The organism is Clostridia bacterium (assembly GCA_035561135.1).
In the GTDB taxonomy this organism is placed as follows: Bacteria; Acidobacteriota; Terriglobia; order Terriglobales; family Acidobacteriaceae; genus DATMYA01.
On sequence record DATMYA010000008.1, the window covers coordinates 115343 to 230685 of the forward strand.

General features: G+C 56.6%; 91 protein-coding genes, 2 tRNA genes and 1 pseudogene (1 of these 94 cut by a window edge). 41 read left to right on the forward strand and 53 right to left on the reverse strand.

Going from position 1 to position 115343, the window contains the following annotated elements; all coding sequences use genetic code 11:
* The 7 genes from VN622_00735 to VN622_00765 form a co-directional block, all read right to left on the reverse strand.
* Positions 1-311, reverse strand: the start of a protein-coding gene (locus VN622_00735; protein ID HWR34378.1) for a DUF262 domain-containing protein. It extends 1261 nt beyond the left edge of the window; 311 of the gene's 1572 nt are visible here — the first part of the coding sequence; its start codon is at positions 309-311; its stop codon lies off the left edge, out of view.
* A gap of 4 nt (positions 312-315) precedes the next feature.
* Positions 316-1539 (reverse strand): type II restriction endonuclease, encoded by a 1224-nt coding sequence (locus tag VN622_00740; GenBank protein HWR34379.1) that lies wholly within the window; start codon positions 1537-1539, stop codon positions 316-318.
* Between the two features lie 12 nt (positions 1540-1551).
* A complete protein-coding gene (gene dcm / locus VN622_00745) occupies positions 1552-2796 on the reverse strand; it encodes a DNA (cytosine-5-)-methyltransferase (protein HWR34380.1) in 1245 nt (414 codons plus the stop codon).
* A gap of 176 nt (positions 2797-2972) precedes the next feature.
* Positions 2973-4655 carry an NERD domain-containing protein gene (locus VN622_00750; GenBank protein HWR34381.1) on the reverse strand — a complete coding sequence of 561 codons (1683 nt, stop codon included), beginning with the start codon at positions 4653-4655 and terminating at the stop codon, positions 2973-2975.
* Positions 4655-6481 carry a DUF1998 domain-containing protein gene (locus tag VN622_00755; protein ID HWR34382.1) on the reverse strand — a complete coding sequence of 609 codons (1827 nt, stop codon included), beginning with the start codon at positions 6479-6481 and terminating at the stop codon, positions 4655-4657. Before VN622_00755 ends, VN622_00750 begins: the two co-directional genes overlap by 1 nt.
* Positions 6453-9608: a helicase-related protein gene (locus tag VN622_00760; GenBank protein ID HWR34383.1), complete on the reverse strand. Its 3156-nt coding sequence runs from the start codon at positions 9606-9608 to the stop codon at positions 6453-6455. Before VN622_00760 ends, VN622_00755 begins: the two co-directional genes overlap by 29 nt.
* Complete coding sequence (locus tag VN622_00765; GenBank protein HWR34384.1) at positions 9605-11479, reverse strand: UvrD-helicase domain-containing protein; 1875 nt, start codon at positions 11477-11479, stop codon at positions 9605-9607. Before VN622_00765 ends, VN622_00760 begins: the two co-directional genes overlap by 4 nt.
* Before the next feature lie 277 nt (positions 11480-11756).
* Here VN622_00765 and VN622_00770 point away from each other — a divergent pair, with 277 nt between their 5' ends.
* The 3 genes from VN622_00770 to VN622_00780 all read left to right on the forward strand — a co-directional run bounded on the left by VN622_00770 (position 11757) and on the right by VN622_00780 (position 18584).
* A complete protein-coding gene (locus tag VN622_00770) occupies positions 11757-14879 on the forward strand; it encodes a helicase-related protein (protein HWR34385.1) in 3123 nt (1040 codons plus the stop codon).
* A complete protein-coding gene (locus VN622_00775; GenBank protein HWR34386.1) occupies positions 14876-16405 on the forward strand; it encodes a hypothetical protein in 1530 nt (509 codons plus the stop codon). The genes VN622_00770 and VN622_00775 overlap by 4 nt, the downstream gene beginning before the upstream one ends.
* 145 nt (positions 16406-16550) lie before the next feature.
* Positions 16551-18584 carry a DEAD/DEAH box helicase gene (locus VN622_00780; GenBank protein HWR34387.1) on the forward strand — a complete coding sequence of 678 codons (2034 nt, stop codon included), beginning with the start codon at positions 16551-16553 and terminating at the stop codon, positions 18582-18584.
* Between the two features lie 63 nt (positions 18585-18647).
* Here the strand turns inward: VN622_00780 and VN622_00785 are convergent, their stop codons facing one another.
* On the reverse strand, positions 18648-19112 hold the full coding sequence (locus VN622_00785; GenBank protein HWR34388.1) for a helix-turn-helix transcriptional regulator: 465 nt from the start codon (positions 19110-19112) through the stop codon (positions 18648-18650).
* A 177-nt stretch (positions 19113-19289) separates the two neighbouring features.
* Here VN622_00785 and VN622_00790 point away from each other — a divergent pair, with 177 nt between their 5' ends.
* From VN622_00790 to VN622_00800, 3 genes are all read left to right on the forward strand, one after another.
* The gene (locus tag VN622_00790; GenBank protein HWR34389.1) at positions 19290-19469 is read left to right on the forward strand and encodes a hypothetical protein; all 180 of its coding nucleotides are present in this window, start codon (positions 19290-19292) and stop codon (positions 19467-19469) included.
* Between the two features lie 613 nt (positions 19470-20082).
* Positions 20083-21030 (forward strand): recombinase family protein, encoded by a 948-nt coding sequence (locus tag VN622_00795; GenBank protein HWR34390.1) that lies wholly within the window; start codon positions 20083-20085, stop codon positions 21028-21030.
* A 195-nt stretch (positions 21031-21225) separates the two neighbouring features.
* Positions 21226-22782: a recombinase family protein gene (locus VN622_00800; protein ID HWR34391.1), complete on the forward strand. Its 1557-nt coding sequence runs from the start codon at positions 21226-21228 to the stop codon at positions 22780-22782.
* Here VN622_00800 and VN622_00805 read toward each other — a convergent pair.
* The 3 genes from VN622_00805 to VN622_00815 form a co-directional block, all read right to left on the reverse strand.
* Positions 22768-22842, reverse strand: a tRNA-Asn gene (locus tag VN622_00805). The two genes, VN622_00800 and VN622_00805, sit on opposite strands and share 15 nt — an antisense overlap.
* A gap of 276 nt (positions 22843-23118) precedes the next feature.
* Entirely contained in the window at positions 23119-25524 is a 2406-nt protein-coding gene (locus tag VN622_00810) for a sodium-translocating pyrophosphatase (protein ID HWR34392.1), read from the reverse strand.
* 769 nt (positions 25525-26293) lie between these two features.
* Positions 26294-26638 (reverse strand): hypothetical protein, encoded by a 345-nt coding sequence (locus tag VN622_00815; protein HWR34393.1) that lies wholly within the window; start codon positions 26636-26638, stop codon positions 26294-26296.
* Between the two features lie 101 nt (positions 26639-26739).
* Between VN622_00815 and VN622_00820 the strand changes: the two genes are divergently transcribed.
* The 3 genes from VN622_00820 (at position 26740) to VN622_00830 (ending at position 29278) form a co-directional block, all read left to right on the forward strand.
* Positions 26740-27678, forward strand: coding sequence for a mechanosensitive ion channel family protein (locus tag VN622_00820; protein ID HWR34394.1), 939 nt, complete (start codon positions 26740-26742; stop codon positions 27676-27678).
* 38 nt (positions 27679-27716) lie between these two features.
* A complete protein-coding gene (locus VN622_00825; protein ID HWR34395.1) occupies positions 27717-28505 on the forward strand; it encodes an SDR family oxidoreductase in 789 nt (262 codons plus the stop codon).
* Between the two features lie 119 nt (positions 28506-28624).
* Positions 28625-29278 carry a hypothetical protein gene (locus tag VN622_00830; GenBank protein ID HWR34396.1) on the forward strand — a complete coding sequence of 218 codons (654 nt, stop codon included), beginning with the start codon at positions 28625-28627 and terminating at the stop codon, positions 29276-29278.
* A gap of 60 nt (positions 29279-29338) precedes the next feature.
* Here the strand turns inward: VN622_00830 and VN622_00835 are convergent, their stop codons facing one another.
* Both VN622_00835 and VN622_00840 read right to left on the reverse strand, forming a co-directional pair.
* Positions 29339-30481 carry a potassium channel family protein gene (locus VN622_00835; protein ID HWR34397.1) on the reverse strand — a complete coding sequence of 381 codons (1143 nt, stop codon included), beginning with the start codon at positions 30479-30481 and terminating at the stop codon, positions 29339-29341.
* 174 nt (positions 30482-30655) lie between these two features.
* Positions 30656-31162, reverse strand: a complete 507-nt coding sequence (locus tag VN622_00840) for a PH domain-containing protein (GenBank protein ID HWR34398.1) — start codon at positions 31160-31162, stop codon at positions 30656-30658.
* A gap of 331 nt (positions 31163-31493) precedes the next feature.
* Here VN622_00840 and VN622_00845 point away from each other — a divergent pair, with 331 nt between their 5' ends.
* Positions 31494-32936, forward strand: coding sequence for a kelch repeat-containing protein (locus VN622_00845; GenBank protein HWR34399.1), 1443 nt, complete (start codon positions 31494-31496; stop codon positions 32934-32936).
* Positions 32937-33095: 159 nt separating this feature from the next.
* Here VN622_00845 and VN622_00850 read toward each other — a convergent pair whose 3' ends face one another.
* Positions 33096-33962: an NAD(P)-dependent oxidoreductase gene (locus VN622_00850; GenBank protein ID HWR34400.1), complete on the reverse strand. Its 867-nt coding sequence runs from the start codon at positions 33960-33962 to the stop codon at positions 33096-33098.
* A gap of 123 nt (positions 33963-34085) precedes the next feature.
* Between VN622_00850 and VN622_00855 the strand changes: the two genes are divergently transcribed.
* Positions 34086-34964: an MBL fold metallo-hydrolase gene (locus tag VN622_00855; protein HWR34401.1), complete on the forward strand. Its 879-nt coding sequence runs from the start codon at positions 34086-34088 to the stop codon at positions 34962-34964.
* 299 nt (positions 34965-35263) lie between these two features.
* Here VN622_00855 and VN622_00860 read toward each other — a convergent pair whose 3' ends face one another.
* The 3 genes from VN622_00860 to VN622_00870 all read right to left on the reverse strand — a co-directional run bounded on the left by VN622_00860 (position 35264) and on the right by VN622_00870 (position 37551).
* Entirely contained in the window at positions 35264-36622 is a 1359-nt protein-coding gene (locus VN622_00860; protein ID HWR34402.1) for a DUF4147 domain-containing protein, read from the reverse strand.
* 9 nt (positions 36623-36631) lie between these two features.
* Entirely contained in the window at positions 36632-37303 is a 672-nt protein-coding gene (locus VN622_00865; GenBank protein HWR34403.1) for an alpha/beta fold hydrolase, read from the reverse strand.
* 62 nt (positions 37304-37365) lie between these two features.
* A complete protein-coding gene (locus VN622_00870; GenBank protein ID HWR34404.1) occupies positions 37366-37551 on the reverse strand; it encodes a hypothetical protein in 186 nt (61 codons plus the stop codon).
* Positions 37552-37850: 299 nt separating this feature from the next.
* Between VN622_00870 and VN622_00875 the strand changes: the two genes are divergently transcribed.
* Both VN622_00875 and VN622_00880 read left to right on the forward strand, forming a co-directional pair.
* Complete coding sequence (locus VN622_00875; protein HWR34405.1) at positions 37851-38912, forward strand: fibronectin type III domain-containing protein; 1062 nt, start codon at positions 37851-37853, stop codon at positions 38910-38912.
* A gap of 140 nt (positions 38913-39052) precedes the next feature.
* Positions 39053-40141 (forward strand): 6-phosphofructokinase, encoded by a 1089-nt coding sequence (locus VN622_00880; protein ID HWR34406.1) that lies wholly within the window; start codon positions 39053-39055, stop codon positions 40139-40141.
* 64 nt (positions 40142-40205) lie between these two features.
* On the opposite strand, the gene VN622_00885 is transcribed toward VN622_00880, so the two are convergent.
* Positions 40206-41168 carry an L-lactate dehydrogenase gene (locus VN622_00885; protein ID HWR34407.1) on the reverse strand — a complete coding sequence of 321 codons (963 nt, stop codon included), beginning with the start codon at positions 41166-41168 and terminating at the stop codon, positions 40206-40208.
* A 243-nt stretch (positions 41169-41411) separates the two neighbouring features.
* Here VN622_00885 and VN622_00890 point away from each other — a divergent pair, with 243 nt between their 5' ends.
* Together VN622_00890 and VN622_00895 are read left to right on the forward strand one after the other, a co-directional pair.
* Positions 41412-43424, forward strand: coding sequence for a M1 family metallopeptidase (locus tag VN622_00890; protein ID HWR34408.1), 2013 nt, complete (start codon positions 41412-41414; stop codon positions 43422-43424).
* Positions 43425-43525: 101 nt separating this feature from the next.
* A complete protein-coding gene (locus VN622_00895; GenBank protein ID HWR34409.1) occupies positions 43526-44479 on the forward strand; it encodes a hypothetical protein in 954 nt (317 codons plus the stop codon).
* 197 nt (positions 44480-44676) lie between these two features.
* Here VN622_00895 and acs (VN622_00900) read toward each other — a convergent pair whose 3' ends face one another.
* Together acs (VN622_00900) and acs (VN622_00905) are read right to left on the reverse strand one after the other, a co-directional pair.
* Positions 44677-46641, reverse strand: a complete 1965-nt coding sequence (gene acs / locus VN622_00900) for an acetate--CoA ligase (protein HWR34410.1) — start codon at positions 46639-46641, stop codon at positions 44677-44679.
* A gap of 201 nt (positions 46642-46842) precedes the next feature.
* Positions 46843-48759 (reverse strand): acetate--CoA ligase, encoded by a 1917-nt coding sequence (gene acs, locus VN622_00905; GenBank protein HWR34411.1) that lies wholly within the window; start codon positions 48757-48759, stop codon positions 46843-46845.
* Positions 48760-49180: 421 nt separating this feature from the next.
* Between acs (VN622_00905) and VN622_00910 the strand changes: the two genes are divergently transcribed.
* From VN622_00910 to VN622_00940, 7 genes are all read left to right on the forward strand, one after another.
* Positions 49181-49897 carry a Crp/Fnr family transcriptional regulator gene (locus tag VN622_00910; protein ID HWR34412.1) on the forward strand — a complete coding sequence of 239 codons (717 nt, stop codon included), beginning with the start codon at positions 49181-49183 and terminating at the stop codon, positions 49895-49897.
* 497 nt (positions 49898-50394) lie between these two features.
* The gene (locus VN622_00915; GenBank protein HWR34413.1) at positions 50395-50745 is read left to right on the forward strand and encodes a c-type cytochrome; all 351 of its coding nucleotides are present in this window, start codon (positions 50395-50397) and stop codon (positions 50743-50745) included.
* A 378-nt stretch (positions 50746-51123) separates the two neighbouring features.
* Entirely contained in the window at positions 51124-51897 is a 774-nt protein-coding gene (locus tag VN622_00920; GenBank protein ID HWR34414.1) for a 4Fe-4S dicluster domain-containing protein, read from the forward strand.
* Positions 51894-53069: a Ni/Fe-hydrogenase cytochrome b subunit gene (gene hybB, locus VN622_00925; GenBank protein HWR34415.1), complete on the forward strand. Its 1176-nt coding sequence runs from the start codon at positions 51894-51896 to the stop codon at positions 53067-53069. Before VN622_00920 ends, hybB begins: the two co-directional genes overlap by 4 nt.
* 4 nt (positions 53070-53073) lie before the next feature.
* Positions 53074-54801 carry an ATP-binding protein gene (locus VN622_00930; GenBank protein HWR34416.1) on the forward strand — a complete coding sequence of 576 codons (1728 nt, stop codon included), beginning with the start codon at positions 53074-53076 and terminating at the stop codon, positions 54799-54801.
* Positions 54802-54843: 42 nt separating this feature from the next.
* Positions 54844-56205: a sigma-54 dependent transcriptional regulator gene (locus VN622_00935; protein HWR34417.1), complete on the forward strand. Its 1362-nt coding sequence runs from the start codon at positions 54844-54846 to the stop codon at positions 56203-56205.
* On the forward strand, positions 56202-56741 hold the full coding sequence (locus tag VN622_00940; GenBank protein HWR34418.1) for an archaemetzincin family Zn-dependent metalloprotease: 540 nt from the start codon (positions 56202-56204) through the stop codon (positions 56739-56741). Before VN622_00935 ends, VN622_00940 begins: the two co-directional genes overlap by 4 nt.
* A 296-nt stretch (positions 56742-57037) precedes the next feature.
* Here VN622_00940 and rocD read toward each other — a convergent pair whose 3' ends face one another.
* The 5 genes from rocD to VN622_00965 form a co-directional block, all read right to left on the reverse strand.
* Positions 57038-58231 (reverse strand): ornithine--oxo-acid transaminase, encoded by a 1194-nt coding sequence (rocD, locus tag VN622_00945; GenBank protein HWR34419.1) that lies wholly within the window; start codon positions 58229-58231, stop codon positions 57038-57040.
* Positions 58232-58321: 90 nt separating this feature from the next.
* The gene (pyrB, locus tag VN622_00950) at positions 58322-59233 is read right to left on the reverse strand and encodes an aspartate carbamoyltransferase (GenBank protein ID HWR34420.1); all 912 of its coding nucleotides are present in this window, start codon (positions 59231-59233) and stop codon (positions 58322-58324) included.
* A 65-nt stretch (positions 59234-59298) separates the two neighbouring features.
* A complete protein-coding gene (arcC, locus tag VN622_00955; GenBank protein HWR34421.1) occupies positions 59299-60300 on the reverse strand; it encodes a carbamate kinase in 1002 nt (333 codons plus the stop codon).
* Positions 60301-60373: 73 nt separating this feature from the next.
* The gene (gene argF, locus VN622_00960; GenBank protein ID HWR34422.1) at positions 60374-61348 is read right to left on the reverse strand and encodes an ornithine carbamoyltransferase; all 975 of its coding nucleotides are present in this window, start codon (positions 61346-61348) and stop codon (positions 60374-60376) included.
* Positions 61345-62691 carry a cyclic 2,3-diphosphoglycerate synthase gene (locus tag VN622_00965; GenBank protein ID HWR34423.1) on the reverse strand — a complete coding sequence of 449 codons (1347 nt, stop codon included), beginning with the start codon at positions 62689-62691 and terminating at the stop codon, positions 61345-61347. Before VN622_00965 ends, argF (VN622_00960) begins: the two co-directional genes overlap by 4 nt.
* A gap of 770 nt (positions 62692-63461) precedes the next feature.
* On the opposite strand from VN622_00965, the gene VN622_00970 reads away from it, so the two are divergent.
* From VN622_00970 to VN622_00985, 4 genes are read left to right on the forward strand one after another with little or no spacing between them, the layout of a single operon-like run.
* Entirely contained in the window at positions 63462-63725 is a 264-nt protein-coding gene (locus VN622_00970; protein HWR34424.1) for a 4Fe-4S binding protein, read from the forward strand.
* Positions 63715-64875 (forward strand): 2-oxoacid:acceptor oxidoreductase subunit alpha, encoded by a 1161-nt coding sequence (locus VN622_00975; GenBank protein HWR34425.1) that lies wholly within the window; start codon positions 63715-63717, stop codon positions 64873-64875. The genes VN622_00970 and VN622_00975 overlap by 11 nt, the downstream gene beginning before the upstream one ends.
* Entirely contained in the window at positions 64872-65759 is an 888-nt protein-coding gene (locus tag VN622_00980) for a 2-oxoacid:ferredoxin oxidoreductase subunit beta (protein HWR34426.1), read from the forward strand. Before VN622_00975 ends, VN622_00980 begins: the two co-directional genes overlap by 4 nt.
* Positions 65750-66343: a 2-oxoacid:acceptor oxidoreductase family protein gene (locus tag VN622_00985; protein ID HWR34427.1), complete on the forward strand. Its 594-nt coding sequence runs from the start codon at positions 65750-65752 to the stop codon at positions 66341-66343. The genes VN622_00980 and VN622_00985 overlap by 10 nt, the downstream gene beginning before the upstream one ends.
* A gap of 391 nt (positions 66344-66734) precedes the next feature.
* Here the strand turns inward: VN622_00985 and argJ are convergent, their stop codons facing one another.
* From argJ to argR, 9 genes are read right to left on the reverse strand one after another with little or no spacing between them, the layout of a single operon-like run.
* Positions 66735-67943 (reverse strand): bifunctional glutamate N-acetyltransferase/amino-acid acetyltransferase ArgJ, encoded by a 1209-nt coding sequence (gene argJ / locus VN622_00990; GenBank protein ID HWR34428.1) that lies wholly within the window; start codon positions 67941-67943, stop codon positions 66735-66737.
* On the reverse strand, positions 67940-68452 hold the full coding sequence (locus VN622_00995; protein HWR34429.1) for an N-acetyltransferase: 513 nt from the start codon (positions 68450-68452) through the stop codon (positions 67940-67942). The genes argJ and VN622_00995 overlap by 4 nt, the downstream gene beginning before the upstream one ends.
* Complete coding sequence (gene argH / locus VN622_01000; protein HWR34430.1) at positions 68439-69833, reverse strand: argininosuccinate lyase; 1395 nt, start codon at positions 69831-69833, stop codon at positions 68439-68441. Before argH ends, VN622_00995 begins: the two co-directional genes overlap by 14 nt.
* Positions 69830-71035 carry an argininosuccinate synthase gene (locus VN622_01005; GenBank protein HWR34431.1) on the reverse strand — a complete coding sequence of 402 codons (1206 nt, stop codon included), beginning with the start codon at positions 71033-71035 and terminating at the stop codon, positions 69830-69832. The genes argH and VN622_01005 overlap by 4 nt, the downstream gene beginning before the upstream one ends.
* Positions 71028-72074: an ornithine carbamoyltransferase gene (gene argF / locus VN622_01010; GenBank protein HWR34432.1), complete on the reverse strand. Its 1047-nt coding sequence runs from the start codon at positions 72072-72074 to the stop codon at positions 71028-71030. The genes VN622_01005 and argF (VN622_01010) overlap by 8 nt, the downstream gene beginning before the upstream one ends.
* Positions 72074-73336 (reverse strand): aspartate aminotransferase family protein, encoded by a 1263-nt coding sequence (locus VN622_01015; GenBank protein HWR34433.1) that lies wholly within the window; start codon positions 73334-73336, stop codon positions 72074-72076. The genes argF (VN622_01010) and VN622_01015 overlap by 1 nt, the downstream gene beginning before the upstream one ends.
* Positions 73333-74118, reverse strand: coding sequence for an acetylglutamate kinase (argB, locus tag VN622_01020; protein ID HWR34434.1), 786 nt, complete (start codon positions 74116-74118; stop codon positions 73333-73335). The genes VN622_01015 and argB overlap by 4 nt, the downstream gene beginning before the upstream one ends.
* Positions 74115-75161 (reverse strand): N-acetyl-gamma-glutamyl-phosphate reductase, encoded by a 1047-nt coding sequence (argC, locus tag VN622_01025; protein ID HWR34435.1) that lies wholly within the window; start codon positions 75159-75161, stop codon positions 74115-74117. Before argC ends, argB begins: the two co-directional genes overlap by 4 nt.
* The gene (gene argR / locus VN622_01030; protein HWR34436.1) at positions 75161-75604 is read right to left on the reverse strand and encodes an arginine repressor; all 444 of its coding nucleotides are present in this window, start codon (positions 75602-75604) and stop codon (positions 75161-75163) included. Before argR ends, argC begins: the two co-directional genes overlap by 1 nt.
* Before the next feature lie 404 nt (positions 75605-76008).
* On the opposite strand from argR, the gene VN622_01035 reads away from it, so the two are divergent.
* The 3 genes from VN622_01035 to VN622_01045 all read left to right on the forward strand — a co-directional run bounded on the left by VN622_01035 (position 76009) and on the right by VN622_01045 (position 78188).
* The gene (locus VN622_01035; GenBank protein ID HWR34437.1) at positions 76009-76392 is read left to right on the forward strand and encodes a hypothetical protein; all 384 of its coding nucleotides are present in this window, start codon (positions 76009-76011) and stop codon (positions 76390-76392) included.
* Entirely contained in the window at positions 76389-76871 is a 483-nt protein-coding gene (locus tag VN622_01040) for a vitamin K epoxide reductase family protein (protein HWR34438.1), read from the forward strand. Before VN622_01035 ends, VN622_01040 begins: the two co-directional genes overlap by 4 nt.
* Before the next feature lie 66 nt (positions 76872-76937).
* Positions 76938-78188: a PLP-dependent aminotransferase family protein gene (locus VN622_01045; protein ID HWR34439.1), complete on the forward strand. Its 1251-nt coding sequence runs from the start codon at positions 76938-76940 to the stop codon at positions 78186-78188.
* Positions 78189-78404: 216 nt separating this feature from the next.
* Here the strand turns inward: VN622_01045 and VN622_01050 are convergent, their stop codons facing one another.
* From VN622_01050 to VN622_01075, 6 genes are all read right to left on the reverse strand, one after another.
* Positions 78405-78659, reverse strand: a complete 255-nt coding sequence (locus VN622_01050; GenBank protein ID HWR34440.1) for a ferredoxin family protein — start codon at positions 78657-78659, stop codon at positions 78405-78407.
* A 187-nt stretch (positions 78660-78846) separates the two neighbouring features.
* Positions 78847-79707 (reverse strand): glutamate--tRNA ligase family protein, encoded by an 861-nt coding sequence (locus VN622_01055; protein HWR34441.1) that lies wholly within the window; start codon positions 79705-79707, stop codon positions 78847-78849.
* Positions 79708-79773: 66 nt separating this feature from the next.
* Positions 79774-80142, reverse strand: a complete 369-nt coding sequence (locus VN622_01060) for a hypothetical protein (GenBank protein HWR34442.1) — start codon at positions 80140-80142, stop codon at positions 79774-79776.
* A 386-nt stretch (positions 80143-80528) separates the two neighbouring features.
* Positions 80529-82202, reverse strand: coding sequence for a radical SAM protein (locus tag VN622_01065; protein HWR34443.1), 1674 nt, complete (start codon positions 82200-82202; stop codon positions 80529-80531).
* 100 nt (positions 82203-82302) lie between these two features.
* The gene (locus VN622_01070; GenBank protein HWR34444.1) at positions 82303-84081 is read right to left on the reverse strand and encodes a mismatch repair protein; all 1779 of its coding nucleotides are present in this window, start codon (positions 84079-84081) and stop codon (positions 82303-82305) included.
* A 61-nt stretch (positions 84082-84142) separates the two neighbouring features.
* Positions 84143-85456 carry a M48 family metallopeptidase gene (locus VN622_01075; GenBank protein ID HWR34445.1) on the reverse strand — a complete coding sequence of 438 codons (1314 nt, stop codon included), beginning with the start codon at positions 85454-85456 and terminating at the stop codon, positions 84143-84145.
* Between the two features lie 247 nt (positions 85457-85703).
* On the opposite strand from VN622_01075, the gene VN622_01080 reads away from it, so the two are divergent.
* The 6 genes from VN622_01080 (at position 85704) to VN622_01105 (ending at position 91269) form a co-directional block, all read left to right on the forward strand.
* Entirely contained in the window at positions 85704-86021 is a 318-nt protein-coding gene (locus VN622_01080) for a TusE/DsrC/DsvC family sulfur relay protein (protein HWR34446.1), read from the forward strand.
* Between the two features lie 36 nt (positions 86022-86057).
* Positions 86058-86990 (forward strand): respiratory nitrate reductase subunit gamma, encoded by a 933-nt coding sequence (locus tag VN622_01085; GenBank protein HWR34447.1) that lies wholly within the window; start codon positions 86058-86060, stop codon positions 86988-86990.
* Complete coding sequence (locus VN622_01090) at positions 86974-88590, forward strand: (Fe-S)-binding protein (GenBank protein ID HWR34448.1); 1617 nt, start codon at positions 86974-86976, stop codon at positions 88588-88590. Before VN622_01085 ends, VN622_01090 begins: the two co-directional genes overlap by 17 nt.
* Positions 88591-88663: 73 nt before the next feature.
* Positions 88664-89872 carry an aminotransferase class V-fold PLP-dependent enzyme gene (locus tag VN622_01095; protein ID HWR34449.1) on the forward strand — a complete coding sequence of 403 codons (1209 nt, stop codon included), beginning with the start codon at positions 88664-88666 and terminating at the stop codon, positions 89870-89872.
* A 318-nt stretch (positions 89873-90190) separates the two neighbouring features.
* Positions 90191-90757, forward strand: coding sequence for a hypothetical protein (locus VN622_01100; protein ID HWR34450.1), 567 nt, complete (start codon positions 90191-90193; stop codon positions 90755-90757).
* A gap of 65 nt (positions 90758-90822) precedes the next feature.
* Positions 90823-91269, forward strand: coding sequence for a hypothetical protein (locus tag VN622_01105; GenBank protein HWR34451.1), 447 nt, complete (start codon positions 90823-90825; stop codon positions 91267-91269).
* Positions 91270-91392: 123 nt separating this feature from the next.
* Here VN622_01105 and VN622_01110 read toward each other — a convergent pair whose 3' ends face one another.
* The gene (locus VN622_01110; GenBank protein HWR34452.1) at positions 91393-92550 is read right to left on the reverse strand and encodes an alanine--glyoxylate aminotransferase family protein; all 1158 of its coding nucleotides are present in this window, start codon (positions 92548-92550) and stop codon (positions 91393-91395) included.
* A gap of 174 nt (positions 92551-92724) precedes the next feature.
* On the opposite strand from VN622_01110, the gene VN622_01115 reads away from it, so the two are divergent.
* Positions 92725-93999, forward strand: coding sequence for a cysteine desulfurase-like protein (locus tag VN622_01115; GenBank protein ID HWR34453.1), 1275 nt, complete (start codon positions 92725-92727; stop codon positions 93997-93999).
* 71 nt (positions 94000-94070) lie between these two features.
* Here the strand turns inward: VN622_01115 and VN622_01120 are convergent, their stop codons facing one another.
* A complete protein-coding gene (locus VN622_01120) occupies positions 94071-96365 on the reverse strand; it encodes an NADP-dependent malic enzyme (protein ID HWR34454.1) in 2295 nt (764 codons plus the stop codon).
* Between the two features lie 494 nt (positions 96366-96859).
* Positions 96860-97639, reverse strand: coding sequence for an SGNH/GDSL hydrolase family protein (locus VN622_01125; GenBank protein ID HWR34455.1), 780 nt, complete (start codon positions 97637-97639; stop codon positions 96860-96862).
* A gap of 214 nt (positions 97640-97853) precedes the next feature.
* Here VN622_01125 and mscL point away from each other — a divergent pair.
* Positions 97854-98260 (forward strand): annotated as a pseudogene (gene mscL, locus VN622_01130) (large conductance mechanosensitive channel protein MscL).
* Positions 98261-98471: 211 nt separating this feature from the next.
* Complete coding sequence (locus VN622_01135) at positions 98472-98675, forward strand: hypothetical protein (GenBank protein HWR34456.1); 204 nt, start codon at positions 98472-98474, stop codon at positions 98673-98675.
* Positions 98676-98868: 193 nt separating this feature from the next.
* Here VN622_01135 and VN622_01140 read toward each other — a convergent pair.
* The 7 genes from VN622_01140 to VN622_01170 form a co-directional block, all read right to left on the reverse strand.
* A tRNA-Phe gene (locus tag VN622_01140) sits at positions 98869-98944 on the reverse strand.
* A 267-nt stretch (positions 98945-99211) separates the two neighbouring features.
* On the reverse strand, positions 99212-101842 hold the full coding sequence (locus VN622_01145) for a M1 family metallopeptidase (protein HWR34457.1): 2631 nt from the start codon (positions 101840-101842) through the stop codon (positions 99212-99214).
* Positions 101843-102279: 437 nt separating this feature from the next.
* Positions 102280-103572 (reverse strand): imidazolonepropionase, encoded by a 1293-nt coding sequence (gene hutI / locus VN622_01150; protein HWR34458.1) that lies wholly within the window; start codon positions 103570-103572, stop codon positions 102280-102282.
* A 68-nt stretch (positions 103573-103640) separates the two neighbouring features.
* Complete coding sequence (gene hutU, locus VN622_01155; GenBank protein ID HWR34459.1) at positions 103641-105317, reverse strand: urocanate hydratase; 1677 nt, start codon at positions 105315-105317, stop codon at positions 103641-103643.
* Positions 105318-105532: 215 nt separating this feature from the next.
* Positions 105533-105952 carry a prepilin-type N-terminal cleavage/methylation domain-containing protein gene (locus VN622_01160; protein HWR34460.1) on the reverse strand — a complete coding sequence of 140 codons (420 nt, stop codon included), beginning with the start codon at positions 105950-105952 and terminating at the stop codon, positions 105533-105535.
* Positions 105953-106016: 64 nt separating this feature from the next.
* Positions 106017-106478 carry a type II secretion system protein gene (locus tag VN622_01165; protein ID HWR34461.1) on the reverse strand — a complete coding sequence of 154 codons (462 nt, stop codon included), beginning with the start codon at positions 106476-106478 and terminating at the stop codon, positions 106017-106019.
* A 40-nt stretch (positions 106479-106518) separates the two neighbouring features.
* Entirely contained in the window at positions 106519-108885 is a 2367-nt protein-coding gene (locus VN622_01170; protein HWR34462.1) for a cohesin domain-containing protein, read from the reverse strand.
* Positions 108886-109214: 329 nt separating this feature from the next.
* On the opposite strand from VN622_01170, the gene smpB reads away from it, so the two are divergent.
* The 3 genes from smpB (at position 109215) to VN622_01185 (ending at position 112655) form a co-directional block, all read left to right on the forward strand.
* A complete protein-coding gene (gene smpB, locus VN622_01175; protein ID HWR34463.1) occupies positions 109215-109742 on the forward strand; it encodes an SsrA-binding protein SmpB in 528 nt (175 codons plus the stop codon).
* Positions 109743-109766: 24 nt separating this feature from the next.
* On the forward strand, positions 109767-111416 hold the full coding sequence (locus tag VN622_01180) for a leucyl aminopeptidase (GenBank protein HWR34464.1): 1650 nt from the start codon (positions 109767-109769) through the stop codon (positions 111414-111416).
* A 516-nt stretch (positions 111417-111932) separates the two neighbouring features.
* Positions 111933-112655 carry a response regulator transcription factor gene (locus tag VN622_01185; protein ID HWR34465.1) on the forward strand — a complete coding sequence of 241 codons (723 nt, stop codon included), beginning with the start codon at positions 111933-111935 and terminating at the stop codon, positions 112653-112655.
* A 146-nt stretch (positions 112656-112801) separates the two neighbouring features.
* On the opposite strand, the gene VN622_01190 is transcribed toward VN622_01185, so the two are convergent.
* The 3 genes from VN622_01190 to VN622_01200 form a co-directional block, all read right to left on the reverse strand.
* A complete protein-coding gene (locus tag VN622_01190; GenBank protein HWR34466.1) occupies positions 112802-113791 on the reverse strand; it encodes a polyprenyl synthetase family protein in 990 nt (329 codons plus the stop codon).
* Between the two features lie 80 nt (positions 113792-113871).
* Positions 113872-114372, reverse strand: coding sequence for a YajQ family cyclic di-GMP-binding protein (locus tag VN622_01195; GenBank protein ID HWR34467.1), 501 nt, complete (start codon positions 114370-114372; stop codon positions 113872-113874).
* A gap of 158 nt (positions 114373-114530) precedes the next feature.
* Positions 114531-115343: a TatD family hydrolase gene (locus VN622_01200; GenBank protein HWR34468.1), complete on the reverse strand. Its 813-nt coding sequence runs from the start codon at positions 115341-115343 to the stop codon at positions 114531-114533.

Here is a 115343-nt window from a genome sequence, read left to right on the forward strand (position 1 = left end):
GCGCTAAGCCGGTGTCCGCCATCAATGACGAACACAGAAGATGTCGAAGACCAAAGAATTACAGACGGAATGAGATCACCTTCAAAGAAACTTCTGATTAAGGAAACAACCTGAACTGGTGTCCAGTGGTTTGTCTCTCTCTGAAAGTCTGGCTTGCGTAGATTAGGCAGAAGAGGCGAATCTGGCTGAAAATCCCTCAACGAGAGCGTCTGAATCTGCGCTGTCGAATGAAGATCTGTGGATTCAATGAGAGCGAAGTCTGCTCTGGGGATCATCGCATCGAGATTTACAAATTTCTTTTTACCTGACATGTTTTTATGCCCGAGTTCCTGCTTGGCGGTCCTTCACGATTCTGGTAAATGCAGCGACATCGAGTATGACTGCAGCCTGCTGTGGGGAATAGGTAGCATGCAGAATCCGTGGGACAACTATTTGAAGATTGTTTGCGATCATCTCATCGGTCTGAAAATGGCTGATTGCTGCTTCCAGAGTGAGGAGGTGTTTTCGGTCAATCCTCCGCGCTTCCGACAATACCTGTCTCCACCGGTCTTTGCAGGTAGTCTTAACGCCGAGCATCGTCAGGTGGACTGAGCTAAACGAGTCGTCGTGGTACTGCGCAGCCCCAGGAAAAAGGAAATCAGGCCGCGACTTTCCCTCGGTAACTGCAGAGCGGTCATACCGGATACCATTCACCGAGAAAACGACCTCGAGATGATTTTCCAGTGCACGCCCAACTCTGCTCTTCCGTCTATTCTGGACGGAAAGTGAGAACTCAAGAAATCCGTCCACGTCGTTTACAAATCCTTTTGAGAGTCGGTCGGCAAGGAGGTGTTTCTCCAAGGTTCGGAAAAGTATCTCCTCGCGCTCCATCCACGCCATCAGTGCACCATCGGGATCCTCGACCGCATTGATGTCCTTCAGTGTTGAGCGCGCGTAGGCAGAAAAGTCCCTCGTAATCGGAAATGCACGGCCAAACTTCTGCAGCATTGTGTCGAGGTAGTTCTCTTCCGTCGTCTCGACAACAATTCCAATCTGTTCAAGGATAAAAGTTGAGGCGAACTGTACCCGGTCCTGCTCGGTTTCTAACTCCTCGCGGACAGAGAAGCCATGATGTTGAGCAGGCGTGACGCTGAACAGCCACTGAACCTGGTTCGCAATAGTGGAGCCGCCTTGGGCAATGATGACAAGTACAGAATCGTCCTGCCGTCTGCCGATTACAAGCAGGTCGCCTTCTGCAGCGCATAGCGACACCCGAGTGGTGGGAAAGTAAAGGCGATGTTCGGAACGGGTGGGATGCTTTTCGCGCGCATCATACCAGGTCAGAGTTGCGTCGTCGACTACTGGCTCATCGTCCCCATCATTTAGGTAGATGAAACGAGTTTTGTAAATCTGCTTCGTCTCCGCGCGTCCAAACAACCGAATTAGGTCCGCAACACCGTTAAACTCGTGTTGATTGCTTCGCGCCGTGTCAGCTTCAACGGCACTCAGAGACTTGATGGCAACACCGGAGAAAAATTCCGACAGATAACCTTGTTTCATCCTGTTGACCGCCTACGCGAACAAGGGCATTTCCAGTACCCCGGTTTCCTCCTGCCGCTTAAGCGAAAGGATGTGAGGCTCCATTATGCGAGCCACCTCTCGAATCACGGGCACTACCACGCTGTTGCCGAATTGGCGGTACGCCTGAGTATCGGAAACCGGAATTCGGAAACTGTCTGGGAATCCCATCAGTCGGGCGCACTCGCGAGGGGTGAGTCTGCGGGGGTTCTTTCCCTTCCCTCTGCTGACTAGGATCTCAGACCCGTCCTTGTAGTAGCGGGCCGAGAGGGTCCGGGCGACCGAGTTCCGATCCACCAATCCAAAACCAAAGCCGTTGCCGGCCTTTCGATGCTTCTCTGCATAAGCCTGGAGGTATTTCCAAAGATTATCGGTCAGCACGTACTTAGAATGAACTTTCGCGCTTGGTCCGGTTGTGTAAGGTTCTTCTGCTTCCTCAGTGCCATCCTCTGGATGCAATATGCTGCCGAGCACGGGAGCCTTCGCAGGAAGGCGCAAATCGTCGAAGGTGAAGAGGGTCTTCTCCCGGAATCCGACAATCAAGATTCGCTCGCGGTGCTGCGGCACAAGATGACTCGCATCGACTACTTTCGCGAAGACCTGATATTGGAGTTCATCGCGGAGCGTCTCCATAATGACCCGGAATGTGTTTCCGTGATCATGGCTGAGCAGGTTCTTAACATTCTCGAGCAAAAAAGCCTTTGGCCGCTTGGCAGCTATCACTCGCGCGACGTCAAAGAAAAGAGTGCCTTGAGTTGCGCACTCAAACCCATGAGGCCGCCCCAGAGCATTCATCTTGCTCACGCCCGCAATTGAGAACGGCTGACATGGAAACCCGGCTAAAAGCACGTCGTGATCAGGTATCTCCTCTGCTGCATACGGAACGATATCGCCTATATACGGTTCTTCAGCTCCGAAATTTTCGATATAGGTCTTCTTGGCCCAAGGATTCCACTCACTTACAAAAACAGATTTGCCACCAATGGACTCGAAACCCGACCGAATGCCGCCAATGCCTGCGAAGAGATCTATGAAAGTAAATTTGGGTGACTCTGCAGAGGTTCTGGCTCCAGATCTCAAGATATCCCGAAGCGCCGGTTCAACGAAAAGGGGGCACTCTGTCTCACGCCGTTCCCATCGAGCAATGGTCTTTGCGGAAACGTTGAGTCGAGAGGCGAGATCGGCCTGAGTGAATCGCTCGCGCGCTTGAATAAGAAGATTGACCGGTTCGCTACTCATGAAGGGTTAGTTGCCTCGCTGGGAACATCTGAGGACATATTGTCCTAAAATTGTCCCTATGTCCAGCCCTCTTCCGTCAGCCCTTTAAATTCTACCGCAAAAGGCGAACAAATAGCGAATACTTCGAGTGTCAAATTCCCGGGGAACTGCCATGGTGGGACTTGAAAAACTGATTGCTAAACGGACTTAGTGATGGTGGACTTCGCCTTCAAGGCGGTCAGAATTTCGGGCCTTCCCACGATGCACAGTAGAGACCTTGCCCTGGTTAGCCCCACATACAAGAGTTCCTTCTCAGGCAACGTGCCTTCCGGAATGACCAACACGACAACAGCATTATCCAACCCCTTGAAACGTCGAACGCCACTGCAAGTCACCGAGCTCTGAGGGGCTTTATCGACTTGCTGAAGCTTCAACCTCTTCAGGTCTTCACAGACCCGAAAATTCTCAGAATCCAGCTCCATCGTACTCAGAATCGTAATCTGCGATTGGGCGATGTGCTCTGAATCGAGCAGCTTTCCGACAAGGTCACTCAGCTGCTTGGTAATTGACTGTTTGTTGTCCAATTCCGTCCACAGCACGGGTGGACCGTCAGGGCCTAATGGACGTGCGGCAGCCGATCCAAACCAAGGCGCCGCGACGCGGAAGATTTGTTTACTATTCCTAAGATTGTTTGTGAGTGGAAAGGGTGCTTGTGGAATGAGACGAGCAAATGCAGCAGGCATCTCGTAAAGCTGCTGCTGATTATCATAGAAGACATACAAGAGCGAATCGGGCTCGAGGCAGGTCTCCAGTGCTTCCCACCATTCTGCACAGAAATCCTGACCTTCATCGATGATGAGAGCCTCAATTTTCAAATCCGAAACCTTGGCAGTCTCCATCAGCAAGAGCGCCCATTCGTCCCTCGTAACTCCCTCGATCTCGCGCGGAACTTCCAATCCGGCGCTTTGAGCGGACTTGAGAACGAACTCGTGGAACGTTAGGACGGACAGGTGTTCTCGACTCCCTATTCTCGCTTTCAAATGGTTAGCGAGCGGCCGATTGAAGCAGAGGAGAATGGTCTCAAGGCAATATTCTGCGCACCGCACCGCCTTCTCAATTGCAAGTACCGTCTTACCAGTTCCAGCAGGCCCTGAGACCGCGCAACGCGGATGATTAGACAGGAAGTCAAGAATCCAGAATTGCTCGGTCGAAAGATAATCTATCTCTTTTTCTTCACGCCGAATCTCGACGACCGCCGGGACCCTCAATTGAAAGCTTCGAGCAAGCGAGTTGACAAAAGCTTTGACCCCAAGGGCTGTCAGTGGCTGTTCCGGTGCACCGAGCGGTGTTCCAATCCCCATCCTCTGCGCAACCCAAGCTCCGACTTTGGCGAACTGATCAGTGAAGCAAAAAATGGTTAACGGCCGATCGGGGCCCAGATCGTCTGCAGGCTTTTCTGAATGAGGAAATATCACGCCGTGCCGGGCTCTGATATGAGGAAGGCTGAAGGATTTTGAGGCCCGCATCTTTTCCAGCAGTCGATGCTTACAGGTTCGAGCCTGATACACCGGATCCTTTATTACGCTTGTAAAGCCGTAGCGATTCGTTGTGCGCCATCGATCGTTTTCAGCATTGTATTCAATCTCGCCGCCTTTCACTTCAAGGCAAAGCATGCCGAGTCTTTCATGGACGATAACAAAATCGGCCTCGCCATCGATTTCCTCGCCTCGAGGTGACAATCCAAGCCACGGACGTGAATAAAAGACGAAAAATTCTTCGCCTAGCTGGCTTTCCAATGCCTCGAACACCTGTATCTCTGCTGACCTGAATGGGTCAGCGGAAACGTGAGGCGGCACGGCCTTCGGAAACATCGTTGCCATCAGAGTGCAGCTCCCAACGAAGAAAAGAAGCCAACCTTAGGGTCATCAGGCATTCCGACTAGTAGAGCTCGGTCAAGAAAGCCATTAAATTCCTCACAGGACGTTTCCGGGGCCAGAACACAGGAATGACAAGCGGCGCCGTTAGTTGCTTCCGAGAGTGAGGCAATACCTTCAATGCACAATGGGTCAGACGAGCACCAGCGCAATGACGATATCGCCGACCTGATAGTCGCTTGTAACAGCGTTGAATCACCTTGTCGGGAAAGGCCACCTAAAGTTCCGTCGGAATCTGCCGTTGCTGTAAAGATCAAAACCCCACTCATTGCTGGGTCATCGTCCACGTAAAGGCGCTCTCGCAGGGAGGCACTTGAGTACCCACACTCAAGACTTAGTTGGCGCATCAGTGCGTGCGCAAATGTATGGATTAGCAGCAGTTTCGGTGTAACAGAGCGCTTAGGCTTCTTCCCGTATCGCTCTTCAAAGAGTTTGGCAAATCTCTCATTTATCTGCGAGGCACGCTTCCCAATAATCGCGCTCTGGCTCTGCCACATTTCGATTGCGTCTCGGTTTAGCTCAACAAAAATCCCTTCACCTCTGACATCTATGGCGGGGAGCCACTTCAAATCAGCGATGGGGGTGGCCGCGATTGGCGCAACATACTTCTTGCTATCGGTATCTTCAGAAGACAGTGGATTGATGCGCGTGAATCCAGTTAGCGCTCGTACTTCGCGCAATCGGACTACCCTACGAATTTTGCTCACCCAAGGGCTCAGCGTTCCCGGGAACTCCGCACGTAACTCGAATTCTCCTGAATTGCTAAAAGCATCGGGCTCTGCGGAAAACCGCAAGTATTCGTCCACTCGAAGGTCTTCAGAGCTGCTCTCCAGTTGTTGAATTCGGAGTTCCAGCGCATTCGCAATCTCAGCGGATGACATCGGGATATCTGACAGCGGTCCGGTTTGTTTTAGCCACTCAATCTGATTGGCGCGCTGTGCAGGTTCGGTAGCTACCAGAGGTCCCCAAAATGTTCCGAGCATTTCTTGCAAAGTATCGGACCACGGGGGAATGCTGAGCGCGGACTGTGTAAGTGGGAAATACAGATTCGAGGCGCCGCGTTGCATGGCTACGAGTCGGCCGCCATTGCAATCCTCTGGACTGGACAACCACGGCCGTCTCCCTCGGCATGGAAAGATAAATTCCGATTTCCGGAAAATACCATCCATGCTCTTACTGGCTTTACAGCTCGGACAACGAAGAGTCAGGCCTGCCAATCCAGCAGCTTCGGACTTCAAAATCAGATTCTTGCGATTTTGGCATCCTTCCTTATGCGCCACCCATGCGTCCCAGGGGAACTCCTCAAGATGCCCATATTCGCACGCAGCCACGAAGCGAACGGGGATTACGAAAATTCGTTTCTCTCCTCCAAGCTCGTTGCTGCAGTCAGGGCAAAAACGAAATGCTTTGCCCATTACTTTGCCCCATCTTAAGCTAGGGCGGATCCTATGACACCCAGGACAATGCAACCAGTCCGGAAATCGTACTCCCACTAGTGTTGAGGGATCGTCGTCCGAGAGTGCCACTGGTGGAAGTCGGAAACCGAGAACCTTCAGCTTTCTTTGCAGTCTCGGCTCTGTGATTACCTGCTTATTTTTAAGTCCAGCTGGTTTGGCGCGTTCGTCCCACGCCTCGAGCCCTGCGGCAACACCTGATACCGGAGCGCCGTCTGCTCTGAAATCGACAATTGCGCCCGGACCAAAAGTTGATACGACAGAGCTTCTCCGAAGCTTTCCAAGTTGGTTATTTGCCACTTTTTGCCCCCTTCGCATAGCTTGGAAGTTCTTCCTCAGGCGCCAAGCGCTCCGTCAACATGAACGGCGTCCCAGGCTCTACATTTCGCAAGCTGTTTGGCGTCGGCCAGCATTCGCCGGGTGCTCGTCCGCAAGCTCTCAGTTCCGCAGCACGTTCGGCACTAATTAGGAGGCTCTCCTTCAGTTTGTAGTCGTTCCAATAACGTTTGAGCCCAATGCGTTCAGCCCAACGGGTGAGGATTTTTTTGAGATCGGCTGCAGTTCCACTCGTTTCCTCTCCTTGGCTCGCCAAGTCTGACCGGTCAACAACCAGTTGCACAAAACTGTCGATGGCTTCTTCGTAATTTTTGCGAAGTTGCGGATTGTCGCGCATCTCTGCAACGAAGTGTCGTATTAGCGCAACCAGAGGAGCATGAAGAGCTCGGTCTCGCGCTCGTGAAGCGAAAGGTGTGACGCTTGTCGCATCAACCTCTCGGTACAACGTTCGGTGCCAAGTGCGTAATGTCTCGTAATGCGACCTATCACGGGCTTTACCGGCGTTGTAGACCGCGACAATTAATCCCGCCACTGAACCCCTGCCCACTCTGGAAGTCGACTGAATGTACTCTGAAATGCCCTTTGGCTGACCATTCACGACCATCAGTCCCAAACGCGGAATGTCCACTCCAACGCTGATCATGTTGCTGGCAAGCAGCACATCCACGCATCCCGCCTCGCCGGTTTTGTTTTTTAGCGTATCGAGCAGTTCACGGACCTCGGTCTGCGTAACACGACTGGTCAACTCTCGTACTTCTCGCGCTGCCTTAGGTTGTTCATCCCGATACTTTGCATATTGGTCAATGCTCATTCCGACGTCATCTTGCATCAAAACGACAGCACCTCCCAATTCTCGCAACGAGTTGAAATACGTGACCAAAGTGGAGTATGGGTCCCTGACTTCTGGGGATGGGATTTGCTGCGCTGATTGGAGTAATGAAGCACAAGTTGCCTGCAACGCGAACTTTGCCGATCGGCCCGCTGTAGTTACGCCGAGGTATAGTCGCCCCGAGGAATTTGGGTCGATAACACAAAAACATGAATCGGAGGCATCGATTCCCGGGGGCGGAAACTGCAACGTCTTACGGCCAAAGAGAGCTCTGACCTGCGGTTCAGCGCGTCGAATCGTCGCCGTTGAACCAATTATCTTTGGCTTTGAGCTCGAGACTTTTCCGTCGATGACCCGGCGTGAACAGAGTTTGTCGATTGCAACTTCGTAAAGGCCCGCCATCGTTCCGAGCGGCCCCGAGATCAGGTGCAGCTCATCTTGAATAATGAGGTCAGGAGATGAAACTGCGCCTCTGCCAAACAGAACTCCGCAGTCGGGATTTCTGACAATCTGAGCGAATTTGTCGACGGTACCGACGAGTAATGAAGGCAGTTGCCGGTATACGGCATCATCCACAGTCCACACTGGCAAGTTCGACAGTTGCCCCAACGCGCATTCTGCATTCGTGCAGCGCACTACGAACAAAGATTGCGCATCATCTGGAGTCCAAGTCAGTTTCTTCCTGCAGGATGGACAGGTAGTCAGCTGAACGGCTGACGCCTTGCTGGGATCACCGGAAAAGTAATTGGCTTTAGCTGTCTCATAATCGTTTGGCACGGAGTCGCTTCCGACCCACATTCCGATCCCAAACCGAGCCTTTGCCCCAAGCAACTGGGGTTTGTCGAGGCGAATGAGCTCGCATGCCAGAATCAAAGCGGCCGCTCGCTCGTACTGCTGAGTCGTGAGCAGTCGCAGCGTATATCGCATAATGCACGCTACCCCAGCGCCCTCATCGGGCAACTTCCGACGCATTCTCCTGAAAAACAGCAAGAAAGCGAGAATTCCCAAGTATGCTTCGGTTTTTCCACCGCCTGTTGGGAACCAAAGGAGATCCATGATTTCTCGCTCGGGGTGATCGTCTTTGCATAGAGACGGGATGTTCAAGAGTATGAAAGCGAGCTGAAAAGGACGCCACTGCAAGGGCTTCTTCTCTTCATCCGTCCAAATCCGTTGCGTGTTCATTGCCCGGTTTGCCAGCTTGAACGCGACACGCGCAGTTTGGTCTTTCATTAGAAGATCGATTCCCGCTTCGATTCGGAAGGCAGTCTTCTCACAATCGGAAATGTGTCGCTTTGCCTGCTGTAACATTTCGCCATCCAAGCCCTCTGTCGAGAGACTTGAAATCCAGGCACGGTAGCACTTGGGAAGGAGTGGAAGTGCTTTCTGCAGCTCTGCGTCTGACGCATTGGAGAGCCAATCAGCCGAAAGCGGTGAGACAGTTGAAGTGTTCTTAAGAACCTCAAAACACTTATGCCCATCCATGCTTACTGAAGGAACGAGCTGCTGTGGAATCCAGGATGTGGAAACCCACTCAGCGGACCCGTCTGGCAATTCTCGCCAATCAGCTGAACACGTGTGTCCGGTCGCATACTCCCGTGCATTTCGATACAGAAGTCTTGCCGTCTTCGCATCGTCGTCCTCACCGGAAATATTCGACGGGCGCGCAATAAGTTTTTGTGCTTTCCCGGCCTTTATTGTCAGCTTTACCTGATAAAGGCATTTAGCAGTGGTATCGTCTTTTGAATCACCCTTCTTTGATTTGTTGGCGTTGATTACCGCCATCGTGACAAGAGTTCCATCCTTCCACTCTGCCTTGTTGTAGTAGAGCTCTAAATTTGGAATTCCTGTTTTGGAGGACGGGATACTCGCGCTCCGGGAATTGAGGAGAACAGGAATAGTTGTTCGATGTTGATGGCGCTTCCAGCCATACCGCTCTTTCCCATCCACAACGGCCTCAAGGACTCGCTCGTAAGTTGCGCATTCGAGCGTCGCCGAGATTGGGAGGGCGTCCGTCGCAATCGCGAACGAAATTCCAGCAGATGCCGGTCTAGTTGTACGGTCTAGCGGTGCTGCATCTGAAGCGGTCGAGTTTTCGTCATCACCATTACCAGACTGGAGGCTTTCATTCTCCTCATCTGAAACCGTCGTCGCTTGGGGAAACAGTATACCGGTGAGATAAACATCGTTTGGTCGGTCCGCCAGTATCTCGCTGTCGCTGTGCGGGCCGACAAGATCAGCTTCAAGCCGCTGAACTAAAGACTTTCGAGGGGTTGCGCTCACTTTCGCTTGCCTCCATAGGAATAAAATCGAACTGTCGGGAATGCGCAGGGCACGGGCGCAAGCATAATGCCACTCTCGTTGAAGGGCGGCAGCAACGACTGTAAGCCGGTATTTTCGGGTGCAAGCACAATAGACCTGACTCCAACTGACCACACGTCGTAGATGTTGGGGCTTGGGCGCAACTTGGTCTTGCTGTTCACTTTTCTTCCTACGAAGAAGAGTTCCTTATTCACAACGTCGCTAAGATGCCCGACCACCGTCTCGTTGTAAATGAGCCGGTATCGAAAGTCTTTTTCCCTGTCAGTTTGCGCGCTGAGCTTGAACACTGATCCGGACAATTGGGAAAGAACAGTTTGGCTCGCTATCGCTTCTTCGGCATTCTTGTAAAGCGACTGAGAAGCTTGTCCCAGCGGATCGACGTCTCCATTCATGCCAATCTCGACAGATGCCGGATGCGACTTCGCATAATCGACGTGAAATGCCCTGCCAGACGGTTTAAGTGTCCGCATCCATTTAAAACCGTTTCCTATCTTGAGCGACTTGCGCGCTCGCGTAGCCCCTACGAAAAGAACGCTCGCCTCTTCGTCTAGGCTAGAACATTCTCGATCATCATCATCGTTAAAGTGCAGATGTACGTCATCCGCTTCACGGCCCTTCGAGGCGTGAATCGTCCCAATGATCGGTCCTGTGCTGCCGACGTCCGGACTCGTGAAATCGATTGGTGGTCTCGGCCTCGAAAGCACTCTTCGCAACTGATGAATATTTACGAGATCTTTACTCTCCTGGGCCACTCTCTTGAGTAATGCCCAGATAACTTCTGAGTGACCGCTGGCAAGCGCCGAAGACATTCGCTTGCGGACGAGACCTTCGAAGGTAGATCTCGTTATCTGTCGCTCGCAATAGTCCCAAAACAGTAGTGCCACCCATGGGTGCACACACGAAGGGTATCCTGAAATTCGCACCCGGTGTTTGGTCTCTGCACCTGAAAGCAGCGAAGATGCTTTAAGAACTTCACCCCGGCTTCTGAACAGTACGAGCAGATCTTCACTAGCCTCCACTCCCTGCAGAAATTCCTTTCCGAGTTCTGAGTCCGCAAACGTCTTGATGTCTTCTTTCACCTTCGAAAATTTGCTTTCCCCCGGCAGTTTGGCGCTCAAAACAGTCACGCGCGTTTGTTCAAATATCGAAAGCAGTTTGGCAGAGCTCGTACGGTGGACCTTTGTTAAACGCGATTCAGTAAACTTTAGTGTCTTACTGTTTCGAAGCACTTCGGGGAGGGTGAAACGCTGTTGGGGAGGTTCGCTAAACTGATAAATTGCTTGAGCAGGATCGAAGAATATCGAAACTCCACAAGACTTTCCAAGAAGATTCACGACATTCAACAGCAACTCTGCCCGTCTCCCAACTACGTCCTGGGCTTCATCGACAATTACGTGCTCAAGAAAACCAATGGCCTCTCTGACTTCAGGTCGTGCGTTTACGAGAAGCTCGATCGCCTTCTCAATCGTAAGTTCATAACTTTCAAAAATTCTTTGTTCTTTCGAAGATTGAAAGCCCTGCACAATCTGGAAAGCTTGTTGATCTAGAGTCGCAATCTTAATCGAGTAGGCGGCACCCCCCACATAATCGAAAATCCTCTTTCGAATCTCGGCGACGGCTGGGCGAGTAAAGCTGATTAGCCACAGATTGGTCGGTTCAACCCCACAATTCTGGATGAGGTGCGCGACGCGTGCACATGCTACTGCGGTCTTGCCGGTTCCTGCAGCCGCATCGACCAACAGCCTTGATTCGGCGGATGCTTTGATGACCTTATCCTGCTCTGGGGTTGGAGTAAACGGAATGCAGCAGTCATGTTCAGAAGGTTCTGACAAACTCTTGCTCCTAATTCTCACTTTTTTGGGGGAGGAGCTGTAGCACACTGTAGCTCGAAACGTGCCCGAGTGGCGTCACCGTGGATGGCTGAGAAGGTGACTCTGTAGTTCATGTGCTGCGGACACATCCTACAACACATTCTTGGAGCGAAGGAAGCGGCAAGTGCGAGGCGAGAATCTCCCCGTCTAGTCGAAGAGTTCATTCGCACTTCCCCGGGCCTGCGTATTAGGATGAAGTCTTTTCGATACCTTTCAGGAAAGCCAAGGAGTCGAGTTGATGTCCACGGGAGATCCAGCAGTCGCAAAATCGAAATTCTCTGTTGGACAGCAGATTCGAAGACGAAGTTCACCAGACCAACTCGGGTACGTAGTAAAGCCCCCACAACGGTTGGGCGGGGAGTGGTGGTATCCGGTATTCTTCGGGTCTCAACGCGCCGTAAACGTTCCGGAATCCGACATCGAGGAGTTTTCAGCTCGCCGGACCGTAGAAGATCTCTTCAACGAAGCGGTGTACGGGTCGAAAGAGAGCTTCTCGAAGCTTATGACGTTTACAAAGCTTCAGTTTCCGCTTCGGAACAACCTCTACTCCTTCCGTTCCACCAGAACCGAGTTCAAGTCGTACCAGTTCAAGCCGCTTCTCAAATTCCTGGACTCACAAAAACAACGCCTACTCATCGCTGACGAGGTTGGTCTCGGAAAAACGATTGAATCAGGTCTGATCATTTCTGAACTTCGGGCCCGGCATCCAGATTCTCTGGATCGCATCCTGATCGTCTGCCCATCTGCCCTTTGTCTGAAATGGCAGATGGAAATGCGCAATAGGTTCGATGAAAAATTCGACATTCTGGACTCCAGGGGGTTGCGAAGATTTCTGCAGCTTTTCCAAACAGAGGGGGATTCCGTCAAGCTCAGGGGGATATGTTCGCTTCAGTCAGTTCGATCAAAGGATGTAATTGAAGAATGGGAGGCTGCTGCTCCACCCTTGGACCTCTTGGTGATCGACGAAGCACACCACCTCCGTAACCCTGAAACCCTTTCACATAGAATTGGACGCTTGCTGGGCGACAATTCCGATGGAATGCTGTTACTCACTGCAACGCCGATCCATCTCGGAAATTTAAACCTCTTCTATTTGCTTCGATTGCTTGACCCGGAAGTATTTGGAACGGATCCGACTTTGTTACGCGACAAACTCGGCGAAACGCTCTTCGACCAGATGATTCGTGCGAATGAACCGGTCGTTGATGCATTGAGAGAGCTCCGAGCTAAATACCCTCCAGATTTGGGGCAATGCGCGGCAATCTTGAGACGCGTCGAATCTGGGCCGAGATCTTCTCTCTTCACCGCCAACCCGGAATATGGTGAAACCGTCAAGCGCCTTGCAAACACTACGCAGATAAGTCGAACAGATGTCATTGCGTTACAACGGCGCGTGACCAATCTCAACCAGCTTAGCCAGGTATTCACGCGCACGCGCAAGCGCGACGTTGAATCTCGGTCGTTACGACAGGCGCGCACCGTGACTGTCAACTGGACGGCGCAGGAACAGGCGATATATGACGCTGTAACGGAGCGGATCACGCATCTTCATCAGTCCGACAAAGTGTTCGCCATGTTCCTGGCTATGACGCCTCAGCGGCAGATGGCAAGCTGCATACCGGCAGCGGCTAGCAGGTATGAGACACCTGGCTCGGCACTCGTTGGGACTCTGGATGAGGAGGAGACAGACCTCCAGGCTGAAGACTGGCCACAAGAACAATCGCCAACTTCAGAAACGACTCTCGACATATCTCAGGCAATCCACGCGTGGAGAGGAGCAGGCTCGCCTGATACTAAATTTGAAGCATTATTGGAAATATTCCGCCTCGTTGATGCGGTTGAGCCGAATGGGAAGGTTCTTGTATTCGCATATTTCAAAGGGACTCTGGAGCATCTCAAAACGAAACTTCGCCAGCGGGGACTTGGTGTTGAGGTAATCAGCGGAGATTACGATCGAGAAACCCGGCAAGAGCGGATGGACCGGTTTAAAACAGATCCTAAACTTCGAATCTTGCTTTCCTCCGAAGTAGGTAGCGAAGGATTGGACTTCCAGTTTTGTCACATTCTCGTGAATTACGATCTGCCCTGGAATCCAATGGTCGTGGAGCAACGCATCGGCAGACTCGACCGCATCGGCCAGATGTCCGACAAGGTTAGCATCTTCAATCTTTCAATACCGGGTACGGTGGAAGATCGAATCCTGAGTCGGCTCTACACGAGAATTCAGATCTTCGAGAAATCAATCGGAGACCTGGAACCGATAATAGGAGAAGAAATTCAAAGGCTTACTTCTGACCTTTTTCGTTCACAATTGACAACCGCCGAACAAGAGGCGCGCATTCGGCAGGCCGCCGACGCCCTTGAAAATCGCCGGCAAGAGATGGAGGACCTTGAAAAAGCCAGCAGTAAATTCATTGCAGCAGATGAATTCTTCGAAGATGAAATCGGGCGTGTTCAACAAAAAAAGCGATACATCTCTGGCGTCGAACTTGAGACATTCCTGGAAGAGTTTTTGAAAGATAGATTCCCCGAGTGTGCTCTGGAGAATGACGGCAATGGATACTTTCAACTGCACCTCACCTCAAAGCTTGAGTATTTCGTTAAGGTGAGAACGCGAACGGAAGACCCCGCATGGTTTGAATTCATTCGTAAATCCAGTGGGGGGATCCTGCGATTCACTTTCGACTCAGAGATTGCGCTACGAAACCGTGAGATTGATTTCCTTACAGTTCAGCATCCATTGATTCGGGCGATAAAGCAGTATTACGAAGAAAACGCTGAGCAACTCCATCCGGTGGCAAAACTCAGCGTCCGTACTTCACTGGTTGAGCCCGGAGACTATTTCTACTTCATCTATCGCTTGGAGTTCTCCGGAGCTCGCAAAGAACATGTTCTTGTTCCGATTTTCGTATCGGCCGATGCTGATTCAATCCTCAGCGCGGAACTCTCAGAAGAACTTCTAACGCATTTGATTACTGAGAGCCAAACCTTGGACCTGCTACCGACATATGAGTGCAATCAAAGTTATCTGGCAACGGCGACCTCATACTTCTCGGAATATTTGCAGCAACAAAGACAGGATCTTGCAAAGTTTAATGAAGCTTTGGTGCAAAGCAGGCTTGCCAGCCTCAGACAATCTTATGACGCAAGAATCGCCAGAAAACAGCAACTTCTCAAAGAAGGTCAAAGCAGAAATAGTCCTACGAAGTATTTAAGAATGCTCGAAGGAACGCTTCGCCGTCTTAATTCGGAGTTCCATGAACGCCTTGAACAGGCCGAAAAAGAAGCCAAGCTCGAAATCACATACGACCATATCGCTGCGGGAATCATCAACGTTCATCGCGAAGCAGGCCTGTCATGAGTTGGCTGACACGAATACTTAAGAAGTTTGGCAAATCTTCTGCACCCGTACCGGCCCCTCGGCAGCCGGAGCCTCCTAAGACAAGCACGCAAAAGGTCCCTTCTGCGCGCCAGGTTTCTAAGCAAGTTGTAATCGGTCTTGATTTCGGAACAAGCGGTACGAAGGTTGTTGTGCGCGACTTGGGTCCTAACATAGCCAGACCATTTCTTTTCGAGCAGAAACTTACCGATGGTCCTGCATACATCCTTCCGTCCGTGGTATTTGTCCGGAATGAGCGGCTTTATTTTGGCCATATCCCGGCAGGAGGAGGTAGTCCTTCTTCCACCTTCCGCTCTTTCAAAATCTGTTTGGTTTGTGAAGCTGGCAAAATAAGTTGTCGAGGTTGTGAAAACGGAAACGGGATACTCACGCGAGGCATATTCAGGCTTCCGAGCGAGGGAGCCGAGGTGGAGGTGACCGCTACACAACTTGTCGCCGGATTCCTCGCACACGCGATTGGTGTAGTGAAGAGATCTCTTCAAGAACAGTTTGGACCAAATACGAGAATCGATAGCTGGATTAACATGGGAGCACCGGTCGATCACGAGGAAGACTCCAGCCTGCGGGACGAGTTTATTCGGGCCCTTTACATTGGGGAGAGGATCCGTTCATCGATACATCAGGGTATCGGTCTCCGAGAATTCCTCGCAATCTATCAGTCAGCAGCGCAGGAAACCGTTCCTCCTCCTGAGGAGCGCACAGTTTTCGTCCACCCCGAAACGGCAGTCGGCTTGATGTCATTCATTCGATCTCCGCAAGCACGGGACGGCCTTTACGCTTTGGTGGATGTCGGTGCTGGAACGACCGACATTTCGTTTTGTCGGATCACTCGACCTGTAGTTACCGATGCAGGGTCCTGGAATTCGGATATTAGCGATGTCATGGCTTTTTATGGCGCGAGCACGACAACAATTGGTTCCGATGAGATTGATCGCACGATAGCTGCTCTTTTGAGTGAAAAGACTAAGACAGCATCCAGCTCCGCATTGATACTGAAAGCCAAACAGCTAAAAGAAACTGCAACGCCCAGCGCAACCATAACGTGCTCTTGTGCTGGGAAACAAATCACGATTCAACCTGCGGAACTACGAAAACAAGTTCGCGAACCGATCGATACAATGCTGTCCACGTACAAGAAGACCAATTACAAGGCTTTTTTGAAAGAACCTATCCAGTCCAGATGGAGGTCGTATTCCATCTTCCTTCTTGGAGGAGGATCGCGCTTCAATCCCGTACACGAGGCGTTCGCCAAGTCGCGTCCTTCCCATGTCAACGAAAGCATTGGGGTAGAAAGACTGTCCTGCCCGGCTGACCTGGATTGTGCCAAAGAAGTAAAAGCTCAGTTCGATATCATCGCTATCGCCTATGGACTGTCGTTCCCTCCGCTGGATTTTCCGCGGATTTTCAGACCTCGGGAAGTCGAGCCTCTGCGGTTTCAAAATCAAAGAGAACAGCGTCCGGATAGGGACGAGCTGTATCCGATGTAGCCGGATCATCAGAGTGATGACATCATGCAGGAAGCGTGTTTACTGTCGATGGCTCTCATTAGGCTTTTCGACGCCGAGATGCTCGCACAGCCCTGAACCCGCGACCGAATAGCGGCGCGTTCTGTTGCAGCGCTCAAGGACGAGAATGAATCCGAAGAGTCATCAAGATATTCCGGGTAGAGTCAGCCTCGAAGAATTAGACAATCGCCGCTCCAAGGGCGCGCTTCTTGACCGCGGACGGCGATTGAGCCCTGAGCAACTAATGAGAGAATTAAAACGCTTTGGGCGCGTTGTTAAGTGTGACTACCGCAGTTTCAGGTCACTCGAACAGGAAGCTGTAGTCTATCGCGCACTAGAAGGCGAGGACGTTCTTGCGATTATGCCTACTGGCTCGGGCAAGTCGCTCGCGTACCAGTTCACTGCCTTCCTTAAACCTAAAGAATTGACCTTGGTGATTAGCCCTCTCAAAGCGTTAATTGCACAACAAGACAAGTTCCTCCCCTTCGGAATCGGACTGACCAGCGACACATTCGACAGGAGTGCGGTGTGGGATTCGCTTTTGGCCGGTGAGAACTACGTCCTGTTTATTTCTCCAGAGATGCTCTCGAATGCAAGTTTCCACATCCGATTAGCACGGTACCTGAAACGTGGCCACTTAAAACTAGGACGGTTCGTTGTCGATGAAGTTCATTGTCTCTCCGACTGGGGCCATGACTTCCGCGCGCAATACTGGTGGACTGCCCACTATCTCCGGCTTCTGGAATCTCAGATACCGGCGTCCACAAAGACGAGGGACCACGTTCCGCTCCTGCTTCTTACCGCCACAGCTGACGAGCAGGTCCTTGGAGACATCCGACAGCATTTTCCAAAAATCGAGGACCATGAGATCGTGCGTGCGCCGGCGAATCGACCTGAACTGGTGCTCTCTGCTTGCCGTGTAGATTCCGCGCGTAAACGCATTGATACTCTGGCCCGGCTCCTCCGGAGGCAATCAAAACGCCCGCTACCCCAAGGGACCCCTCGCCGAGGAATCGTTTTCACGTTGGAAGCTGTCTCCCGCGATGGTGGTGACGATATCAGCAATCGGTTCAAGGCAGATAGGTTGAAGGCAGACGACGTCGTCACAATGCTTAGAAAGCGCGGCTTGCGACATGTTTACAGCTACAGCGCGAAAGGCATGGACAAAATTGGTCGCGATGCGTCACGCGAAGCCTTCGAAAATGCTCTTCCAAGGCGAGGACACGTTACCGCAATAATTGCGACGAATGCCTTTGGAATGGGGATGGACTATCCCTCAGTACCATTTGTTTGTCACTTATATCCGCGCCCCAATGTTTCAGAATATTGGCAGCAAGTAGGTCGCGCCGGACGCGGTATGAACGGGAATGGCGACGAGGGTTGGGCCGAGGCCTTGTCATTATATTCGCGGAAAGACGCCCGATACTCAGTTCGCTTTGCAAAAGCCCCCGCGGTGGATGGGCTGCTGAACGCGTTCACGATACCCCTGCATGGGTGGATGTATGTTTTGGCGCCGGGTGCTGGGCACATGTCGTTGTACGGTCGCGGCGGAGGACGTACGCGTTTCGCCAAGCTGCTACAACGACTCCAGGAGATGGAAATCATAGGGCGTTCCGAGCATCACGTGCTCGTGCCGAAAGGTGCCGTTCGTTATCGCGTAAACCTTCGTTTGTTGCGACGCCGCTCAGTCTTGGCCCGTCTAGACGAGTTACAGGACGATGAATTTCCCAGTAAAAGGCTGAGGAAGGTGTTTCGGTATCTCCGAATAGCTTCACGGTCCAAGAAGCAGCAATACATTGCTCTCGATCGCTGGCTATATGACCACGATCGTCAGGGCTCAGTGCTTCAGCGCCTTAACCGGTGGGTCGATGCCGGGTATCTTGAACTAACAAGTAAGATGAAGAAGGACTTTGAAATCCGCCTAATCGCGACGAAGCGCTCGCTTACGTCAGCAATGGTGAGAAAGATAGTTGAACGCAACGATCTCTGGGCGGAACACAAAAAAGAGTGCATGCAAGAGATGTTTTGGGTCTTGCGCGCAAGCTCTCCGCAGGTCAGGCAGAGGCGTGTCCTTCAATACTTTGGAGAAACGACTTCAATGCAGTTCAAATATGATCGGCATGTCATAGCAGGGCTGCCGAAATGGCTGGCAAAGACGTAGCCCTTCAGATTCAATCACCGCTGTCATCGGATGCGGCCTGGCCTGCTTCATTTAATTTGAAAACTATAACTTCACCGCCGTTGCGCGCCTGAACAGGGCATATCGAATCACGTCTTCGGCATCGTTGTCACTGAGATCACGTATGGCGTTAAGGATTGCGGCGGAACGCGAGTCAATCTCAGATTGTGGCAAAAAGTATGAAATAGGCATCTTGAAGAACTTCGAAAGTTTTTCTAAATCGTCAAGCGTGGGTTTGTAGATAGCGGTTTCCCAACGTGAAATGGTGTTGGGATTAGTTCCAATTCCTTCAGCCAGCGCCTCTTGACTGATTCCGATGCCATTCAATCCTGTTCTCAAAGTCCGAATTTTCCTTCCGATCTCTTCGTACGTGCTCGACATGTTTACGCCCGTCCTCGCGACAAATCGGGTAATTCCTGAAAGTGCAATATACAACATAGTGCAATGCTGTATCAGCACATTAGATGCACTATTGCACGTGTTTGGGGAACTGAATCTAAAATCAAACATGTTGAATAGACTGGTCACACCGACGCGGCCGTCCAAGTGGAGTTGCCTGCCGAAACAGCATTTTGAGATTATTTTCACGTCTTAATCGGACAACTCCCGCCTCATTGGTAACCGTCATAGCTCGTGATTGTGACTTCCTCCCAACAGTTCGGGAGTAGTGCAAGCGAAAGGTACAGCATGGAAAACCAGTACGAGGAACTCCACACCAGCTTAGTGGCCCATCTTTTGGACCTGCTTCGAGAGAATTTTGGAGAGCTACTTGTCAGCGTTTCGCTGGGGCGGGATCGAAAGCGCGACGTAATACTGAAGGTGGGGAAAAGCGAGAAGTTCACGATCCCCGAAAAGGACATCCCCTAGACCCGTTCTTACCTGTCGCTAGTGTGGACTCTTGGGACTAGAGCCACTTTCTTATCCACCTCTGCCGCCAATGCTACCTGTGGGATTCAGGAGCCGGCGTTCCGGGCATCGCGCCCGTCGAACCTCGGAGTCCGCATGGCGCCCAGTGGTGATCTCATCTTCAGAACGCAAGCCCTCTTCGCACATGTAACCAACCAAGATCTCTCGCAAGAAGAAGCCCGTGAATGCACCGCCAACCTTGGCAGCTTTTTCAAGTTGCTTAACGACTGGCAGCGGAACGCACAGGACGGCCGAAACTCGAAGATCCCTCCAACTACTCCGGTATCCCCATCGCCATCACAAAGCGAAATCAGAACTGAGAACTTAACAATCGAAGAGGAAGCTGCGCCTCTCTACGAAGTCTTCGCAGCAAAGGAGCGCAAGTGAAAGGTGCCATATATGCAAGGTCCGCGATCGTAAATCACGATTCCATCTCGGCGCAAGTTGAGGAGTGCCGATGCAAAGCTGCAGGGATTGAGGCTGAAATTCCTGACGATCTCGTATTTGTCGACAATGGGACTCATGTGGAGGTGCTCGAGCCACCAATTAGCACGTTTTCAGACAAGGAGGGTGAATGAACCCCAAAAGAAAGACCAGTGCTGTCGGAAACCACCTCGTGAGATCGGCGGTGTCGTACGCCCGTGGGCGCTCTATTGATGAGCGGGAAGGACACTCAGTCAGCGACCAGCAAGGATCGATTCGTGAATATGCAACTCGTCACGACATCGAAGTCGTTCGAGAATTTGCCGATTTCAACGATCAACGTAACGTAACTGGAAGGCCTGCTTTCCTTGAGATGGTCTCTTTTCTCGCGAAACATCCTGAAGTAACCATCATCCTCTCACTGTCGTGTGACCGCCTGTCTCGAAACCTTCAGGATTTCGGCCTCATCGAGGATCTTGATCGCGACCTACATCTGATTAGAGAGGGCGTGATCCTCTCCAGGGCCTCTTCAAGTTCGGGGAAACTTCTCCATGCCATGCAGGTAATGATTGCCAACGTTTACTTGGACAATCTGTCTGCAGAAGTGAAAAAGGGACAGCGCTCAAAAGCACTGGCAGGACTGTGGCCGTCGTTTGCTCCGATCGGATACAAAAATGTTGACCTCGGATCAGGGCAACGCGGAATTGCACCTGATCCTGCTCGGGCTCCACTACTCGCGCGCTGTTTCAGAATGTTTGCCACCGGCCAGCACTCAATCCGCAGTGTGGCAGCTTGGGCAAACTCGGCAGGTCTTCGGTTTAGGAACAGTAGCCGATCAATTAGCGCTCGGGCACTTCGAGCGATTCTGCAGAACAGCATCTACTCAGGAGCTTTTCAATGGGAAGGGACACTGTATACGGGCAAACATCAGCCGATCATCTCGCGCGAGGTTTGGAACCAGGTGCAGAGCCTTCTCAAGGTTTCTCACCGTCATCGCCATCGCGGAGTTCGGAATCAGAAACAGCTTAAGGCAAAGGGACTGATGGACGGCAAGTGCAACACGCGCATCAATGATGCTCGGGAAGGAGGCGATGAATGAAAAGAAGATTAGTGATGAAGGTCGCTGCAGAGCAGTCCAAAAGAGTGGCGGTCTCGTACGCACGGTTTCCGACAGAAGCGGAGGAATACGAGAGGTTCTCGATCGATGACCAAATCAAGCTGATAAGGGAAAACCGTGGAAGAACGGCTTCAACGTCCTCCAATAATTCGCAGAGCCTGAAAGAAGGAGCAATGAATGAAACGAAAACTAGTTAAGAAAGTGGTTTCGGAGCCGACCGAAAAGTTAGGGGTTTCCTATGTCCGGGTATCGTCTAAGGAACAAGAGAAGGAAGGTTTCTCTATCCCTGCGCAGCAGAAACTAATCCGTGAATACGCGGCGGAGAAAGGTATTGAGATTGTAAGAGAATTTGTTGACGTCGAAACCGCAAAAACGAGTGGCAGGGAGGAGTTCGGAGAGATGGTGAGTTTCCTCGTTGAGCATCCGGAAATCTACGCCATTCTCACCGAAAAAACGGATCGGCTGCATCGAAACATGAAGGACTATTGCACGATGGAGGAACTGCAACGCGAACTCCACTTCATCAAGGAGGGATCCGTCATCTCCAAGGATTCGCGGTCTGCCGAGAAGTTCATCTATGGAATAAAGTCTCTGATGGCCAAGAATTACATCGACAACCTGAAAGAAGAAGTACGGAAGGGTCAGATCGAGAAGGCTTCGCAAGGGATCTGGCCTTCATTTGCCCCTATCGGTTACGAGAATGTCTTACTGCCTTCAAACAAGCGCGGCATTGCTCCAGACCCGAATAGAGGAGAACTGGTTCGCGCATGTTTCGAGCACTACGCAACCGGCAACTTTTCTCTCAAGGAGCTGGCGAAATGGGCTAAGTCCGCGGGGTTAACATTTCGCGGCAGTGGTCGTCCGGTCAACAAAGCAACCTTGCAAGTAATAGTTCACAACCGCATTTATATGGGTGAGTTTGACTGGGACGGCGTTCGTTATGTTGGCATTCACACACCACTCATCTCAGCTGAATTGTGGGACAAAGTCCAAGGCGTTTTGGATCGGCGTTATTCACAGCGTTATCGGGTGGTCAAGAACGATCTGGCTTTCTCCGGCCTGATCAGGTGCGGCCACTGCGGCTGCGCATTAGTGGGGGAGATTAAGAAAGGCCGTTATGTCTACTACCATTGCACTCGTAACCGTGGTGAATGTTCCCAGAAGTATGTGAAGGAAGAGATGCTCGAAGCCGCTTATGTGGAGGCGATCGGTCGAATCACTCTGCCAAGCGAATTCGTGGATTGGGCGCTCTCCGTGATTCGGGAAAACGCGGAGGAGGACCGACGCTTTCATCTCGAAGCCGCTGCTCGCCTCGACAAGGAACTTGTCCAAATCCAAAAACGTCTGAACACAATGTACCAGGACCGGCTGAGTAATCGGATCTCCCCCGAAATGTACGACGAACTCGCCGCATCGGTGAATCGGGAGGAGGCCCGGCTGCAGCGCGAGATAAAGGAGCATCGATCAGACTCACCGGCTTCGTACGTAGCAGAAAGCGCGCAAGTGCTCGAACTCGCTGCAAAGGCCCGAAAACTGTTCGAAATGCAGACACCGCGTAACAAACGGCAACTGCTAAACGTAGTCCTATCGAACTCGACCTGGAAAGACGGAAAGCTCAGCGTCGATTACCGCCAACCCTTTGAATTATTTAGCACTTGGAGTGAAACAATGAAGAACGCAACAGAACACGAAGGCGGAGAAAAGGGCCAAAATGAAAATTGGCTCCTCAGGTAGGACTCGAACCTACAACCCTCCGGTTAACAGCCGGATGCTCTGCCATTGAGCTACTGAGGAGTGCGACTGACGCGCCCTGGCGAGCGCATCAACTGTGTACGAAAACGATTGTATCAGTCGAACGGATTTCGTCAAAGCCTTGTCGAACGATCATCTCTCGAAGGAAAGCATGCGCGCCGACAGTGCGCACGCCCGCGACCGAGCACAACGTCGTTCTGCTAGGATTCCTTCGCTCCGGTGTACTCCCGAGCATCCGCGGCAGCATGGAGAAACAAGAACGCCACCCGGTGTGGATGGCGTTCTTTTGTCCTGCAATTTCTATCCAACAATCGCTCTCTAGTGCGTTGCTGCTCCGAGTTGGCGTTCGTCGCTGCGACGTGCTGCGCCAATGCTCATGCCATAGAACGACCGCCAGACGAAGAACACCGAAATCGCGAAAAAGCCGAACGAGAGAATGTTTGTTACCATCGCGCCGGCGTCCGTGGTCAGTTGCACTGCCAGTTCCACGGCGAGCAATCCGAACAGCGTTGTGAACTTGATGACCGGGTTCATCGCTACGGAAGACGTGTCCTTGAAGGGATCGCCTACGGTGTCGCCTACGACAGTGGCATCATGCAGCGGAGTTCCTTTCTGCTTCAACTCGACTTCGACAATCTTCTTCGCGTTGTCCCAGGCACCTCCAGCGTTGGCCATGAAGATCGCCTGGTACAAGCCGGAGATCGCAATCGACATAAGGTAGCCGATGAAGAAGAACGGCTCGACGAATGCGAACGCCAGGGTCCCGAAGAACACAGCGAGGAAAATGTTGAACATGCCGCGCTGCGCGTATTGCGTACAAATGGCGACGACCTTCTTGCTATCTTCCACCGAGGCCTTCTCGACGCCTTCCAGCCTGATGTTCGCCTTGATGAACTCCACGGCGCGATACGCCCCCGTGGTCACGGCCTGCGTCGAAGCGCCGGTGAACCAGTAAATCATGGCTCCACCGGTGATCAAGCCCAGTACGAAGGGTGCATGCAGCAGTGAAAGCTTATCGACGTTATGTGTCATGCCGCCCGTAAGGGCCATGATGATCGAGAAGATCATTGTCGTCGCGCCCACAACGGCCGTGCCGATCAGCACCGGTTTCGCCGTAGCTTTGAACGTGTTACCCGCACCGTCATTCTCTTCCAGCAGGTGCTTCGCGCGCTCGAAATTCACGTTCACGTTGAAATCGCGCTTCAGTTCGGACGCGATATTCGGGACGTGCTCGACCAGCGACAGTTCGAACACCGACTGAGCGTTGTCCGTCACCGGGCCGTAGGAATCGACAGCAATGGTAACCGGCCCCATACCCAGGAAGCCGAAGGCCACAAGTCCGAAGGCGAACACGGGGGCGGCAACCATCAGCGCGCCCACTCCCATGGTCGAAAAGTAGTAGGCGATTGACATCAGCGCGACCATCGAAAGGCCCAGCCAATAACAGGAGAAATTGCCGGCCACAAAGCCGGACAGTATGTTCAGCGACGCGCCGCCCTCTTCCGAAGACGTCACCACTTCTCTTACGTGGCGCGATTCTGTCGAGGTGAACACCTTCACCAACTCCGGAATGATTGCGCCCGCCAGCGTTCCACAGGAGATGATCGACGCGAGTTTCCACCACAGACTCGAATCTCCAGCAAGCGTTGGAACCATCAGGTAGGAAACCAGATAGGTCAGTGCGACCGAGATCAGCGAAGTCATCCACACTAGAGTTGTCAGCGGCGCTTCAAAATTCATCTTCTCGGCATGACCGTACCTCGCCTTGGCGAATGCGCCGTTGACGAAATACGCCAGCGCGCTGGCAATCACCATCATGATGCGCATCGAGAAGATCCAGACCAGCAGTTGTACCTGGATCGCCGGATCCTTCACTGCCAGCAGGATGAAGGTGATCAGCGCGACGCCCGTCACGCCGTAGGTTTCGAATCCGTCAGCACTCGGTCCAACCGAGTCGCCTGCGTTGTCGCCCGTGCAGTCGGCGATCACGCCAGGGTTGCGCGCATCGTCTTCTTTGATCTTGAAGACGATTTTCATCAGGTCGCTACCGATGTCGGCGATCTTCGTGAAGATGCCGCCCGCGATACGCAGCGCCGCCGCGCCCAGCGATTCACCGATTGCGAATCCGATGAAGCACGGTCCAGCGTAATCGCCCGGGATGAAAAGCAGGATGCAAAGCATGATCAGCAGTTCCACGCTGATCAGCAACATGCCGATGCTCATGCCTGCCTGGAGCGGAATAGCGTAGATCGGATAGGGCTTGCCGCCGAGTCCGGCGAAGGCCGTGCGCGAGTTCGCGAACGTATTCACGCGAATGCCGAACCACGCAACGCCGTAACTGCCTGCGATACCCACAAGGCTGAACAACAGGATGATGATCACTCGCATCGCTTCAAACTTCAGCAACACGCCGAAGTACAGAACGATGACGACGGCGATGAACGCCTCGAGGATCAGGATGAACTTGCCCTGGGTAATCAGATACGTTTTGCAGGTTTCGTAGATCAGCTCCGAGATCTCCCGCATCGAACGGTGAACCGGCAGATTCTTCAGGTGCATATAGATCGCAAGGCCGAAGACCATGCCGAGGACGCAGACCGCTAATCCAATCAGCAGCAGCGTGTGACCATCGATGCCGAAGAAGGAAACGGTGTGAAGATCGGGAAGCTGAAGGGATGCCTCACCACCGGCGTGCTCCCTGCCGCCAGTCGGTTGGGCAAACATGAGGTTGAACAGGCTCGACGCGAGCCAGCTATGCATACCATTCCTCCGAGTCGTGAACTTGTGGACCGGTACCGGCAGCGCGTTCTGTCGTATCCATGCACCGGGTCTGCTCGCGCCTGACCATCTGGCACGAAGGTCGTTTTTTGGGATTACCGCAACTATCTAAACCGGCGTGGCCGCATCAACGAATGTTCCTCATGCGAGCGGCAGTTGTGCCGACTAGCCATTCGTTCAGTCACGCTGGAACCCCGGAAACGCGCTTCCACATCAAGACGGAATGTTGAGGTTTGGCCGCGTTGGGACGGTGTCGCACCCACGATGTTGACGGTGGGCCTCGAAAAGTGAGTATTTATAACATGTTGCAAATAGATGGTCAATCAGCTTCGAAGCCGCCAAATGCAGGCTTGCTATCCAGCGCTCCTGCTGAACCCCACCCCCAAGGCCCCGAGCAAAACACCTGAGCAGTCGGATGCGGTCAGGCGCAAACTGATTGCCTGCGATGCTAAGACACTGATAGGAACGACGTTCGTCAGCTCAGCAGCCGCATACAATCGCGGAGCCGAAGGACCACTTCGATCGGCAGTGAGCTGGCAAGAGGAATCCTTCGACTCGGGCTTACGCCCTCCCTCAGGAGGACGACGTTTCTTAGAGCTTATGCGAACGGGCGACTCCGGCCACGCGTCTGCGACCCCTCAGGAGACGACTTTTTCAGCTGAGTAGCTTAGCGGCTGAGCGGTTCAGTAGCTCACGAGATTCATTGGCAGCCCACCTACTCTCCTCGCATCTTGTTCTTCACGCTTTTTGAGAGCTTCTCGATTTCGTCTGCCTTCTGAATCACTTCGAGGGACAAGATACTGTCGTTCGCCTTATCTACGTATTGCTTTAACTCGGTCGCCAACTTCAGTAATTTATCGGCGTCGACCTTCAACTGCTTGAACCGCTGCTCCTTGCGGGCCTTGGCCAGCTTTTTTTCGAGAGCCAACTCGTCGGGCGATTTAGGTTGTTCAAACTGCGCATCCTCGTTGTGGGCTGGCATGGGCAGCACGGCCGCGTTTGCGCCCGCAGTTACTAGGGTCAAAGTAAGGAAGAGTGCGACAGAATCCCAGCGAGCCATCAGAAGCCCCTTTGTCGATGATGAAAAAGTTACGGCGATTATACCCGCGCAGGTAATTTTCTCAGCGACATCCGGATCATCTCAGTGGCCGCTTCCCTGCCGTGCTTTATAATCCCGCGCTGGTGAAGAATGTGATTGGCCCCATCATCTCTGATACCTCGCAAAAGACGCTGCTTCGAGTGCTGCAGGGCTGGCACGAGGACTTGATTGATTTCCTACGCCACGACGCCCCCAAGATTCTTGGTGCACTCCTTGTTGCTTTCATTCTCAGCCGTCTGCTGAAGGTGATCAGTAAACGCCTGGTCTCGTACAGCAACAGCCAGGAGCTGCCTTCCGGCATCCGTGCGCAACAGCTCAGAACCCTCGCAAGCATCATCTATAGCGTAGGGCTTTTCATCATCATCTTCTTCGCGGTATTGACTGTCCTGGGATATTTGGGCATTAACATGGGCCCGCTGCTTGCTTCGGCTGGCATTGCAGGATTGGCCGTCGGCTTTGGCGCCCAGACACTCGTCAAAGATGTTATCAACGGCTTCTTCATCCTGATTGAGAACCAGTACGATATTGGAGACGTCGTTAAGATCACAAATGTCCAGGGCGCTGTGGAGGCGCTCACGTTACGGCGCACCGTCCTGCGTGACGCCGATGGCACATTGCACATCATTCCCAATAGCGAGATCAAGATCGTTTCCAATCTCACGCGCGACTGGACGCAGCTCGCGCTCCACGTAACAGTGGACTACAAGGAAGACAGCGACAAGGTCGTCAGGCTGCTCAGGGAAGTCGGGGCAGAGCTGCGTAATGACGAGCGTTTCTCCGCGTCCATCGTCGCCGATCCCGATGTCCCCGGAATTGAGAAGGTCAGCGCGTCCGAGGTGGACTACCTCATGCTGGTGAAGACGAAGCCCGGCCAGCAGTACGCGATCAGCCGAGAACTCCGCCGCAAAATCAAGGAATGTTTTCAGAAGCACGGCATCCAACCAGGCGGACAGAACAGGTTCTACGTCGTCAGCGATACTGCAACAAAAATCGTTCCATAGTTGCGGTAGCAGATTAACGATTCACCGAAAGCACTTCTATGAACACAGGACTCAAAGATCGTCTCGCCATCGTCGCCGCCTCTAGCCAGGGCATCGGGAAAGCCACGGCTTTCGGCCTTGCCGCTGAAGGGTGCAAACTCGCGCTCTGCGCCCGAAACGAGCAGAACCTCGCGGTTGTCGCCGAGGAGATACGAAGTAGACACAACGTCGAAGTTTTCACCCAGGCTGTGGACGTCACCGTTCCTGACGATATCGCCGGCTTCGTCGGTACGGTCGCCCAGAAGTTCGGGCGCGTAGACATCTGCATAACGAACGCAGGCGGCCCCCCCGCTAATACGTTTCTTAAGTTCTCAATCGAAGACTGGCGCAAGGCTTTCGAACTGAACTTGCTCAGCACCATCGCTTTTGCGCGCGAAGTCATTCCTCACATGCAGAAGAACCAGTGGGGGAGGCTCATAGCCATCACTTCCGTAGCAGTGAAGCAGCCGATCGGGGATCTCATATTGTCCAATACAGTCCGCACGGGCGTAGTTGGTCTCGTTCGCTCGTTGGCCAATGAGTTCGGGAAAGACGGCATTCTGGTCAACAACGTCGGGCCGGGATATACGGCGACAGACAGACTCAAGAACCTTGCAGCGGTCCGCTCCAAGTCTCTCGGCGTTGAGGAAGCAGAGATGTTCAGGCGTTGGGCCGCCGACACTGCCACGGGCAAGGTGGCGCAGCCAGAAGACGTTGCTGATGCTATCGTCTTCCTCGCTTCGGAACGTGCGGCTTCGATCACCGGGCAGACGATTCTGGTCGATAACGGCAGCTACAAGGGACTCTAGCGGCAATTGATCTTTGGCCAGTGTGAAAGCGTCTCGTTCTCACAAATTTTTCTTTTCGGCGGATGGTATCCCTCCGGGTTGACATCCGCCGTTCGCATTTGTTGCATCTACACCGATGGATGTGGCGGTCAATCGCTATTGACGTCTCGGTCGGAGCCGTTGTCGTTGGGCTCTGGTACTGCATGTTCCTCGTACTGAACCGCCGCCGGTGCGCGCGAGTGCTCCAGTGGATCGAGTCCGCGTTTGCGGGACACGGCCACGTCGCCGGCGTCGAGTGGCTCAGCGGATCACGCTTCTCGGTCAAGCTGCGTTTGGTGACCGGCGGATTCCGGCATCCGTCCATCCTCGTCCAACTTGCTCCGCGTGAGATGCCGATTCAATGGCTACTGAATCGCTTCAACAAGCGCCAGGAAACCCTCACCTTCGAGGCAAATCTGCACTCCGCTCCGAGTTTCAATCTTGACGTTCAAAACCATCGCTGGTGCGGACGGACTCGCCGCAAGCTTCCCGCGAACCGTCGCTTGCACATGGAGCGACTTGGACCTTTCGTTATCAGCAGCCGAAACGACTGGAAACGTGATGTTACTAACATTGTCGGCGCTGTTAGCGCATCGCGGGAATGCGAGTTTCTGAACGTATCGTATCGGCGAACATCGCCGCATTTCTCCGCCACCGTTCCGCTGAAAGCGCTTCAGCCTGAAGTCCAGTCTGGAATCAGTATTTTCGAAACGCTGCGCGAACTCGCCGCTGGCTCATCCACCTCACGCCTGTAAATCCTGAACAAGTGGATTCTGTAAACGAAACGCCGGTCAGGCGTGTCGTAGCCGCTTCGCTCACAAATGTTCATCCTGGCGCAGGTCTTCCGCCAGGGCCGATCCGCCGGAAATCTTGCCCCAAGCGCTTGTCTGCCAGTTGTCAGGACGATCTTCCCTGCGCCAGGCGGGCATTGGCATCTGCAACAGTTCTGAGAGTGCCGTGACGTAGGGCTCGTACATCTCACGCAGTTCGCGGACGCGTTGCTCAACCTCGGTTCCCTTCTTAACTGCTATCGACATGCTGCATAGCGTGTTTGAAAGGCGTTTGAACTCTGGCGTCGGCAGCCGATCCTCCGCCAGAGAACGCGGAGGCGTCGAGAACGTCTGCGCAAGATCGACGACGGCGTGTCTCGCCATGGCAAATGTCAGCTCCGCCTGCCTGCGCGCCCTGCCTTCCATGGACCCGATGACGAACGCGCACGAATCGAGAATCGCCGTGAGTGCGGACAGCCATGACTCGTTATCATGCTGCGAACGGAAGTAGCAAAGCACTGGATATGACAGATGGCTCTCCATCAGTTCAGCGGCCCATCGCTCCCACTCGCGCAGAACGTCGGAAATCTCGGTGCCATCCTGATCCATGTTGCGCCGCAGCAGCTCCGTCGCAGTGGGCGGCGAACCGGCGCGCGCGTCCAGCAACGTAATCTGCGCTTCGCGTCGTGAGAACGCCTGGTAGACGACCGGGAAGTAGCCGATCACGAGTGCCAGGAAACCGAAGCCCATCCCGGCCTCCAGCACTACCAGTGCGCGCCCACTCGCCTCCGTTGGAACCACATCGCCCAGTCCAAGGGTGAACAACGTTGTGCCGCTCAGGTACAGGTAGGTTGAGAATCCAGGATTGTAGGCTGTGGAGACACGATCGTGCAGGCCGAAGTGCAGCAGAGCATATGCGAACATGATCGCCGTGGCCCACGTGGCAAGCAACGCAATCAGCGAAAGTGGGCCGTAAAAGCTGAGCCATCGCTCGCGCCGCTTGGCCGAGAGACGTCGAGCAACCCACGACCAAGGCATCCAGGTCGCCTTGAAGAAAGCGCGCGCAAACCGGTACCGTCGCATGACCCGTCTGGGCAGCACAATCGTTTCAAATGCGTCCCACAGTACGGCGACGATCACCGCGATTGCGGCAATCGCCGCTAACGTCCTGAGTGTCAGTATTTCCATCGACTACTTGGATGTGCTCCGATCCGATACGACTCCAGCCTTTTTGCGGCGCATTCACGAAAATGAGCACAGCCCCACAGCCCAAAACGAATCTCCTGGCGATCTCACGACCACTCCGTCGTGTGCCAAACATAAAAAAAGAGCGTTTGATTCGATGGACCCATGAGCAAGATGTCAGGCGTTAGCGGCGACAGCAAGTAACTTGTCGATCTGTTGCTGCACTTGTCGACGGAACTCTAGAGGGTGGGAGATTTTTGAGAATGGCTCAGGCGTGCCTCCGGTGCCGCGAACAACAATAGAACCGTAGTTCATCAGGCGAGCCAGCAGGCCCTGATCGACTCCGACGCTCTCGATCTTCTGAAGAGTGATTTCTGTGGTCCTGCGACTTATCATGCCAACCTTAATCATGACTCGCTTGTTAGTCACGGCCATTTCAGTCGAGGAACGATGCCACGTCGCAAGTCCAGCGATAGCAGCCGCGATCAGGATGAGTACCAAAGAAACTGTCGCAAGCCCTCCTGCAGTCCCGTTTTTGTCGCCCAAGGTGGCTAGCGAAGCAAAGAGCGCCATCAACCCGCCGAACCCAATAACCGCAGCAATCGTCATCGGCGCCACAAGGACGATCCAATGCAGTGTTGTGCGGTACAGCACCACCTCTCCTTCAATCAGGTTCTCGTCCACGTAGCTCAATCTATTCCCCTCCCGAATTCACGAACGTCCGATATTCGCGCAGCAAGGCTGTTTTAGCAACGGAATAGGAAGCTCCCAGTAGCTGATGCAATTAGTTGAGCGTTTTTCGTGACCAGATACTCTCATGTACAATCTTTGTCATTGACGAACTGCCGGAGGGACGGCGGAGCAGGGGTGTCTTGTAGATGCTGCGCTATATGCGTGTGAGCCAGCAGCCTCCGTTCTCCGACTTCGCTAACTGAAGTCACTCAGCGTTATCCCATTTTTCTAAAGAATCTGTTCGCATCCCGCGCCTTGCGCGCTGGAAATCTGTGGAGGAACTTTGAAAGACCGTTCTCCCGCTTTTCTGGTACCAGCCCTGGTTGCCTTCTCGCTCTTGATCACCGCCTGTGGAGGCAGTGGGGGGGGCTCGTCGAACCCGCAGCCCTCGCCCATATCCATCTCCATCTCACCGCAGAATGCGAGTGCGCTGGTCGCATCTCCGCTCACCTTCAGCGCCACCGTTTCAGGCGCAGCGAATGCCGCCGCTACCTTCATCGTCGTTGAAGGAACGACGGGCGGGCAGATTACCTCCACAGGAAGCTATATCGCTCCCGCAACCCCCGGCACCTACCACGTTCGCGCAATCAGTGCGGCAGACTCCACCAGAACGGCCGATGCGGTTGTTACGGTTCGCGACTATGCCAGGACCATCCAACGCACGCCCGATCCCTCTGACGGATACGACTATCACACCGCCACCTTGCTCCAGGACGGATCTGTCCTAGTAGTTGGCGGCAAGGGCATTGCTTACACTTCCGTACACCGCAACGCTGAGCGCTACATCTCATCTGAGAATCGCTTCGTGGCCGCAGCCGCGCTCAATACCGCACGCATGGAGCACGCCGCGGCGCTGCTTCCCAATGGGAAGGTGCTCGTTTCCGGTGGCAAGAATTTTTCGCCGCTCGCCACCGATTTCGACTTTGCGTTTATCAGTTCCGAACTCTATAACCCTGCGGCTGCACAATTCGTCGCTGGTCCCAGCATGAAAGTTCCGCGCCGCCGTCATGTATTCACGCTGTTGAAGGATGGCCGTGTGCTCGTCACAGGCGGAATTCAACTGTGGGGCAGCGGATTTGGCGCGAGTCCGAGTGTCGAAATTTACGATTCCACAAATAATCAGTTCGTCTCCGCAAATCCCATGAGCACCGGACGCTGGCGTCACACCGCTACCCTGTTGCCCGACGGCCGGGTTCTGATTGTCGGTGGACGCGACAACAATTGCGAACTGAATTGCCCAGTCTACTCTCTCAAATCCGCAGAGTTATTCGACCCCGTAACTGGACAATTCACCGCCACAGGTTCACTGCAGATCAGCAGGTTTGATCACACGGCAACACTCTTGCCGGATGGACGAGTGCTCATCCTCGGCGGCGAGACTACGGAAAACATCGGGCAGACGGACCAAATCAATACAGGCGAGGTTTGGGACCCGGCCACGGGGCAGTTCACTACCTTCGGCAGTATGACCCACGGGCGAAGCCTGCACACCATCACTCTGCTCAACAACGGCAAGTACCTGGTCGCAGGAGGGAACAACTGGAATGGAGCGCCGAGCGTCACCACGGAAATCTTCGACGCTACTAACGGCACCTCTATCGCCGGACCGGACATGAACGATTACCGCATTCGCCACACCGCCACCCGTCTCGTGTCGGGAGAAGTACTGATCGTAGGCGGCTTCAATTCTGGCCAGGCCGTTCTCCCCGTGGACCTGTTCCGTTAGGGTCGCGACGAGAAGACTACGCCAAACCTCCGAATCACGCTCTCGGGGGAATGCTACTGTCGCTGTGTGCAGTCGCGCTCGCGACTGCACACAGGTTCAGACGAGTTGCCGTTTCACTTCATCGTAGGCAGGTAGCAATTGGTCCTGGCTAACTCCAGACTAGCCTTTCATGCCCGACCATTGTTCTAGCAGCGCGAGCGTGGCGGCATAGTCTAGGTTGTCGTAACCAGCTTTGCTGGACGCCTCATAAACTTCGTCCACCTTCTCAAGGCCGGGCAGCTTGACGCCAACCTCTTTTGCGGCGTCCATCATGAGGTGCATGTCCTTGTGCATCAGGCGAAGCGGGAAGTTAGGCGTGTAGTCGCGCTTGAGCACGAATGGAGCTTTGTAATCCACCACGCCCGAACGGATCATCGACGCCTGTATCAACTCGACCAGTTTCTCCGGCGCGACACCCAACTTGCTCGTGAGCGTCAGCGCCTCCGCGAAACCTTCGTAGATCAGCGCGATCATCAGGTTCATGCCAATCTTTGCCGCTTCGCCCTGCCCTGTGTCGCCGACCCGGATATTCTGCTTTCCCATGGCCTGAAACAAAGGCTGCAAGCGCGCGATCGTCTCAACTTTTCCACCAACGATGAAGATCAACTGCCCGGCTTCCGCTCCGATCTTGGAGCCGGTGACAGGAGCATCTACGTAATCAGCGCCCTTGGCGCGCACGCGCTCGGCGAACCTGAGCGTAGTGGTTGGCGAAATGGTGCTTGAGTCGGCGACGACCATTCCGGGCTTCAGCACGCTCTCCACACCATTCGCGCCGAAAAGAACCTGCTCAACGGCCTTAGTATCGGAAACGCACATCCAGACGACCTCCGCGCCACTAGCGGTTTCGGCCGGAGTAGATGCTGTGCGCGCGCCTTCTACGGTTTTGCCCGGCGTGCGATTCCAAACTGTTACGTCGTGTCCCGCTTTGACTAGGTTGGCCGCCATCGGCCGCCCCATGATCCCCAACCCAAGGAATGCAACCTTCATTTCGAAATCCTCACTTGCGATGCGCGATGCGTATGGAAACAACACACGATTAGAACTGACGAAGCAGGCGCTTGCAAGTGCGCTGCATCGTATGTCGCTCCGTTCGCGTCTAATTCTTAATTCATGCTTAACATCACCATTCGACGTAAGGCTCGGCAGTTCAGCACGCTCGTCAAGCATTCGGCGCTTACCCGCCGGACGGGCGTGACTCGCAAAGCCGTGCTGGCGTCACCCGGCCAACTCGGCCTCACGTTCATAGGACATTCCGGCTTCTTCGTACAGATTGGCGGGACAAACGTTATTGTTGATCCGAACTTCGCGCGCTGGCTCTTCGTGCTGAAGCGCCTGCGGAGACCGGGGCTGCGGATCGCAGATTTGCCGCAGATTGATGCCGTGCTGGTGACGCACGCGCATTTCGATCATCTGCACAGGCCGTCGCTGCGAGCCATCGCCCGCGCCAGCGCGCGTCGCGGACGACGTCCCATCATTATCGTTCCGCAGCACGTGCGCGACCTGGTCTTCGATCTCGGATTCGAGGAAGTTGTTGAACTACCCTGGTGGCAGACATTCAACCTGAATGGGATGGAAGTGACAGCCACGCCCGCAAACCACTGGGGCGCTCGAGTAATTCGCGACATCCATCGCGGCTTTGGTGGATTCGTGCTGAGCGCCGGAAAGCACTCCATCTACCACTCGGGAGACACTGCGTACTTCAACGGCTTCCATGAGATTGGCAGGCGCTTGCATCCCCAGGTCGCGTTGCTGCCGATAGGCGCGTACGATCCGCCGTCGTTCCGTGCCGTGCACACCAGCCCAGAAGATGCCGTGCAGGCATTCCGCGATCTGGGTGCGCGCTGGATGGTTCCGATGCACTACGGCACGTTCAAGCTCTCGCACGAACCCATGCATGAACCCGTCGAACGTCTGCGCGCAGACGCAAAGCTACACGGCGTCGCAGAGCGAGTCTGTGTGCTGGAAGAGGGAGTGACGAAGTTTTTTTGAAGCAACACGGCAGACGGCGGACGGCAGACCTCAGACGGCAGAGCTCAGACCTCAGACTTCAGACGCTGGACGGCAGGCGTGGGACAGAATTGCGCTTGTGGCTGAACAGACTGCTGAAACATTTCCTGTGCAGCGAGATCGAGCCTCAGCGGCTAAAGCCGCTCGATTCGGTGCGAATTACGGCACGCCTGAAGGCGTGCCCCTTCAAAGAAACAATCTTCCGCAGCTCTGAGGTTGAAGTCTGCCGTCTGGCTTCTTCATCTGCCGTCCGCGGTCTGCCGTCTGGCGTCCGCCGTCAGTCACCAGGCTAGGAGTACGCGGATGTCGCGTACGTTGTTGCCTGTGGGCCCGGTGATGATGGCGTCGCCCAAGGACTCGAGCACAGGGAAGGCGTCAAAGCGTTTTAGCGCGGCACGGCAGTCGAGCCCGAGTTCTTTTGCGCGTTGCATGGTGCTGCCGTCAACGACCCCTCCCGCAGCCGGGCTGTTGCCATCGATGCCGTCCGTGCCTGCGCTCAACACGGCGATGTTCTCCCCTGCAATCTTGGTTGCGCAGTAGAGCGCAAATTGCTCGTTGCGTCCGCCCACGCCGGCCTCTCCATTGATCGTGACCGTGACCTCGCCGCCGGAGATGAGGCAGGCGCGCGACACGCCTTTACGCAATTCGCGCACGCGGGTGAGCAGGTGGTCGGCGGCCTTCGCATAGTCCCAGTCATCGCAGGAATTATCGACCTCAATCGCAAAGCCCGACATGGCTGCTCTTGCAACCGCAGCTTTCTGGGCCGAGGAGTTCGACAGAATGTTTGCCCACCGCGAGCGTTCGAACGCGACGTTGCCGGCCTTCGGTGTTTCCTCCAACGAGCGGCCGTCGAATAGCTCGCGGACGCTTGAGGGAAAGTCCTTCAACATCTTGTACTTCTGCACCACCGAGTAACACTGCTCTGCCGTGCTGGTGTCAGGCATGGTGGGTCCGCTGGCGAGTGAATCCAGTGCGTGTTCGGGCACGTCGGAAACGAGAATCGACATCTGGTGCGCGGGTGAGGCGACGAGTGCCATGCGTCCTCCCTTGACGGCGGAAAGGTGTTTACGCACGGCATTGATTTCGGCGATGGGAGCGCCCGAGTGCACCAGGGTTTTGTAGGTTGCCATCAGGTCTGCGAGGGAAATCTCCGCGTCGATCGGCTTCTCGACAATCGAAGAACCTCCGCCTGAAATCATGTAGATGACGAGAGCGCGCGCGGAGAGAGAATTCAGGCTTCGCAGAATGGCTTCTGCAGATCGAACCGACTCCACGTTGGGGGTTGGATGTCCGCCTTTGAAGTAACGAAATCCGAAGACCTGCGCCGAGGGATCAGTGGGACCGCAAACAATTCCTGTAACACCTGCGCCTGCGCCGAGTTTGCTCATGAGCGCCTCGGTCATCGTATGTGCGGCTTTGCCGATGGAAACGACGAAGACCCGTGAAAAGGAACTGATGTCGAAAAGGTCTTCGCTGACGCGCAACACGCGACGATCGTAATCGATATGCCGGTCGAAAGCCTTGGCCACGCTCGATTCGGCAAGCGCGTAGAGGAACACCTCTCGCGCGGTGCCTCGCATTTCACGCGCAGTCGCGTGATTGAAGTCAACAGGCACGCCGGTCATGGGCTCGCTTTGCATGTTCAGCGATTATAAAGTAACGGCCTCGCGGGGCTTGATAACATCGCGAATCCACTGCTCGATGGCCGCTCGCATTTCGAGCAGGTGGCCGGCGAAGAAGTGATCGCCGCCTTCGATGAGCACCAGTTGCCTGGGTTCGGCGACATCGCTCATCAGTTTCTCAAGGCGTTCCTTTGGAGCGTGCTCATCGTGGTCGCTGCTGAGGAAGAGCTTTGGCTTGGCGCACGTTCGCAGATAGTCATACCTGTAAGCGCGGCCTTCGGCGAGGACAGGCGTTCCGAGGGAGATCAGCGCCTGAACCGCGTCGTCTGGACAGGCAGCGCGCAAGCCGATGGCGGCTCCGAAAGAAAATCCGGCGAAGATGATAGGGAGGCCAAACTCCTGCTTGAGCCAATCCAACGCGGTGCGCACATCATCCGATTCCCCGCGTCCCTGGTCATGTTCGCCAACGCTGGTTCCGACGCCTCGGAAGTTAAATCGCAGCACTGGAAAACCGAAGCCATTCAGGGCCTTCATGGCGTGGAATACAACCTTGTTGTGCATGGTGCCGCCGAAGAGCGGATGCGGGTGGCAGACCACGGCGGCGTATTCGGGTTGGGCGCTACCTGTATTCAGGAGCGCCTCCAACCGGCCTACGGCGCCATCGAGGCGCAATGAACGAATTTTCGCGTCTTGCGACATGCGCCTAGCATAGCAATGCAAACCGCGCTATGTCTCTTGGCCCCACGTGGGCAGGCGGAGCGTTATGGACGAGGCTTTCGCTGCTTTAGGCCAGCGGTGCGTCCATAGAGGAACGTGACGACGATCACGATGTAGAACAGGACGCAAACCCAAATCAGGCCGCGCGATTCGAGAAAAGGACAGATGAAAACCGTAAATACGGCTGCCGAGATGACGAGCAGCACCAGGTAAACCACGTTATGCCGCATTTGCTATGCGATGCTCGAAGGCAGGTACCCTTTGGCTTGTCAGGCGGGAGGATTCGCAAGCACGCCCGAGTTGAAGATGCACGGCTTGCCGGCTTGGACCAACTTGTCTTGCTGAGCGAGAGTCCGAACCCGAGTCGAAGTATCCCTACTGTTACGCCACATGCCGCACGAGAAACGAAATATCAGCGCAGCCAATCCGCCGCAGCTTCGGGTCCGTTACCACCCTTGGCATAAAGGTGGCATCGAAGTTGATACGCCACTTGAAATGCTCACTTCGTAGCACATTCCAGGGAGGAAATATGCGCAAAGAAATTGCAATCGCTGCGTTGGCATTGGTGTTCGGCGCTACAAGTACGCTTGCGCTGCCAGTTCCTGTTCCTGCCCAGCCGCAAGCGGCGCAGGGGCAGAACGCAGTCCAGATCGTAAATCAACCTCAAGCGCAGGTTACGAGCAGCAACTCGGCGAAGGTGGTCTGGACCACGAACGTGAACTCTGGCGGCATCGTGAAGTATGGCACCGATCCCAACAACCTGAACCAGACGGCAAATGCGCCCTGGGGCGGCACCACCCACGAGGTCACGCTGACGAACTTGCAGCCTAATACGACCTACTATTATCAGGCTGTAAGCCAGCACGGTCAGGGTACCGGAACCGGTGCACTAAGCCCCGTCCAGCAGTTCTCGACGCAAGGCCAGTCGGCCAGCGGCTCTGCCGGGAATCCGAGCACAACAGGACAGGCAAAGGCCGGCGATAACGTTGTGATCCTCGCCGGACCTGTGGTGCAGGATCTGCAGGGAAACACGGCTAAGCTATGGTGGCAGACCGACGATATGGCGGCAACCGACGTGCGCTACGGGTTATCTCCCAACAGCATGGACCAACGCGCATATGAGCGTGGAGGAAATCGCGACCACTCGGTTCAGCTCACGAACCTGCAACCCGGTAGAGCCTATTACTATGCGATTCTGAAGCGCGACGGCAGCGTCCGCACGACAGGGCAGTTCCAGACGCCTCAGAACATGGGTAGCCCAGTAAATGCGAACGCGATGATCACCAACGGTCCGGTAATCGAGTACCTCGGAGATAATCGCGCCGTGATCTCATGGACTACCGCGGCTCCCGCAAGCAGCGTTGTGCAATACGGCACTGACCAGAACGCGATGACGCAGATGGCGCAGGCGCAGTGGGGCACCAACCACCGCGTTGAACTCAACAACCTTCAACCGAATACACGTTACTACTTCCAAGTGCAGTCGGCACAATCGCAGGGAACCAACCAGATGGCCCAAGGCAACACGGGGCAGTTCCAAACGGTGGGACAGGGGCAGCAGGCTCTGACGACCTCGCCTCAGCGACGTTAAAGGGCAACAACACGCGTGAAGGTTGGCTAGTTCTTCGAAGGGTCGTCTAAAAGACGACCCTTTGCTTTTGGCTAAAGTTCTTGACGCATGATTCATACTTACTTCAGGACTTAAGAGTGGGAAACGCGGGAGCGAGCACAATGAAGATTGGCATCCTGACTGGCGGCGGCGATTGTCCCGGGTTGAATGCGGTAATTCGCGCCGTGGTTCGCAAGGGCATCTTCCATTTTGACGACGAGTTTATCGGCTTCCTTGAAGGCTGGCGCGGCGTGGTCGAGAACAAGACGATGCAGTTGGACCTTCAGGCGGTCGCGGGCATTCTGCCCCGCGGCGGAACAATTCTGCGCACATCCCGCACGAACCCTGCAAGCCGTGAGGGCGGGCTTGAACTCTGCATCAAGAACCTCGAAGCCAATGGTGTCCAAGCCCTCATCGCAATCGGCGGAGACGACACGATGAGTGTTGCGGAACAGCTAAATAGGAATGGCGTAAAGATCGTTGGCGTGCCAAAGACAATCGACAACGACCTCAGCGGCACAGATTTCTGCTTCGGGTTCGATACTGCTGTGGGCGTGGCCACCGATGCTATCGATCGCTTGCACTCTACGGCCGAAGCCCATAACCGCATCATTGTTGTAGAAGTGATGGGGCGCGACTCGGGATGGATCGCCATGTACTCGGGAATTGCGGGCGGCGCGGATGTGATCCTGATCCCTGAAAAGCCGTTCGACATCGATGAAGTTTCCGAAATACTGAAAAGACGCCACGCACGCGGACGCTACTTCAGTATCGTGGTGGTTGCCGAAGGAGCGAAGTTTGCCAGCGACGTCGATCCCCAGCATGGCGCACCGATCTTGCAGGACCTCGCACGCGACGAATTCGGACACGTTCGACTGGGCGGCATTGGTACGGTTCTGGCGCGAGAGATAGAAAAGCGGGTGGGTTTCGAAACGCGTTCCGTGGTGCTCGGCCACTTGCAGCGTGGCGGGTCGCCGACGCCCTTCGACCGCGTACTCGCTACACGTTACGGTATTGGCGCAATCGACATGGTGCACTCCGGCCAGTTCGGTCTGATGGCGGCGCTACGCGGTACTGAGATCGTGGCGATTCCTATAGCCGAGGCGGTGAATAAGACGCGACTGATCGATCCGAAGCTGATAGAGGTTGCCGACGGACTGCACGACAGCATGTTGGAGCCTGCGACCCATGTGGCCGTCAAGCGAGACTGAAGATCGGAACGTCGGGCGCAGGCTTGAGAGGTTGACGCGGGACGGCAGACTTGCCCGTCTGAGGTCAGGCGGCGAGATTCGCTTCGGCAGAGGTAGTGCGAAGCACTTCCGCCGATTTTCTAATCCCCTGGGCTTCCGCGTCACTCAGGTGCAGTTTGAGCACGCGCTCGATTCCGTTGCGACCGACGATCGTCGGTAGACTCAAGCAGACATCGTGGATTCCGTAGTACTCGTCGACCAAACTGGAGACGGAAAGCACGGTGCGCTGATCGCGCACGATGGCTTCGACAATGCGCAGCAGACCGGCGGCGACCGCGTAGTATGTAGCACCCTTGCGCTCGATGATGTGATAAGCGGCGTCGCGGGTCTCGCGGAAGATAGCGTCCATGGTGCCGGCGTCGTGCGCAATGCCGTTCAGGTCGGCGTAATCGGGCAGGCGCAGTCCTGCGATGTTCGCAAGCGACCACACGGGAACCTCACTGTCTCCGTGCTCGCCGATGATGTAAGCGTGCACGCTGCGCGCATCCACCTGAAAATATCTACTGAGCAGGTGGCGGAAACGCGCAGTGTCGAGAATGGTGCCCGAGCCGAGTACGCGCCGCGACGGCATCCCGGAGAGCTTGACCGAGATGTAGGTGAGCGCGTCAACCGGATTCGTCGCGACCAGGATGATGCCTTGCGGATTGCGGCGCGCTATCTCTGGAATGATTTGGCTGAAGATTGCTGCGTTCTTGCGAACAAGGTCCAGGCGCGTCTCACCGAGACGTTGTCCTGCGCCGGCGGCTACAACGGTAACAGTGGCTCCGGCGCAATCGTCATAGCTGCCAGCCCATACGCGTGTAGGACGGGTGAACGGCTCGGTGTGGTTGAGGTCCATGGCCTCGCCTTCAACGCGGGCCTGGTCAGTGTCAATAAGGACGATCTCGGCTGCGACGCCGCTGAACATGAGAGCGTAGGCGAAAGTGGCGCCAACGTGTCCAGCTCCAACAATGGCAACGCGAACGGGATTAGCTTGGGAACCGGACATAGAAACTCCGTAGATGGCTATCCCGAAGTGAGATGAGGCAGTGGAAATCGCGGATTGCTATTGGGGTGAAATAAGAAGCTCTACTCGGAACATCCTGTCCCGGCCCTGCGTACCATCCCAAAGATCAACATATTCGCCGGACTCGGCAGCCGCGTTGATTTGGTGTTCGAGTTGGCGTACACTTCGCCGCACATCTGGCAGCAGCCTCTCGCAGGTAAGTTCGCAACACACAGGAGATTGAGTATGCGCCGTGCGCATCATCTGCTTCTTCTATTGATCGTGGCCGTCTCCGTAGCCTCATCGTCTCAGGCAGCTACGCAGCCTGCGAGGAAAGTGCAACCAGCCCCGTCGCAAACAACGCTCTCACAGCGCGTAGTGGCCTACCAGATCGAGGGCAAGTACGACGCCAAGACGCACACATTCGACGGCGTGGAGACCTTGACCTACAAGAACCTGACTGGACAGCCGCTCGACAAGTTTCCGTTCCACCTGTATCTGAATGCCTTCCAGCCGAATTCTTCGATGATGAAGGAGATTCGCTGGAGCGGCGGTTCGCGCGACTCTAAGGGTAAGTGGGACGAAAAGCTTGCGGCCTCGAACGAGATCAAGTCACTGGAAGTCGTTGGCATGGGCGATCTCACGAAGCAGATGAAATTCATCTCGCCTGATGACGGAAACCCGGATGACCGCACGGTCTTCGAAGTGCAACTGCCAAGACCAGTGCCGCCTGGCGCCGACGTTCAATTCAAAATCGCGTTCAAGGCGAAGTTCGGCGAGCCGCTGGAGCGCGCAGGTTACAAGCGAGAATACATCCTGGCCGGGCAGTGGTTCCCAAAGGTGGGCGTGTGGTGGAAGTCGAGCCTGTCGAGTCCGAAGGGTGATCCGAATGAAACGAAACCCGGCTGGAACTGCCACCAGTATCACAGCGCAACAGAGTTCTTTGCGGATTTCGGAACGTTCGATGTGAAGCTTACGTTGCCGCAAAACTTCGTCTTCGGATCTACCGGCGTGGTCACCTCCGACAAGAACAATGGAGACGGCACGAAGACGATGACCATTCATGCCGAGGACGTGCATGACTTCGCGTGGACGGCCGCACCGGACTTCCAGGTGGTTGAAGACTCCGTGCAACTGAGCACCGGCACTGTGAAGATTCGCGCGCTGATGGCGCCTGGGCACATGGGTTCGGCGCAGCGGTACATTACCGCGGCGCAGGGCACGATGAAAAAGTTCGACGAGTGGTACGGACCCTATCCGTATCCCCAACTAACGATTGTTGACCCGCCGAGCGGAGCGGGTGCGACCGGCGGCATGGAGTATCCGATGTTCATCACGGCGGATACGTCGTGGCTGATGCCGAAATCCTTGCTCCTCCCCGAGATAGTGACGGAGCACGAATTCGGTCACCAATACTGGTACGGCATGGTGGGCAGCAATGAATTCGAAGACGCATGGCTGGATGAGGGCATCAACAGCTATGCGGAAGTGAAGGCGCTGGACGCGCTATACGGGAGGGCGACAAGCATTCTGAACTCGCGCCTGGGCGTCGCAGGCGACCGCGAGATGCAGCGAGTCTCCTACGACACCGCCGCCGATATCGACCCGCTCTCGCGGAACGCGTGGCAGTACGGCAGCTTTGGGTCGTATGGCAGCGTGACCTACGGTAAAACGGCAACGATTCTGCTTACGCTCGAGCACATCATTGGCGAAGATATGCTGCGGAAAGCCCTGCACACCTATTTTATGAAGTATCGCTTCCAGCATCCGACGGAGCAGGACTTCATGAATACCGTCAACGAAGTCGCGGGGCAGGACCTGACGTGGTATTGGCAACAGGCGGTATACGGAACGCAGACTCTGGACGACCGAATCCTTTCGACCACCTCCGATCGCATGGATTGGGCTGTCAAGAATCCTTCCAAAGAGAAGAAGGGAGAAACGATGTACCACTCACAGGTGGTGGTCCATCGCCGCGGAACGTTCCAGTTCCCTGTCTTGCTGGAAGTGAAGTTCGATAACGGAGAGACTCTCCGCGAGCAGTGGGATGGCAACGACCGTTGGCATAAGTTCTCGTGGGAGAAGAAGGCGAAGATCGTTTCCGCCGAGATCGACCCCGATCACCAGGTGCTGTTGGATAAGGACGAGTTCAACAACAGCTACGTGGTGAAGGCCGACCGGGCGGCAACACAGAAACTTACGGCGTACTGGCAGGTATTCGCTCAATGGTTCGGCCAGATGCTGGCATGGCTCACCTGATAGGCGGCGCAACGCGCGTACGAGCGGACCGTCAACTCTGCACAGCAGTTCGCAGAAATCGGACAACAGCAGCTTATGACCGAAGATCAGGAGATGAGCAAATGAGCGGAAATGAGAAAAATCTGGTGACAACGGGTGCGGGCCTCGTGTGGCGACATCAGCGCATCCTGTGGTGGGTGTTCGGCGTGAACTTCGTCCTTGGGCTGATGGGAACCATGGGCGCGCGCGCCGCCTTCAGCCGCGTTCTCGACCATAGCCTGGCAGCGCAAAAGATTTCCGGACAGGTGCGCATCATCTCCCTGATCGACTTGCTCGCCAAACCTGATGTGCAGATGCCCGCGTTGGCCGCTCCCTCCATTGCATTCCAGGTGGTGTTCTTCGTTTTCATGCTGTTCGTGGCGGGCGGCATCCTAAGCGTGTATCGAGAAGACCGGCGCCTTGCTGTGCCGGAATTCTTCGAGGCGTGCGGGCTGTATTTCTGGCGGTTTTTCCGGCTCATGCTGATCTCGCTGATTCCGTTTGCAATCGCGACTGCGCTCTATCTCGGCGTTGGCAAGATTTCGGAAAAAGTTGGCGAGGCCAGTCCTTACGAGAGCCATGCGTTCTGGGTGCGTGCCATCGGCGGGCTCATCGTGATTCTGCTGTGGCTGTTTGTGCGACTGTGGTTCGACGTCGCGCAGGTGCGTGCCGTTGCGCAGAACGAGCGCGGAATGTGGCGTAACACCTTCCGCGCACTCAGAATCAGTTCGAGAGCGGTGGGTATGTTGTTGTGGTTGTACTTCCGAATCAGCCTTGTGGCGTGGGTGGTTCTGATCGCAGGAATCTGGTTGTGGCTGCGTATCCCAGGTACCGCCTTTTCCGCCTCATGGCTGCTGCTTGAGGTAGTGCTGCTCATACAGATCGCAGTGCGCTTGTGGCAAAGGGCTAGCTGCATTGCCTGGTACAAGCTCTACGCGGAAGAGCACCCGGCGGCAGCCGTCGAGTTCACCACACCAAAGCCGGCGGAGATTGTAGACTCGGCTCCGGCATCAACAGCAGCTCCGGCAGAATCGTAAATGGACAAACAGAACATCCCCATTTAAGCCTTTTCTTTGGGCTTGAACGGAGGTGTCATTGCAACTGGGAAAGCTCTCCCAACGCTATCCCATGCAAGCAAAGGAAGCTTGCATGGGGCATCCGCATCTCCTTCAGGCACCTGCAAAGCTCAGGCACCCGCTCCCGCATGGGCACCTTGACGCCTCCCATTGAGCGACTACTCTTCACTCTGTTTCAGTCGGGCGATCACGGTAAGATCTTCCAGTGTCGTCGTGTCACCCTTGACGTCGCCACCGGCGGCGAGTTCTCGCAACAAACGCCGCATGATTTTGCCGGAGCGAGTCTTGGGAAGCTGGTCGGTGAAGCGAATGTCATCGGGCTTTGCCATCGACCCGATTTCCTTCGCCACCCACGCGCGCAACTCTTCTTTCAGTTCGTTCGATGGGGTTCGCCCGGATTCCAGCGTGATGAAGGCGCACACGGCTTGTCCCTTGATCTCATCCGGACGCCCTACGACGGCGGCCTCGGCGACCTTGTCATGCGCCACAATGGCCGACTCGATTTCCATGGTCGAAAGGCGGTGTCCGCTGACGTTGAGCACGTCATCGACGCGGCCCATGATCCAGAAATATCCGTCCTTGTCTTCACGCGCGCCGTCTCCGGTAAAGTACACGCCCGGAATGTCCGACCAGTACTGCCTCACGTAACGATCGGGGTCTCCGAAAATCGTGCGCAGCATCGCAGGCCAGGGCTTCCTAATAACAAGGTAACCTCCAGAGCCGAGCGGAACACGCTCGCCGGTGCGGGTAACGACTTCAGCGACGATGCCCGGAAACGGTCGTGTCGCGGAACCGGGCTTGGTGGGAATGGCACCCGGGAGCGGCGTGATCATGATCATGCCGGTTTCCGTCTGCCACCAGGTATCGACGATCGGGCATTTGCCCTTGCCGATAGTCTCGCGATACCACATCCACGCTTCTGGATTGATAGGCTCACCGACGGTGCCGAGCAGGCGCAGGCTGCTGAGGTCGCACCGATTCGGCCACTGCTCGCCCCACTTAATGAATGTCCGGATCGCAGTCGGTGCGGTGTAGAACACGTTGACCTTGTATTTCTCGATGATGCGCCAAAAGCGATCAAGTTCGGGAAAGTTCGGCGCGCCTTCATACATGAGCGACGTGGCTCCATTCTGCAATGGACCATAGACGATGTAGCTGTGTCCCGTGACCCACCCGATGTCGGCGGTGCACCAGTAGATATCTTCGTCCTTGAGGTCAAACACCCACTTAGACGTGATGTAGGTGCCGACAGCGTAGCCGGCTGTCGTGTGTACGATGCCCTTCGGCTTTCCGGTAGTGCCGGAGGTGTAAAGAATGTAAAGCGGATGCTCGGAATCTAGCGGTTCTGCGGGACAGTCGTCGCTGGTGCCGGCCATGAGGTCGTGCCACCAGTGGTCGCGTCCCGGTTCCATAGCAACCTGTGAACCTGTGCGGCGATAGACGACAACGTGCTTCACGCTGGGACAGCGATGCAGAGCTTCGTCCACGGTCTCTTTCAGCTTCACTTCTGTGCCGCGGCGGTAGCCTCCATCCTGCGTGACGACAGCAACCGCGTGCTGGTCAGTGATGCGATCGACGAGAGCGTTTGCCGAGAAGCCGCCAAAGATGACCGAATGCACCGCGCCGATTCTTGCGCAGGCCAACATGGCAACGGGCAGTTCCGGAACCATTCCCATGTAGATGGCTACACGATCGCCCTTCTGGATGCCAAGCTTCTTTAGGACGTTTGAGAACCTCTGGACTTCTGTGAGCAACTGCTGGTATGTCAGCGTGCGGCTGTCACCGGGTTCACCTTCCCAGATGATCGCGGCTTTATTGCGCCGCCATGACTGGACGTGACGATCCAGACAGTTGTAGCTGAGGTTGAACTCTCCGCCGACAAACCATTTAGCGAAAGGCGTATTCCACTCGAGAACTTTGTCCCAGGGCTTGAACCAGTGCAGATCCCCGGCGATATTGCCCCAGAATCCTTCGGGATCCTCTGCGGCTTCCTTATAGATGCGCTCAAACTCCGCCGCACTCTTAATGTGGGCGTTCTTGCTGAAATCAGCAGGTGGCTCGAATAATCGGCTTTCTTGCAGCGTGGAATCGATATGCACGTGAGACGCAGTCGTGTCCGCCATTGAGAAGGCTCTCCTCGGGAATCTAGTTGCCAGAACCTGACTTTCGAAACATGGTTCAAAACCGCACGGCCTGGAACAGGGATGACGTGCGCGGCGCAAGGACTACTGGTTCAACTCGAGCGCCGCCAGAAAGCTACTGGTCCGTCGCACCCCGCGACGCACGCAGCGCGGACCGCCGCCGTACGGCGGAGCCAAAATCATCTATGTCTCCAGCGTGGACAAATCGCCGATCTCGGCACCCGTTGCTTGCGCTTTCAGCAGACGGCGCATGATCTTGCCGGAACGCGTTTTCGGTAAAGCAGCCACAAACTCGATCGCGCCCGGCGAAGCAATGGGACCCAGCTCGCGGCGAACGTGGTCGATAAGCGCGGCGGCAAGCGTCTCGGACGCGGCGTGTCCTGAACGCACCTGTACGTAGGCTTTAATGCTTTCGCCCTTCATTGCGTCTGGAATGCCTATGGCGGCAGCTTCGGCAACGGCGGGGTGTGAAACGAGAGCGCTTTCAACTTCGGCGGTGCCGATGCGATGTCCGGCAACGTTGAGCACATCGTCGGCGCGGCCGAGCACCGTGATATAGCCGTCGGCGTCCTTGATGGCGACGTCGCCAGTCACGTAAGCGCGATCGATCTCCAGCCAATCACGAACGTAACGTGCATCGTCCTTCCAGATGGTGCGCATCATGTGAGGGAATGGACGTTTCAGGATAAGGCGTCCACCCAGGCCCGGATGCACAGGCTTGCCCTCGGCATCCACCACGTCGGCTTCCACGCCGGGCAGTGGCACGCCCGCTTTACCCGGACGCACGCCCATAGTCACGGGCGTTCCCAACGTGGGCCCACCCAGTTCCGTTTGCCACCAGTTGTCGATCACGTAGCCCCACTTGCCGTCACCTGCGAGATAGGTCTGCGCCCAGCGCCAGGCTTCCGGATTGAGTGGCTCACCGGCACATGCGATGACGCGCAAGCTGGTGAGATCGCAATTGGATGGATACTTTTCGCCATGGCGCATGAACATACGGAGCGCGGTGGGCGCTGTAAACATCTTGGTAACGCCATACCGTTCTACGATCTCCCACGCGACACCGGGATTCGGGTAATCGATTGCACCCTCGCGCACGAGCGTCGTGACACCGGCGCAGAGCGGTCCGTAAACGATGTAGCTGTGGCCAACGATCCAGCCGATATCTGACGTACACCAGAAGATGTCGCGCTCACCGACGTCGAAAAAGGACGCGAGGTGATACGTGGTGCCGACCATGAATCCGCCGTGCACGTGCACTACGCCCTTCGGCTTGCCCGTGGTGCCGGAGGTGTAGAGGATGAACAGCGGATCTTCGGAATCCATATCTTCCGCGGGACACTCGGAGGAGTGCTTCATCAGTTCGCGGAAGTCCATTTCCAGCGGAGCGGTCAGGTCGAGTTTGCCATCTCCACGTGGTGCGACGATGACCTTCTCCACGAAGCTGAGGCCATCGATTGCTTCATCCACAATTGTCTTCAGCGGAACGTCTTTGCCGCGCCGGTATCCTTTTTCAGCGCAGATGATGATCTTCGCTTCGGCGTCCGTAATACGATCGCGCAGGGCCGTATGGCCGAGCCCTGCGTAGACGACGGAGTGAATGGCACCGATGCGGGCACAGGCCAGCATGGCAACAATGCCCTCAATGGTGAGCGGCATATAAATAATGACGCGGTCGCCCTTACGAACGTCTAGCGATTTGAGGCCGTTGGCGAATCGGCACACCATACGATAGAGCTGTCCGTAGGTGATGACCCGCTCGGTGCCGTCTTCTCCCAGCCAGATATAGGCGACACGGTTGAAACGCTCGGATTTCGCGTGACGGTCAAGCGCGTTAATCGTGATATTTGTCCGCGCGCCGAGAAACCACTTGTGGTGGATCCCGTCCCATTCCCACACTTTATTCCAGCGCTTGCTCCAGGTGAATTTCTTGGCGAATTCGCCCCAGAAGTAGTCGGGGTCGGCGACCGAGCGGTGGTATTCCGCGCGCCAGTGCTTGAGAATCGCGTTATTCGCAACAATGGATGGAGGTGCGTACTCTTCTTCGCTGCTGGAATAACTGCCGATATTCTGGGCCGGGATCTTGATTGGGCTACTCATACCGTAAGACTCCTAATTAGGCAGTTCCGGTGGCCAGTGGCCAGTCTGTTGTACGTCGATCCGAACAAGCAGATCATCAAGACTGAGCGCGAGATGAACGCAGTCGTGCCTGGTCGAACCGAGCAATATTCCTGATGAAAACCCCAGCACGTCCCCGGTGTAATCGGGCGTGCGATTGCAGGAATAATACTCCCGCTAAGTTCGACAGAGCTAAGAATCTGAACAGCCCCCTCAACCTTCAGGCATTTCGCCACTCCAGGTAACACACTCCATCTGATTATGCGGAAAAGTAGCAGGTTACTCAGGATGCGGCTGCGGGCCACATACGCAGAATCAGGCACTTAGGAGCGTTTAAGCACATCAGAGGAGGAGACTTGTCACTGCCTTCAGTGATATATTCAATATATTAAGGGAGGCGTGCGTGGGTTCGCCATATGGCCTTGAGCTCGTCGAGAATTGCCTAATCTGTAAGCTGCGGTCCGACAGTTTTTTCTGCGGACTGCCGAAGGCTTCACTGGAAGCCTTCGAGAGAATTAAGTTCACAGCCGCCTATCCGGCGGGCGCGGTGCTGTTTGTCGAGGGGCAGTCGCCCCGTGGTATTTACATGCTGTGTAAAGGCCGCGTGAAGATGTCGACCACATCGAGGGATGGGAAGACGCTGATCCTCAAGATCGCGCAACCCGGTGAAGTGCTTGGCCTACACGCTACTGTTTCTGGAACGCCTTACGAGATCACTGCCGAAACCGGACAGCCCTGCCAGTTGAACTTCATCAAAAGAGACGATTTCCTGCGGTTCCTTCAGGAGCATGGCGACGCCTGCCTGAAAGCTGCCCAGCATCTCAGCCGGGATTGCCAGTCCGCCTACCAGCAGATTCGCTCCCTTGGTCTCTCGCACTCGGCTCCCGAGCGCCTGGCGCGTCTGCTAATCGAGTGGTCCCACAGTGAAGACCACACATCTGACGGCACACGCATCAAGGTTGCGCTGACGCACGAGGAGATAGCTCAGATCATCGGTACATCGCGCGAAACTGTCACACGTACTCTTGCCGACTTCCGTAAGAAACAGATTGCGATTCTGAAAGGGTCTACACTCACCATCAAGAACAAGCCGATGTTAGAAAGATTGGTTGGCGCTTAGAAGCTGATCCTTCAGCTTTGGGACTTAACGGCCTGTGGAGAACCCTCCGCAGGCCTTTCTTTTGGTTCAAGCAACACTTAATCACTGACCGCACCTCATGACAGGACACGGCTGGGCACACCCAGGAGGTCGGCCTTCCTCGCTCGCAGAAATCAGCAATGCGCTCTCGTCGCAAGATGAGTCGTTCTGCAACACATTGGCGACCACCACGACTTCCTAGCGTTGCGAAGTTAGGCAAATCGAAACTCTCGAAGCGTAGACTGCCGATGCGCTTCGCAACGTACCCGGCCTACCACGGGGCCAGAACTGTTGCGAGTCACCTCAGAACGTGACTGGCGTCACGGACAGCGCTGGTGAAAAACTCCACACTTCAGATGGAAATGGGTTGTAAGCCACACAATCCATTCCCGCTGTGGTTATTGAGGTCTGGTGTGGGCGAGGCAGCTTACACTGCCCCGCCCGTCTAAGTGGACAGTTCATATTTTTGCGGAGAACTCATGAAATCGTACAAGCCAGTCTGGGTGGCAGTATTCGTTTTGGCGGTAGCGATGTTCCTGGTGCTGCCTAGCATCTCGTGGGCAGCAGATGACGCTGCCGTACTCTATAAGACCAAGTGTGCTGCTTGCCATGGCGCAGAAGGAATGGCAAACACGCCCATGGCGAAGAAGCAGAACATCACTTCTTTTGCCGCCGATAAAGTGCAAAAGGCGAAAATCGCTGATATTGAAGACTGCATCCTGAACGGAGGCAAAGAGAAGAAGGCCTCGCACGTGTTTGCAGCCAAGGGCGTGAGTAAAGAAGACGCCGGAAAGCTTGCTACATACGTCAAGAGTTTAGGAAAGAAGTAGAGAGTCAATTCCCGCACGAGATGCTGGCCGGCAACACGGCCATGTCTTTGGGGTGCGATATGGAAATTGCAGCCGCAATTCGGCTGGTATCGGGGACGATCCGGAGCGAGAGATGTTCGCCTTTGGCGAGCGGCTATTATTCGCGTTCTCACCAACGCATGAATCACGGATTGTTTGCCTTCAGTGGTTCAGAGCGTTGGCGTATCTGTCTCCTAACGACACATCTCTTCCCTGCTATCCCGGTTTCAAGAAAGCCTAATAGTGAAGCGGCCGATACCGCCATCCGCCAGACGCAACCAGTCGCTGCATGGTCGTGCCGTGCAACGGGGAGTGTGTCAGGCGAATGGCCATCGCGTACGCAGTTAAAGTGGAGAGTTTATGAGTAAGGCACTTTTGTACGACGCCACTTTATGCGTCGGTTGCAAGGCATGTGAGGGGGCTTGTGCGGAACAGAACAAGCTGCCTTATGACGAGACGATCGCCGCCGAACAGGTCCAATCGGACCACAAGTTCACGGTGGTATTGAATAAAAACGAAAAGTATATGCGCCGTTTGTGCATGCACTGCCAGGACCCTGCATGCGCTTCGGTCTGCCCCGTAGGTGCGCTGCATAAGACCGCTGCGGGGCCGGTTGTCTACGAAGAAGACCGCTGCATGGGATGTCGCTATTGCATGGCGGCTTGCCCGTTTGGTGTTCCCAAGTACGAGTGGTCGAAGGTTCTTCCCAAGGTTCAGAAGTGCGTTATGTGTCCGGACCGCGTGGCGGCCGGTAGGCCGACCGCATGCACTGAAGCGTGCCCGACGGGCGCGACCAAATTCGGCGAACGCGAAGAGTTGATACAGGAAGCTCGTGACCGAATCCGTCAGAATCCCTCGAACTATGTTCCGCACGTCTTCGGAATTGAAGAGGTTGGCGGCACATCCGTATTGATTCTCTCCGGCGTAGCTTTCGAAGAATTCGGACTGAAGCCGAATGAACTGCCTAAAGATCCGCTTCCTTTATATACGTACCGCGTCCTTTCTCGCATTCCCGACTTCGTTCCGCTGGGCGGAATGGTGCTCGGCGGCGTGTGGTGGATCACCCATCGTCGCGAAGAAGTAGCTGCTGCCGAAGCAGCGGAGAAGAAGGAAGACCGGGGAGGTTCGCGATGAAGTTCAAGCTCACATTCTGGAAATTCGTCTTCGCCGTAATCATGGCGCTTGGGACCTATGCGCTGTTCGTGCGTTTCACGCAGGGGCTAGGGGCGTCCACAAACCTGACCGACCAGTTCCCCTGGGGCATCTGGATTGGCTTCGACGTGCTCTGCGGAGTAATGCTGGCGGCTGGCGGATTCACCCTCACGGCCGCCGTGCACATCTTCAACATCAAGCGGCTGCACGCCATCGTGCGGCCCACGGTGCTGACGGCGTTCCTGGGCTACGCGCTGGTCTCGATCGCGCTCGTGATCGACCTCGGCCGCCCGTATCGCATTTGGCATCCGCTGGTCATGCGAAACCCACATTCGGTGATGTTTGAAGTTGCGTACTGCGTGATGCTGTACTTGGCAGTATTATCGCTGGAATTCTCTCCAGTGGTGCTGGAGCGCTTCAAACTCGAAAAGCCGCTGAAATACATCAAGGCGGCGCTCATTCCGCTGGTCATCCTGGGCGTCATCCTTTCGACGCTGCACCAGTCTTCGCTCGGCACGCTTTACCTGATCATGCCTACGAAGCTGCATCCCTTCTGGTACAGCCCGCTGCTGCCGGTCTACTTCTTCATCTCGGCCATTGCTGTCGGACTCGCAATGACGATCTTCGAGTCTTCGATCAGCTCGAAAGTTTTTGGCCGGGCGCTGGAGTTGCCGATCCTGAGGGAACTGGGTCGCGTCATGATGGTGGTGCTGGGGGTTTACGGCATCCTGCGATTTGAGGATTTGTTCCATCGCGGCGTGTTGAAGCTTACACTGGTGCCGTCGTATGAAATGTATCTGTTCTGGCTTGAGATCGCACTAGCGCTGGTGCTACCGCTAGTGCTGCTTTGCATCCGAAAGGTGCGGATGTCGGCTGGTGGACTCTACCTGTCGGCCGTATTGGTGGTGCTTGGGTTCATCACGAATCGTCTGAACGTGAGCATTACCGGCATGGAAACCTCAGCCGGACAGCACTACATTCCAAAGTGGACCGAGTACTCGATTACTGCGGCGATCGTTGCCGTGGGATTTGCGCTCTTCGGACTGGCAGTGAAGTATCTGCCGATCTTCGAAGACACTGAACACGCGCCGGAGGAGGCGAACGCAAAAGCGATCGCAGCCGCCGCAACAGCGATGAGCCATGCCGGAAAATGAACCAATGTCGAACGCGTCCTCGCCTTCCGAGACGAGCGACGCAGCCTGCCGCGTCGGGAAAGACGCAGCGGCCTCGTTTCGCCACGGGAAATTCCACGATATCTGGAGTTTCCCTTGGCGAAGTGTGAGCGGCAAACTGATTGCCCTTCTCATGGTGACGATGTTGGTCACCTTCGGCGTACTCGGATGGTTGAATATTCGCCTGCATCGCAAGCACCTGGAAGCGACAACGCTTGCAGCCGCCGACCAAATGGGCGATGTGATCAAGCGCAGCACGTCGTACTACATGATGCGCAATGATCGTTATGCGCTCTATGAAATGATGAGTACCATGGCTGACGAACCAGGCGTGGAGCGCCTGCGCATCATCAACCAGGAGGGACGTATCAGTTTCTCCACCGACCCGGTGGAAGTAAGCACGCAGGTCGATAAGAGCGCAGAGGCCTGTTATGCCTGCCACACTCAAGCGCAGCCACTCACTCGCTTAGACCGTCCCGACCGCTTCCGTATATACCGCGGAAACAACGAACGCGTCATGGCAATCATTACGCCGATCGAGAATGAACCAGCTTGCTCGAACGCTGCCTGCCATGCGCATCCCGCGAGCCAGCGCATTCTTGGCGTCTTGGATACGCATCACTCCCTCGCAAAGGCCGATGCCGGTGTTGCTGAGGGAAGCCGAATGATGCTGCTCTACACCGCAGTCGCCATGTGCCTGATAGCGGGACTGAGCTGGTTATTCGTGTTGAAGGTCGTCCATGAGCCACTCGGACAACTGCGTCGCGGCACCGAAAGACTCGCTAAGGGAGAGCTTGGACATCAGATTGAGGTAGGCTCTAAAGATGAGGTCGGAATACTCGCGTCCTCGTTCAACGACATGAGCAAGCAACTGCTTGATTCCCGCCAGGAAGTAACTGCCTGGGCGCGTACCCTGGAAGATCGCGTTGAACAAAAAACCAGCGAACTGCGGCGCGCTCACGACCAGATGTTGCAGGTCGAGAAAATGGTTGCGATAGGAAAGATGGCGGCCGTGGTCGCACACGAGATCAACAATCCACTGTCTGGGATCCTGACCTACGCCAAGCTCATGAAGAAGTGGATCACGCGTGGCGTGACAACCGCAGAGAAGAAGAAGGAAGTCAATGACTGCCTCGACCTGGTGGCAAGCGAAAGCCGTCGTTGCGGTGATCTTGTAAGAAACCTGCTCACTTTCTCGCGGACATCTCCCATGAACCTGGGGAAATCGGATCTGAGCCTTATCGTCGACCGCGTAGTGCGACTGGTGCAACACAAGGTCGAGATGACGGCGATTCAATTTGAAGTGACCGTCGCCGAGAAATTGCCGCTCGTCTACTGCGACGCTGCGCAGATCGAACAGGTACTGCTGGCGCTGGTGATGAACGCGATTGATGCCATGCCGCACGGCGGAAATTTGTGGCTAGCGGCCCGGCTTCTGCCGAGCAATGAAGTTCAGCTCGAAGTGCGCGATGATGGCATGGGTATCCCGCCGGAGTTGCTCTCCAAATTGTTCGAGCCCTTCAATACCACCAAGGATGTTGGCAAAGGCGTGGGTCTTGGGCTCGCGATTAGCAAGGGCATCGTCGATCGTCACGGCGGGCGTATCGACGTCGAATCCGTGCTGGGACACGGAACAACCTTCCGCATAGTGCTGCCGATCGAGCCCGCCAGTGCACCTATTGCCAAGCACGCGGACATGGCCCTGAAGAATTGAACGTGATGTGAAACCGGCTGACAAATGTGCCGGGGGTGAATTGTGAGCGAATCAAAGGGAAATCTACTCATAGTCGATGACGAGCTGAGCGTACGCGATTCGCTTGGTAAGTGGTTCCAGGAAGAAGGCTACAACGTGGGCACGGCGGAAAACGCCAGCGATGCCCTGCTTCGCCTGGCGGAACGCAGGTGGGACCTCGCACTGCTCGACATCAAGATGCGCGGCACCGATGGCATTGAATTGCAACGCCGAATCCACGAACTTGATCCCGAGCTGGTCGTCATCATGATGACCGGATACGCCTCGGTGGAAACGGCTGTGGCGGCTCTGAAGAATGGCGCGTACGACTACGTCACCAAGCCGCTCGATCCGGACGAGCTCGCGCACTTGATCAACAAAGCTCTCTCGCACCGCCAGACGCAACAGGAAAACGTTCGCTTGCGTGAGCAGGTGGCCGAGACGCAGCGCCCGTCGGAAATAATTGGTCAGAGTGCGGCCATGCAGCGCGTGTTCGAAGCCATCGAAACCGTCGGACCGACGGATGCTACGGTACTCATCACGGGCGAGAGCGGCACCGGCAAGGAACTTGTCGCTCGCGCCGTACACTACGCAAGCATTCGACGCTTCCACCCGCTGGTCGTCATCCACTGTGGCGCACTCACGGAGACGCTACTGGAAAGCGAGCTCTTCGGACACGAGAAGGGCGCGTTTACCGGCGCGCAATATCGCAAGAAGGGAAAGTTCGAGATCGCCGAGGGCGGCACCGTATTCCTCGATGAAATCGGCGACATCAGCCTGAAGACCCAGACAGACCTGCTGCGCGTTCTGCAAGAGCGTGAAATCGTGCGCGTCGGCGGTAATCAGCAGATCAAGGTTGACTTCCGATGCGTCGCGGCGACAAACAAGAACCTCGAAGAACTGATCGAACGCGGCTCCTTCCGTCCAGATCTGTTCTATCGCCTGAACGTCTTCCACATCGAGTTACCGCCGTTGCGCGAGCGCAAGGAGGACATCCCTTTGCTAGTTAATCATTTCGTGCAGAAGTTCTCCAAGGAGATGAACAAGAAGATCACGCGTGTTGCGCCCACGGCTATGTACCAACTGCAGCAGCACCCGTGGCCGGGAAACGTCCGGGAACTCGAAAACGCGGTAGAGCGCGCAATGGTGGTTGCGCAGGAACCGGAGCTGCGTGAACAGGACTTCACGTTGAAGGCGAAGGCCTCCGCCGCGATACCCGAAGGCAAGACGCTGGAAGATGTCGAGCGCGCCCACATTTTGCGTGTGCTGGAGGAGTGTGGCGGCAATCAGACGCGGGCCGCCGAAGTGCTGAGTATCGATCGCGTCACACTGCATCACAAGCTGAAAAAGTACGGTTGGAGCAAGCAGGCAGTCGAGACGCGATGACGCAGGAATTACACCTTCTTCCAATCGGGAAGTCGGATCCCGACATGATGGGATGGCTGCGCCAGGAGTTGATCGAGTTGTTCCGAGTTCCCTGCCGGATACTGGAGCCCGGCCTCGATCCGCAGTTCTCGTATCACCCGGAGCGCGACCAGTACCACTCCAGCGAGATACTTGCACGTATGCAGGAGTACGTCACAGCCCGAAGCTGGCGCGTGCTCGGCATCACCCCGGTGGACCTGTACATTCCTATTCTGACTTTCGTTTTCGGAGAGGCGCAGATGGGCGGACCATGTTCCGTTGTGTCTTCGTACAGGTTGAGACAGGAGTTTTACGGGCTACCATCAGACCGCGACCTGCTGGGCCGAAGGCTGCTGACGGAGGCCGTGCATGAGTTGGGCCACACTCTGCAACTAACGCATTGCGACGACTACAACTGCGTCATGGCCGCTTCACACGCGGTCGAATGGATCGACCTGAAGGACTTCCTCTTCTGCTCGCAATGCGCCAGGTGCGCGCGTGCCCACGCGCAGTTCTAATAGACAAATGCGATTTCTTCGAATTATTTTATGGCACCTTCGAGGTATTCGGCCTGCGCCGCGCAGCCTACTGACTACAACGCCGCCAAAGAACTCGACCATTTTTGAGAGGGCCCCAAAAACTTTTTGCAATTGGCTTTAGCCGCTGAGGTACTGGTTCGAAATACGTGGAGCAGGTCGGAAGACTTGCTGCATCGGAGCAATGCAAAGGGCTGCCAGGTGGCAGCCCTCTTTCGGTTTGTGGCAGGTTCGCACTCCAAACCCGGACCGAGCTGGTTGGCTTCGGCCTCGTGAACTTATCTGTTCTCGATCACTTTCTTGATCCGCTCAAAAGCCCAGTCGATCTCCTCTCGCGTGATGGTCAACGGCGGGGCTATGCGAATAACGTGGTCGTGTGTCTCCTTGCACAAGATCCCGAGTTCTTTGAGCTTCTCGCAATACGGACGAGCGGCACTGTTCAGTTCCAAACCGATCCAGAGACCGACTCCACGAACTTCTTTCAAGTCGGAACTGCGGAGCGTCTTCAGCTTCTCCAGGAAGTACGCGCCGTTCTCAGCCGAACGCTCCACCATCTTCTCTTCGACAAGGACATGCAATGCTGTGCGCGCCACGGCGCAGCCGAGCGGGTTGCCGCCGAAGGTACTGCCGTGATCGCCAGGATTGTAAACGCCGAGAATTTCCTTCGATGAGAGCACAGCCGATACTGGATAGAAACCTCCTGCGAGTGCCTTGCCTACGATCAGAACGTCCGGCTTGATGCCTTCGTGCATGTAGGCGAAGAGCTTGCCGGTGCGGCCGAGGCCCGATTGAATCTCATCGGTCATGAGCAGCACGCGGTTTTCGCGGCATATCTCAGCAGCTTCCTTCAGGAACCCGGCTGGCGGGATGATGATGCCGGCTTCGCCCTGAATCGGTTCGACGAGGAAAGCGCAGGTGTTCGGCGTGATGGCGGCGCGCAGCGCCTTGGCATCGCCGAACGGGATGATCTTGAAACCCGGCGTGAACGGACCGAAACCGTCCTTGTATTGCTCGTCCGTGGAGAAGCTGACGACAGTAACGGTGCGTCCGTGGAAGTTGTTGGCGCAGACGATGATCTCGGCCTTGCCATCTGGAATGCCTTTAACCTTGTAGCCCCACTTGCGCGCAGTCTTCACGGCGGTCTCGACGGCTTCAGCGCCGGAGTTCATCGGGAGCGCCATGTCCATGCTTGTCATGTCGTGCAGTTGCTTGTAGAGCAGCGGAAGCTGTTCGTTGCGGAAAGCGCGCGAGGTGAGCGTAACCTTGTGGGCCTGGTCGACCAAGGTTTGCAAGATCCTGGGATGGCAGTGGCCCTGGTTCACGGCCGAGTACGACGCGAGGCAATCGAGGTACTTCTTGCCTTCTACGTCGTACACCCAAACGCCTTCGGCCCTGTCGATCACGACATCAAGCGGATGGTAGTTGTGAGCTCCGTAGTTTTCCTCAAGAGCTATAAAGTCCTGCGTGCGCATACGTTCTTCGACGGGTTGGGTGCTCATAGAATTCCTTGATTTCCTCAGTTTGTGAAACGTTCGCCGGCAACAAGCCGGAACTACAGGCCGCTATTCCTTGTCCAACAGCATCGTCAGCAGCGCCATACGAACGTAAAGGCCGTTGATCGCCTGCCGGAAATAGAGAGCCCTGGGGTCATCGTCCACCGTCTTATCGAGTTCGACGGTGCGCGGAAGTGGATGCAGAATCATCGCGTCGGCCCTCATGCGTTGAAGAATCGCGGAGTCGATCGCGTACCGCTTGCGGCTCTGCAGGTCGGCGCCGCGCTCAGGACGGATGCGCGTCTGGTACACGACATCCACTTCGCCGATGACCTTGTCGATGTTGGATTCGAGTTCGTAGCGCACTCCGTGCCGGTCGAGATATTGCAGGATGTCCTGCTTCATCTGCATCTCGGGCGGACTGACGAAGAAAATTTTTACACGATCGAATTTCGCCAGAAGATACGCCAGTGATCGGGCAGTGCGGCCCTTGTCCAGTTCGCCGATGAAGGCTACGCTGAGCCCATGCAGGGGGCGTTCGCGGTAGATGGTGTAGAGATCGAGCAATGCCTGCGTGGGGTGCTGGCCGCCATCGCCGTCTCCCGCATTGATGATCGGCACGGGTGAAACCTGCGCTGCCCGCTTTGCGCCACCGGCCTCGTGATGCCGGATGACGATTACGTCAGAGTAGCTGCCGATGATGCGAATCGAATCTTCGACCTGCTCGACTTCAATCTCGGAAGAGAACGTACGAGCGTGCTCCGTGGAGAGCACACGGCCTCCAAGTCGTTGCATGGCGGCTTCGAACGAAAAGCGCGTCCGCGTGGATGGCTCATAAAACAAAGTTGCCATCAGCTTGTTCTGGTAATCGAGGGTGCCGCCACGGGCGACGATGCGCTCCATGGAACGCGTTCGGTCGAACAATTCCATCAGCAATGGGACGGTGAACTGCTGTGACTCGACGACGTGCTTCAATCTCATGCAGTTACGCTCCCGTTGCTCTGCTGCTCGAACTGCGTGCTCGTTACTGGTGATCGCATCCATGGTCACGCACGACCTCCGGTCTTGGCAAATTCGGGTGCTTGGGACGATGCGCGAGCATCTACCTGGTCGGCAACGATGTGCGTGCCCGCCTTTCCAGCAGCGGCGTCGCGGAGATACTCGTAAGAAGTAATGATGACTTCTTTTCCCCCGTCATGCAGGAAGCGTAATGCCGACTGAATCTTAGGGCCCATGTTGCCGGGAGGAAATTGTCCGGCCCGGTAGTGCTGCTCCATCTCGGAAGCAGCGGTATGCGTAAGCCGTTTCTGCGTGGATTTCTTGTAATCGAGATAAACGTAGTCGGTGTCCGTGGAGATGGCGAAGAGATCGACGCCGAGTTCCACGGCCAACAGCGCCGAGGCGCGATCCTTATCGATAACCGCCTCAACACCGACGAGCGTGCCGTTCTGGCGCATCACGGGAATTCCGCCACCGCCGCACGCCACGACGAGCGCGCCGGAATCAATTAGCGTGCGAATCACGCCAAGTTCGACGACTTCAATGGGCTCCGGCGAAGGCACCACGCGCCGATAACCGCGCGCGGCATCTTCGACAATCTGCCATCCCAGAGTGCGCTTGCGCTCTTCGGCATCAGCGCGGGAATAGAACGGGCCGATAGGCTTGGTCGGATTCTTCATTGCCGGATCATCGCCAGAGACGATGGTCTGGGTAACGATGCTGACCACAGGCGCATTCAACCCGGCGGCTGCGAGTTCATCCTTCAACGACTGCGCCAGCAGGTACCCGATTTCGCCCTGCGTTGATGCCCCGCAGACATCCAGCGTCTGGCCGGGCACCTGGTCGGAAGCACGCTCCGAGCGCAGCAGTTGCGCCCCGACCTGCGGGCCGTTTCCGTGAGTAATGACGAGGTGATAGCCGTCGCGGATGAGACCGATGATCGCCGCTGCCGTGCGGCGGGCGTTCGCCAACTGCTCGGCGATCGTTCCCTTTTCGCCTGCGCGGATCAGGGAATTTCCGCCGACTGCGATGAGCGCCGTTCTCGACATAGAAATCCTTGTGCCGGTAAGGACAGAGATCGGGCGATACAACGCCCAACCTCTGTCCTTCCGTATCCGTTGCTTACTTCACCAGCGCGGGCTCGCGGAACTCGACCGACGGACGTGCCTTGATCTCAACGTCCTTCATCAGTTCCACAAGGATTGCCTTCTGTGCGTGCAACCGGTTTTCCGCCTCCTGAAAGACGACCGAACGCGGCGAGTCGATAACCTCGTCGGTGACTTCGTCCCCACGGTGGGCGGGTAGGCAATGCATGAAAATCGCATTGTCCTTGGCACGGGCGAATAGCTTGCCGTTTACCTGGTAGGGCAGGAATATCTGGCGGCGCTTCTCGGCCTCAGCTTCCTGGCCCATGCTGGCCCACACGTCTGTATAGATGACGTCTGCGCCGGCTGCGGCCTCGGCAGGATCATTGGTGATGGTGCAAGTGCCACCTGACTCGGAGCCACGCTCGCGCGCCCACTTAGTGGCCGCGATATCGGGTTCGTAACCGTCCGGAGTTGCGATCCAGACATGAGCACCAAGCTGCGCGCCCGCAAACATCAAGGAGTGCGCAACATTGTTGCCGTCGCCAACGTAGGCGACCTTCAGTCCGGAGATCTTGCCCTTCACCTCCAGAATGGTCAGGTAATCGGCCATCGCCTGGCAGGGATGGCTGTAATCCGTGAGTGCGTTGAAAATCGGCACACTCGCGTACTCCGCCATTCGCTCGACGATGTTGTGCGCGAAGGTTCGAATCATGATGCCCTGCACCATGCGTTCCAAATTTTTCGCCACGTCATAAACCGACTCGCGCTTGCCCAGGTTGATTTCGGCAGGCGACAGGTAGATAGAGAATCCGCCGAGTTGCTGAATGCCAACGTCAAACGTGACGCGGGTACGCAGCGAAGGCTTCTCGAAAATCATCGCCAGCGTTTTGCCTTTTAGTGCCGAAGTATAGGCCGCTGGGTTGGCCTTAATACGGGACGCCACGTCGAGGAAATGCTGTATCTCCTGCGGCGTGAAGTCCCTTATCGAAAGGAAATCCGTCGATGTCATTTCGATGCCGCCTCTACCGGCGACGGCTTGTTCTTCTTCGTGAACTCGGCAAGGATCTCTGTGATGTCGGGATGAGTCAGCTCTTCCGCCTCATAACGAACACGCAGGCTCGGCTTCTCGATTTTGATCGTGCGAGCGAGATCGATCGGTGTGGCGACGAGAACCAGGTCGCAAGGTACGCGCTTGATGGTCTCTTCCAGTTCGTGCTTCTGCTGTTCACCGTAGCCCATGGCCGGAAGCAGCGAACCGAGGTGCGGGAATTTCTCGAACGTGGCGCGAATCGACCCGACAGCATACGGACGCGGGTCAACCATTTCGGCGGCGCCGAACTGGCGGGAGGCAACAACACCGGCACCATAAGGCATTTCGCCGTGCGTGAGTGTCGGGCCATCCTCAACGACGAGCACGCGCTTTCCGCGAACCTGGTTGGGATCGACGACGCTAACGCGGCACGCGGTTTCAACCAGCGTGGCGTTCGGGTTGTAGAGCTTTACGTTGTCGCGGACCTTCTGAACGTCTTCCGGCTTCGCGGTATCAACCTTGTTGATAATCAGCACCTTGGCGCTGCGGAAGTTCACCTCGCCGGGGTAGTAGCGAAGCTCGTGCCCTGCGCGATGCGGATCAAGCACCACGATCTCTAGATTGGAGCGATAGAAGGGGGTGTCGTTGTTGCCGCCATCCCAAAGGACTACGTCGCCTTCCTGCTCTGCCTGGCGAATAATCTCTTCATAATCCACGCCGGCGTACACCGTAGTGCCTTCAGCAATGTGCGGCTCGTACTCTTCACGCTCTTCGATCGTGCAATCGTGAAGATCGAGGTCCTCAAGCTTGGCGAAACGTTGCGCGTGCTGCGCGGCCAGATTGCCGTACGGCATTGGGTGACGGATCACCACCGGATGCCAGCCAAGGCGGCGCAGTGCATCGGCTACGCGACGCGAAACAGGGCTCTTGCCGCAACCCGTGCGCACCGCACAGATGGACACGACCGGAACCTTCGACGGAATCTGCGTCTTTTGCGCGCCCAGCAATTCGAAATCAGCGCCAGCGGCGACGGCCCTGGAGGCCAGGTGCATCAGCGTGTCATACGACACATCCGAGTAAGAGAAGATGCAAACATCCACTTTGTGCTTGCGGATTATGTCTTCCATCTCTTTCTCTTCCAGGATCGGAATGCCGCCCGGATAAAGAGGACCTGCCAACTCAGGCGGATACTTCCGGCCGGCAATGTCGGGAATCTGGGTAGCGGTAAATGCCACGACCTGGAATTCTGGGTTGTGACGGAAGACTACGTTGAAATTATGGAAGTCTCTGCCTGCTGCTCCAAGAATCAATACTCTCTTCATAGATTGTCGAAGGCCCTCTACCCTCAAAAGAGGGGCGCCTTTCTCCTGCCAAAATGGTAGCAGGAATGGTGCATATACGGACGGTGAGGTTCGTCACAGACTAAAGTGAGCCAAAATAATCTCAAACATCATACAACCTAACGTCAAGAAAATTAGCTACTTACAACTTTTACGATGTGGCAAACAGGCAACAAAATGCATATACATACACGACATTGCATAGCGCAATGATTGGCGTGGTTTCTGAAAACGCATATACATTCCACCGCCGTATACGCCGATGACCGATGCTGCCGAAATTGGTTTAAGTTGGAGTTCAAACAGCTAGGAAATCTGCAGACCGCCTTGTTCTTCCATTCCTCATTCGCCGCAAAAAAGGATGAGTGACAGTCTCACGATGAGTCGGAGGTGACGTGATCTTCAATTTTTTGTCGTTCTGTGCGCAGCGACGCAATGGCGAGTTCGAAGGCCTTCTACGATCAAACCGCTATCTCCCAAAACGTCGAACCGAGTGCGAAGAGGCCACGGCCCGGTCTAGATGCCGAACGGCTTGTTCACCTCTCACCCTTTGGTGTGACTCCCATCACTTCGTGCTTGGAACATTCGAATGAGAATCGGGTAAGAGGCCGATAGGCGGGTTTTGCCGTTCCTGCCTGCGGCACTTCAGCCAAAGCGCTGGCAACTACTACAACCTGCGGTCGCAAGCTTCTGTAGTTACGTCCCTTGCGCGCCCCGGATGGTGGTTGCCGGTAGCCAGGAAAGAGGTAGCGATGGCACGAGGTTCCGTGTCAATTGTCGTGGAGCGGTGTAAGGCCTGCGGTTTCTGCGTTGAGTTTTGTCCGACCAAGGTCCTGTCGCTGTCGTCCGCATTCAACTCCAAGGGATACCATCCACCACACGTTGTTGCGCCCGAGAAATGCAGCGGCTGCGATCTGTGCGGAATGTATTGTCCGGATTTCGCAATTCATGGATTCAGAACAGACAAGAAGAAAGAAGAAGTAGCACCAGCGAAGGAGACGACCGATGAACGCTGATCCTCGCGGAGTCCTTACCGGCTCGCATTTTCTGGACGGCGATCACGCCGCCTGCGAAGGTGCACTCGCCGCGGGCGCACGCTTCGCAGCGGGATATCCGATCACGCCCTCGACCGAGGTGGTTGAGCGCTATGCCATGCGCGCTCCCAAAGTCGGTGGCACATTCATTCAGATGGAAGACGAGTTGGCGGCGTCCATCGCGATACAGGGCGCAGTGTGGGGCGGAGCCAAGGCTTTCACCGTAACGTCAGGCCCCGGTTTCTCGCTGATGATGGAACACATCGGCTACGCCGCGATGACCGAGACGCCATGCGTCTTTGTCGATGTGCAACGTGGCGGGCCCTCCACAGGCTTGCCGACTTTACCGGCGCAGGCGGACATGATGCAGGTTCGCTGGGGATCGCATGGCGATTACGAAATCATCGCGCTCTGCCCGAACTCGCCGCAGGAGTGCTTCGATCTGATGATCACGGCATTCAACATGTCGGAGAAGTATCGCGTGCCTACGTTCCTCATGATGGATGAAGTCGTTGGGCACATGACCGAAAAGGTTGTCATCCCTTCCGCTGATCAGATCTACGTGGAACCGCGTAATTTTACGGCGAAAGAACCGGCGGCATTCAAGGCGTACGAGGCTTGCGGAGAAGAGTGCGTTCCCGAGATGGTGATGGCTGGCGAGGGTTACAACATCCACGTCACAGGCCTCACGCACGACGAGCGCGGATATCCCAACATGACGCCTCCCGTGCAGGACACGCTGCTGAAACGGCTCGTCGGCAAGATTCGCGACAATGCCGACAAGATATGCCTGTACGAAGAGGCGGATACTGAAGGTGCGGATATCGTGGTGGTCTCCTACGGCATCACGTCGCGTGTTGCGCAGCGGGCGATCGACCTGGCACACGAGCAAGGCATCAAGGTAGGCAAGTTCCGACTCATCACCGCATGGCCCTTCCCTGAAAAGAAGATCGCCGAAATAGCAGGAAAGGTGAAAGCCCTTGTGGTTCCGGAACTGAACATGGGACAGATGGTACGTGAAGTAGAGCGTTGCGCTGGCGGCAAGGCAAAGGTGCTAGCTGTGCCGCACGCCGGCGGAAGCGTGCATCGTCCGGAAGACATTCTGAAAGCAATCGTGGAGGTGGCACGATGACGACGGTGCAGATTGAGAACGAAAACCCGGTTCAACCGTTTCTGCGCATGGACCGTATGCCGCATATCTGGTGTCCGGGATGCGGGATCGGAACGACCGTCAACTGTTTCACGCGTGCGCTGATCGAGTCGAAGGCCGACCTGTCGAAGGTCGCCGTCGTTTCGGGCATCGGCTGCACGGGCCGCGTCGCTGGGTACGTGAACCTCGATTCGTTCCACACCACGCACGGACGCGCGATTCCCTTCGCCACCGGCTTGAAACTGGCGAACCCCAAGTTGAACGTCGTAGTGTATTCCGGCGATGGCGACCTGTTCGCAATCGGCGGCAATCACCTCATCCACGCTGCCCGTCGCAACGTCGATCTAAAGGTCATCTGCGTGAACAACCTGATCTACGCGATGACCGGCGGACAGACTGCGCCGACGACTCCAGGGGCGGTCATCACTTCGACGTCGCCTTACGGCACGTACGATCCTTCATTCAACATTCCGCACCTGGTCGAAGCCGCGGGCGCGGTGTACGTCGCGCGCTGGACGACCTTCCATGTGCGTCAACTCGCGAAGTCCATGAACGAGATGTTCCAGAAGAAAGGCTTCGGCTTCATCGAAGTGCTTTCACCATGCCCCACGCTCTACCAGCGCCGCAACAAGATGGGCGATGGCCTGGACGCGATGAAGTTCTATAAGGAGCACAGCAAGGTGAAGCACGGGTGCCCGACCAGTGAAGTGAGTCTGACGAAGGCGGGCGAGATCATCGTCGGCAAGTTCGTCGATCGGGAGCGTCCGGAGTACAGTGACCTGATGCATGCGCACCTTCGCGAGCAACTGGGCGAAGCATACGTAGAGGCTGAGCAGGTGGAGATGGAGCACACGTTATGCAGCTAACTGAAATCCGTATCGCTGGATTCGGCGGACAGGGCGTCATTCTGGCCGCGATTGTGGTCGGAAAGGCCGCTTCCATCGTGGACGGCAAGTTCGCCACCATGACGCAGAACTTCGGCCCGGAAGCGCGCGGCGGAGCTTGCAGTGCGCAGCTTATTCTTTCGAGCACGCCGGTTCTCTATCCCTACGTCACCCGGCCTGATGTGATGGTCGTCATGTCGCAAGAGGCTTACGTGAAGTTCGCTCCGGAACTAAAGCCGGGCGGGCTGATGCTGATCGAGCAGGAACTTGTGCGTGTCTCGGATTTGTCGGAGGACACTCGCGTTTTCGGCATCCCGTCGACGCGCCTGGCAGAAGGTATTGGTAAGCGCATGGTTTCCAACATTGTGATGGTCGGCTTCTTCGGAGCCGCCACCGGCCTGCTTTCACAGGAGTCGCTGCGTAAAGCCGTGGAACAATCCGTGCCCTCGGCCTTCCGCGAACTCAACCTGAAGGCCTTCGATATCGGGTGGAACTATGGCGTGGAGCACGTACAGAACGGCACCACGTCGGGTCACGAAATGGAAGAGCTCGAAATGCGCGAGTAGCAGGTATCAAAAGACAGGGCACGCCATTGAGCACGCCCCTGATAAGAAGTGCTGTTTGTCCTACCCTGGCTCGAGAGTACGCCATGCTCTCGAGCCGTTTTTTTTGCGCGGATTCGTGACCCAGTCTGCCGCGCCCCCAAGGAATGCCGGTTCTACTGGCTGCGGAATAGTCCCTCTCTCGAAAACATTGCCGCTCAGTGCTGAAGCCGCTTTTCATTCACTTCGACTTACGGCGCGCCGGAAGGCATGCCCCTTCAGGTAATGCAGTTTTCAGCCGCCAGTTTAGCCTCTGAGGATTTGCAAAGCTCTTCACCATCTGCCAGGTTGCAAAGAAGACGGCACGAAGCCTCGGGCTTCGTGCCGGTACTGTTGTCAGAACTATCTAACTCGACTATGTGGAATAGTCCGCGTTGATGTGGACGTACTCCGCTGTGAGATCGCAGGTCAAAAACTCGACCTTGGCTCTTCCACGACCGAGCGAGATGCGAATGTCGTATTCCGGTTGCGACAGGTACTCATGCGCGGCGCGCTTGTCGAACTCCACTGCCATACCCCGGCGGCACACCAGCTGGTCTCCGAAGTAGATGCTGACCTTGGCTGGGTCAAGTTCGACGCCGGACGTGCCGGCAGCCGACAGTATCCTTCCCCAGTTCGGATCGCAACCTGCCCACGCAGTTTTTACCAGGGCTGAATTCGCAACCGCACGGGCGATTTGCCGTGCTTCCGCAAATGTGCGCGCTTGTTCGACGTGCAATCGCACCAGGTGCTTCGCGCCTTCTCCGTCGCGAACAACCTGTTCCGCCAGCGACGCGCAGACTTCCTGGAGCGCCAGCGCAAACTTCTTTCGCACTCCGGAATCGCGCAGTCTGCAACCGCTCATTCCACTCGCCAGCAGCAAAACCGTATCGTTGGTCGAGGTATCGCCGTCCACAGAAATACTGTTGAACGTAGTATCCGTGCTCGTTCGCAGCATGGCCGTCAACTCACGAGGAGTGGCATCCGCGTCCGTGAGGATGTAAGCCAGCATGGTCGCCATGTTCGGGTGAATCATGCCCGAGCCCTTCGCGACACCGGCAACTCGTACCTCTTTTCGTCCGATCTTAAGAACACGGCTTGCGGTTTTCGGACGCATATCGGTTGTCAGAATCGCTTCGGAGAAGGCTTTTAGTGCGGCTTCTCCTTCGCTTCGGGCGGCGAGCAAACTCGGCAGTGCGGTGACGATCTTTTCTGTTGGGAGCGGAACGCCGATGATGCCCGTCGAGGACGGGACAATGAATTGCGGCGCCGCTTCCACCAGCCTTCCGAGTTCAGCGCAAACTGCCTGGGCGGCGTTGAGACCCGGTTTGCCTGTCGCACAGTTTGCGTTTCCGGCATTCACGAGTACGGCCCGTACACGTCCCTGTGTCTCCGCCAGGTGGGCACGTCCGACTTGCACCGGCGCAGCCACAACGCGGTTGCGGGTGAAGACGGCTGCCGCGCTTGCTCCCATCGGCGCCTCAATCAGCGCGAGGTCGGGACGTCCGCTGGCCTTGATTCCCGCTTTTACGGCCGCGAACTGGAAGCCACGAGGTACAAGCAGTTCCTGCTGAGTCGAAATCATGCGTGCAGTTTCACCAGTCCGATCATGGGTTCCTCAAGAATCGCGAAGCCCGGAATTTCTCCACGAACCATCGCGATCTCATCGCAGTCGTGCAGTCTGGGACACTTCCGGCAGTCCTTCAATATCTTGTCGGGCAGGTCTTCCCGCCGCGCCTGCGAGAATCCCATACGTGCGAAGAACTCTGGGATGCGCGTAAAGAGGCACACGCAGGTAACGTGGTGCGACTCGGCCTCGGCTAACAGCGCATCGATCAATTTGCCCCCGGCTCCCCTTCCCTGCGCCTCCGTGTTTACGGCAATTGACCGCACCTCTGCCAGGTGTACGCCGTACAAATGCAGAGCGCCACAGCCGACAATCTCACCATGCTCCTCGACGACCACGAAGTCGCGCACGTTTTCGCAGATTTCAGCCAGACTACGTGGAAGGAGCAGAGTGCTGTTTTGCGAGAACGCGAGGATCAGCTCGTGGATTGCCTCGGCATCGGGAAGGATCGCCTTACGCGCTCGCATGTGCCACTCCCTTAAGCGCCGAAATTCGGCGGCGCACTTGCTCCAACGCGCGCTGAACCTGCGCGGGAGCGGTTCCACCCGCAACGTCGTGACAATTGAGCACGGATTGCAACGTGAGGTGCGAGTAGAAATCGTCCTCGAACTTCGGGCTTATTCCCTTCAGTTCGAGCAGCGATAGGTCTTGCAGTTCACACGCCCTCGCGAGACATACGCGTACTGCGCTGGCCACGAACTCATGCGCGTGACGGAAGGGCACTCCTTTTAAAACGAGGTACGTGGCCGCCGCCATCGCATTCATGAAGCTCGACTGCGCCGCGGCCTGCATCCTCTCAAGGTCGAATTCAACTTCGCGCATGAAGCCGAGCGCAACGCGTAGCATTCCGAGAGCAGTATCAGCCGCATCGAAGACGGGCTCCTGCGTCTCCTGCATGTCTTTGTTATAAGCGAGCGGCAATCCCTTCATGGCCGTCAGCAGCGTTGTTGCAGCGCCGATCAAGCGCGCCGACTTGCCACGCACCAATTCCAGCGAATCCGGATTCTGCTTCTGAGGCATCGCGCTGCTGCCGGTGGAGTAACGCTCCGGCAGGCGCACGAAGCCGTACTCCTGGGTGGCGAACAGAGTGAACTCCTCCGCCCAGCGGCTCAGGTGGACGCCGAAGATTGAGAGCACCTGTACGAACTCCAGCAGGAAGTCGCGATCGCTTGTTGCATCGATACTGTTTGCGGTCGGCGCAGCGAACCCAAGTTCATGCGCTACTGCCTCACGGTCCAGCGGCAGCGTGGCGCCGGCAATCGCGCCGGAACCCAACGGACACGCATCCAGCCGTTCCATGCAGGACGACAAGCGCGATGCATCGCGCAAAAACATTTCCGCATACGCAAGCAACCAGTGCGCAACCAACACGGGTTCGGCACGTTGCAGATGCGTGTAGGCCGGCATGGCCGCTTCGTCCGCCCTCCCTGCACGATTTGTGAATACCTCTGCAAGTTCGAGGGTCAGCCCGCGGATTGTTGAAGCCGTGGAGCGCACGTACAGGCGAAGGTCGGTTGCGATCTGTTCGTTGCGGCTGCGCCCAGAGTGCAGCTTGTACCCCGTGTCTCCGATAAACGCGACCAGGTGTTTCTCAACGAAGTGATGGATGTCCTCCGCCTCTTCATCGTGCATCAGGTCAGCTGGATTGCGTGCGATCTTCTCAAGACCTACTAGTACGGAGGCGTACTCTGTCGCGGAGAGTACGCCCAGTTTCTGCAGCGCCAACGCATGAGCGCGGCTCGCGGCCAGTTCCTCTCCGAGCAACCGCTTGTCAAAGGGAAACGAGCGCTGCCACTTCTCGAACTCCCCATCAAGAGGTTGCCGTATCCGGCCCGACCACATTTTCATTTCGCCACCTCGGCGCGCGCCAGCGCACGCGAGCGTGCCGGCAGTCCGAGGATGCGGATGAAACCGGCCGCGTCTTTCTGATCGTAGCTGGAGCCCATTGTGAACGACGACAAGTCAGTGCGATACAGGGAATAGTCCGACTCGCGGCTCAGTACCATGGCGTTGCCCTTGTACAGCCCAAGCTTCGCAGTTCCCGTCACTTCCTTCTGCGTCTCGGTGATGAAGGCGTCCAGGGCGTCGCGCAGGGGCGTGAACCATAGACCGAAGTACACCATCTCCGCGTACTTCAGCGCGATGTGCTGTTTGAAGTGCATAACCTCGCGATCGAGGCAGAGTGCTTCCAGTTCGCGATGTGCCGCCAGCAGCAGCGTTCCACCCGGCGTCTCATAGCAACCGCGCGACTTCATACCGACAAAGCGGTTCTCCACCAGGTCGATGCGACCTACGGCATTGCGTCCCGCAATCTCGTTCAGCAACTCCAGGAGTTGCACCGCCGGCAGCTCCATGCCGTTTACCGACACAGGCGTTCCCTGCTTGAAACCGATTTCTACTTCCTCAATGCGGTCGGGCGCGGTCTGCGGAGAGTTCGAAAGCTGCCACGTTGAGTCCAGCGGCGCGTTCGCCGGATCTTCCAGCTCTCCGCCCTCGTGGCTCACGTGCCAGAGATTGTGGTCGCGAGAGTGGATTTTCTCTCGGCTTACGGTAATCGGAATACCACGCTGCTCGGCGTAGTCGATGCAGTCCTCGCGCGACTTCAATTCCCACTCGCGCCACGGAGCGATGATTTCGAGCTCCGGCGCAAGCGCCTGGAAGGCGTGCTCGAAACGAACCTGGTCGTTGCCCTTACCAGTACACCCATGCGCGACGGCGTCTGCGCCCTCCGCAAGTGCGACTTCGACCTGTGCCTTCGCAATGACGGGGCGCGCAAGCGACGTACCCAGCATGTACTTGTGCTCGTAAACGGCTCCCGCCCGCAGAGCAGGCCACACGCAGGACGTCAGGAACTCCTCGCGCAGGTCGCGGATGACGACCTTCGATGCGCCGGTCGCGATGGCCTTCTGCGCAACAGCTTCCATGTCATCGCCCTGGCCTACATCACCGACCACGGCAATGACCTCGCACGCGTAGTTCTCTTTCAGCCATGGAATGATGATGGAGGTGTCCAGCCCTCCCGAATATGCAAGTGCGACTTTCTTAGGCATGTGCGCTCCTTTGTCCGGCACTGAATTCCCGCGACTCTATCGGCGGGAAGCGGCGCATGCCGCCACCCAGAAGAACAAGCAGAATGGCCTTTTGGATATGCAGGCGGTTCTCCGCCTGGTCGAACACAACAGAACTGGGTGAATCGATAACGGCGTCGGTGACTTCATCGCCGCGATGCGCCGGCAGGCAGTGCATGAAGATCGCGTTCGGCGAAGTCAGCGAGAACAGCTCCGCATTGACCTGAAATGGTGCAAAAATCTTGCTGCGCTCGGCGCTTTCCTCTTCCTGGCCCATGCTCGCCCAAACGTCCGTGTAGACCGCATCGGCCCCCGTGGCCGCATGCCTCGCGTCATTTGTTACCTCGATGGTCGCGCCCGTTAGCGCGGCAATCTCACGCGCCTGCTTCGTGACCACCTGGGCAGGCTCGTAACCCGCCGGTGTCGCCACAGCGATGTGGCTGCCAAGGCTCGCAGCTGCGAGCATCAGCGAGTGCGCGACGTTGTTCCCATCTCCGACGTAGGCAAGCTTGACCGTCCGCAGGTCGACAAATTTCTCCTGCAAGGTGAAGAAATCCGCTAGAGCCTGGCAGGGGTGTTCGTAGTCGCTGAGTGCGTTTACCACGGGAACGGAAGCATATTTTGCGATGCCGCTCACCGTCTCGTGATCGAACGTGCGCAGCACAATTCCGTGAATCCAACGTTCGAGATTGTGCGCAATATCGCTGAGCGGCTCCCGTGCAGCAAGGCGCGAGCGTGTCTGATCCACAAAGAACGACGTGCCCCCCATAGAGGCGATTCCCGCCTCGAAGGTGATACGCGTTCGCAGCGATGGCTTTTCAAAGAACATAGCGATCTGCTTGCCTGACAGCACACCGCGGAAGTCTTCAGGACGCGCCTTCATCAGCGCTGTCAGGTCCAGTACGGCCTTCACTTCCGCAGGAGAGAAGTCGGAAATCGAGATCAGGTCGCGCGAGACAAACGGAACCTGCGCTCCAGCCGGGGCACACATTGGGCTCTCGCCCACACTGCTTTTGCTCATTACTTTGCCTTTCCCATAGTTTTGCGCTTGGTTTTGCGCGCCAACGACTTTTTGCCTGTGCAGGAGGTCAATACGGAGTCGAGCGCCTTTACTACTTGATCTACATGCTTGGAGGTGATGATGAACGGCGGCAGGAACCGCAGCGTGGTGTCATGCGTGCGATTGATGATGATGCCGAGTTCCAGCATCTTCGCTACGACGCTCTTTGCCAGGTCGGCATCGGAAACCTCGACGCCCAGCATAAGCCCGACTCCACGTATGTCCTGAATCACCGCGTGACGCTGGTCGAGTTCCTGCAACCGCTCGCGGAAGTACTCGCCTGTTTTCGTAACGTGCGCCAGCAGCTTCTCGGATTTGAGCGTGTCAAGGTAAGCGATGGCCACTGCACATGCGAGCGGACCGCCCCCAAAGGTCGTCCCGTGCATCCCCGGATGGAACGCCTTCGACACTACCTCCGTGGTCAGAATCGCTCCGAGCGGCAATCCCGCGGCAAGCGGCTTGGCGACCGTGACGATGTCAGGCCGCACGCCGTAATGCTGGTAGGCGAACATCCTTCCAGTGCGGCCAAGCCCGCATTGAATCTCATCGAGAATGAGCACCGCGCCAGATTTGTTGCAGAGCGCACGCGCCGCATTCAGGAATTCCGCACTGACTGGACGGATTCCGCCTTCGCCCTGAATCGTCTCCAGCGTGATGGCACAAACCGTTGAGTCGAACTTTGCTTGCAGATCTGCAACGTCGTTGAGGCGGACGAAGCGAACACCGGGCACGCCAGGAGCAAACGGCTTGCGATACTTCGGTTGCCCCGTAGTCGCCAGCGAACCGAACGTGCGCCCGTGGAACGAGTTCTCCATGGCGAGCACGCGCCACTTCGGCTTGCTGCCTCGCTTGCTCACGTGCCCGGCGTATGCGCGCGCCAGTTTCAGCGCGCCTTCCCATGCCTCAGTGCCACTGTTGCAGAAGAATACGCGATCGAGTCCGGAGGCCTTCGTCAGGCGCTCGGCCAGCGCGGACTGGTAATCATGGAAGAACAGGTTTGAAACATGCACCAGCTTGCCGGCCTGTTGAACAAGCGCCTTGCGAATTGCTGGATGGTTATAGCCGAGCGCATTCACGCCAATGCCGCTCAGGAAGTCGAGATAGCGCTTCCCTTCCGAGTTGTAGAGGTAAACGCCTTGTCCCCTCTTCAACAGCAAGGGGTGGCGATCGTAGGTAGGCAGAAGCAACGCTGCTTCAGCCTTCTGAACCGAGGCAACGCTCACTGAACCATGACCTCCGTACCGAATTCGATCTTCTCGTAATAGAAATCCGGCAGCGCTGCAACCTCGGCCGCCGGGAGTATGCGCACACGATGCACGCCCAAACGCAAAGCATCCTGGCACGCCTGCAACTTCGGCAGCATGCCTCCGCGAATGACCGAGTCGCGCACGAGCCCGGGAATCTGCTGCACGGCAAGCCAGCGGATCACGGTGCCATCCGCACCCTTCACACCCGGGACATCGGTCAGGAACACCAGCGTGTCTGCCATGCAGCCAGACGCGCACGCCGACGCCATCTGGTCGGCATTCACGTTGTAGTACTCGCCGTCTGAGCCCAGCGCGATGCTGGAAATCACGGGTATGCCGCCGTTCGACCAGATCGCGTCAATCCACCGAGGATCGACGGCCGAGATCTCGCCGACGTAGCCCAGGTCGCAACCTTCCGTCTTCTTTTTGCGAGCCGAGAACACCAGTCCATCGCCACCGCAGATGCCCATTGCCGCCTGCCCCTCGGCAGCAATCGCCGCAACGAGCAGCTTGTTCACGCGTCCGCCCAGCACCATCAGGGCTACGTCGCGTGTCTCGCTGTCCGTGACTCGGAGTCCGTTGATGAACTCGCTTTGTTTGCCAAGTTGCGCAAGCGTGCGCGTAAGCGCCGCACCACCACCGTGAACAACAGCAACCTTGTGTCCCTCTTCCGCCAACTCGGCGATGGCCTTGGCGCACTTCTTCAGCAGAACCTTGTCATCCAGCGCCGCGCCGCCAATCTTTACGACGATCTTCATTGCAATCCCTCTCGCTCACTCCAGCCATACATCACGTTCATGTTTTGCACGGCCTGTCCGGCTGCGCCTTTTACGAGATTGTCGAGGCATGACACCAGGACCAATCGTCGTCGGTCTGGCGCGAGTGAGAAGCCGACATCGCAATAATTAGTACGCAAGGAAAACTGGATCTGCGGCAGCTTGCCTGCGCCGAAAACGCGCACCCACGGGCTGCCCTTGTAGAACTCGTTAAAACAGCTTTCGATTCCGGTCTCTTCCGCCGGTCGGGTCAGCCGAAGATAGATGGTGGAAAGAATGCCGCGCGGGATAGGAAGCAGGTGCGGCGTGAAGATCAGGTCAGCCGGACACAGCCCAAGCTGCTCCAGGATTTCTCCGGTGTGCCGGTGTCCGAAGACGGAGTAGGCAGAAAGGTTTTGCGCCACTTCGACAAAATGGGTTTTAGGCGTCGGCTTCTTGCCCGCGCCGGAGACGCCCGACTTGGAATCGCACACTACGCCATGTTCCCGATCCACAAGCTCCGCACGCACCAACGGCGCGAGCGCAACAATAATCGACGTCGCATAACATCCAGGATTCGCGACGAGTTGCGCTTCGGCAATGCGCTCGCGATTCAGCTCCGGCAAGCCGTACACGGCGGCGTCCGTCAGGCTCGCGGCCGCGCCTGGGTCGGCATCTTCAAATCCGTACACCGCGCGATTGGCTTCATCTCTCAGTCGCCACGCGCCGCTTAAATCGACAACACGCAGACCGCGACGCACCGCCTCCGGAATCAGCTCGCGCGATACCTCATGCGGAGTGGCCGTGAACAACAGGTCAACCCCGGCGTCGTGGAGCTTTGTCCACGAGAACGGTAAAACTGCATACGATCCATTGCCCGACAACTGAGGATAGATATCTTCGAGTGCGAGGTCGCCACCCTCGCCGGTCTCGCGCCGAAGCAGCAGGGGGGGCGCGAGCCGAGGGTGTTTCAGGAGAAAACGCGTGAGTTCGAATCCGGCATAGCCCGTGGGGCCGAGAACTGCTGCCTTAATTTGTGCGCTCATCAGGCAAGCATGCCCCGTATACGAAGGGCGAGCTTGTGCGCGCTTTTCTTCGCCTGTGAAATGACAAGGATCGTGTCATCGCCGGCAACCGTTCCCACGACCTCAGGCCACGATTCCGCATCAAGCGCGACCGCCACGGGCTGCGCCGAACCGGGCACGGTCTTCACGACCAGCAGGTTCTGGGCTTCCCGGATTTCAAGTACAAACTCCCGCACCAGCCGCATTGCCGAAGGCATTGTCGGCTCGGACTCCTGATCACCTTGAGAAACGGAGTATCCTTCCGATGTCTTGACCAGGTCCAGTTCGTGAATGTCACGCGAGAGTGTCGCCTGGGTAACGTCAAAGCCGTGCTTGAGCAGGCGGCGGCGAAGCTCTTCCTGGTTGGAAAGCGGTTCGTGCTGCACGAGTTCGAGGATCAGGTTCTGACGCGATAGTTTGGACATGTCGTATATTCAGAATATTTATGCACTTGACTGTATAAATATGCATTTGCTATCTTGCCTTGTCAAGTATTTTTTTGAAAAGCAGCGGACAGGCGACAGACCTCAGACGGCAGACTTTGGATGTCAGACGTTAGACCTCAGACATCGGACCCCAACATCAGAACTTCGCAGAGCGAAAGCTGGACGGCGCATAGACGTGCGACTCGGCAGTGCATTGATAGCCGGGGGAGGCTCGCGCTCAGTCCGAAATGGTAGCAGCCATCAGCCCAACCTATGGCTGCGGTCCGAAGTCTTTCGCCTGAAGCCTGACGTTTGCCGTCCGAGGTCTGTCGTCTGTCTCACCCATTGGTGACAAACATCACCGCGTTACTCTCGACCCGGTGTAACCTTATTGACGTATGCCCATGGCACGTACCGTCACTACTCGTTTGAGTGGATACATCCTGCTGCTTCTTGCGCTTTTTTCGACGATCTTCACGCCTAGTAGCGTTGCTGAGCGCACGACGCTGGATAACTTCTCGAAGTGCCTGGCCGAGAAGAACGCCGTCATGTACGGCGCCTTCTGGTGCGAACACTGCAAGGAACAGAAGGATTTGTTCGGCTCATCATTCCGGTATGTGCGTTATACCGAGTGCGCGGTGAAGGGAGCGCCCAGGCAGCAGACGGACATTTGCAGAAATCTCGCAATCGTACGTTACCCCACTTGGATTTTTGCGGATAACGAGCGGCGTGAGGGACCAGTTTCTTTAAAGGCATTGGCCGACAAAACGGGGTGCAAACTGCCATGAACCGTTTGCGCGCGCTTTCGTGGACAATCTTTTTCTTCGCGGTGGCTGGGATCATTCTTTCTGCGATTTCGCTTGTCAGCCACTACAGTCATTCAACGACTGAATTCTGCAGTATTGACGAGACGTTCAACTGCGACCTCGTGAACCGCAGCATCTATTCCAGCTTCCTGGGCGTGCCAGTGGCCCTGATTGGATTGCTGGGCTACGGATTCATCCTGACACTGGCACGCATCGCTCCGTGGAACAAAGGCATTTCGATCGCGCTATTCGCCAGCGCGCTGGCAGGGCTTGGATTCTCGCTCTACCTGACGTACGTGGAAGCCTACATCTTGGGTGTGTGGTGCATTCTTTGTCTCGGGTCGCTAGGAGTCATCGTCGTCATCACGGTTCTTTCCGGAGCAGCGTTGGCGCGCCTATTATTCGGGCGCACCTCGGACGAGGTCGCAGCCTCCCAGGCGCGGCACTCCGTTCGAAGCTGAGCGAAGGACAGTTCTAAATAGGCCGCGGCCGAAAAGACCGCCCGCCAAGCAATCAGGAGAAAGCCTATGTCAACTCCCTGGTCTCATCGGTTCGCGCAGCGGACGAAAGTCATCAAGAGTTCCGCGATTCGCGAGCTACTCAAGTTCACACAACGTCCCGAGGTCATTTCCTTCGCCGGAGGATTGCCGGCGCCTGAACTGTTCCCTATCGAGGAGTTCAAGCAAGCCTGCAACAAGGTTCTTGCGGACAATGGTCCCGCGGCACTGCAATACGGAGCCACAGAGGGCTACTTGCCTCTGCGCGAAACCATCTCCAGCAACCTTCGTCGTTACGGAATACTGGCGTCGCCAGAAAACGTCCTCATTACTTCCGGCTCACAACAGGCGCTTGACCTCATCGCCAAGCTGCTGATCAATCGCGGCGACCGCTTGCTGGTGGAAGCGCCGACGTACCTCGGCGCGTTGCAGGCATTCAATGTGTTCGGCCCGGATTACGTCACAGTTCCGATCGATCACGACGGCATCCGTACCGAGTGTTTGGAAGAGGCGCTTCGCTCGGGGCCGAAGTTCATGTACCTGCTGCCAAATTTCCAGAACCCCGGCGGCGTCACAATGTCCGTCGAACGCCGGCAGGAACTTGTGTTTCTTTCCAATAAGTACGGCATCCCAATCATTGAAGACGATCCCTACGGCCAATTGCGGTTTGAAGGCGAGCACCTGCCTTCTCTCGTGCTACTGGATCGAGAGAACGTGCGCCGCGACAACGGCTACAATCTCGGCAACGTCATCTACCTCAGCACCTTCTCCAAGACGCTTGCCCCCGGATTGCGGCTCGGGTGGATCGTTGCGCCAGTAGAAGTAATTCAGAAGCTGGTACAGCTGAAGCAAGGCGCGGATCTGCATACCAGTACGTTTATCCAGATCGTCGCCCACGAAGTCGCCAAGGAACGATTCCTGGACGAGCACGTACGCAATATCCGGCAGGTATACCGGGACCGCCGCGACGTTATGCTACAAGCGCTCGAACAGTATTTCCCCAGCGAGGTCACGTGGACGCATCCGCAGGGCGGCCTCTTTTTGTGGATCACTCTGCCGGAGGGAATGGATTGCCAGAAGCTCTTCGAGGCCGCCGTCCGCGAGAATGTCGCGTTCGTACCAGGTGATGCATTCTTCACCGGTGAGGGTGAAGGGCTGCGCAACCTCCGCCTGAACTTCTCCAACGCCCAGCCCGAGCAGATCCGTGAGGGAATTCGACGCCTCTCCGTTGCCGTGAAGAGCCAGATGGATTCGCTGAACCTGGTGCCGGCGCTCGTTTAACGACACTCGTTTAACAATACAACGCTACAAACTGACGGCCACGCTTCAAACCGTGGCCGTCAGTCTGTAAAGCTGCTCCTGCCTGGTCAGTTGGATAGTCGGCATCTCCGCCAACAAAACGAGCGCGCCTGGGAACAGGCGCGCTCGCGGATGAATGCGTTTTGAAGCGCACGCGCTCGCAATTTCTTGGGCGCGCAAAGTGCTTAAACACCCCTCTTATTTGCCGTAAAAAGCTGCGTTCTTCTGAACGAATTCAGCCTTGTCTTCCGGCAGTTCTTCGGCTGCGTAGATGGAGTTCGTAGGGCAGGTGGTAACGCACGCGCCGCAGTCCATGCACTCTTCCGGATTGATGTACATCTGCGTTGCCGCTTCGAATTCCGGCTCGCTCTGCTGCGGGTGGATGCTATCGCTCGGGCACGAATCCACGCAAAGCAGGTCCTTCACGCAAGTGTCGGTAATCACATAAGCCATTTCTCAAATTCTCCGATCCTGAATTTCGTCGCCTACTCTGCGACCCCGGATCCCGTCGGCTCGGCGCCGCGTTCTCTCGCTTAAGAGTAGGGTCTCAGGTGCTCCCGGGCGGTGACCGACATCACTGGCCTGTTGTGACGTAGAACACACGAACGGCGTACATCAGTCCAGGCGGGAAAAAGATGCTCTAATGTTCCTGCGTCGTGCCGCGCTCGCGCAGATTGCAGAGGCTGAGTGCGTCATTCCGTTTCGCCAGGCGAATCCCTTGCCCGTCACACACGAGCGGACAGTGGAAGTAATCGACGGCCGGAAGTCCGAGTGCTCGCGCGAGCAGGATTTGCCTTGCGGTGGAGCGCAACAGATCCGCGCCTCGAACCACTTCCGTGATCTGCATCCCCGCGTCGTCAACCACAACGGCAAGTTGATAGGCGGGAACATCATCGCGTCGCCAGACAAGAAAATCGCCGAAGTCGCGTCCGGCGACCGCCTCCTGCGGCCCCATCGCGAGATCGGTGAAGCGCACCGCTTCGCCATCCGGCACACGGAAGCGCCAGTTCAGGCCGATGGGATCGAGAGCGTCTGATGTTCGATGGCGGCAGGTGCCGGGGTAAACGGGTTCGTCGTCCGCATCTTGCGCGGCCAAAGTACCCTGCCCCTCGTGCGGAGCCTGCGCAGCCTGCGCCAGGTCTTTGCGGGAACAACTACAGGGATAGATGAAACCTCGCTCGCGCAATTCCCGCCATGCGCTCAGGTAGAAGGCGCGCCGCTCGCTCTGCGAGTATGGGGCGAACGGACCACCAACGTCGGGCCCCTCCTGCCACTCGATGCCGAGCCAGCGCAGGTCTTCGAACATTGCTCGCGCGAATTCTGGTCGCGAGCGATAAGGGTCCAGATCCTCGTTGCGAAAAACCAGCACGCCGCGATGAGCACGCGCCCGTTCATGCGCCGTCAAGAAGGTGCGCGCATGGCCAACGTGCAGCAGTCCCGTGGGGGAAGGAGCAAGCCGTCCACGGTACTTCACAGCGTTGATGGATGCTAAGTCACGCAAGCCCTGATTCTACTGAATCGGATGGTCCTAGTGCGTGCTTGTTGCCGCGTAATTCGTTCCGCCGGTTTAGAAGACGTGCTTGATATCTTCGCCCTTGAAAGTGAGCGCAACCAGCTCTTGCTCGCCACCCGCAATGGGCTTCACAAACTGTTCGCTCGCGAGCGCCTTTTCAGGCATCCGCTGCATGTTGCATTCAACACGATACTTGTCCCACTTGCCCACGCGAGTGAAGACCATGATGTGCTTTTGTGCTTCCATCTCGTGCTTGATGCGGTACTCGCCTACCGGCATGACCACGCTACCGGCTCGGACGGCGGAAGCGAACTTCACCTCGCGAGACCACTTCGGATCGTGCATCGGGTCCTGCGCCAGGGCGGAGACACACACCAGCGCTACGAATACCAGCACCGCTGTTAGGAAGGCTTTCCTGCTCATAATCTCATCCTGGACTGACGAGACTGGTCAGCCAAGCAAGAGGGCATACGGAGATGCGGTCGAAGGCATGGGCGGCCAACGACTCCGTATCTGTTGTTGCATCCGGAATCCCACGGCCGCGATGGCGGGTACAGCCGGCAGGAGTTCCGGGAGCGTACGGACTGTCTTGCGCTCTTACTCCCGTGTACGCCTATGCTGTGGCTTGTTGCCGTGAGGTCCGTCACTCGCGCCAGTGATTCGCGTGTGTGGTGGTGGCTGGCTTGAAATCGAACATAAGCTGGTCGGCAGGCTTCCTGGTCAGCAACCGAACATGAATGACGAATACCTCGTCGGCTCATCAACTCAGCTCATCAATGACGTGAGCGCAAACTAGAGAGCGACGGGTTTTACAATTCTGCCCAGTTCCGGCGTTCCAGGAACGTTGGTGGCTCGTAAGTCTGGCCTGCCGCCAATCGCCGGTCTTCCCGTCGTGAAGCCCACAACAACACTGGGCCGAGCAGCATCCGCTTCCAACGCGCAGGTGCCCCAAACTCATGTTCTACCTGCTTCCGAAGTGTCCGGATGCCGTCGCTCACCGTGCGGTTCACATTCCGCAACCGCCGCTCCATCGCCCAGAGCGAAGCATTGTAAGTACCTTTCAGTTGCTCCATCTCCCATGCAAACCGCTGCCGTACCCGCGGGTCGGGATCGTTCTTGTGGCGCTTCCAGCCATTCAGCATGGTCTCGCATATGCGGTACACGCTCGGCCCATTCTTCTCGAAGTCGCGTAGAAAGGCCGAGTCGAGGAAGCGTTTCGACTGCTCACGTGAGATCGCCGAATGCTGGAAGTTGAATTGGAATTGCCCGTGAATGTCTGCCAGGTCCACTCCCTCCAGCATACGGCCCTTCTCTGTCATTTCCGCGTACAGCGGCGTTCCCGGAACGGGCGTATACAGCATGAACTGGTGGAAGTCCGTGCGATGCTCGATCGCGAACTCAATCTCTTCGGCGATGTTTTCCGGCGTGTGATGTTCCAGCCCCACGATGGTTGAGCCGAGCAGCTTGATGCCATTCTCGCGCAACTCGCGCGTCAGCTTCAGCGTGTCCGCGTTCTGCAATTTGGCGTAGCTCGACCGCGGCGACTCCAGCCCCAGCCATATCCAGGAAATACCGAGTTCCACCAGCTCCTGCATCGTGTATTTGCGGATCGCATTCACCGATGAAAACACGTAGAGAGCCCAGCTCTTGCCCGCCTCTTTCATCAGTTCCAGTAGACGCATCGCGCGCGGACGGTTGAGCAGAAAGTTCTCGTCCATCACGAAGAACGATCGCACGTGCTGCGTCCGCTCCATTTCGCTCATGACGTGGAACAACTCATCACCGGTTTCGAAGAAGTGAACCGCCTTGCCCTTGCCGCCGAAGAAAGACGACGTGGTACAAAAATTGCACCCCAGCGGACAGCCGACCGACGGAATGATCGTTGCTGCCGTCGTCTTCGGATCCTCCGGTACGCGAATCCCCATTACGCGCATGTGAAACGCCGAGATCAACGCCGGATGCTCGATCGGCGCGCTCTCGTCGTCGCCGAGATAGCGCCGCATCCATCCAATGCCTTCGCCGCGCACGATGTGATCGGCGTCGATGATGTGCTCCAGTCCGGGGACGGCGGCAACGTGTCCGCCAATGACGATCACGGACTTCGGCGACAGCCTGCGCACGCGACGGCACATTTCCCGAACCTTACCTACGTTCGCGATAATCGACGAGATACCGACAACGTCGTACTCGTGTGCCTTCAGTTCCGCCTCGAAGCGCTCCAGCGTGGGGAAATCCAGCACCGCGCAAGGCGCCGAGATATTTCGCTGAATCATCATGATGCCCCACGACCGATGAAACATGCGCAGCGAGAAGCTGCCTTGCGCTCGCGTCACCTGGTTGTGGTACAGCTCCATCGGATTGATAGAGCGGCTGCCGAATTCGTCGTCCTGAGCGTAGGGACCAAAGACCGAAGTGAGCAGGACTCTGGCACGAATCCCTTTGGGATGAGGAGCTACAGAAGATAATTCAGATCGTGGCAGCATAACGGCCAATGCTAGTCACTGTGTACGCGCACATTCGGTGACATGACAAAAGTATTACATTGCCGATTCACGTTTCCGATCCCCGCGACATTTCCGATTCCTACACCTGTAGCCCGATGGATCGCATCAACTCCAGCCCATTGCTCTTCGCCACAACGCCGTCGCGCAGCCTGTAATCGAAGTGCATCTTGCCATTCTCGAGGTAATCCTGGAAATGAACGTTGACCATGTGCCTGTCGATGTCTTCCGGCACTTCCGTCAGCGCCAGGTCATGCGTGGTTACGAGACCAATCGCGCCGAAACGCACGAGCTCCCGAATGAGCGCCTCTCCCCCGATGCGCCGGTCTCGGGAGTTCGTCCCCTGCAGGAGCTCATCAACGAGAAACAGCAAGGGCAGACCACCGGCGGCTGCGTCCACGATTTGGCGAAGGCGGGTAATTTCGGCATAGAAACGTGAACTGTGTTCCTGCAAAGAATCGTTGACGCGAATGCTCGCCCCAACTTGCAGCGCCGTAAGTTTCAGTTTGCAGGCACGAACCGGGGCGCCCGCCATCGCGAGCACAGTGTTCACTCCCACGGAGCGAAGCAGCGTGCTTTTCCCAGACATGTTGGAACCGCTGACCAGCAATACCTTTGTCTCAGCACACAGCCGCACGGTGTTGGCGACGCAATTTTTCGCCGGGATTAGAGGATGTCCCAGGTCCTCACCATCGAAGCACGCCGCGCCGTCGAGAAACTCCGGAAATGTGTCCGCAGGATGCTCGTAGCTATAGGCAGCCAGCGACAGCAACGCTTCCATCTCGCCCACGGCGCTCACCCACCGCCGCACTGCGCCGCCGTGCCTGCTGCGCCAGGTCTCCACCGCGTACGCCACCTGTACGGTGTACATGAGCGGAAGGTCGATAAGACGTATGAACAGGTTGTGTCGCGACTCCACGCGATCGACCAACGTCCTCAGCCGCGCAATCGCAGTAGATGCTTGCTTGCCCTCGGACAGCAACTCGCCTGCAAGCGTGCGGAGGTGCGGTGAATCGAAGTTCTCCCGCTCCAGACGAGCCAGCACATCGGCAAGCAGCGACAGGTCTTCGAAAGCGTGCTCTGCCCGGTGCGTGACGCTCTCCATAGACTTTCGCAGACGGAATACCAGTACGCCCTCAATCAGCAGCACCAGCACGAATGGGGTCACCAGTCCGTAAATCGCCCACACGGCTACGGCCGCCACCGCAAATATAGCCAGCATCTTCGCAACAGCGCGCGGCCACACCGCCGTGAGCACTCGCGGCCCTTCCGCCCACTCGATTAGCGCTTCCGGATGCACGCCGACAGCGACGTTCTCACCCAGCACCGCCAGATCTTCGCGCAGATCCAATTTATCCCGCAACTCGGAGATGGCCGCTTCTCGCGCACGCACAATGCTGAGGGGAGCCGGGCTCAGCAACCAGTTCGCTAGCGTGCCTTCGCCCATGCGCGTACGCGCCATGGACAGCAACTCAAACAGACTGCCCTTCCCGAACACGTCCAGATCAGCAGCATAGATATGATGAGGATCGTTGAAGCGTTCGCCGGTCTGCCCGGTGCCCGCCCATCGATCTTCGATTCTCGCCAGGCCGCGGTCATAAACCGCCACCGCGCTTAGAGCGAACTGGTGCGCCCGCAAGACTCTTGAATGGATATAGGCGAGTGCGACAAAGAGGAAGAATGGCAACAGCACCCACCAGAGCGAGACCCGGTGCGAGCCGAATGCCTGCCAGATCACGGCAACTCCCGCTATGGCCAGCAGCAGGCGAACATTGCCGATTCCGATGTGCAGGCGTTCGTGGTATTCAGCACGTTTCGATCGCGCCTTCCGGCGCTGCTCGTACTCTTGCGATGGCGACACGGCTTACGAATGTACCAGAGCGCAGCATCCTTTGCAGCCGCGCAAAGCTCGCTGGGCTACTTCACGAAACGAGGCTCTTGTCCGTGGTCCCACGGCCTGTACTCGAGAGAGAAGCGCACGCGACTTGCCACCGTTGGATGATCGTAAACCAGAACACGAGCAGCGGATTGGGATTCGGAATCGTCAGGCCGTTCTCGCCCATTTTCTGAAACGCTTGCGCAGAGGCTTGCGACGAATCCGGCACAAGGCCGTGCGTCACTTCGAGCCCATAGATATCCGCCTGGTGCTCCAAATGCCGTGAGAAGGCGCTGGCAGCTGGCTGCCCCAACAACGACAAAATGGTGAATACCAGGATGAACACAGGTAACGAAGCCCAGTCTCCCACGTCACGAATCTGCCACTGTCTCCCCCAGCGCGTCAGCACCCAGTTCACCAGCCAATAGCTCATCCACAACCCGATCAACGTAGCCATGGCCGCGAACGCCAGCCCTTGCCAGATGTGATGCATGACGTAGTGGCCCGTCTCGTGTCCGAACACAGACAGTGTCTGCGGAACCGTGAGGTCGCGCGCGGTTGTGTCCCATACGACAACACGCTTGCTCACGCCCACTCCGCTAACGTACGCGTTATACGTTGTCACCTTTTCACTCGCCTTCATCTCGAAAATCCGCTCAGGGGGAATCGTGAGCCCACCGCGCCGCACAACCTTTTCTATTTCGGCCACCAACTGCGGCTGTCGCACCGACAGAGGTTCGAAGCGGTCGAACATCGGCTCAATCACGAGCGGGGACAAGAAAACCAACACCACCATCACCGGCAGCGATGCCATCCATGTGTAGAGCCACCAGCGCCGAGGACTCCGCCGGATAAGCACGTATCCACCCCACGCCGTCAGCGTCAGGACAAAGATCATGAGCAGTTCACCCTTTGTCCAGTCCCACAGCCACGAACCCCAGTTTTGGACAGAGAGTCCGTAGGCAACCGAGAGATAGTGCCTGTGCGCAGCAAGCGGCAGCATGAGAACGTCAAAGGTGAGCAACAGGAGCGGACAGAAGACAAGCGCCTGCAGGATTCGGCGATGACTGATTGCTTCCGCCCACGCCCGGCAGCGCGCGCCGACCCGCAACTGAATGAGTGCCGCCAGCACGATTATCGTAAAGATGATGCCGCCCACCAGGTGAGCCACTCTGATGCGGTACAGCGCTTTCGCCTTTTGCAGTTGATCAGGAGCGAGGCGGTATTCGGTCATCTGCTGATTGTCGGTGTCAGGTGGCGTTTGCGGCTGCGCAAGCGCAGTTGCGGACAGAAGCGAGAATGAGAATAGAAATACGGCTACACGACTCAGCCAATATCTTCGCAACCACGATTGCTTCATTCCAGTTCTCACCACAAGAACTCGCCGATTCCGGCGATTCGCAAGTACTGTACGCCACCTGTGCCGCTCTTGTTTCGCAAACTCATCGTGTACAGACGACGCTTTCGAGCAACGCTGTGTGATATGCGTCACAGCCAGTGCAGAGCCTCAATGCGAAAGTGGATGGCGTCGAACGCGGGCTTTTTTACAAGGTTTATATGCGGAGTTCGCTCTCGGCGTTTCATTCTTTTTTAGGGGACAAGCTTTCATGGCTGTATTTGAGTGGCAAGACCTTCAGATGGAAGTGGACGAAGATGGCTTCATACAGCAACCGAAGCTTTGGGACGAGCGCGTAGCGTTGGCGCTTGCCAGCACCGATGGACTCGTCACACTGACCGACTCGCACTGGAAGGTCATCAATTACATTCGCACCTACTACGCAGAGTTCGATATTGCGCCAATGATCCGCAAGATGTGCAAGGAAACCGGTTTCTCGCTACGGGAGATCTACGACCTGTTTCCGTCCGGCCCTGCAAAAGGCGCATGCAAAGTCGCGGGACTGCCTAAACCAACCGGTTGCGTGTAATAACGGTTGCGAATAAGAACGTTGCGTATAAACACAATGTCACTCGTCATTTTCGTCTACGCCACATTTGCGCTCTTTTTCGCCGGGAATGCGTTGCGGATCATCAGGATGCTGCGCATGCCCACACACCTGCGATGGGAACTCTATCCCATCCCTCACGGCTCGCGCAGACAGCAAAGCTATGGCGGGTCGTATTTCGAGGAGAGCGACTGGTGGACTAAGCCCGCGGAAAGCAGCCACGGCAGTGAACTCCTTTACATGCTCGAGGAAGCTCTGCTGCTGAAGGGCGTCTGGAAGCATCATCGAGTTCTATGGCCATGCTCGTGGCTTTTGCATGTGGGACTTTATTCGCTGCTCTTATCCGTAGGTCTCGCCGCCACCGCTGCCGTCGCCATCCGCACAATGTCTAACTACGCCACTCTTGTCCAGCTTGTTCATGCACTTTCGTGGCTTGCGTTCTCGGCGGGACTGGCGGGCGCGCTCGGGCTGATCGCCCTTCGTTTTTTCAGTTCCCGCCTGCGGCCGTATACTTCACGCGGAACTTTCCTGAACCTTGCAGTTATCGCCGCAATCTTCGGCACGGGGCTGGCGTCCATCATTCTTGACCCAGCGTCGCTGAACAGCATGATCGCGCTCGCAGGAGCCTGTCTCTTCCTCAACCCGGCTCCTCAGATTGCCGCAATTTCGGTTGTGCACGTGGTGTGCGTCGCCGCGTTCCTGGCCTACTTCCCGTTCACGCATATGACGCACATGTATATGAAGTATTTCACCTATCACGATGTGCGCTGGGACGATGCGCCATCCGCCTCGAACCCGCGAATTGCCGAGAGCATGGCGCGCAACTTGGCCCAGCCCGTATCCTGGTCCGCGCCCCACATTGCAGGCAACAAGACCAGCGGCAGTAGCAGAAGCAGGAACTGGATGGACGTGGCTTCCGCGCAAGGGGGCGATTCTGACCGCAACGCTTAAACCCGAACTACTTCGCCCGGAAGATATCTCTCGGCCTTCAGCAGCGCTCTCGCCGCTGCAGCGTGCTGAACTTCTTCCCTTGCCCGCGCCATACGACCGCGATGACGCGCAGCCTGCTTACAAAAAGCTCGACGCACTCACGCAGATCGATACCTCGCTCGATGGCTTTGCCGCAGTGGGCGTTCAGCGCCCGAGCACCCCGGATGAAGAACACGAATTCACGAGGCGCTTCATCGCAGGCCTTCGTAAACTGTTGAGCAAAGCGGATAACTGGGGTTTCCTCGAACAACTTACGCTATCGCTTGAGCATTGCACTCGATGTCAAAGCTGCGTGGAAGCCTGTCCTGTGTACACCGCCAGTGGCCGCAACGACCTGTACCGCCCCACCTACCGAAGTGAAATCCTCCGTCGCCTCATCAATCGTTATGTCCGTCCGGGCGGTAAATGGATCAGCTCGCTGAAGGGCGAAGACATCGAGTTGAACGCCACGACGATGTGCCGCCTTGTGGAGCTTTCCTACCGCTGCACGCTTTGCCGTCGCTGTGCGCAGGCATGTCCGATCGGCGTTGACAACGCGCTCATGACACGCGAGATACGCAAGCTCTTCAGCATGGAACTAGGCATCGCGCCCAAGGAAATCCACGACAAGGGGTCCATGTTGCAGTTGCGAACAGGGTCTTCAACGGGCATGAATCCTTCCGCCGTAAAGGATAACGTCGAATTTCTCGACGACGAAATATACGATCTGACCGGAAAAAAGATTCAGACACCGTGGGACAAGCAGGGCGCAGACGTTCTCCTGATACACAATGCTGGCGAGATTCTCGCCTGGCCAGAGAATGTGATGGCCTTTGCCGTGATACTCGAAGCCGCCGGAATCAGTTGGACGCTTTCCAGCGATCTTGGGGGATACGACAACGTTAATTACGGCCTTTGGTACGACGATGCACAATTCGCCCGCGTTGCGCTGCGTCAAGCGGAAGCAGCCAGGAAGCTCGGAGTCAAGAAGATCGTCTTAGGCGAATGTGGCCACGGCCACAAAGCCTCCATGGTCATAGCAGATCGAATTCTCACGGGCGACCTCAACATCCCTCGCGAAAGCTCGCTCGTACTGCTGCGCGACATCGTGCAGAGCGGCCGCCTGAAACTTGACCCTTCGCGCAACAATTTCCCCGTAACGCTTCACGACCCCTGCAACATGGTTCGCATGATGGGCATTGTGCAACCGCAGCGCGATATCCTGAAAGCCATCTGCCCGCAGTTCCGCGAAATGACTCCGCATGGCGTGGAGAACTACTGTTGCGGCGGCGGATCCGGCTTTGCCATCATGTCTCCCCATAACTTCCAGGACTGGCGCCTTTCCGTTGGCGGAAGAATGAAGCTCAAGCAGGTGCTCGACGCCTTTGCCGACCAACCCGGTCCAGAGGTAAAGAAATACGTCTGCGCACCGTGCTCGAACTGCAAAGGTCAGTTCCGCGATCTTTTCGGGTACTACGGGGTGTGGGAGAAATCTTCGATCCTGTACGGCGGCATTGTTGAGCTGATCGCCAATGCCATGACAGATTTGAAGCAGCCGTTTATTCAATGGGAGTTTCACTAGATGTAGGAGTTCGCCTCTCTCTTTGTTGCGGGGCGCGCTGTATCGAAGAGCAGTTTTTTTCTGGGAGCGGAACATGGAAAACGGACTTATTTACTTTGATAATGCAGCAACCGCCTGGCCCAAGCCGGAGAATGTTTACGATTTCATGATCGACTTCTACCGCAAGACCGGCGTCAACCCCGGCCGCAGCGGGTTCGATCTCGCCATAGAAGCCGGCTCACTTCTCGATCGCCTGCGTAAACGCATGACCAAGTTCTTTGGCGGCGATGAGGATGAACCCGAACGCTTCTGCTTTGGCTACAATGCCACGGACGCTCTGAACCTCGTCATCCCCGGCCTGCTCTCCGAGGGCGACCACGTCATCACGACCAACCTCGAGCACAACTCCGTGTTGCGCCCCATCAACGAACTTGTCCGCGACCATCATGTTGAGGCCACTTTCATCCCGTTCGACAGCGCCGGTTTTGTCAATCCCGACGATATCGCGCGAGCCATCCGACCCAACACGAAGCTCGTCATCGTGAACCACGGCTCGAACGTCATCGGCACCGTGCAACCAGTCGCCGAGATTGGCCGCATCTGCCACGAGCGTGGAGTGACGTTCGCAATCGACTCCGCGCAAACGGCAGGCGCCGTTCCGATCAACATGAAGGAGATGAACATCGATGTGCTCACCTTCACCGGGCACAAGGCGCTCATGGGCTGCACCGGGATTGGCGGCCTGTGTGTACGCAAACACGTAGAGTTGCGCCGCGTGCGTAGCGGCGGCACTGGCGTGCGCTCTGCGTATCCGTACCATCTCGACGAGTATCCATGGCGTATGGAATATGGCACGCCCAACATGGTCGGCGTCGCAGCACTGTGGGCCGGACAGGATTGGATCGACCAGCACGGAGTAGAAAACGTCCATGCCCGCCAGATGAAGCTCGCCCAGAAACTTGTAGACGGACTACGCCAGGTTGACCGTGTGCGCCTCTACTGCTGCGACAGTCTTCAGAACCATCTCTCCACCATCTCCATGAACATCGAAGGCGTGGAGGCTGGCGATGTCGGCGTCATGCTCGATGTCGATCACAACATCGCAACCCGCACCGGCCTACACTGCGCTCCACTCGTGCACCAGCAACTGGGAACCATCGACTTGCACGGATCGGTTCGCTTTTCCATAGGCGCGTTCAATACCGAGAGTGAGGTCGATAAAGCGATCCAAGCGGTCGGCGCAATTTCGCGCTGGAGCTCTGAGCGCAAAATCAGCAAGACTGTGACTCCGGTTAGCCATTAAACCTTCCAAATGAAAAAGGGCCGAGCGACGCTCTCAACGTCGTCGGCCTTTTTTTAACCAGAATATTTGCTATTCAGGAATGGTCTGTGTTCCCTGCACACCCCCGCCCGACACTAGCCGAATAGGCACCGACATTTTTATCGGCAGAAACTCTTCTATGGCAGCCGTCCCCCTTGCCGCCGCATCCGAAACGACACAGTTCTAAGGTATGCACCGGCTGACCCCACTGGTTCGCCGGCCTTTGTACCCGTCAGCACACGACGGGTTCCCAAATATGCGGAGAGCCACATGCGTGGTTATTCCCGAAGAGGAGAACCTGTGAAAACAAAGTATTTACTCCTTGCGACATTTCTCATACTGGCCATCACAATCATGATGGCCCAGACAAGCGGGTCCAGCGGCGGATACGGACAGACCGGCTCCAGCAGCGGACAGACCGGCTCCAGCACCGGCAGCGACCAAACGGGTTCCAGCACCGGTTCCACGGGCTCGATGAGCGGCCAAACTGGCTCCGGCACTACCGGGGGGACTTCAGGTACCACGGGCGGCAGCACCTCGGGGCAGACGGGTAGTTCCGGCAGCATGGGCACCGGAAGTTCCGGCACATCGGGAAGCTCTGGAAGCATCGGCAGCGGCAACACCGGCAGCTCAGGCACAACGGGCAGTAGCACCGATACAACTGGAGCGGGCAGCACGAGTGGAAGTTCCACCTCCGGCAACACCTCGGGGAGTGCTGATACGTCAGGTAGCACCAGCAGCGGCGGCACCTCCGGCGGTGGCGGCACCTCGGGCGGCGGAACCAGCAAGGGCGGCGGAGCCATAGCTGTCGTCACTCTCGCTGCGATGGGCGCGGCTTCCGGCCTCATTCGCCGGTACCGCCGGTAAGCAACTCCGTGTCCGCAACACCTATCTCGATTACGACTCAGCCGGCGGGAGCCTCCCGCCGGCTAATGTCGCGTCAACTAAAGGTTCGTCTCTGCCTCACGGCCTTGGCTGTTGCTGTCTGTTACTTATTTGATTGGCGGCAGCTCCGCTTCATTACATCGGAGTTGAACCTGCGCCTTGACTTGCTTGCAGGCATTCACCTTCAGCGGAGCACCTACGACACCGTGCTCTGGCGCGGCGAGATCTACAGGTATGGCGTCGCGTGTACCTTTGCCGATGTCTGGTGCGGAGCCGTTCCCCTCCTGTGGAGTCTCCGGCGCAGCATCATTCGAAACCTTCTCTACATCCTCGTGTTCGGGCTAGCACTGCTCTTCTTCAATGTCGCGCGCCTGTCATTCTCCGACCTGCTGTTCGCCTTCGGAATCCCATGGGACTTGGCGCACAACGTCGTCTCCGGAGTTTGCTACTTCGTTATCTGGACCTGGATCTGGCGCCATCGCGACTGGACGTGACCGCGGAATTACGCAGAGAAGACGGCGGGACTAGAAAGAGAGAAAGTCATCCTAAAGGAAGTGAAGGATCTGCTTCGGTGCCGCTGCCGAAAACAAAGAAGACCCTTCGAACTGCACCACGTCTCAGGCGCGGTGCCCGGCGACTTTCAGCGCCTCACCGAAGCGCTGCAGAAACGATTGGACATGCGCTTCCGTCGCCAGTGGTCCCATCACGCCCACGCGAAACACTTTTCCCGCGAGCGGACCGAAGCCGCCAGCGATCTCGATGCCGTGCTCGCGCATGAGCGTTGCGCGAACGTTCACATCATCCACGCCAGCCGGCACACGAGGAGTGTTCAGGTTCCATATGCGATGCCCTTCCGGTGCGTGCATCTTTAGGCCCAACTTTTCAACGCCCGTCACGAACTCATTGTGGCACCGGTGATGCCGCTCGCAGCGGTTCTCCACACCCTCTTCTTCAATCAGCGACAATGCCTCGTGCAGGGCATAAAACATGGAAATCGGGGCCGTGTGGTGATAACGATGCGACGTGATCAAGTAATCCGTAATGAGTTTGAGATCGAAGTACCAGCTCTGATTTGCCGTTTTGCGCAAATTCAGTCTTTCCGCCGCGAGCGTAGATATCGTGATCGGAGACAGTCCTGGAGGGCAGCTTAGGCCTTTTTGCGAGCAGCTATACGCGACATCGATTCCGGTTTCGTCAACCTGCACAGGCATCGCACCCAGCGACGTCACGCAATCGGCAATGACCAGCGCGTTCACCTCGTGTGCCGCAGCGCAGATTGCCTTGCCTTGCTGGAGTGCGCCGGTCGAAGTCTCTGCGTGTACGTACATCACGACCTGCGGACGCTCGCGGCGGATGAACTCTGCCGCTTCTTCATCGCCAAAGACCTCGCCCCAGGGCTTCTCGAAACGCACGACCTCGCCGCCATGGCGCTTTGCCATTTCTGTCATGCGATCGCAAAAGAATCCGTTTGCGAATACGCCGACTTTTGTTCCGCGCTCCACAAAGTTCGAGATCGCGGCCTCCATGCCGCCGCTGCCAGTCGCGGAAATGACGAATGTCAGTTCATTTTTGGTTCCGAACACTGTTTTCAGCATTCGTTGAATTTCTGCGCTCACCTCAAAGAAATATGGATCGAGGTGTCCAACGATCGGCTTCGCCATGGCTTCATAGACACGAGAGTGTACCTGCGTCGGGCCCGGCCCAAAGAGCAATCGTTGCGGTGGGTGGATGGAAAGCACATCTGCACCTGACGTTCTGTTTCCAACAGTGCTCATCGAGGTCTCCAATCGCTGCTGTTCTGACATCACGAGTATAGACAGCCTTGCCTCAACGTGCACGGGGACAGATTCCTTCACCAATGGGTGTAAACTGTCGCAATTCGCAGAGCAGTGCATCAATGCCTGTCACGATAGCGGAGTGAACTGCGCTTGCCTCCGGAGAAAGCAACCATGTCGGTTTCACAAACCCTGCCCACCAGCAATCTTCAGCGCCACATCGAATGGATTCGCGAACAGTTTCCTGCTCTGTTGCTCGAAGTTGGCGGTCGTTCCGCCACTTATTTTGACGGTCCGGGCGGCACCCAGGTTCCACGCCGGGTCATAGACGCCATCGCCGACTATCTCACTCGCTCGAACTGCAACGTACACGGCGGGTTCGAGACGAGTCGTCGCACCGACTTCACCATAGCCAGCGCGCGTTCCGCCATGGCAGACATGCTGGGTTGCGAAGCGGAAGAGATCGTCTTCGGCCCGAACATGACAACTCTCACCTTCGCCATCAGCCGCGCTATCGGGCGAGAACTCGGTCCTGGAGATGAGATCGTTGTCACCACGCTCGACCACGACGCGAACGTAGCCCCATGGCGCGCTCTCGCAGAGCGCGGATGCGTTATCCGCCAGGCCACGGTCAATGTCGCAGATTGCACTCTGGACCTGGACGATCTCCGCTCGAAAATCACTCCGAAGACGAAGTTGCTCGCCATCGGCTATGCGTCAAATGCCGTTGGCACGATCAATCCTGTCTCCGAGATTGTCAGGATGGCGCACCAGGCCGGCGCGGTAGTTTATGTCGATGCCGTACATTACGCTCCTCACGGCGTCATCGACGTCAAAGCACTCGACTGCGACTTTCTTGCCTGCTCGGTTTACAAATTCTACGGACCACACGCCGGGGTGCTCTACGGAAAGCGGGCGCACTTCGAGCATTTTTCGCCATACAAGGTGCGCCCGTCGTCGAATCACTCTCCCGAGCGTTGGGAGACCGGCACTCTTAACCACGAAGCTCTCGCCGGAGTGAGCGCCGCCATCGCGTACCTTGCAGAGCTTGGCGGCCGCATCGATATATCCGCACAAACCCGCCGCGATGCGCTTATAGCGGCAATGACCGCCATTCGCGAACACGAGCGCTGCCTCGCCGAGCGCATGCTTCGCGGCTTGCTTCAAGTCCCTGGGCTTACGGTCTATGGCATCCAGGACTTCGCCCGCTTCGACCACCGCACCCCGACGTTTGCAGTGCGCGTCAACGGCCACCCTCCAAAGGAGCTGTCGGAAAAACTCGGCGAGCGCGGAATTTTCACCTGGGAAGGTAACTACTACGCCGTCAATTTGACTGAGCGCCTGGAACTAGAAGACAAAGGTGGGATGCTGCGCATCGGACTCGCGCATTACAACACAGAGCAGGAAGTTGACCGCTTCCTCTCCGAACTCAACCGAATCGTGGAATAGAGCCTTGCGCTCCACAACAACACAGGCGGCCGTCTCCGGCCGCCTGTTCCATTTGTCTGATACCCAGCGAGCTAATCCGCCATTGCCGCCGCAGCTGCGCGTGGCGTTTGCTTTGCTGCATCCTGCGCTTCCACCACGGCGACGGCGGAAATGTTGACGATCTCTTCAACTTCCGCGTCGAGTTGCAGGACGTGCACAGGCTTGCTCATGCCCATCAACAGCGGACCAATGGTTTCCGCTCCACCCAGGCGCGCCAGCAGCTTGTACGCAATGTTCCCAGACTGCAAATCGGGGAAAATAAGTACGTTTGCGCCGCCGCGTAGGGTTGAGAACGGATACGTCTGCTCGATGACTTCGGGCATCACCGCCGTGTCGGCCATCAGTTCGCCATCGATCATCAGCGTCGGATCGGCTTTTCGCACCAAACTCACCGCTCTCCGGACTTTGTCGCACAACGGATGCTTCGTGCTTCCAAAGTTCGAGAAGGCGAGCATTGCAACACGCGGTTCCACGTTGAAGCGCCGCGCCTGCTGCGCAGTGCACAGCGCAATCTCGGCCAGATCCTCGGCCGTGGGGTCGATGTTCACCGCAACATCGGCTAGGAAGAACATGTCTCCCCGGCGAGTGACCATCGCATACGTCGCAGATACCCTGTGGATACCTTCGCGCACACCGATCACATGAAGTGCCGGACGAATCGTGTCGGGATAGTGTTGCGTCACCCCGGAAACCAGGGCGTCTGCCCTTCCCTGTCGAACCATCATGGAGCCCCATACGTTGCGGTTCCCCATCATTTCCGTAGCCTCGGAAAGCGTTGTGCCCCGGCGTTGGCGTAGCGCATAGTATTCCTGTACGTAAGCCTCCCGGTCTTCAGACGCCAACGGGTCGATGATCTCGATTCCGTCCAACGTTACGCCGGCCCGTTCGGCCTTGCGCTGGATCTTCTTCTCGTTGCCAAGCAGGATCGGATGCGCGATTGCTTCCTCAACCAGGATTCGGCTTGCCCGCAGGATTTTCTCGTTCTCACCTTCTGGGAACACGACGCGCTTCACGTCGGTCTTCGCCTTGTTCACCATCATGCGCATCAACTCATGCGCTTTGCCAAGGCGATTCTCCAGCGTTTCCCGGTATTGAACCAGGTCAACAGGCTCTTGCGCGACGCCGGTCGCCATCGCAGCTTCGGCCACGGCTTGCGCAACATACACCAGCACCCTGGAATCGAACGGCTTCGGGATCAGGTAATCGGTGCCGAAGCGCAGGCGTTCGATTCCATACGCACGGCATACCGAGTCCGGTACATCTTCTCTTGCGAGCGCCGCCAATGCGCGAGTCGCCGCCAACTTCATCTCCTCGTTGATCGCCGTCGCACGAACGTCCAGCGCGCCCCGGAAGATGAACGGGAAACCCAGTACGTTGTTCACTTGGTTCGGATAATCGGAGCGTCCGGTCGCCATCACCACGTCGGGACGCGCGGCCTTCGCTTCTTCGAACGTGATTTCCGGATCGGGATTCGCCAGAGCAAAGATGATAGGCGTCTTGGCCATGGAGCGAACCATGTCCTGGTTAACCGCTCCCTTGACCGAGAGCCCAACGAAAACGTCGGCTCCGCACATCGCCTCTGCTAAAGTACGCAGCGGCGTGTCATTCGCCAGGCGCGTCTTGTAAACATTCATGTTCTCTGTGCGGCCCTTGAACACCACTCCCTTGGTGTCGCACATGATGATGTTTTCGCGTTTCGCGCCCAGCCGGATGTAGTGCTCCGCGCATGAGACACCCGCGGCTCCGGCACCGTTCAGCACGATACGCACCTTGTCCATCTGCTTGCCAACCAGTTCCACAGCATTCAGCAACGCTGCGCCGGAGATGATTGCCGTGCCGTGCTGATCATCGTGGAACACCGGAATATTCATCGTGGCTTTGAGCTTCTCTTCGATGTAGAAGCACTCGGGCGCCTTGATGTCTTCCAGGTTAATGCCGCCAAATGTCGGCTCCACCATCTGGCAGAACCGCACGATTTCCTCGGGATCGCTGGATTGCACTTCCAGATCGAATACGTCGATATCGGCGAAGCGCTTGAACAGAACGCCCTTGCCTTCCATAACTGGCTTGCCCGCCAGTGCACCAATGTTGCCGAGTCCGAGTACGGCCGAGCCATTGCTGACCACGGCAACCAGGTTGCCGCGTGCGGTGTACTTGTACGCGTCTTTAGGATTCTTCTCGATTTCCAGGCACGGAACCGCGACGCCAGGCGTATAGGCCAAGCTCAAGTCACGCTGCGTGCGGCAAGCTTTTGTTGGTGATACTTCGATCTTTCCCGGGCGATTCCCCATATGATAGTCGAGGGCGTCCTGCTTTTTTGTACTCATGATGGCTCCTCTAGCAATTTGAGTTCTTGGGTCCCGATAACCGCCTGGTCCGATGCCGGTAGCCACGCAACGGCATACCCATCCTGCTCTTTCCTATTTATATCTGAATGATAGGCGTCAATTTGTAGCCTACCGCACATTGAGGTGTGACAAGATGAAGGTGCTGCCGGCGATGTTGGCGAATGCCCGTGCGGCAAACAGCCCAAGCTCGAGCAGCACTTTCGCTCTGGGAATGTGAGCAGGTACGCTTTGCGCTGCAAGTACAACTGTATGTGAAATCGTTGGACACGCCGACTACGCGCAACCAGATCTCGTCTCCCGCGACGTTGACGGCGTGAGATTAACACTTGGATCCCGTGAGATTAACACTTTGACCCAAAGTGGAAGCATATAGCCAAGATCGTCACCATCTTCCCGGATCGCATGGAGCGATACTTCACAACGGAACTCTTCGAGCACTGCCGTGCAACTGACTGAAGTGAAGCTGTGTCGCACTAATTCAACGGTGCGTAACCGAAGCCTCGAAGCAAGTCGGCCATCAGTTTGTGCCCTGCATCGCTCGCGTGGAAACCATCAATCGAAATGAGCCCCTTCGATACCGGGTCATCGAGGCCCTGGGCACCGTTGAAAGCCAGGTAAACCTTCGCGCACCGAATCCCATTCTGTTGTGCAGAGCTTTCAATATGTACATTGACTGCATCCAGGTACGGCTTCGTTTGTCCTAGATTGCCTAGTACCATCTGTTCCGCGACGAATGGATTGTAGATATCCATGGTCCGCAGAATCGTTTTACCCGGTCGTGAAAGCGCGAGTAACTCGCTGATGATCCCGTTCCAGTTGATCCTGAAGTTTGCCACCGCACTCCGGAAACAATCCTGATTGTCCGAGCCCCCGCAGTTTCCTCTCAGGTAGAGCTTGTAGGAACTCAGAAGATCGTTCCCGCCGATGTCCCATGTAACGATATCGGCCGAAAATACTGCGGCGCGAAAGTCAGCGTCATTGCGCAAGGCATTCAGCAGATCGCCACTCTGCCAACCCGGTACACCCATGTTGCGAACTGTGACCGAAGCTCCTGTGTCGGCCTGCACGTATTGCGAATACCTTTGCACGTAGCCCTGCGACGCCGTAAATCCCGCAGCCAAAGAGTCCCCGAGCGCCACGTATTTCCATGCCGCGCCAGTGCTGCCGTCCCCGCCATCTCCGCAGCCAGCCAGATACAGCAACAGCATGAATGTCAGAACGCTTTTGAACCTGCGACAAAATGAAGCGCGCATGCTCCCCTTCAATGTTGCTGCGAAACCTATCTCGATCTCAGATGCTTAACGCCAGCGGAACGGAGCGACTGCCCATGATCACCGCATGCAGGCAGCTCTGGAGTCCAACCCACTCTCCTCCTTGGGCATCAGTTTCGTTGTAAAGGGTGTGATCACGCCTGGGGCCACTCTGATCACGGGCCGTTGCCCGAACAATCTCGCCGAGGTGGACAGAATGTTGAAGGGATTCAGGAAATTCATACTTCGAGGAAACGTGGTCGACCTCGCTGTCGCAGTAGTTCTTGAGCTGCGTTCGGCGCGGTAGTGGCTGCGTTGGTTAAGGATCTGCTAACGCCCCTGATCGCGGCGATCTTCGGCAAGCCAGATTTCTCGAACCTCTTCCTCGATCTCAATGGAAGCCGCATCATGTACGGCGACTTCCTCAACGCGGTGATTTCGTTCCTTCTCGTCGGAGCGGCGATCTATTTCTTTGTCGTGGTTCCAATGAACGCGTATCTGGAACGAGTGAGACGGGGCGAGGCTCCCGTCGATCCCACGACAACGAAATGCCCGGAATGTCTGAGCGAGATACCGCTCAAAGCGAGAAAATGCGCATTCTGTACTAGCTCAGTCGCACCCTAGGCACCGTACTCAGCTTCTCGTTGGCTGCGCAGAGATGTTCCGGTTCTGTAGCTCTCATGCCCTTACTTCGCCCGAAGCCTGCCATCGCGCACTAGCCCCGGCGCTTGTTATCAGCGTAGCCGTAATATGCGCCATCTTTCCCACTGCCCGTTTCATCAGAAGTGGATTCAGGTGGCGCAGGCTCACGCGCCACTGAAACGAGGGCAGCACAGTGAATGAACTGATTGAACAACTCAAATCGCGTGTAGGTATTGACAACGACAAGGCACAATCCGCGGTTCAAACAGTAATGGAGTTCCTGAAGCAAAGGCTTCCGGCGCCCATTGCCAGCCAATTGGATAGCGCTCTCTCCGGTGGCGGAGCGGAAGGAATCAAGGACAAGGTCGGAGGAATGCTGGGACGAAAGAGCGCATAACAAAAAACAAGGGCGAAAACTACTTTCGACTCCAAGGCCGTTTTCTGAAGCTTCAGTGAGAAGGCGAAGATTGGCTTGCAAAGGAAGGAACTCTCCACGCCAAAGCAAACGGGAGATGGAGATCGAAGAACCAGCAAATGAAAGATACACTGAACCAGCGGATGGGAAAGCGAAGGGACAAGTTACTGAAAAATGGTGGCCAGGGACGGACTTGAACCGCCGACGCCGGCCTTTTCAGGGCCGCGCTCTACCAACTGAGCTACCTGGCCACACTATGTTGCACCTTCGGAACGCGATGCAGGACGCATCATCGCGAGATCAGTGCCGTGCGGAACAACTGAATTATAGCAAGCGTTCGCGAATCTCTCAAAGCCGAACCTCGAACAATCTGCTTAAACGTACTTGCAGCTGTAACGCGCCCTGCCAGTGTTCCCGGCAGGAGCGTAAGGGAATGAATGACACGGACGCCTGTTCGCGATTGTGGTCGTAGTTCTGGGCGTCGTCGAGGCAACGCCCAGAAATGAATGGCTCGGGACCTACCTGCTAGCTCGCGCGCTCTGTTGTAGCCAGTTCGCCAGCTTCGGAGTCTGGCGATCCCTCATATCGATGCAGTAATTGATCTGCTCCTGCGATTGACGGAAGCCGCGCTCAGTACCGGGAATCGGGTGGTCGTCGTAGAACTTCTTAACGTCGTCGCGGATCGAGGCATCGCAGAAGTTCCCTGTGGAGCCGAACGTCTGGCCCGCTGCTCCAATGCTGCCGCTCGCCTTTTTCATTAAGCCGTCCCAGTTCTGCTTCACCCACTCCCATGCCATCGGACCGCCCCAGCGGCTGCCAACAATAGCTCCGACAATGCGTAGATCCTGGTTCCGCACCTCCGACGTCAGCGCAAACTCCAGCGTGCGCTTCAGCAGTGCCGGATCGCGGAAGCTCGAGAGTGCGTAGAAGAACGTGTAGTACACGTCGGGGGTGGAGGCGTTCTTGAGTTGCGCCCTGAGCTGCTCGTACAGAGTCGCATCGCCATGTGCCGCCGCGACGGAAACGAAGGCATCTGCGGTTGAAGGATCCACCGACGCCGGATCCTTGATGTATTGCTGCGTCAGCTCCCGCGATTTTGCGATGACCTCGGGATCTTCCCCAACGTTGCCCAACAACTCCAACGCTGTCGAACGAAGTTCCTTGGCCGAAACCGGTTCGCCTGATTTCGGCGTATAGCTCAGTTCCGCCAGGATCGGGCGCACATAAGAGCGCAACCACGCCTGGAACGCCGGCCTCGACTCGTCCGTAACCAGGTTGCGATTGATGTAGTTGATGCGTTGCGAAATCTCGTCCAGCACAGGCTTCAGGCGAACGTCCTTCATCGCGTCCACCAGGTTCATGTAGTCGCCAACGTCGTGCTGGCCGCTGCGTACCAGCGCCCACTCGTCGCCTACCAATGAAACCTGTTCTGCAGGCGCGAGCGCCTTTTCGATCCCGACTTCCAGATCCTTCAATGCCGACGGATCATACGAATATCGGTAGTAGCCCATGCCGCCAGAGTTCGGGAACACCATCGCGGCGCAGCCGTCCATGGTGAACGTCTGCGTCTTTTCCGCCAGCAGTTCGCACTTACTACCCAGCGTGTTGCCGTCCTGCCCAAGCGATTTCATGCACACCGGAATCTGCCAGAGTTGCTCACCGCCTTTTGCAAACAGCGCTGGGTCCACAAAAAAGCGTTTCTGCGACGCGGTCACTTGCGTCTTGTTTCCGTCGCATTTCGCCTTCAGTTCAACAAACGGCACGCCGGCTTGCACGACAAAGCTCGCCATGGCTTTGTCGATTGGTTTCTTGGAGGCCTGCGCCAGCGAGGTCCAGAAGTCCTCCGCCGTCGCGTTGCCATAGGCGTGCGCCTTCAGATAATTGTTGACGCCCGCCCGGAATGTCTCTTCGCCAAGGTAGCTCTCGAGCATCCGCAGCACCGCTGCCGTCTTTCCGTAGGCGATGCCGTCGAACAGCGCGTTGATTTCCCCGCGCGAGTCGGCATTCTTCCGTATCGGACGCGTGTTCACGACCGAGTCGCCCGTCATGGACGTGTTCGAGCCCTGCACCTCTTCCAGTTCGATGTGCCACTCAGGCTTCCAAGCCTTCAGCGGCTTCCGCGTCATCCAGGTGGCGAACCCCTCATTCAGCCAGATGTCGTTCCACCATTCCATCGTTACCAGATCGCCGAACCACTGATGCGCCACTTCGTGCGCGATGACGCTCGCCACACGCTGTTTGGTCGATTCCGAACTTGTCTTCTCGTCCACCAGCAACGCAGTCTCGCGATAGGTGATCGCTGCCGTGTTCTCCATCGCTCCGGCCTCGAAATCCGGCAGCGCAATCTGGTCCAGCTTTCCGAACGGGTACTTGATTCCGTAGTACTTGTTGAAATAGCTGACGACGGCCTTCGTCGCGTCCAGCGCGTACTTGCCCATCTGCTCTTTGCCGGGCACCGCACAGACGCGCAGAGGAATGCCGTCCACCTCATCCCCAAGGCACTTCCAATCGCCAACCAGCAGCGCCACGAGATACGTGGACATCTTTGGAGTTGTCGCGAACTTTATGGTGTGCTTGTTCGCCGCAGGCCCAGGCGTATCCGCCACGATCTTCCCATTCGAAATCGCCGTATCATCTTTATCCACGACCACAGAGATGTCGAAAGTCGCCTTCTGTGCCGGTTCGTCGAAGCTCGGGAACGCCCGTCGGGCATCGGTCGCCTCAAACTGGGTCACCGCATACTTCCGCTTTGCCGTCTGGCTCAGATAAAAACCGCGCAGCTTGTCGTTCAACTGCCCCGTGTACCGGATATTGATCTTCGCGTCGCCCGCTGTCAGCGGCTTGTCCACCGTGAGCGTCGCCATCTCGATCTTTTCGTCCAGCGACACCTTTGCCTGTTGCACCTGCTGGCCCTGCGAGACGCTCACATCGTCAAACGCGATCTCCGCCGCGTTCAGCGTGATGGCGTTAGTCGGTTTCAACACGCGGACTTCGATCGTCTCTTCCCCCTTGAATGTGTTGTCGCTGAAGTTTGGCGTGAAGGTCAGTTGGTAATGGCTCGGACTTGCCGTCTCTGGCAATCTCTGCGCAAAGCCCATGCAGGCCAGCGCGAAAGTCAGCGTCAGTAGTAGAAACGTCGCTCTCTTCATAGCAATAGCACCCTTGGATTCACGTAACAGAGATTTGGAGTCATCTAGCAGACACGAGGCTTCGGACATCAGCAGGTCAAGTTGCCGCTAACGCCCGGACCGTATTCGGATGCCCAACTGCGGAACGATGGATCAACAACTCGGCAACAATTCTTCCAGAAGCACACACCCACACTTTCCCCAATAGACGCACCGCACTGTCATACGTCATCCAAGGTTCGCAAGTTCCCGTGGTTTTTCTCATGCGCCTCTACAAGCGCACCCGGCCAACCCGCGGTGCCTCCTGTTGAAGCAGAGTAGCCGGAAGGACTTCCTAGCCCACCTTATAGATAGTTCCTGGCCCATCTTTAGATAAAGATGAATAAAGGCAAGATAAAGATAGATAAAGGCAGCCCGAGTGGCTGCCTTGTACCGTTCAAAGAAAGTTGTTTTTGGAATCACCAGCTACAAGTCCCACTCATCACCGTTCCCACGCAGTGGTTCGCACCAAACCAGTAGGCAATCTCGCGATAATCATCCAACTGGAAAATCGCGAGGTCCGCATCCTTTCCGGGTTCGATGGTTCCCTTCCGCTCGCCAAGTCCCAGCGCGTACGCGCCATTGATCGTTGCAGCCGACAGGGCCTCCGCCGGAGACATCTTCATCTGCGTACATGCGATGGACATCACCATCGGGATGCTCGCCGTCGGCGCGCTGCCCGGGTTGTAATCCGTCGCCAGCGCCACCGCAACGCCTGCTTCGATCAACTTCCGCGCCGGAGGATACGCCTTCGTTGCCAGAAAGTAATTCGCTCCCGGCACCAGTGTCGCAATTGAATCCGTTTTCGCCAGCGCTTTCATGTCTTCATCGCTCACAAAGTCCATGTGGTCCAGCGACGCCGGATTGAACCGCAGAAAGGGCTGGAGATTCGAATGCGTTAGTTGGCAAACGTGCGCCCGCACCTCCAGCCCATGCTCTCGCGCTGCTTCAAAGATGCGCTCCGACTGCGCGGCCGTGAACGCTCCGTTTTCGCAAAACACATCCACATACTTGGCGAGTTTCCGCCGCGCAATCTCCGGAATCATTTCCCGGCAGATCACGTCCACATACTTGTCGGGGTTTGCCTTGTACTCCGGCGGCGGAACATGTGCGCCCAGCAGCGTTGGAACCACCGTGCCCGGCCAATACCGCGCCGCGTCGCGTATCGCCACAAGCGACTTCAACTCCGACTCTGCGCTCAGCCCATAGCCCGACTTCGCCTCCACCGCGGTCGTCCCCATGGCCGACATCTCTTCAAAAACCGCCAGAGTGATCTCGGCCAACTCCTTCTGCGAAGCCTCCCTCACGCCACGGATGCTCGACCGAATTCCGCCTCCGGCCTCTGCGATCTCGGCGTAAGTTGCACCCGTGATCCGCTTCTCGAAATCCACCAGCCTCGGAGCCGCAAACACCGGATGCGTATGCGAATCCACAAATCCCGGCGTGACCACCTTGCCTCGACAATCCAGTTCCGCGACGCGCTTACGATTCTTCTTCAGCCACGGATCCCGCAGCAGTTCCTTAGAAGTCCCCACTGCGACGATCTCGCCACCGCTGATCAGCACCGCTCCATCTTCAACGACACCGATCTCGGCCAAGGCCTTGCCGCGACGCGGCCCGAAATACGCCGACAACTGCATCGTCACCAACTGCCCTATGCTGTGCAAAAGCAAAGGCGCAGCCACCGACTGCGCCTCAGAAGATTTCGTCACGGACCTTCCCCCAGTGTTCTTCAGTACAACAACCTACCCTGCGTCAAACTCGGACCGTCTCGTCCCACTCACAGCATCGGAATCTTCACGCCCTTTTCGCGTGCGAAGCTCTTCGCCTCGTCGTAGCCCGCGTCCACATGCCTCGCGACGCCGATTCCCGGATCGTTTGTCAGCACACGCTCGATACGCTTTGCCATCATGTCGGTGCCATCGGCCACCGTTACCTGGCCCGAATGTTGCGAGTATCCGATGCCCACTCCGCCGCCGTTGTGGATCGACACCCAGGTCGCGCCGCTCGCAGTGTTCAGCACCGCATTCAGCAGCGCCCAGTCGGCGACCGCATCCGAGCCGTCCTTCATGGCTTCCGTTTCGCGGAAGGGCGAAGCCACCGACCCGCAATCCAGATGGTCGCGCCCGATCACCACCGGCGCCTTGATCTTACCCTTCTTCACCAGGTCGTTAATCGCCAGTCCGAACTCCGCGCGCTCGCCATAGCCCAGCCAGCAGATGCGCGACGGCAGTCCCTGGAACTTGATCCTCTTCGCCGCCAGGTCAATCCAGCGCGTCAGCAGCGTGTTCTGCGGATACATCTGCTTGATCAGTTCATCCGTCGCGTGAATGTCGCTGGGCTCGCCACTCAATGCCGCCCAGCGAAATGGTCCGCGACCTTCACAGAACAACGGACGTATGTACGCCGGCACGAACCCTGGAAAGTCGTACGCGTTCTTCACTCCCTGCTGGAACGCAAACGTCCGAATATTGTTGCCGTAGTCAAACGTCACCGCGCCCATCTTCTGCAGACGCAGCATCCCTTCGACGTGCTTCGCCATCGCCGCCAGTGACTTCTCCTGATACTGCCTCGGATCGGTCTTCCGCAACTCAAGCGCCGCTTCAAGCGACATCCCGTTCGGCACATACCCATTGAGCGGATCGTGCGCCGACGTCTGGTCGGTAAGAATATCCGGCACGACGCCGCGATCCGCGAGTTCCGGAATCACGTCGGCACAATTGCCAACGAGCCCGACGGAAACATTCTCTTTCTTCCGCAGCGCGTTCTTCAGAATCCTCAACGCCTCGTCCACGGACGTCACCATGAAGTCGCAGTAGCCGGTCCTCAGACGCTTCTTGATACGCTCCGGGTCCACGTCGATGCCGAGAAACGCAGCGCCAGTCATCGTTGCTGCCAGCGGCTGGGCTCCACCCATGCCGCCCATGCCGCCGCTCACGATCAGCTTACCAGCTAGGTCGCCGCCAAAGTGCTTCGCTCCGGCCGCCGCAAACGTCTCAAATGTTCCCTGAATGATTCCCTGCGACCCTATGTAAATCCACGAGCCGGCCGTCATCTGCCCGTACATCATCAGGCCTGCGCGTTCCAGCTCGTTGAACTTCTCCCAGTTCGACCAATGTCCCACCAGGTTGGAGTTCGCGATCAGCACGCGCGGCGCATACTCATGCGTCTTGAAAACCGCCACCGGCTTGCCGGACTGCACCAGCAGTGTCTCGTCGTTATCCAAGCCCTTCAGCGACCGCACGATCGCGTCGTAACAGTCCCAGCTACGCGCTGCCCGCCCTGTTCCGCCATAAACGACCAGGTCCCGAGGACGCTCGGCCACCTCTTCGTCCAGATTGTTCATCAACATGCGCATGGCGGCTTCCTGCCCCCATCCTTTGCAGGAAAGCTCACTCCCTCGCGGGGCCTTTATTGGCTTATAAGTGCGTGCAGAAACATCAGCTTCAACCGGCATCGCAGCCTCACTCTAAATAGAAAAGATAAGAACCCAGAATCTTAGTGCCTCAAATGAAGTAGTGCAAACTTCGTAGCAGGTCCGGGAACTGCATGCTGGAACTTGGTTTGTCATCCCGAGGCAGCGGCAGAGCGCGCCGTCCGCTCTCTGCGCCCGCGCCAAACAAGAAGCCCGGCATCGCCGGGCTGGGCTCGCTGATAACTGCTCTATAGGACTCACCAACTGCTGTATGCCGTCCCATCCATCGACGTCTGCGTCGCGCCGCTGTGAACATCCGTGATCCCGGGCTGCTGCTGATCCACGGCCATCATCGTGTCTTCCATCACAATCTGCCAGGAGTCCGTCGCGTTGGTGAAGGGGTCCTTCGGTATCTCTTTCAGATATCCGCCCTGTACCAGATCTTCCAGCGCCTGGGGCGCCTTCTGCTTATCGAGCGTGTACTGATCGATGGAGCTGCGCAGCGTATAGAGATCCTGCCGCAATACCGCTTCGCGCGCCCTCGTGATCGACTGCTGGTACATAGGGATCGAGATCGACATCAGGATCAGAATGATCGAGATCACAATCATCAACTCGACCAACGTGAACCCGAACGCCGACTTCCTGCGCCTCGAATTATCTAAAGCTCTAGTCACCCAATCCCCTCGACTACAAACGCTCCACGAGGCTACACAAAAAACCCATCCACTGCCCGTTTATCTACCAGTCCGCGTACTTCGTCCCGTCCAGCGCAGTGCCTTGCGACTTTGTGAATACGTCGAAGACGTTTTGTCCGCCCCAGGACTGTGAATTCGGATCGTCCGCCATCGCTCGCAAACCCCAGTCCGTTCCACCCGTCATCGGATCAACCGGAATACGCCGCAAGAACCGGACCTTCTTTCCACCCACATCCACGCCGTTCACCAACGTATCCAGATCCGGGGGATAGCCTTCACTCCCCAGCTTCACCTGAAATGCGCCTCTGTCCGCCGCATCTTTATATCGGTCGATGGCGTCGCGCATTTCCCACAGCGCATTCCTGAGTTCGCGCTCTTTCTGACGCTTGATGGTCGTGCGTGCAAGCGGGACCGCCGCCCCTGTCAGGATCACCATGATGGTGATTGCCACGATCAACTCGATCAGGGTCACGCCCCGCTGACCACGAACTCTATTCGGATTCATCACGACTTTTCAATACCAGGTGCTCGCGTTGCAGCTCCGTCTAACGGATCGTGACCACAGCCTGCGACCCTGTCGCCGGCAGCGTCTGCATGGCAGAATCCCTCAACATCGCGCGATTGATGCTAAGTGTCGACTGTCCCGGCGCCTTTGCCTGGAAGGTCAGCGTGAATACCTGGCCATCGCCAGAGATGCCTCCGCTGCCCGGGGGGCGGGTCGCGGTTACCTGCACTGATCCCGCCGCCGCATCGTCGCGATGCACCAGGGCGACCGCTTGCCCATCACGTCCAAGGAAGCTGCCGTTCGATATGTTCAACAATTGCAGCGTCTTCGGGTCATATGCGATCTGCAACGGCACCGAGTGGACGTTCTGCGCGCCGCTCACGACTACACTCACCGCGAACGTCTGCCCCGCCGCCTGGTTCACCGTTGGCGGATCGAAGCTCACAAGCGCTCCTTGAGTTCCTGCGCTCGCAGCTGGCGACACCATCTGTGCTCGAGACTGGGCCATCGCAGCGCCTGCTCCTGCCCCCTCGGTGCCTTGCGCGCCTTGCTGCGGCTGCGCGCTTGCTGCGGTACTCCGCGGCTGCACAGGTTGGCTCATGGGTGCCGGCGGCTGTTGCATCGACTGTGGTACCGGCGCTGGGACAGCCGGAGCGGGCGGTCTGCGAGTTTCGCGTCGCATGTCGATAGCATTCGCCGTACCTACATCCAGCGTGCGCGTGTTCAGATCCGTAACATCCTGCGAACGCACGATGTGCGGCACCAGCACGAATACGATCTCGTTGTCGGCCTTTTCAACCTGCTCACGGCCAAACAGATACTTCAGCACAGGAATCTGGGACAGCCACGGCATACCGCTCATTGCCTTGACGTCGCTCGATTCCATGATGCCGCCCAGCAGGTTCACTTCGCCTTCCTTCAGGCGAATGTCGTGCTCGATCCTTCTCTGCCCGATAACGGGTTGGTCGATGCCGCCTATATTCGCCGTTCGCGTTACGGCAGAAATCTCCAGCATCACCTTCAGGCTCACTTCACGTCCGGCATGGACGCGAGGTGTCACGTCGATGTTCACGCCCACGTCGATGTACTGGAATTGCGTATTGACCAGCGGGTTAATACCTACGCCGCCGATGCCGGGTTGGAACGACCCGGTGGCGACCGGGACGCGATCGCCGATCTTCAGGCTTGCCTTCTGTCCATCAAGAGCGCGGATTTGCGGATTCTGTATGACTTTCGTCGTGCCGTCGTTCAGCAGGAAACTCGCCGTCACCGAAGGAATGTTCACCACGAAATCGCGGGCGTCCAGGTTGGCAAGCTTGTTCAACGTCAGCGGGCTCGTTGTTGTGGTTGGAGTGCCCGTCGTCGGCGTCGTTGTCGTTGTTCCGCCCTGCAGCGCAATGCTCGGCGAGTTCGTCGTCGAGAATGGCGGCGTGATTCCCAGTTGCCGCAGGCGATCCTTTCTCACCTGCATCACCGCTACTTCAACCACAACTTCAGGCCGCGCCTTGTCGATGTCGCCAATCAGCTTTTCCGCCAGCGCGATCTGGTCCGGCGTTCCGCGCACGACAATGGCGCCCTGAGTGGGCAACTGCTGCACGCGGCTGATCTCGAGAATCTGCCGGAGCGTATTCGTCACGTCCTGGATTTCCGTCGGCGTGGACAAATTCGTAAGATAAAAAGTCCGTATAACGCTCTGTTCCAGTTCCTTGCGTTTCGCCGTGGTATCGGCTGCGACGAAAATCGTGTTCGGCGTCACCGGGCGCCAGAAAGTCTTCGATTCCAGCGCCGTGATCTCCAGCGCCTGGTTCAATGTCACGCCATTCAACTCGATTTTGATTCTGCGCGACGTGTAGTCCGGATCGAACAGCACGTTCACGCCGGCAAGTTTGCCGATGGTGTCGTAGATAACCTTCGTGTCCTCGCTCAACTTCAGCGTGATCGGCGCTTCCGAAATCGGAGCCAACTCTACGGGGCCAGCCGCACCGGAAAAGCGCCGATTCTCCGCCTGGGGCGCAGGCTCTTGCGCTTTTCGGCGCTCCTCTTCAATCATCTGCTGCGTGCGCTTCATTTCCTGTTGCGCAATGAAGCTGGATGAGTCGATCCCCAGCGCTGCCCGGAATTCGATCAACGCCTCTTCCAGCCTGCCTGCATCTCGCAGCAGTTGCCCTTTATGTACGTGCGATGCCGACGCAAGGAACTTCGTGCGCTCGTACGACACGCGATACTTCAGGTCCTTCGGCTTCAGATCGAATGCCTGTTTGTAGTAGTCGTAAGCGAGTTCGTAGTTCTGGTGCGCCTCGGCGTCTCGTGCTTTTTCGAACAGAGATTTAGCCTTATCGGCAGCAGCGGGAAGAGTTGCAACTAGCGCTATCAGCAGCACCACCGCAACGCGGTATACGCGTGTCATCGCACTCCTTTTGTCAACTTATAGCGAATATGCAAGGCTCCCACTACGCTGCCTGCGGGGATAGAGGCTCCCCCGGGCCAAAAGTGACCGCGATTATAGCATCCGGCAGCAACGCAACCCCATTCCCCATCATCAACATAAGTTCCTAAGACTGTCATTTTATCTGCGCGTGGAAATGTCACACAAATCCGTGGGTACACAGCGGCGTTGCGCGTAGCCCGGGCCCCACTTCCTGGCGCGAAAGCAGAGCAGGGCTTCACCTCCGGCAAGCCTTACACCAGCATTGAGTAACGTGTAACTCTGTCACGTGTTAGCATTTTGTCTTCGCTATGGCTCGCTCGATAACGCATCAGACCAGTCCGGAAAAACCCAAGAACGTCCGCCGCGACCCGGTCGCCAGTGGCGAGCGCGATGCAACAGTCAATCGCGTCGCCTCCCACAACTACTTTCTATCAGACAAGTTTGAAGCCGGCATCGTCCTCTCCGGCACCGAGGTCAAGTCCGTTCGCAGCGGACTCGCCAACCTGAAAGACGCGTACGGGTTGGTCAAGAACAACGAGTTGTTCCTTATTAATGCACACATCGGTCCCTATCAGCATGGCAACATCTTTAACCATGAACCCCTGCGCACCCGGAAGTTGCTGGTAAAAAAGAACGAGATTCACAAGCTCACCGGCAAAACCCAGCAAAAAGGCCTGACGCTCATTCCAACCCGCATGTACTTCAAAAGTGGACGTGTCAAAGTGGAATTGGCACTCGCGAAGGGCAAACAAAACTGGGACAAGCGAGAGACCGAACGCCGCCGTACCGCCGACAAGGAAGCCAGGGAAGCCGTCGCTCGCAGCCGCAAGAGTTAACGCACCTAGAAAGGCACTTTCCGCATGAAAACTATCCTTTCTCATACACCCCCTTCGCAGCTTGAAACCGAAGTCCTTGTGGTTGCCGTGCTCGACACCGGTGACAAGGAAAACTCCGTCCCCGAACTCCAGTGCTCCGATGCGAACGTCCGCAAGAGCGCCGAAGATCTCATCGGCGCCAAGGAAGTCACCGGCAAGCTCTTTGAGACCGTCATGCTCCATCGCCCGCAGGGACTCAAGGCCAAGCGCATCCTGTTCGTTGGTGGTGGCAAGTCGAAGAACTTCTCCTCCTACGAACTCCGCAAATTGGCGGGAACCGCCGTACGTTTTCTGAAGCCGAAAGGCATCAAGTCTTTTGCCTTCGTCGCGCCTGAATCGTGGGACGGTGTCGCCGACCCCACGGCGCAGAGCACGCTCGCCTTCGAACGCGGCGGACTGACGGACGCGGTCCGCTCCATCACCGAAGGTGCTTTCGTCGGCAACTTCGATCCCGACTATTACAAGTCTGACCGCAAGGATCAGACGCTTGACGAACTCACCGTAGTTGCCCCGGCAAATAGTGACAAGAAAGCTCTCGAAGCCGCACTCGAAGAGGGCCGCATCATCGGCGAATCGCAAAACTTCACCCGCGATCTCGTCAACGAACCTGGCAATCGCATGACGCCAACCATCCTGGCCGACCGTGCGCAGAAGATGTGTCAGGAAGTCGGGTTGAAGTGCGAAGTCTACGGTCCCGCCAAGCTGCACGAATTGAAGATGGGCGCCTTCTGGAGTGTCTCCCAGGGTTCGGAACAAGAACCGCGCCTCATCGTGATGCGTTACGAACCGGCTAACGCGCCCGCTGAGCCAACCCTCGGCCTTGTCGGCAAGGGCATCACGTTTGACTCAGGCGGGATCAGCATCAAGCCCTCCGATGGCATGGAGAAGATGAAGTACGACATGGCCGGCGGCGCGGCGATGATCGGCACCATGCGCGCCATAGCGCTGCTCAAGCCCGATGTGCGCGTTATCTCGGTTGTCTGCGCCAGTGAGAACATGCCGAGCGGCAAGGCGCAGAAACCCGGCGACATCCAGATTGCCATGAACGGCAAGTCCATCGAGATCATCAACACCGACGCCGAAGGCCGGCTCGTTCTTGCCGACGGGCTGCACTACGCACGTCAACTAGGCGCCACCCACCTCGTCGACGCCGCAACGCTCACCGGCGCTTGTGTCGTCGCACTCGGACATGTCAATGCAGGAATTTTCTGCAATGACGAGTCGTACTTCATTCAGTTCGCAAATGCTCTCAAGCGCTCCGGCGAAAAGATGTGGCGACTCCCTGTGGATGCCGAATACGGCGAGATGATCAAATCTCACATTGCCGATATCGTCAACAGCGGCGGACGCTGGGGAGGAGCGGTAACGGCAGCCATGTTCCTCAAGGAGTTCGTTGAGGACACTCCGTGGATCCACCTGGACATCGCGGGAACTGCCTGGGTAGAAGACAGCAAGAGCTGGATTGCCAAAGGACCAAGCGGCTTTGCCGTCCGTTCCCTGGTAGAGTTTACCCGCCAGTTTGCCAGCAATGGTGGGAATCCCCCCGGCTCGGGCTTTACCGGCGGCACGCAGGAGAAAACTCGCAAGGGAACCAAAGCTGCCCAGGACCACGCGGATTCCGGCGCGGGCCTGTAACGCAAACTCTCGACCACGTTCTCGGCCAAGACAAAGGCCGCCCTCTCGAACGGGCGGCCTTTATCTTGTGTGGAGTTCAAGTTACAGTCACTCTCTCACTTCGCCTAAAACGGACCAGAGATGCACTCGCTATGGCGAACGTTATGGCGGCTTCGGTTTTTGCAGCTACGTTGACTTGACGAGGGTGAGAGCCCCCGTAGCCCCCGTGGGTAAGGTCGAGTTTGGCTGGGAAATTAGCGCTCTGATGCAACCATGCACATCGCTTTCGCCTCTTTGTTGAAGGCGAGTGCGGGCGGGTCCAATTAACCTAACCATCGCCGTTTTGGAGCCCGTGAGCTAGATGGCGACCTCGCAAGTTGTGAAAAGCACGTATAGAGTGGCGACCATGCCAGCAACAAATCTCGTAACTCTCATCCAGAGTTGATGGACTCTGAAATTCTTACGGCAGCCATTGCGCAACGTTTATCACTTAGTTATCATTTCTCCCCCGTGTTTACTCTGGAGTATTAGAAAATCATGTCTCAGTCTCACGACTTCGACCTTCCTGCTCAATCCGCCGATGGCCAGAATATTGCGGCCAGCGGGACGATTCGCATTCTCATATCCGATGCGAACGTAATGGGATGTGAGCTCCTTACGAACGCCTTGAAGCGGTACAGGAATTTCCAAATCGTGGGATGCTCCACCAGCATTCGGGACACCCGCGAACAGATCTCCAGCTCGGTTCCCGAGGTTGCAATTGTCAACCTCCATCTCCAGGACGGTCCATTCAGCGGATTTCATTTCCTTCGCGAACTCGGCCCGGACAAGCGCACAAGAGTCGTGATGATGATAGACGCCTCCAACCGTGAACTTGTTGTTGACGCGTTCCGCGGCGGCGCGCGTGGCGTATTTCGCCGTTCCGAGTCCGTTCAGTCTCTGTGCCGCTGCATCAACGCCGTTGCTCGAGGACAAGTGTGGGCCAATAGCACGGAGCTTCAGTTCTTGCTGGAAGCACTCGAGTCGGCAATGCCTTTGCGCTGCGTGGATGCCAAAGGTAATGCGCTCCTTACCCAACGCGAGCAGCAGATTGTTCCTTTGATTGCTGATGGTCTCACCAACCGCGAGATCGCACAAAAGCTCAATCTCAGCGAACACACAGTCAAGAATTACCTCTTCCGAATCTACGAGAAGCTTGGTATCTCAAGCCGGGTCGAACTTATCCTGTACGCCGTTACTCAGCATGAAACTGCTGCTTGATTACGAGGGCGTCCACTCGTCACATATCAAATAAAACCGCCGCGCGATTGAACTCGCGCGGCGTTCACTTTCTCTTAATCTCTTGTTGTTGCTCTTGTTTTTGTTGTTGGTTTTCTTGACGTCTGATGTCTAGCGTCTGCCGTCCGCTATTTCTCTCGACCCACTACGTAATCCGGTGCCCACAGCAGTGCGCGTTTAAAAGTTGAGTCATCGAATCCAGCCATATCCTGCCGGGCTGCCTCGGCGAATTCCGCCGCGCGCGTGCTAGCCCTTTGCAGAGAGCCATGACGAGTCAGGATTTCCAGGATGTCTGCGTGCATCACGCCGTTGAAGGCGCGCTCGACCAGCACGGTCTCAATCTTCTTCCGCTCTGAGGGTGTGCAGCGCTCCAGCGCGTCGATGACTGCCATCGTAGCTTTGCCTTCACGCAAATCGCTCGCCACCGGTTTGCCCAGCACCTCTTCGGACGCCGTCAGGTCGAGCACGTCGTCAACGATCTGGAATGCCATGCCGACATTGCGTCCGTAGGAGCCCAGCCGTTCAATCTGTTCTTCGGTGCCGCCCCCCAGCAAGCCGCCCAGTTGCATGCACGTTGAAAACAAACACGCCGTCTTCCGATAGATCAGGTCGAAGTGTTCCTCCAGCGTGATTGGTTTGCCCAGTTTTTCAATCTGCAGCAACTCGCCTTCTACCATCTGCTGCGTAAGATCGATCAGCAGGTCGAGGATGCGGAAGTTGCGCGCGTCGATCGCAACCTTGAACGCCTGCATGTAAAGCCAGTCGCCCGCCAGCACGCACTTCGAGTTACCCCACTGCGTATTCGCCGCCGGACGCCCGCGACGCGTCTGCGCCTCGTCGATGATGTCGTCGTGTACCAGCGTGGCCGTGTGGATGATCTCCACCACCGCGCCCAGCTTGATTGCGCCATCGCCCGCATAGTTCATTAGTTTTGCTGAGAGCAGCAACAGGGTAGGCCGGAGGCGCTTTCCGCCGCCGCCGCGCAAGTATTCGCCGATCTCAGTAATCGCGCGCGCGCGCGAAACGGTGTCGCGTCCGAACTCGCGCTCGATTGCTGCAAGATCGTCGCGCAGCAAATCAAAAACTTCCTTCGCATTCGCTGTTGCTGGACTGTTCAATCGTGAGCCCTTATGGGTTTGGAAACGCTTTGTGTATCCCTGTGCGTACGACGATGCTACGGCCCGAAACTGCATGGCCGTCAGTTCGACCGATAGTTTGTGAACTGCATATCGACGCCGAAATCTTTCTGCTTCAGCAAGGCCATAATCTCCTGCAGCGTATCGCGGTCTTTGCCGCTCACCCGCACGAAGTCGCCCTGGATCGACGCCTGCACCTTCTTCTTCGAGTCCTTGATCGCCTTTACGATGTCCTTGGCCTTTTCCGTCGGGATGCCTTGTTGCATCGTCACTCGCTGGCGAACCGTGCTGCCCGCCGCCGATTCAATCTTTCCGTAATCCAGCGCCTTCAACGGGACACCGCGCTTCACCAGTTTCGATTGCAACACCTCGTTTACCGCCTTCAGCTTGTAATCGTCGGCCGAAGTCAGTATGAGCGCTTCCTTGCCTTCCATCTCGATGTTCGAGTGCGAATCCTTCAGATCGTACCGCTGATGGACTTCTTTCAGGGCCTGCTGGATGGCGTTTGAAACCTCCTGCAGATCCACCTTGCTCACGATGTCAAATGAATTATCGGCAGCCATTTGCGTTCCGTTCCTGTCCAAAACAAATCTACCAGACCCTACACCCTCAAGCACTATCCGTACATGTTGTCGTGCCTGCGTCTCTCCGGCTTTTCTATCCTTCGGCCGTGCAGCGCGTCGATTTTCTGAACAGAGTGCCGAAACGTGAATGTCTTTTCTCAGACTCCGAAAAACTTGTAAAAGTTTGCCGACGACTGCCGCCCCACTTCTTCGGCACTCGTCCCGCGCAGCTCGCCTATAAAGCGCGCAGTCTCCGTCACAAATGCGGGTTCATTGCGCTTGCCTCGATGCGGCACCGGCGCCAGGTACGGCGAGTCCGTCTCGATCAGAAAGCTCTCAGCCGGAACTTCGCGCGCCGCCGCCTGTATGTTCAGCGCCTTGGGATAAGTCACGTTCCCCGCAAAAGAAATCAAGAAGCCTAGGTCCAGCGCCGCGCGGACGTGCTTCAACTCTCCCGTAAAGCAGTGCAGCACGCCACCCAATCCCGTTGCAGCCCATTCCTCGCGCAACATGCGCAGGCAATCATCCCACGCATCTTCGCCCCGTTTCGATGGACGGCAATGGATAATGATGGGCTTCTTCGCAACCTTGGCCATCTGCATCTGCTCCCGGAAGACCGCCTGCTGCACATCTCTGGGAGAGTGGTCGTACCAGTAATCCAGCCCGATTTCGCCCCACGCGATCACTTTCGGCAAATGCGCCACGCGCTCCAGTTCGTCATAAGCCGCTTTGTCCGCCAGTCGCGCCTCATGTGGATGGATGCCGGTTGTCGCCCAAATCCAATCGTGCTTCGCAGCGTAATTCGCAGCGCAGTCGAGAGTGCCCGGTCCGTCGCCGTTGCCGATCGCCAGCAGCGCCTCCACACCCGCTGCCTGCGCGCGCGTCAGCACCTCGCCGCGATCCTGCTCAAACTGCTTGCCTTCGATATGTGCGTGCGAATCGATATACATAGCAGCAGTCGTCAGTGACAA

What these genes read in the sequence shown, in the direction of transcription:
- VN622_00740 (HWR34379.1), bottom strand. Translation starts at nt 1,539, where the DNA reads ATGAAACAAGGTTATCTGTCGGAATTTTTCTCCGGTGTTGCCATCAAG.
- dcm (HWR34380.1), bottom strand. Translation starts at nt 2,796, where the DNA reads ATGAGTAGCGAACCGGTCAATCTTCTTATTCAAGCGCGCGAGCGATTC.
- VN622_00750 (HWR34381.1), bottom strand. Translation starts at nt 4,655, where the DNA reads ATGGCAACGATGTTTCCGAAGGCCGTGCCGCCTCACGTTTCCGCTGAC.
- VN622_00755 (HWR34382.1), bottom strand. Translation starts at nt 6,481, where the DNA reads ATGCGAAGGGGGCAAAAAGTGGCAAATAACCAACTTGGAAAGCTTCGG.
- VN622_00770 (HWR34385.1), top strand. Translation starts at nt 11,757, where the DNA reads ATGTCCACGGGAGATCCAGCAGTCGCAAAATCGAAATTCTCTGTTGGA.
- VN622_00775 (HWR34386.1), top strand. Translation starts at nt 14,876, where the DNA reads ATGAGTTGGCTGACACGAATACTTAAGAAGTTTGGCAAATCTTCTGCA.
- VN622_00780 (HWR34387.1), top strand. Translation starts at nt 16,551, where the DNA reads ATGAATCCGAAGAGTCATCAAGATATTCCGGGTAGAGTCAGCCTCGAA.
- VN622_00785 (HWR34388.1), bottom strand. Translation starts at nt 19,112, where the DNA reads ATGTTTGATTTTAGATTCAGTTCCCCAAACACGTGCAATAGTGCATCT.
- VN622_00790 (HWR34389.1), top strand. Translation starts at nt 19,290, where the DNA reads ATGGAAAACCAGTACGAGGAACTCCACACCAGCTTAGTGGCCCATCTT.
- VN622_00795 (HWR34390.1), top strand. Translation starts at nt 20,083, where the DNA reads ATGAACCCCAAAAGAAAGACCAGTGCTGTCGGAAACCACCTCGTGAGA.
- VN622_00800 (HWR34391.1), top strand. Translation starts at nt 21,226, where the DNA reads ATGAAACGAAAACTAGTTAAGAAAGTGGTTTCGGAGCCGACCGAAAAG.
- VN622_00810 (HWR34392.1), bottom strand. Translation starts at nt 25,524, where the DNA reads ATGTTTGCCCAACCGACTGGCGGCAGGGAGCACGCCGGTGGTGAGGCA.
- VN622_00815 (HWR34393.1), bottom strand. Translation starts at nt 26,638, where the DNA reads ATGGCTCGCTGGGATTCTGTCGCACTCTTCCTTACTTTGACCCTAGTA.
- VN622_00825 (HWR34395.1), top strand. Translation starts at nt 27,717, where the DNA reads ATGAACACAGGACTCAAAGATCGTCTCGCCATCGTCGCCGCCTCTAGC.
- VN622_00830 (HWR34396.1), top strand. Translation starts at nt 28,625, where the DNA reads ATGTGGCGGTCAATCGCTATTGACGTCTCGGTCGGAGCCGTTGTCGTT.
- VN622_00835 (HWR34397.1), bottom strand. Translation starts at nt 30,481, where the DNA reads ATGGAAATACTGACACTCAGGACGTTAGCGGCGATTGCCGCAATCGCG.
- VN622_00850 (HWR34400.1), bottom strand. Translation starts at nt 33,962, where the DNA reads ATGAAGGTTGCATTCCTTGGGTTGGGGATCATGGGGCGGCCGATGGCG.
- VN622_00855 (HWR34401.1), top strand. Translation starts at nt 34,086, where the DNA reads ATGCTTAACATCACCATTCGACGTAAGGCTCGGCAGTTCAGCACGCTC.
- VN622_00860 (HWR34402.1), bottom strand. Translation starts at nt 36,622, where the DNA reads ATGCAAAGCGAGCCCATGACCGGCGTGCCTGTTGACTTCAATCACGCG.
- VN622_00865 (HWR34403.1), bottom strand. Translation starts at nt 37,303, where the DNA reads ATGTCGCAAGACGCGAAAATTCGTTCATTGCGCCTCGATGGCGCCGTA.
- VN622_00870 (HWR34404.1), bottom strand. Translation starts at nt 37,551, where the DNA reads ATGCGGCATAACGTGGTTTACCTGGTGCTGCTCGTCATCTCGGCAGCC.
- VN622_00875 (HWR34405.1), top strand. Translation starts at nt 37,851, where the DNA reads ATGCGCAAAGAAATTGCAATCGCTGCGTTGGCATTGGTGTTCGGCGCT.
- VN622_00880 (HWR34406.1), top strand. Translation starts at nt 39,053, where the DNA reads ATGAAGATTGGCATCCTGACTGGCGGCGGCGATTGTCCCGGGTTGAAT.
- VN622_00885 (HWR34407.1), bottom strand. Translation starts at nt 41,168, where the DNA reads ATGTCCGGTTCCCAAGCTAATCCCGTTCGCGTTGCCATTGTTGGAGCT.
- VN622_00890 (HWR34408.1), top strand. Translation starts at nt 41,412, where the DNA reads ATGCGCCGTGCGCATCATCTGCTTCTTCTATTGATCGTGGCCGTCTCC.
- VN622_00895 (HWR34409.1), top strand. Translation starts at nt 43,526, where the DNA reads ATGAGCGGAAATGAGAAAAATCTGGTGACAACGGGTGCGGGCCTCGTG.
- acs (HWR34410.1), bottom strand. Translation starts at nt 46,641, where the DNA reads ATGGCGGACACGACTGCGTCTCACGTGCATATCGATTCCACGCTGCAA.
- acs (HWR34411.1), bottom strand. Translation starts at nt 48,759, where the DNA reads ATGAGTAGCCCAATCAAGATCCCGGCCCAGAATATCGGCAGTTATTCC.
- VN622_00915 (HWR34413.1), top strand. Translation starts at nt 50,395, where the DNA reads ATGAAATCGTACAAGCCAGTCTGGGTGGCAGTATTCGTTTTGGCGGTA.
- VN622_00920 (HWR34414.1), top strand. Translation starts at nt 51,124, where the DNA reads ATGAGTAAGGCACTTTTGTACGACGCCACTTTATGCGTCGGTTGCAAG.
- hybB (HWR34415.1), top strand. Translation starts at nt 51,894, where the DNA reads ATGAAGTTCAAGCTCACATTCTGGAAATTCGTCTTCGCCGTAATCATG.
- VN622_00930 (HWR34416.1), top strand. Translation starts at nt 53,074, where the DNA reads ATGTCGAACGCGTCCTCGCCTTCCGAGACGAGCGACGCAGCCTGCCGC.
- VN622_00940 (HWR34418.1), top strand. Translation starts at nt 56,202, where the DNA reads ATGACGCAGGAATTACACCTTCTTCCAATCGGGAAGTCGGATCCCGAC.
- rocD (HWR34419.1), bottom strand. Translation starts at nt 58,231, where the DNA reads ATGCGCACGCAGGACTTTATAGCTCTTGAGGAAAACTACGGAGCTCAC.
- pyrB (HWR34420.1), bottom strand. Translation starts at nt 59,233, where the DNA reads ATGAGATTGAAGCACGTCGTCGAGTCACAGCAGTTCACCGTCCCATTG.
- arcC (HWR34421.1), bottom strand. Translation starts at nt 60,300, where the DNA reads ATGTCGAGAACGGCGCTCATCGCAGTCGGCGGAAATTCCCTGATCCGC.
- argF (HWR34422.1), bottom strand. Translation starts at nt 61,348, where the DNA reads ATGACATCGACGGATTTCCTTTCGATAAGGGACTTCACGCCGCAGGAG.
- VN622_00965 (HWR34423.1), bottom strand. Translation starts at nt 62,691, where the DNA reads ATGAAGAGAGTATTGATTCTTGGAGCAGCAGGCAGAGACTTCCATAAT.
- VN622_00970 (HWR34424.1), top strand. Translation starts at nt 63,462, where the DNA reads ATGGCACGAGGTTCCGTGTCAATTGTCGTGGAGCGGTGTAAGGCCTGC.
- VN622_00975 (HWR34425.1), top strand. Translation starts at nt 63,715, where the DNA reads ATGAACGCTGATCCTCGCGGAGTCCTTACCGGCTCGCATTTTCTGGAC.
- VN622_00980 (HWR34426.1), top strand. Translation starts at nt 64,872, where the DNA reads ATGACGACGGTGCAGATTGAGAACGAAAACCCGGTTCAACCGTTTCTG.
- VN622_00985 (HWR34427.1), top strand. Translation starts at nt 65,750, where the DNA reads ATGCAGCTAACTGAAATCCGTATCGCTGGATTCGGCGGACAGGGCGTC.
- argJ (HWR34428.1), bottom strand. Translation starts at nt 67,943, where the DNA reads ATGATTTCGACTCAGCAGGAACTGCTTGTACCTCGTGGCTTCCAGTTC.
- VN622_00995 (HWR34429.1), bottom strand. Translation starts at nt 68,452, where the DNA reads ATGCGAGCGCGTAAGGCGATCCTTCCCGATGCCGAGGCAATCCACGAG.
- argH (HWR34430.1), bottom strand. Translation starts at nt 69,833, where the DNA reads ATGAAAATGTGGTCGGGCCGGATACGGCAACCTCTTGATGGGGAGTTC.
- VN622_01005 (HWR34431.1), bottom strand. Translation starts at nt 71,035, where the DNA reads ATGCCTAAGAAAGTCGCACTTGCATATTCGGGAGGGCTGGACACCTCC.
- argF (HWR34432.1), bottom strand. Translation starts at nt 72,074, where the DNA reads ATGAGCAAAAGCAGTGTGGGCGAGAGCCCAATGTGTGCCCCGGCTGGA.
- argB (HWR34434.1), bottom strand. Translation starts at nt 74,118, where the DNA reads ATGAAGATCGTCGTAAAGATTGGCGGCGCGGCGCTGGATGACAAGGTT.
- argC (HWR34435.1), bottom strand. Translation starts at nt 75,161, where the DNA reads ATGAGCGCACAAATTAAGGCAGCAGTTCTCGGCCCCACGGGCTATGCC.
- argR (HWR34436.1), bottom strand. Translation starts at nt 75,604, where the DNA reads ATGTCCAAACTATCGCGTCAGAACCTGATCCTCGAACTCGTGCAGCAC.
- VN622_01035 (HWR34437.1), top strand. Translation starts at nt 76,009, where the DNA reads ATGGCACGTACCGTCACTACTCGTTTGAGTGGATACATCCTGCTGCTT.
- VN622_01040 (HWR34438.1), top strand. Translation starts at nt 76,389, where the DNA reads ATGAACCGTTTGCGCGCGCTTTCGTGGACAATCTTTTTCTTCGCGGTG.
- VN622_01045 (HWR34439.1), top strand. Translation starts at nt 76,938, where the DNA reads ATGTCAACTCCCTGGTCTCATCGGTTCGCGCAGCGGACGAAAGTCATC.
- VN622_01050 (HWR34440.1), bottom strand. Translation starts at nt 78,659, where the DNA reads ATGGCTTATGTGATTACCGACACTTGCGTGAAGGACCTGCTTTGCGTG.
- VN622_01060 (HWR34442.1), bottom strand. Translation starts at nt 80,142, where the DNA reads ATGAGCAGGAAAGCCTTCCTAACAGCGGTGCTGGTATTCGTAGCGCTG.
- VN622_01065 (HWR34443.1), bottom strand. Translation starts at nt 82,202, where the DNA reads ATGCTGCCACGATCTGAATTATCTTCTGTAGCTCCTCATCCCAAAGGG.
- VN622_01075 (HWR34445.1), bottom strand. Translation starts at nt 85,456, where the DNA reads ATGAAGCAATCGTGGTTGCGAAGATATTGGCTGAGTCGTGTAGCCGTA.
- VN622_01080 (HWR34446.1), top strand. Translation starts at nt 85,704, where the DNA reads ATGGCTGTATTTGAGTGGCAAGACCTTCAGATGGAAGTGGACGAAGAT.
- VN622_01085 (HWR34447.1), top strand. Translation starts at nt 86,058, where the DNA reads ATGTCACTCGTCATTTTCGTCTACGCCACATTTGCGCTCTTTTTCGCC.
- VN622_01095 (HWR34449.1), top strand. Translation starts at nt 88,664, where the DNA reads ATGGAAAACGGACTTATTTACTTTGATAATGCAGCAACCGCCTGGCCC.
- VN622_01105 (HWR34451.1), top strand. Translation starts at nt 90,823, where the DNA reads ATGTCGCGTCAACTAAAGGTTCGTCTCTGCCTCACGGCCTTGGCTGTT.
- VN622_01110 (HWR34452.1), bottom strand. Translation starts at nt 92,550, where the DNA reads ATGAGCACTGTTGGAAACAGAACGTCAGGTGCAGATGTGCTTTCCATC.
- VN622_01115 (HWR34453.1), top strand. Translation starts at nt 92,725, where the DNA reads ATGTCGGTTTCACAAACCCTGCCCACCAGCAATCTTCAGCGCCACATC.
- VN622_01120 (HWR34454.1), bottom strand. Translation starts at nt 96,365, where the DNA reads ATGAGTACAAAAAAGCAGGACGCCCTCGACTATCATATGGGGAATCGC.
- VN622_01125 (HWR34455.1), bottom strand. Translation starts at nt 97,639, where the DNA reads ATGCGCGCTTCATTTTGTCGCAGGTTCAAAAGCGTTCTGACATTCATG.
- VN622_01145 (HWR34457.1), bottom strand. Translation starts at nt 101,842, where the DNA reads ATGAAGAGAGCGACGTTTCTACTACTGACGCTGACTTTCGCGCTGGCC.
- hutU (HWR34459.1), bottom strand. Translation starts at nt 105,317, where the DNA reads ATGCCGGTTGAAGCTGATGTTTCTGCACGCACTTATAAGCCAATAAAG.
- VN622_01165 (HWR34461.1), bottom strand. Translation starts at nt 106,478, where the DNA reads ATGAATCCGAATAGAGTTCGTGGTCAGCGGGGCGTGACCCTGATCGAG.
- VN622_01170 (HWR34462.1), bottom strand. Translation starts at nt 108,885, where the DNA reads ATGACACGCGTATACCGCGTTGCGGTGGTGCTGCTGATAGCGCTAGTT.
- smpB (HWR34463.1), top strand. Translation starts at nt 109,215, where the DNA reads ATGGCTCGCTCGATAACGCATCAGACCAGTCCGGAAAAACCCAAGAAC.
- VN622_01180 (HWR34464.1), top strand. Translation starts at nt 109,767, where the DNA reads ATGAAAACTATCCTTTCTCATACACCCCCTTCGCAGCTTGAAACCGAA.
- VN622_01185 (HWR34465.1), top strand. Translation starts at nt 111,933, where the DNA reads ATGTCTCAGTCTCACGACTTCGACCTTCCTGCTCAATCCGCCGATGGC.
- VN622_01195 (HWR34467.1), bottom strand. Translation starts at nt 114,372, where the DNA reads ATGGCTGCCGATAATTCATTTGACATCGTGAGCAAGGTGGATCTGCAG.